Origin of the sequence: uncultured Turicimonas sp., from assembly GCF_902477955.1 — a bacterium.
Taxonomy (GTDB): domain Bacteria; phylum Pseudomonadota; class Gammaproteobacteria; order Burkholderiales; family Burkholderiaceae_F; genus Turicimonas.
The window spans coordinates 1-90,184 of sequence record NZ_CABSJB010000005.1 but is presented as its reverse complement, the minus strand read 5'-3'; the positions used below and the strand labels follow the sequence as shown (position 1 = coordinate 90,184).

The window sequence follows — 90,184 nt, the reverse complement described above, 5'->3', positions numbered from 1 at the left end:
CAGACCTTTTGAGGAAAAAATGACAAGTAACGATTTGATGGTCCTTCCGGACGTTCAATCCTCTCTAGACCGCCGTAATATTCCTATTGAAAAAGTTGGGGTCAAAGGGATCAAAACCCCGATTTTAGTTAAGACTGTTCTGGGTTCCCAGCATACTGTTGCCGATGTTGAAATGTACGTTTCTTTACCGGCAGACAAAAAAGGCACCCACATGTCCCGCTTCTGGACTTTGCTCGAAAGCATCAACAAGCCTTTTTGCCCTACTCTTTTAACTGATGTAATGGCACAGATGCTTTCTTCTCTAAAAGCTGATGGCGGTTATATCAGTCTTACCTTTCCGTTCTTTATGGAAAAAGCCGCCCCGGTTTCTGAACTTCACAGCACAATGAACTATCAAGTTCAATTAGTTGCCGAGGCTAAAAACGGCCATATCAAAATTAATCAAAAAGTTGAAGCTCCGGTAACAAGTTTGTGTCCATGCAGCAAAGAAATCAGTAAGTATGGTGCTCACAACCAGCGTTCTTTAGTTTCTATCAATGCAGAGCTCGAAACCAATTTTGCTATTGAAAAGCAAATTGAGATGATTGAATCTTCCGCTTCCTGTCCCGTTTGGGGTCTTTTGAAGCGTTCTGACGAAAAATTCGTTACTGAACATGCTTACGAAAATCCGAAGTTCGTTGAAGACTTAGTCAGAGATGTCGCCATCCTTTGCCAAGACGAGCCGGCCATTCTCTCCTTCACAGTGGAAGCAGAAAACTTTGAGTCTATTCATAATCACTCTGCTTTTGCCTCGATCACTTTTTCTAAGAAAGCTGAAGAATAAGAGAGCGTCTTCAAAAAATGCTTAATACTCAGAAAGACTATATCTCGAGCCTCTTCACAGAGGCCCTGAAAGAAATTGGTGCTCCGGAGACTGCAAAGGTTATCCTGGAGAAACCGAAGCAAGCCGCTCACGGCGATGTGGCCTGCACTGTGGCATTACAGTGCGCCAAAGCTATGAAAAAGGCACCTCGTGATATCGCAGCACAGCTTGTTGAAAAGATCAAAGCACAGCCGGGCACCGAAACATTCTTCAAAAATATAGAAATTGCAGGTCCGGGCTTCATCAACATGACTTTGTCCGATCAGGCCAAGCAGGAAGTTGTGAAGGTTGTTTTGGAAGAAGGCACAAAATTCGGCTGTCTTCCGACCGACAAAGATAAAACTATTCTTATTGAGTTTGTTTCTGCAAATCCAACCGGTCCGCTTCACTTAGGCCACGCTCGCCAGGGAGCCCTCGGCGATGTACTAACCAATTTGTTTAAGTCTCAAGGATGGGTTGTCAGCCGCGAGTTCTATTACAACGATGCCGGTGTTCAGATCCAGAAGTTAACCGACAGCGTCCAGGCTCGAGCAAAAGAAATTTTGGGTATAGATGTCAAATTCCCGGAAGACGGCTATCAAGGCGAATATATTCGCGACATCGCTCAGAAGTATCTAGATAAAGAAAGCTTCAGCGCATTCGACGGCGAACCTATTCACAGCAGCGGAAATATCGACGATCTAGAAAACATTCGTAAGTACGCGGTTGCTTATCTAAGAAACGAGCAGTACAACGATCTCCAAGCTTTCGGCGTCTCCTTTGATAACTATTTCTTAGAAAGCTCTTTATATAGAGACGGAAGAGTTCAAAACGCTGTTGCAGCCATCGATAAAGCCGGAAAACTTTACGAGAAAGACGGCGCACTGTGGTTTAAATCCACAGATTTCGGCGATGATAAGGACCGTGTCGTAAAGAAGACTGACGGAACTTACACATATTTCGTTCCTGATGTGGCCTATCACCTCAACAAGTTTGAACGAGGATTCAAGAAAGCTTTGAACATTCAAGGCACAGACCACTTCGGCACAGTAGCACGTGTCCGTGCCGGCATTCAAGCGGCTGCCCCAGCTTTCAACTTTGAAGTTCCAAAAGATTTCCCTGCATATCTTCTTCATACGATGCTTCACGTCATCAAAGACGGTCAAGAAGTAAAGATGAGTAAGAGAGCCGGAACCTATGTAACTTTGCGTGATCTGATAACATGGATTGGCAAAGACGCTGCCCGTTTGTTCTTAGTTAACAGAAAGAGCGACGCGGAATTCAATCTGGATATCGATTTGGCTCAAAGTCAGTCTGATGAAAATCCGGTGTATTACCTGCAATACGCTCATGCCCGTATTTGCTCTATTTTTGCGCAAGCTGCGGAAAAAGGATTCAGTGTTCCGAGCGAACAACAGGCCTCAAGCTTCGATCTGAGCGTTTTAACAGCTCCTTCCGAGCTCGCTTTGATGAATTTGCTCTCTGACTACCCGAATGTTCTTGCCTCGGCCGCGAACGAACTTGCACCGCACAGCTTAGTTGCGTATTTGTCTGATCTGGCATCCAAGTTCCATTCTTTCTACAATTCAGAAAGAGTACTCGTTGAGGATGAGAAGACAAGAAACGCTCGTCTCGCTTTATTATTGGCGGTCCAGCAAGTCTTCAAAAACGGCCTCGGAATCTTGGGAGTGTCAGCTCCGGAAAGATTGGACAGAGCCGATAAGGAGCAATAGAAATGGCAGGCAGATCCGGTTTTGGAACGTGGTTTTATGGATTTTTAGTCGGGGGTGTCGTAGGTGTTGGAGCCTGCGCAGCGGCTGCTCTTTTCATTACCAATGCACCGATTCCTTTTATCAATAAAGTGAACCAGGCCAGTGAGAAAATCAATCCTATCGCCAACGGTGCGATTCCGGATCCGAACGCTGCGCTTAATGGAACCGGAGACTCTCCGGCCAACGCTCCGAAAAGCAAAGTTGTAACTGTAGAGCCTCAGTACCCTAACCCTACCGATGCCCCCAACTCCAAAGAAGAGGTTAAGCAGCCGACTGAAGAAACTTACCGCTATGTTGTCCAAGCAGGTGCTTTCAAAGGAGAAGCTGAAGCAGAAAACCTTAGAGCAGAGCTTGGTCTTCTCGGCTTTGAATCCCGAATCATTAAGAGAGTTGAAAACGGAACAACATGGTACAGAGTCCGTCTCGGACCTTACGGGACCAATCAAGAAGCCAATGATGTCAAAACCCGCTTAATGCAGAACTCGTTCCAGGCAACAGTAGGACGAGTGAAATAAACATCTTCAGTAGTATCCGATACGCAGTCTTTTGACTGCGTATTGTTATTTAATTTCCTCTTCAGTTCAATTTACTAGCATTTTTGAATATTTTATTTATTAGGTTTAAATATGCTCAGACGTTCAATACTTGCTGCAGCAATCGCAGCTTTTATGCCTCTGACAGTTTTTGCATCTGCGGATAAGCCAGTTGCCGGAACTGATTATGTTGCTTTAAAAACTCCGGTTCAAACTTCCAATCCAAAGAAAATCGAAGTTCTTACATTTTTTGCTTATACCTGCCCGCACTGCTACACCTATGAAAAATCAGTAGAACCTTGGGCAGCCCAGCTTCCGAATGATGTTGTGTTCAAGAGAATCCCGGTGGCATGGTCTGATAAAACTAAGCACTTCACTCAGACCTATTACGCGCTTGAAGCACTCAATAAGCTCGATCCGTACCACGACATGATGTTCAATGCTGTTATTAAAGAAGGCAGAGAAATGCCGGACCTTAACAGCGTTGCTGATTATTTAGCCTCCAATGGGCTGAATAAGGAAGAGTTCTTAAAGGCCGCTAATTCTTTCTCCACGAAGATGAACACTGAAAAGGCTCGCAAAACATGGATGGCTTATGACATCGACGGCACTCCTTGTAATGCAGTCAACGGAAAATACATCACCGCGCCTCATATGGTCGGAACACGCGAGGGCGCTATCCAGGTGATGGATTTCCTAATCAACAAAGAAAGAGAAAGTAACAAATAATTCTCTCTTCTGCGAGTAAGCTCCTTAACGTTCCACTTTAAGGAGCTTTTTTTCATTCGCAGCCTGCAGGAAGCCGCTCTGCACCATTAAAATGATCTCTTTATTGCGGTTTAGTACGCTTTCACGGAAATTAAATAAATGAACATTTTTCTTACAGGAGCTTCCAGCGGAATCGGGGAAGCGCTCGCAAAAGAATTTGCCGCTAAGGGCGCAACTCTCGGACTTGTTGCCAGAAGAAAAGAAAAACTCGATGAGATTATCTCCCGCCTTCCACACTCTCATTTGCATAAGGCCATTGTCTGCGATGTAACTGATAGAGAAAAATTGATTGACGAAGCCCGTAAGTTCGATAAAGAATGCGGCGGCGTGGATGTGGCAATCGCCTGTGCAGGTGTCTCTATCGGAGTCAAAACACAATTCAAAGAGGACTTGGAAGTATTTGACCAAGTATTCGAAACCAATGTGTTATCCATGGCCTCCACTTTCCACGCTTTTGAAGCACCGATGATGGAAAGAAAAAGAGGAACGTTGGTTGGTATTGCCAGCGTAGCCGGCATCCGCGGCTTACCGGGAAGCGAAGCGTACTGCGCAAGCAAATCAGCAGTCATCACTTACTGCGAAAGTCTGCGCGTGGAAATGAAAAAGCACGGCGTGGACGTCTTGACCATTTCTCCGGGATTTGTGAAGACGCCTTTAACCGCAAAAAATCCGTATAAGATGCCTTTCCTTCTGACACCGGAAGAATTTGCCAAAGAGGCTGTTAAAGCTATCTTTGAGAAAAAGTCCTATGTGACGATTCCTTGGCAAATGGGCGTGCTCTCTAAAGTTCTGAAGATCATTCCAAACTGCCTGTTCGATAAGATTTTGGCATCAAGAAAGCAGAAACCAAGAAAAACATCTACACAGAACTAACGAAATGGCGCCTTTGGCGCCTTTTCTTTCTTCGCTAGGGCATTTCCTTTCGCAATGCTTCAAAACCTCTCTGGAGGTCTCTTATAAGGTCTTCTGCATCTTCCAGCCCAATGGACAACCGAAGCATCTTTTCAAAAGCTGTTGAATCATCTTTGCATCGCTTTCCGTAACTCCGGATAAGCAAACTTTCATAACCGCCCCATGAATATCCAAGCCCGAAGAGTTTAAGGTTGTCCAAGAAAGCATCCAAAGCAGCATCAGGCACATTGTCTTTTAGTTTGACAGCAAATAAGGCTGCGGCTCCCGTGAAATCTCTTTTCCAGATCGGATAACCGGGATCTTTTTCGTGAGCAGGCCACAAAATCTTTTCGACCTCCGGCTGCTGCTCTAACCAATCAACAATTTTCTGCGCGGATTTGAACTGTGCCTCCATTCTGACTTTCATCGTCCGAATGCCGCGATGGGCCAAATAAATAGTGTCTGCCGGAGCTAACTGTCCCATCGTAATGCTGACGGCCTTTACCAAAGGCCACGCCTTGGCATTGCAGGTTGCCGTTGACATCAGCAAATCAGAATGGCCTCCGATGTATTTAGTCGCTGCATGGATGACAACATCGACACCAGCTTTCAACGGCTGAAAATACATTGGAGTCGCCCAAGTATTGTCGATCATGGTCCAGACGTTATGTTTTTGAGCAACACGAACAATCGCCGGAACATCCTGCATCTCAAAGGAGTGACTGCCAGGGCTCTCCATAAAAATCAAACGGGTGTTGGAACGTATGAGCTCCTCAATTCTCTCACCTATCGTCGGAATGTAAAACTCAACCTCAATTCCTAGTCCTCGTAGAATCGTTTCACAAAAACATAGTGTAGGTCCATAGACTGAGTCTGTAACCAACACATGGTCGCCTGCTTTCACAAAAGCAAAAAAAGGAATCACGCAGCCGGCAAGACCGGTGGAATAGGCCCAAGTACCTTCCCCGCCTTCCAGCTCGTTCATCAATTGAAAGAAAGCATCGTGTGTGGGTCCTCCCCCGGTCCCATAAGTCAGAACTTCCTCTCCGTTCATTTGACGGCGTGTTCTTTCTTTCATATCTGCGGAAGAATGGTGCAAAACCGTAGAGCCGTTAAACGGTGGAATATTGACAAAACCTTGGCTCACGTCTGTGTTTCTACCGACATGAACCAGCTTAGTTGAAATGCTTGAAGAAAAGTCGCTCATACTTGGATCCGGAGTGTTCTTTGACTAGGACAAAAAATTATAAACCGGCTGTTATTATTAAACGATCTTCTTAGACTGCGAGTGACTTTGTCTTGCTTCAGTTTAAAAGAAACCCGAGCGATGTGGCCCGGGTTTTCTTTTGCGAAGCAGTTGATTACTTCATTGGTTTCCTATTAATACGCATAATCTGGTGCGGTCTGATAAGGAATAATGGTGTGAAGTATCCGCTCCAGATGTGAGCCAGTCTGGTAAACGGGACAACCAAAAATACCAACAAACCGATGAAGATATGCCATTTCTGAGGTTCGGGAACCTGCAGCATGTAGGTCCAAGCATTCGGGTCGAAAGTAAGTAAACCATGAACCCAAGAGCGGAACAATACGATGGTTGCACCGGAGTGGTCATACAGATAGGACTCAATAACGGAAGCGCATCCGAAAAGCAATACGGCAATCAGGAGAATCAAAACCAGGTAGTCGCTTGGTCTTGATGCTGTTCTGACTCTATCATTGAAACAACGGCGGAAGAACAGAATAAAGATGCCAAGGACTGCTACAACGGCAAAGGTGCCTCCTACAAAGACTTCAACCAGTTGGTGAACGGCAGGAGTCATTCCCATCATGTCGAGGATTGCGCTCGGAGTAAAGAGGCCGAAGACGTGACCGAAGAACACGATGATGACACCGATATGGAACAAATTTGCGCCCCACATCAAGTCTTTTTTATCGATGAGTTCGCTGCTCTGGCTCTTCCAGGAAAACGGGCTAATCAGATACCTGGCAAAGCTGCCGAGAAGCAGGATTGCCAAGATCGCATAGGGCATCACTTGGAAGATCACGAAATTTAAGGTTAGATAGAGATCATTCATCATTAGCCTCCCACCTTATCGGTACTGCGTTCATACTCTTCGAAAAGAGGGATGACCTTTCGGTTCATTGGACCGCCGAAGATAACCGACGCTCTGCGGCGCATGTCAGCACCGCCTCCCAAGTTAATTCCTTGAGAACCCTGAGACAGCATACTTGCCATATGGTTGCGGTTGGCTGACGGTACGACAAAGCGGTCTTTATAGTCGGCAATAGCAAAGAGATTATGCATATCGCAAACATCCTGCAATGTCAGTCCCAAAGAATCCAGAAGCTTAACGTCCGGACTATCCTTGAGCTCTTCAGGGAATACCTCACAAGTCAGGAACTGAGATATTCCGGCACCGTTGCTGTAAGAACGAAGGATCTTTCTTTCAGCCAACAGGCGTCCTAGAGCATCCAGAACCGGTTTTGTGTTGCCTGCGGTAAACAGATTTGCCAAGTACTGGACAGGAATACGCAGACTTTCTACATCCGGAAGATCCCCCTTCAAAGAAAGCTTGCCCGCATCGACTGCCTGAGCAATCGGAGAAAGCGGCGGAACATACCAAACCATAGGCAGAGTTCTGAATTCCGGGTGCAACGGAAGCGCTACGCCCCACTTGCAGATCATCTTGTAGATTGGAGATTTCTTCGCGGCCTCGATCCAGTCGTGAGAAATTCCTGCTTCAAGTGCTTGAGCTTCAACATTCGGATCGTTCGGATCCAAGAAAATGGATTTCTGGGCTGCGTAAAGATCTTCTTCGTTTGGTGTGGAAGCGAGCTCTTTGATGCGGTCCGCATCGTAAAGCATTACGCCCATGTAACGAATACGCCCGACGCAGGTTTCAGCGCAAACGGTCGGCTGACCGCTTTCTACACGCGGATAACAGAAAATGCATTTCTCGGCTTTGCCGGTAGACCAGTTGTAATAAACCTTCTTGTAGGGACAGCCGGAGACGCACATTCTCCAACCGCGGCACTTGTTCTGGTCGACCAAGACGATGCCGTCTTCTTCACGCTTGTAGATCGAACCGGACGGGCAGCTGGCTACGCAGGCCGGGTTCAAGCAGTGTTCGCACAGACGCGGCAGATAGTACAAGAAAGTGTTCTTGTACTGTGCGTAAATTTCGCGCTCTACGTTAGCTAAGTTGACATCCGGTGTAGTCATCAGATCCGTACCGCCGAGGTTATCGTCCCACGCAGCACTGTTGACAATCTTCTTCATCTTCTTTCCGGTCAGATAAGAGATTGGCTGTGCCGTCACAGAAGTCTTCATACGAGGAGCTTTCTGCAGGTTCTGATAATCGAAGGTATACGGCTCGTAGTACTCATCAATTCCCGGAAGCTTGCCGTTCGCAAAAATTCCGGCGAGTACGCCGAGTTTGCTGCCGCGGCGAAGGCGAAGAGTACCGTTTTTAAGTTCCCAGCCGCCCAGCCACTTCTTTTGGTTTTCCCATTGTTTCGGATAACCGACGCCCGGCTTTGTTTCAACATTGTTGAACCAAATATATTCGGTACCGGGGCGGTTAGTCCACACATTCTTACAGGTAACGGAACAAGTATGACAACCGATGCATTTATCGAGGTTTAATACCATCCCTATTTGTGCACGGATTTTCATAAATTACCTCCTTTGCTCGGAGCTTCTTCTTCCATCCAGTCGATCTTATTCATCTTTCTCATCCACACGAAGTCATCTCTGTTTGGAGCGATAGTTCCGTAATAATTGAAGGCATAAGAGAGGTGAGCGTAACCGCCGATCATGTGAGTCGGATTGACGATAACTCTTGTCGGAGAGTTATGGTCGCCGCCTCTCATGTGGTTAATCTCAGATCCCGGTGTATTAACTGTCTTTTCAGTAGCGTGCTGCATGATGCACAGGCCTTCCGGCATTCTTGAAGAGACAATGGCTCTGGCAACAACTGAACCGTTGCAGTTCCAGCATTCGATCCAATCGTTATCAACGATGCCGGCGTTAGCCGCATCGAGGTTGCTCATCCAAACCACAGGGCCTCCTCTGGACAGCGCAAGCATTCTTTCGTTGTCGTAATAAGTGGAGTGAATACCCCATTTCTGGTGGGCGGTCATAAAGTTCAGCATGATGACTTTATTGCCGTTTGCCGCAATATCCTTATAACCCTCCAACGATCTCTGGAATGCAGGCGGACGATATTGAGCAAATTCCTGACCGAAAGCTCTCATCCAGCTATGGTCTTGATAGAACTGCTGTCGTCCCGTCAGAGTACGCCACGGAAGTTTGACAAACACGTTCTGCCAGAATGCGACATACGGAGTTTCCGGAGTAATCGTGCCGGACCAGTCCGGGGCGGTAAATGTCTTTGCCGGACGGTGAGCCAAATCATCGAAGGTGATCTTGTCTTCGATATGACCCTCGGACATCCAGCGGCATTTAACACCGCATTGGTTTTCAACGAATGTCCAGCTGCGGTACGACAAAGCACCGTTGGTTTCCGGAGAAACTCTCATGATGAAGTTAGCGGCATTGATGTCGGTAAGCATCTTCGGACGTCCTTTAGCAACGCCTTCGGTAACCGTACCGTTCAACTGTCTTAACTCTTCAATTTCCGGATCCAGGTTCCATTTGATGCCGCGGTTGCCGCCGCCCTTTGTGCTGAGCAGAGGTCCGATAGACGTGTACTTATCGTAAATGGTGCGGTAGTCTCTCGGAACTGCGTGAATCAACGGAGCTGTCTTGCCCGGAATCAAATCGCATTCGCCCTTGTACCAGGCCTTAACATCCAGAGCTTGGCCCAATTCATGAGGAGAATCGTGACCGAGCGGCGTCATAACCATATCAACGACGTTACCGAATTTATCCGGATACATCGCAGCGATTTCAGAAAGTTTTTTGGCGATGTCCTTGTAAGTATCCCAGTCGCAACGGCCTTCCCAAGAACATTGAACGGCTTTAACGAACGGATGGATGAAGCTGTGCATATCCGTTGTGTTGATATCGTTCTTTTCGTAGAAGGTTGCTGTCGGAAGGATGATGTCGGAGTAAATGGACGTTGTACTCATACGGAAGTCCATATTGACCAATAGATCCAATTTACCCGTGACAGGCGGACGCCATTTAACCATTTGCGGAAGCAGCGAGCCGTCCTTTTCTGTTAATTCTCCGCCGAGAATACCGCTCTGAGTTCCCATTAAATGTCTCAGGAAGTATTCCTGACCTTTGCCGGAAGAACCGAGCAGGTTCGAACGCCAAACGAATAAGTTTCTCGGCCAGTTTTCTTCAGCATCCAAATCCTGGCAGCTGAACTGAATCTTCTTGGCCTTGAGCTGATCGATCAAATACTGAGTCGGATCCTCGTTGGCTTTCTGAGCGAGCGGGGCAATCTTTGTCGGGTTGACGTTGAGCTGAGGAGCAGAAGGCAGCCAGCCCATCATTTCAGACTTAACGTTATAGTCGACATAAGTGCCGTTATAAACTTTGGTATCTGCCAAAGGGGACAGCATATCGGACAGAGGAATTCTTTCGTAACGCCACTGGTCGGTATGTTCATAGAAGTAGCTAGTCGCATTCATATGGCGGCTGGCGGGCTCCCAGTCTTTAGCAAAAGAGTATTCGGACCATCCGGCTTCCGGACGAATCTTTTCCTGACCCACATAGTGGCACCAGCCTCCGCCGACGACACCGCAAGTACCGCACATCAACAGAAGGTAAATAACCGTACGATAAGTGTTATCGGTCTGGAACCACTGGTTAACGCCTGCGCCCATCAGAACGCAAGCACGGCCTTTGGTCTTAGAAGCTGCTTTTGCAAACTCACGAGCTACAGTGATTGCATATTCGGGTTCAACGCCGGTAATGACAGACTGCCATGCCGGTGTAAACGGCACGTTATCTTCGTAGCTATGAGCAACTTCACCGCCCAAGCCTCTGTCGACGCCAAGGTAGCTGCCGAACAAATCGAACACTGTAGCGACTAAGTATTCTTTTCCGTCAACTTTAATTGTCTTAGCAGGAACTTTTCTAACGATAACATCGGAAGTCTGTTCGTTCGGAGTAAACATCGGGCGTTCTCTTCCGCCGAAGTACGGGAAGGAAACATCAACTACTTCCGGCGAATCCTTCAAGAAGGACAACTGCGGTTTAATTTCTTTGCCTGTACGTCCGTCTACGGAGTTCAAATTCCATTTGCCGAGATCCTGGCCTTCTTTTTGACCCCAACGGTAACCCATTGAGCCCTGCGGAACGGCCACTTCTTTTGTCAGTTCGTCATAGACGACAGTCTTCCATTCCGGATTGTTTTCTCCGGCCGGAGCGCCGATATCGCATTCACGGAGCAGACGTCCCGGAACATAGCCGCCCTTTTCATTCTTGTCGAGCATGACAAGCATTGGGAAGTCGGTATAGTTTCTAACGTATTCGGTGAAATACGGGTCCGGATTTTCGTAGTGGAACTCTTTAAAGATGACGTGAGCCATAGACAAAGCCAAAGCAGCATCGGTTGCCTGCTTCGGATGGATCCACATATCGGCGTCTTTCGTTACTTCCACGTAATCCGGACAGACGTTCACAACCTTGGTACCGTTATAACGGGCTTCAATCAGGAAGTGTGCGTCCGGAGAACGGGTCATGGAAATATTGGTACCCCAAACAAGGATGTAACTGGAGTAGTACCAAGCTTCAGATTCAGGAACGTCAGTTTGTTCGCCCCATGTCTGAGGAGATGACGGCGGCAAATCGCAATACCAGTCATAGAAGGAGAGAGGCGTACCGCCGATCAAGCACAGATACCGAGTACCTGCTCCGTAGGAGACCATAGAGTAGCCTGGAATCGGTGAGAAGCCGGCGATTCTGTCCGGACCGTACTTGTCAATCGTGTAGAGGTTGGCAGTGGCGATAATTTCCAGAGCGGTATTCCAGGAAGTTCTAACCAATCCGCCCATACCGCGGGCTTCGCAATAGGCTTTCTTCTTCTGCGGATCTTCAACAATGCTCTTCCAAGCAGCTAGCGGATCCATTGTCTTCCGAGCTTCTTCCCAATAGTTAAGAAGCTCAGCTCTGATTAACGGATGTTTAATTCTGGAGGCACTGTAGAGATACCAAGAGTAACTTGCTCCTCTAGGACATCCGCGAGGTTCGTGATTCGGAACTCCGGGAGGCGTTGGGGGGTAGTCAGTTTCTTGGGTTTCCCATGTGACAATACCGTCCTTGACGTATACCTTCCAGCTGCAGGAGCCGGTACAGTTAACGCCGTGGGTAGAACGGACGATTTTGTCATGTGCCCATCTGTCTCTGTAAGCCTGTTCCCAACCGCGGTCAGCGTTTACAACTTCGCCCCAACCATCTGAATAGGAACCGACCTTCTTTGAGAAGAACAGAGAACTTTTCATCATTCCAGGCATATAGGTTCTCCCTTTTTATTTATTTGTCCGACGAATTAGCAAAGATCCGGGGCATCTTTACGGTCGTAGTAATAAATATTGATTAATAAGATAGCGATAAAGATTGCTGTTGTTACGGCAAACATTGTTGCTGCGTTGGTTTCAGCCAAGAGGACGCCGATAGTGAAAGGACCATAAGCACCGATTGCTGAAGTCCAACCAACGACTGCGCCACCCTGAAGCGGCGGGAACAGAACAGCCATCTGTTCAGTAGTAGAGGCATTGCCGACACCGGTCCAGAAGAATACCCAGAACATGAAGCCTAACCAAATCCAGCATCCCATTACAGAATCCGGTTTGTAGAGCCACAACCCGAGCAAGCCGATGATATTGCAGACAGCCATAATCGTGGTGACACGGCCGCCGCGGATGGAATCAGCAACCTTACCTGCACCGACTCTTGACAAAGCTCCGATGACAGGGCCTAACCAAGCTAATGCAACGACGTTCGGAGCGTTTTCGATATGAGCAAATTCGTGAGTTCCCAACAAAGCCAACTGAGCACCGAGTCCGGCAAATGTTGCGAATGTTCCGTAATAGAACAAAGTCATAAACCAGGTGTGTTTATTACCGAAAATGGCCCACTGCTTCTTGATGTTTGCGGTTACGGGAACTGAACGCAGGCAAAGCCAAGACAGAATAGTAATAATGACGACGAACGGAATCCAAATCCAGGCTGCGTTCTGAAGCCAGTATTGAACCGTCTTGCCGTCAGCCAAGTGAGCAACCTGAGGAGCACCAAGTGCTGCAAAAGCGCTGAAACCGATTACTAATGGTGTGACAAACTGAACTAAACCGGTACCGAAGTCAGATAGACCGCCTTGGACGCCTAAAGCGAATCCTCTCTGCTTTTTCGGGAAGTAGTAATTAGTACTTGCCATCAAGCCCGAGAATGTACCGCCGCCAATACCGCTGAACAAAGAGAACAGCAGCAAAACCCAATACGGTGTACCGGGATTCATTACTGCGTATACCCAGCAGAACAGCGGGATCAACAGCAAAGCCGTTGAAAAAGTTACTAGAATTCTTGTTCCCAAAATTGGGGGTAAGAAGGTCCAAATAATTCTTAAAGTTCCTGCGGAAAGGCCTACCATGGCCACCAACCAATACAATTGGCGGTGATCAAGCTGAAAGCCGATTTCATTTAATCTAGGAGCCAAAGAAGGTACCAAGAACCAGGCACAAAAGCCCAATGTCAAACTGAAGGTACTTAACCAAACTGTTGTCCATGCTAATGTTTTATTCCATTGGGCAGGATTTTCAGGGTTCCAAACCTTAATATCTGCACGCATAATGCGCTCCTTTAATTTATGGATTATCTTCTTGAAGTGTAGGAGTTATCCCCTACTACCCCTTTGAAAATCATCCATTTTGGGCCTATCTTCCTGATCTTTATCACTGAAATAAGCATTTACAATCATCGATTTGGGTATTCACACCGCCCCCTGGAGTTATTAGCGTACTTATCTTTTGTATGATCTCTGTATGTAGAGATAACCCTTAACAGGGGGTAAATAATGAATGTTGAACTAAAGGCCATGGCTTGTCTGCTTGTTTACCCGAGACAGCAATTATTTGATGAACTAGATGAGATTTCTTCTTCGATTCAAAATGCGCCTACTCTCAGTCAGAAAGTCAAGGCAAATTTATCCAAGATGATTGAACACTTTTCTTCATCATCTTTAGCAAATCTGCAAGGAATTTATGTCTCCACTTTTGACTTAGGCAAGAAAGCCAGTTTGAATTTATTCGAACATCTGCATGGTGATTCCCGCGGGAGAGGTTCTGCAATGCTCAATCTTCTGCGCCTATATGAGGATCACGGACTGAAATTTGAGAGCAATGAATTACCGGATTTCCTTCCGGCGATCTTAGAGTTTTTATCCGGACTCAAATTTGCTGACGCTCAGATGTGGCTTACAAGTGCGGCGCCGCTTATTCAATCCATCAACCGTGAGCTTAAGCTAATGAATAGTCCGTGGCTTCCGGTCACCGAAGCTTTATTATCGATTGCCAATGTGAAACCGGAGAAAGCGGAGCTTACTCAAGACGATTTGACTCCGACTTTAGATGCCGAATGGCAGGATCAGCCTGTTACCTTCGGAGGCGGCGCCAATCCGGTTGAACAGCCTGTCCGATTTGTGAAAAAGTAAGTTTTTTAGAAGTATTAAATAGAAAACAAGGATTCCAACTTTAGCTGTTGGAGTCCTTTTTTACTTTTACCATTTGATTTCAATTCATCGAATAAAAATCGCCTGCCTTCATCATTCAAACGGAGGCAGGCGAAAGATTTCTTTATGAACCTGAATGGTTCAGATTAGTGAGCGCTTGCTTCTTTTCTTTGATTGTATTCGCAAGCAGCTGCTGTGAACAAAACGTCTGTTGAAGAGTTCAAAGCAGTTTCTGCGGAATCTTGTAAGACGCCGATTACGAAGCCCACGGCAACAACCTGCATAGCAACATTCTGTTCAATACCGAACAACCCACAAGCCAATGGAATAAGAAGAAGAGAACCGCCGGGTACACCGGATGCGCCGCACGCACAAACGGTAGCAACCAAGGAAAGCAAGAGAGCCGTTCCGATATCAACATGAACGTTCAATGTAGTGGCGGCAGCCAAAGTCAAAACGGTAATAGTGACAGCAGCGCCGGCCATGTTAATAGTTGCACCCACCGGGATGGAAATAGCGTAAACGTTCTCGTCGAGGTTCAGTTTACGGCAAAGGTTCATATTGACCGGAATATTAGCGGCAGATGAACGGGTGAAGAACGCTGTAACACCGCTTTCTCTTAAGCACATCCAAACGAGGGGGAAAGGATTCTTGCGTGTATAGAACCATACCAACAAGGGATTGACGACCAAGGCGATAAAGATCATGCAGCCGATAAGGACGACGAGCAGCTTAACGTAGCTAAGCATGCCTTCCAAACCTGTGGATGCTATGACACCGGCGACCAAACCGAAAACACCAATCGGAGCTAAACGGATAACAAGTCTGACAATGTACTCGACGCCGTTGCATAAATCGCTGACAATCTTCTTAGTTTCGTCACTGGAATGACGAAGAGCGATACCCAAACTAACTGCCCAAGCCAAAATACCGATATAGTTAGCATTAGCCAAAGCTTTAACAGGATTATCAACGAGATTGAAAATCAAGTTCCTAATAACTTCTGCAATTCCTCCGGGTGCAGTGACTGCATCTTTAACTTCAACTAACGCAATCGAGGTCGGGAACATAAAGCTTGCAATAACAGCGACCAATGCAGCAGAGAAAGTTCCTAAGATATAGAGGAAGAGAACCGATTTAATTTTGCCGCCGCTGCCGGTGTCTTGATTAGCGATAGATGCAGCAACCAGAACGAACACTAAAACCGGCGCAACTGCCTTCAACGCAGAGACGAAGAAACTTCCTAAAACCTCCAAGGAGGCAGCACCGCTGGGCCATAAAACTCCAACAGCGATACCAAGGACCAAAGCCACAATAATCTGCTTTACCAGCGATCCTTGTCGAACCAGTGAAAGTAGAAAAGGTAGGGTACGTTTCATTTATTCAATTCCTATTGTCAAAAGTTGTTACTAAATTTTAGATAGGAAAAAACGGCTAAATCGAAAAACTTAGAACTAATTCCACTAGACAAAATTATTTTTTTGTGTCTTTTCAAGAAATTTTACGTATCTTTTTTAGTAAAAAATCCTCTCAATTAAGACAGAGCAAAAATTGAATAAATCTCTTGGTAGCAAACATTAATATTCAAATTTGACCATTCTCTTGCGTCATAAATTAACGCTTTAAATGCAATAATAGAACAAGATCAAAGGAGCGCAAAATATGTTTAGAAGAAAACGAAAAAAGCTCAGTTTTGGTTTGAGCTTTACAGGTGCTTGTGAAGAAAGCGTAGCTGCCGTTGATTATTGGATTGCCAAGATTTTAGTAGAGCGAGGCGGCTGGTTCAGGTTGGAAAGAAACTACTCAATAAGAAAGCCCGCGGAAAGATACAGGGTTCTGCCGGGAACTGAAGTGGGGGCAGTCATTAGCGACCTTCTTTCTCAGCTGGTACAAAAGATTATTGATTCGGGAAGGTTTGAAGATGATGAAGAGCCTAAAACTTTTGAAGAGTTCGAGGACGAACTTCCTGACGAGGTATCTCGCGCCTACGAAGAACTCAGAAAAAAATTAGGCCGAGAAGGAGAAGATGTTCCACAGGAACTCTTTGACTTCTATCAATGTATATCCGATAAAGTCAAAACTTCCGGTCTCTTTCCGGAGAAGATGCAGCAGAATGCAGCAGTGCTGCAGGAGTGTTTGCGTCTTTCAAGCTTTGAAACTGATATGTTATTTTTCCTTCTTCTTATTCAAGCCAATCCTTTATTGAAGGAAGTCATCAATTTCTTTGACTTCACCAATAAAGGAATACATATGCTGGGAGAGATGATGGCGTGGCTTTTCGACGTCTCGGTTACTGAAGTCATGAAAGTCATTTCTCCGGAAGGAAGATTAGTCAACTGCGGAGTTCTGACACTCAATAGCTACCCCTCTGATGATGCGCAAGATTTATTCGAAGTTTTTCACAACAATGATCTGAACCAATATATTTGGGGAACTGTTACAAAAAAGAAGCTCTTTTCTCAATACCTGATTCAAACCGAACCTAGTGTTTTATCTTTAAAAGACTTTAATTTTCTTCCAGCTATTCCGAACATAATTCTTCCATTTCTAAAGCAGAATGCCTCAAATCCCAGGAAAGGAGTAAACATTCTCTTGTATGGGCCGCCCGGAACAGGAAAAACCGAGTTAAGTCGCTTATTAGCTAAAGAATCCGGACTAAAAGCTTTTGAACCTTCTCTTTCCACATCCGGCAAATCATCCGAGTCCACGAGCCGTTGGAAAAATTGGCAAGTTGCTTCTTCCTTGTTGAGCTCCTCCAGCGACTCTCTGCTTGCCGTCGATGAAGCAGCGGATCTCTTCAACGAAGGAATTCAAAAATCTTACAACTTTCGTACTAACAAGGCTTTTATCAACAAGTGTCTGGAGGAAAACCAAACTCCAACAATATGGATGACAAATTCTATTGCTGGCCTCGATCCTGCGATGATTCGAAGATTTACCTTTGTTTTAGAGGTAGCAAATCCTCCTTTGAGAGCTCTCAAGGACATAACACATCAAAAACTAGGAAAATTTCTCGATGAAAAAGAATTAACTCGACTTACAAAGAGCAACTTTCTTTCCCCGGGGCTTATCACCCAAGTAGCAGAAATTTTAGAGACATTCTCTAAGACTTCAATGAAACTCTCTTCCAAAGTTGCCATGGAGATCATTACAGAAAAACTCAAAGCCCAAGGCCTTCCTAAACTGCCTCCTATCGAAAATAATCAAAGCTACTTGTATGACCCGGATTTAACCAATTCCATGCTCGAACTCAAAAATATCGCAGAAGGCGTTAAACGTGCCGGGAGCGCAAAAATTTGCATTTATGGACCTCCCGGGACCGGGAAAACTGCCTACGCAAAGTGGTTGGCAAAATACCTTGAAAAACCACTCATCGTTCGAAAAGCTTCTAACTTATTGAACTGCTATCTTGGGGAAACGGAAAAGATTATTGCCCAAGCCTTTGAAGACGCACAGAGAGATGATGCCGTTCTTTTGCTTGACGAGATCGATTCTTTCTTGAGAGACAGAACGTTAAGCAGTCACTCCTGGGAAGTCACACAAGTCAATGAGCTGCTGACACAAATTGAGAACTTCGAAGGTGTGTTTATTGCGACCACCAACTTAATAGATCTTCTTGATCCGGCAGCTTTGCGCCGCTTTGACCTGAAAACAAAGTTTGACTTCTTAAAACCTGAACAAGCTAAAAAACTATTCAAAAAGTATTCTTCTCAGCTTCGGCTTCAAGGTTCGTTAGCAGAAGTTTTGGCTGAACTTGAAGACCTTGAAAAGCTAACCCCCGGTGATTTTGCCGCCGTCTATCGCCAATTCAAATTCAGAACCGAGAAAACGAAAAAAGCTTTCTTCGAGGCTCTTAAAGACGAGGTACGAATCAAAGGAAACGGAGGCGCCGTCCGCAAGATTGGCTTTTCTTAATCAGTCATAACGACTTCATCTTTGACCTCTTCGAACTCAACTTTTCAAAGAGGTCTTTGACTTTTCGAACTCATCTCTCCCCAAACCGAAGTAGAAAATTCTTAAATATTCAAGAAGATAGACACTTTTTGAAGTTTTTGAACAGCAATTTATTTTTATGACACTTTTTAAGACATAATTAGTGTATAATAAAATTCAATTAAGGAGGAGAGGATGGAAAGCGACAAAAAATTTCGTCTGGAAGATCTCGCTGAACTCACTGGGATACCAAGAAGGACGATTCGTTTCTACATTCAAAAAGGGTATGTAGCACCCCCATTGGGTCAAAAACGTGGGTCCTACTACACCAATGAACATCTGGAAGAGCTGCTCAAGATCAAGAGACTGTCTCATAAGAATGTTCGGTTAAAAGAAATCACTTCTTATGACGAAGACTCAATCGCACTCCCGGAACCGGAAGTCGGAACAATTTCTTGGTGTTCCCACATTTTTCTTGGTTCAGGAATGACCTTAGTTCTAGATAACCGAAAGGCAAAAATTAAGGCAGAGGCCCTTCCGGAGCTGACAGAAAAAATTATTGAACTTGTTCAAGAATACAAACAGAATAAAGGAGAGAACAATGAGTAATCATATAAAAGCCAACATTCCTTTGAAATCCATTCAATGGAAAGGTGAAGTGGACGGTCCTCTTTTCAGATATCAGTCTGTTCAAAACTATGAGAACACCACGGACGATACTATTGAAATCAGCTATAGCTTTCCGCTGCCCTATGGCAAGAGTGTGATTACTTCTTTCTCGGCCGAAATAAACGGTGTTGTTCGTCATGCTTGCGCACTTCCAAAGAAGAAGGCAGAAGAGACTTATGAAAACGCCATGGAATCCGGTGATTCTCCGGTAATGCTCAAGATCGAAGAGCAGGACTTTTGCACTGCTTCACTCGGCAATCTGAAGCCGGGTGAAAAAGCCAAAATAACTGTCGAGTATATGCAGCTATTAGAGTTTCACGGCAAAAAAGTCCGCATCACTATCCCGATGGTATTGGATGAGCGCTATGCCGCCAGCGACGAATCCTATCCGTCACCACTCGCCGGAGTTGAAGCGAATATTTTTGCGGATTACGCCTGCTCCGGAGAGCTTCTAGTTAAGAAGCCATTCGATGAGGGGACTGTCTACTCTCCTTCTCACGCTATCAGATGCTCCTACTGCCAAGAAGGTCTAAAGGTTAGCGCCGTCGGCAAAGCAGACCGGGATTTTGTCGTTGACCTTGAAGTTGAGAGCTCAGGTGTTCTGTGTCTCGCACAAGACGGCAAAGAGTGGGCTGCCTTGGCATCTTTTATTCCGCAGATGGCTCCTAAAAAAGCACCCCTAGATCTCTGTGTCTTACTTGATTGCTCCGGATCAATGGATGGAAGCCGAATTAAGTGGGCAAAAGAAACACTTTCAAAAATTGTGGGAGGGTTGGATCCACAGGATCAAGTTACCCTGTATCGTTTTGGATCTGATCTGAGACTGGAAAAAATTGCAAAAAATGTCACCATTCCGGAGTGCAACTCCAGAATTAAGGAATGGCTTACAAGACCATGGGGAGAAGTCATCAAGCACATTCAGGCCGATTTAGGAGGAACTGAGCTTGCAGGTGCCTTGAATGGATGCACAGACCTGTGCCGAGGGGAAAGTGAGAATAGCGCCATTCTCTTAATTACCGACGGAGAAGTTTGGGATACGAAGAGCGTGAAAAAAGCTGCCAAAAAGACAGGCAGAAGAATCTTCACCTTAGGAATCGGGATGGCTCCTTACGGCAGTCTTTTGACTGAAATTTCTGAGTCCACAGGCGGAGTGTACGAATCAGTTTACAGCTACTCTGACATCGAGGATGCTGCAAACAGTGTAATTGTCCGCCTTCAGGCTCCACTGTTGAAGTCAGTTAGTGTTCACTGGCCTCAAGATGCAATTTGGACCTCTAGGGCCCCGAGGACGGCTTACTCGGCTGACTCTTGTTCATCAGCAGCTTTCCTGAGAGAGCCGATTGATGAATTAAAAATGTCTTTTTTAGAAGATGGACAAAAGCAAGGAATCACCATAAAACGGTTAGACCAAGAATTTGGAAAAGCCCTTGTCCAACTTGTTGCTAATATGCGCATGGTTGCCAGTAAAGATGCCGAAGAACAAGAATATTTAGGTATTCGCTACAACTTGGCTGGACCCCGCACCAACTTCCTCCTCGTAGTAGAACGTGCAGAAGAGGATAAAGTAACTGACTTTGCAAAATTGAGTGTGGTGCCTCAAATGCAGGTTGCCGACAGAATGTGCAGCGTGCCCCTTGGAGACCTGGACGGACCCGGAGACATCTCCTATTGCATGAGCGAACCTATCAGAAAGTACTCCAGAGCATCTCACCTAGGCCACTGGCACGCAAGCAGGGCCATGCGCCGTTTAGATGAGCCTTTGGAAATAATGAGTAATGAGCCTTTTGAGGAAGAGGATTCCGATCGAGTTGACTGCGCATTCTTCTACGGTGAGACGGAAGAAATAGTAAAACAATTAATGGACGCTAAGGACGTAACCGAGTTGTGGAAGCTGGCTCAAGAAGTTGGAGATCTCGAGGAAAAGGATGTCAGCAAAGTGTATCAAAAACTGGGAGAACTATCTGCCTCTAAAACCGAACACATGTATAAGGAACGAGCGGCGTTATGGGCTCTTGCTCATGAAGCTCAAGTTCTGGAGGATAAAGATAACAGAAAGATGCTTCAAAAGCTGATAGACCTATCTTCTTCTAAAATCAAACAGGCGGATCAGTTAAACCAGCAGCTGACTTTCCTCATTGCCCTTTATCGCTTTATGGAAATGCCAGGAAAACAGACGCTTAGTCTCTTCAACGAATTGAGAAAAGCTGATGAAAGATTGAATGAACGTTGGCCGGAGCTCAGAGACTTTGCTAAGTACATGAGGAAAGAACATGCAAGCTGGCTGACAGATCAGTTCAAACTCTTCGAAACCGAACGGCGGATTCCAGAAGCCCTCGCAGACATTGTTGAGATACCAACACTGCACGATTGGGATAATACGGACGAGAGAAACTTTGTCAATGCTATCTTGACGATGCTTTTCGTTGTGAACTTCGTTTTAGATTCCAACAACAAAGAGGAGCAAAAAGAACTCTAATGAGATATTGAAGAGGAAAAGAATTAAGCAGCGATCGGACCCGAGCAACCGATTCCGCTCAAGATTTCTTCCATACCTTTACGAACACAGCCTTGTCGGTATTTAGCCGACAAGGTCTTTTTTTGAAGGACTTATTTACATTCTCATTGGCCTTGTCGCCATCTTAAGTGTTTTCCTCAGGTGTGGATAAAATTCATGTGTTAGATTTTCGGACTTATTCGTGCCGAGGACATATGAAGAGAAGTTTACATCCGGGCCTGCCATTTATTTTGGTATGTGTTCTATTAGACATTTTAGGGATAGGGTTGATTATTCCCGTCCTTCCCCAACTTGTGGGTAAGCTCGCCGGCAACTCTGCCTCACAGGCCTGGTGGCTTGGTGCAATGCTCGTCAGCTACGGTCTGATGCAATTTTGCTTTGCTCCCACTCTCGGTGCTTTATCTGATAGATACGGTCGGCGCCCTCTGATGCTTTTAGGAATCTTCGGCCTAAGTATCATGTTTTTAGTTCCGGCCCTGAGTATGTCTTTGCCGGTAATTTTGGCCTCGCGCTTTGTAGGGGGAATGTTCTCGGCCAACGTAGCGGTAGCTCAGGCTTATATCGCCGACATAACGGCTAAAGAAAAAAGAGCGGCAGCCTTCGGCATGCTCGGCGCGTGTTTCGGCATCGGTTTTATCTTGGGGCCTCTTATCGGCGGAATCCTCGGAGAACACGATTTGCGGTATCCGTTTTTCCTGGCAGCCGCCCTATCAGGACTTAACTTCTTATACGGCTTATTTGTTCTTCCTGAATCCTTAAGTCTTAGCCTTCGTACTCCCTTCTCTCTAAGAAGATGCAATCCCCTCAGCACTCTTGTTAATTTGTCCAGGCTGAAGAAAATCGGTCTACTCATCGCAGTTATCGCCGTTTCTTCCTTTGCCCAGTCCATGCTTCACTCTACTTGGACTCTTTATACCGATTACCGCTACGGGTGGACTCCATTTGACATCGGCATTTCTTTAGTTTGTATCGGTGCCGTCAGCGTTGTAATGCAAGGATTCCTGATGAGAGTGTTCATCCGCAGGATCGGTGAAAAGAAAGTAGTCCTTTGCGGGCTACTAACCGGCGCATTAGCTTATTTAGGTTTTGGCCTGGTTACTCAAGGTTCTTGGCTCTACGTCATTATCTTCTTAAATTTCATGTCTGTTGCCGTCCCTCCGACACTAAACGGCATGGTCTCAGAAAATATCAGTGCCAACGACCAAGGTATCAGCCTCGGAGCTATTTCTTCTCTGAACAGTCTGATCGGTGTTATCGCTCCACTTATCGGTACCCCTCTTCTTGTGCATACTGTCCACCAGGATCCTCAATCCATGCTGTCAGGTCTTGTTTATTTTATTTGTGCCGGACTTTTGTTAATGGCCTTCTTTATCGCCCTTGTTCAGTTCCGCTCATTAGGAAATAGCCAAAAGGTTTAGTCACGAACTGTCTATCGACGCCCTACACCTGGGACGGCGAGCTTAAAACATCAATTCCTCTTCTGAAAGTGATGGTCCTTAAAACCAGTTTGAGAAATTGGCACTATTTTTGAGCTATTCGATAACCCAAAATTTTTTCTCCCCTTTTTTGATGATTAGACTGACAAAACAATTTGTCAGGAGAAAAAAATGAGAAAAATCGGTGTTATCGGCCTCGGGCACGTGGGCTCAACTGTCGCCTACACACTAATGACCAAGGGCATCGCAGATGAGTTAGTCCTTATCGACAATAACGATGCCAAATGCACTGCTGAGTTCTATGACTATATGGACTCTTTGCCAAGGCTTGATACCAGTACGAAGATACTGAAGCAAAATTACAGCGACCTCGCAGATGCAGATGTAATCGTTACTTCATTCGGTGACATTAAAGCCCTTGCGCAAGGCGGCGATAGATTCTTGGAGTATGAATTCAACTGCAAGCAAGCTAAGGAAGTCGGAATTAAATTGCATGAAGTTGGCTTTAAAGGTGTACTGATTAATATTTCCAACCCCTGCGATGTCATTACAGGATTGCTTCGGTACTATACAGGTTTAAACCGTCGGCAAGTGTTCGGCACAGGCACCTTCTTGGATACTGCAAGAATGCAGAGAGCCGTTGGAATGGCTCTTAATCAGAATCCTCATAACATCTCCGGCTACGTTCTCGGAGAGCACGGCGAATCTCAATTTACTGCTTGGTCGACAGTCTGCGTTCAAGGCAAACCAATTGAAGAGCTCGCTGAAGAAGTCGGTCTGGATCTTGACGAACTCGATAACGCTTCCCGCGGAGGCGGCTGGCTCGTGTTTAACGGTAAGAAGTACACTTGTTATGCGATTGCAACATGTGCGGTTAAGCTTGTTCAGGCAGTATTTTCAGATTCTCGCCTAGTCTGCCCCGCTTCGGTATACGTTGATGAATTCAAATGCTATGTCGGTTATCCTGCAATTATCACTAAATCCGGCGCGGAAATGGCCATGCCTTTGCCGCTTAGCGCAGAAGAAAAAGAAAAGCTCACTGCTTCAGCCAAGATGATTAGGACCAAAACGGAAGAAGGAAAAGGTCGACAGCGTTAAAATTACCAGCATTACTGCTTTTAACAACTCCGGACGGCCTTATGAAAACCTACCTGAAAGCACTTCTTTTTACACTACCAATTTGTCTAGCCGGCTGTTCTACGATTGGAGACAATCTCAGCAGCCTAATACCGGGGGCTGGAGGTGTGCCTTCAAAGCTCACACCGCCAACAGGAAAACCTGTTCTTACCCTGCAGGCAAAGGGCGTCCAGGTTTTCAGATGCACAGTGGACTCAAAGGGTCCTTATTACCGTTTCGAGCGTCCGGATGCCACTTTGTATGAAGGCTCAGAAAAAGTCGGTACTTTGTCTGGTCCGATGTCTGCTATTTCTTACAAGGACGGCTCTTCGATTATCTCAACACGAGTATCCGCTTGGGCTAATCCGTCTGATCCTAAAAAAGATCTGGTTTTAGCCCTTCTTTCAGCTGTCCCGAATGACAAGCCTGGAGTGCTAGAGGGCGTCAGATATATCCAAAGGCTAGACACAAAGGGAGGAATTCCTCAATCTAACTGTTCCCAGACAGAAGCGGGAAAACTTCTAAAGGTTCCGTTTACGGCCGAATTCGTATTTTGGAAATGAGAAATTGGATGAAAGTGCCTCTTGAAAATCAAAACAATTGAGCCAAACGAGTTTTTGTTCTCTATCAAAAATTGCCTGATTAAAAATATCAGGCAATTTTTATTTAATTAGAAAATCTGAAGCGGCTAGGAAAAGATTTCTACAATGAAGCAAATAACAATCCAACCTGCAAAGATGAGCTCGATTTTCAGCACCAACCTTCCGTTCGACACTACGTCCTTCTCAGACTTAAGAAGGGAGAGTTGCGTTTATGTTGATAAAACCGATATCTTGTACCCCTTAGCATCCGGAGGAGGAAAGTATCTTTTAACTCGCCCGGACGGATTTGGAAAATCTTTGTTGCTTTCTACGTTCGAATCTTTGTTTCTGCATGGCCTTAGAGATTTCAAAGGCCTAAAAATCGAAGAACTATGGAACGAAAAGAAATCCTATCTCGTCGTTCGTTTAGATTTTTCTGAGGTCAGGCCTGCAGGAACCTTTAAAGAATTTCGAGATAACTTTGATGCCTACCTAAAGGCACAGTTCAAACAAATTGGCTTTGAAAGTAACGGCTCTGCATATTTTTCCATCCAACTGGAAACGTTTCTTTCAGACCTAGGAAATGCCTCCTTAGTCCTACTGATTGATGATTATGATGCCCCTCTAGCTGCCTATCTAGACAATCCTGTGCTATTTGAAAAAGTCAGCACCTACCTTTCTCGGTTTTACTGCATACTTAAGTCCAATGATAACGTCTTGAGATTTTTGTTCCTTACAGGCTTAACTCCTCTCTACAAAACCAGCCTCTTTTCAGATTTCAATGATGTTTCCGATATTTCTTTGTCACCTGAGTATGGTCGCCTACTTGGCTTTTCTCGAGCAGAAGTAGAACATTATTTCAAGGAATTCTTGCTCCATGCTGAGGAAAAACTTAACCTCAGAAGAAAAGAGTTAATAGATAAGCTGGAGGAATTCTACGGTGGCTTTTGTTTTGAGAGAACGACAAAACAAAAGGTTATAGCTCCGAGGCTGCTGCTGAAGTTTTTTAGTGAGTCTCACTTAAGACTCCATAATTATTGGCTTAGAAACGGAGCGGTTTCTAATGCTTTACTCAACTACCTCCAAGACCATTCTCTAGTGCCTCTCAACAAGCTAAGAAATGAGGCCTCTTTACCTTTGAACGATCTGAGGTTTTCATTCGAACCCCAATCTGTCTCCTCCTTAGCTCTTCTGGTTCACATGGGATACTTAACTTTAAAAAGCATAGACGGAGCAACCGCTTATGTGGGATATTCAAATGATTCTGCAAAGGAAGCGCTGAATCGACTGTTTATAGAGTAACCATCAGCTCTTGAAAGGTCAGCCGCCACTGGCCTCAGAAAATAATCTAGAAACTGCCGCCTGCAGAAACAATTTGAGGCTGAAAAACCAGCCTCTTTTGTGAGTTAGCCGCGATATACCGGCCGCTTAACAACTGGCATTTTGCAATTTACAAGTATTTTCTCGGGAGGAACGGATCTTCAAAATTCCCGCCAAGAGAACTCCGAGAGAGGCAAGGCAAATACCAGCCAAGTAGGAATAGTAGAAGTCTCCGTTATTAGAAAGAGCATTCATGAGCCATGGACCAACAGCCCCCGACAAGGCAAACCCGCAGAACATAATGCCGTAATTGGTTCCATTGAATCTTGTTCCGAAAGCCGCAGCGGTATATCCGGGAAAGATCCCTAAGAAAGCACCGAACGGAAACCCGATAATAGTCAAAGCCGCATAGAACATGATATTGGAGCCTTGCGTGCAAGTAATCAACATCACCAAACCGCAGACGGTAAGAATACACGCACCCAAAAGGCTCAACGGTTGCCCGAGCTTGTCGGAGATCACGCCGGCAACCAATCTGCCGAAAGTATTAATCAAAGCAAGGAAAGCCACTGCACCGGTGGCCGCGGTAACGCTCATTCCAACCTGATTAACTGCAATGCCGACAGCCTGAGAAAAGATCATCATACCGGTAATCGCGCCGCACAACAGAAGTGCAATCATGAGCCAGAAGTTAGTGGTTCTGACCATTTCCGACCAGTTGTAGTTGACGGCCGCTTTAACACTGCGTGGAGAATCCTTGCGGCCTGTTGTCATAAATCCCTGCGGGCACTTCTGACTTAGAAGTCCGCCAATAACAATTACAGTACCAAAAACAACTCCGAGAATCTGGAAAGCTGCCGTAATGCCAAACTGCTCAATCAAAACATGAGCTACAGGTGGAACACCGACGGAACAGAATCCGTAAGCAGCTGTAGTTAAACCGCCGGCTAAACCCGGATGATCGGGGAAAAACTTAACGGAAGTGTTAACAGTAGCGCTGTAGGTTAAGCCGACACCAAGACAGAAGATGAACCCGTAGGAAAAGAAAAGAGTAAAGAGAGACTCGGAAGCTCCGGCCCAGCAAAGACCGATAGCTACTAGCAAACCGCCTAAAACAATCTGAATCTTCGGGCCGGCTTTGTCATTTAGATAGCCGCCTAAAAGCATTGGGATCGGAGCCAGACCATTTCCTAAAGAGAAAGCCAAAGAGAGATCGCCGGCGGTAATGGTCTGACCTAAAATCTGTGACAATTGCTCAGCCTTCGGACCCGCAAATACGCTCCATGCGTAAATAGAACCGGCACAAAGATTAATAACGCAGGCGATCGCCAGCAAGTACCATCTTTTTATCAATACGTCCATCTAGTATTTACTCCTTTGCTTAGTTAATGGTTAGATAATAAATTTCCCTGATAAAAGGCTGCCAGCTCGCTTTTTTGAAATTCTTAGAAATTGATTTTCTAAACGGAAAGTCTGCGAAGAATACACGTTCCGTCTAGGTTTGTCTCAGTAAAGAGCAGTTCAAGAAGCAGATTTCACATCAATGGGAAGGTCTTCGTTAGCCATCATTAAAACTCCTTTCTGCGTGTAAACTTCTCTAAGTCATATAAATGACATAGAACTAGATCCTTACTATCTCCCGAGGAATAAAAAATGAAGCGTTCTAATATTATTCGCATGCCTGTCTATGCGCAGATCAAAGAGGCCATTCTTCAAAAACTTTCTTCGCGAGAATGGAAGTTCGACCAGCCGCTGCCCTCAGAATCAAAAATGGCTGAAGACTTTGGTGTGTCCATCGGATCGGTTCGTCATGCCGTGGCTGACCTGGAAGATGCGGGAATATTGGTAAAACGCCAAGGAGTCGGAACTTTTGTGCGAAGCTACAAAGGCACCGGAGTCTGGAACAGATTTCAGAAGTTTATTCGCAAAGACGGCCGTTTGCCTGTCTTTGAGAGCAAACCGATAAAATTTGAAATCATCCCGGCACCGGAAGAGGTAGCCGCAAAAATGAAAATCGTCTCCGGAGATCCGGTAATCCATATCTTAAGAGCCATGAGCGACAATGGAGTACACACGGGAGTTGACGAATCCTTCTTAGATTTAGATACTTTCCGCGACTTAAAAATTGAAGATTTAGAGGCGGTAAAAGGTAACCTCTACAAACTTTATGAAGAAAAACTCGGCATCTATATCGCCGATGTAACCGACCTTCTGGAATTTCTGATTGTTGATGAAGCTCTAAATAAGCTGACTCTTCTTCCTCTCGGCAGCCCGATGTTCGTGGTCACCCGCCAAGGAAGATTATTAAATAAAAAGACGGTAGAACTGCGCTATGAACACTGCACCGCCGTCAACTATTTGCTTCGAATTTAAAAAAATGGGTGATTTACCGTATTGCTCTTAACGGTAAATCACCTTGTAATCAACTGTCAAAATGAGATTCAACAGCCTTAGGAGGAAGAAATTCCTATGTTAATTTGGATTAGAGAACAAGAAGAGCCGCCACTAACATTCCGAACATGACCGGACCAGTTCTCTTAACAACTTCCATTGGGGAGACACCTGCGATACCGGCAACAAGAATCAAGCCGCCGCAAAGAGGAGAGGACAGACGGCCTAAACCACCGCCAATCGCTGCGAGGTAACCCAAGTTTTCAATTGTCATACCGAATTTAGCAGCGTGAGGTGTAACAGCTTCGTTGAAGGCAAATGCAGCAGCGTCGCCGGATCCTGTAAGGATGCCGAGAAGGTAAGGACCAACTGCACCGCCGATCTTTGCAGCACCCTGAGTTTGTGTTAGGAAAGAAACGAAAGCGTCAACAACACCGGCCGCTCTTAAACCAGCGGCGAACACGCCGGCAGCAATGATGATACCGAGAATGTTTGCATAACCTTTGCCCATGCCGTTGAAGAATTCTTTTGTGACTTTTTCCGGACTTGTGCGAGTAACAACCATGGCGTATACGGCACCAATCAACATGGCGGTTGCCACAGACATCTTAATGGATGGAACCCAGAGGGAGAAGATGATCAAAAGAACAACCGGAACCAGCGGAGCAAGAGCGTAAATGACGTTCGGATGTTCCGGAAGCTCAGGAAGGTTAGCGTTTGTTGAGTTTTCCTGTCTGGACAAATCAGCTTCGCCAACGTTCTTCTTGTAATCCTTGTAGAAGAAGCAGACAACTGTGAGCAAAACAATACCGAGTGCGGACAACCCAAGAGTGTACTTGGAGAAGATGCCAAGGAACTGCATAACTTCCATGGATGCTAATTTAGCAACGAAAACGTTATGAGAAATGCCTGGGTTTACAAGAGCAGGTGTAACACTGCCGACAACTGCAGCCGCAGCGACAGCCGGTTTAAATCCAGCTCTGATCATTAAGGGGATCAGCGTGGGGCCGACCGCAGCGCAGCAGCCTGCGGTGGAAGGAATAGCAATGGAAACAAGACCGGTAACGGCGCAGCATGCCGGAAGCAAGAAAATACCGAATTGTTTCAAAGGTTTTGTCAACAAGGAAACCAAATGAAGGTCGCACTTGGTGATGGAAATAACGCTTGCGAAACCGATTGCCGAGCAGATTGCGATAATCAAAGCGGCGGCGGTCATGGACTTATCAAACTGTTGGAAAGCCATCATTGGCTTCATGGACAACAGTGCCATTAAGAAACCGGCGGTTAAAAGTACTAACCGAGTTTCATAACGTTTAATCAAGGCGTAAATCGTAGCTATAACAACGGCGGTTGCCATCCAAATTGTCCAGCTCATATATTTCTCCGAAGGTTTAAGTTAGGTAATAAGAGTTATGGCTAAAGAAGAAGTTTTTCCAAATTAGATTAGTTATTAGTAATTCCGTTCGTCTGTCTGACCAAGTTCTGACAGAGTTGGATTGCCGGAGGCATGGTGTTGACGTCCTGGAGATCGAAGTCTGCGCGATGATGTCCTTTGTTATTTACGCCCCACATGAAGAATGCACCGTCGGCACCATGTTCGACAGCACGTTTGAATAACAAGGAAACGTCTTCGCTGCCGCCGATGGAGTTATAAACATCAACGGTTTTATAACCTTCCACGGTTTCTGCTGCTCTCTTCAGAAGTTCAACTCCTTTAGGAGTTGTTGTCAGAGTAGTGGCATGGCCGACAAGCTTAATTTCATACTTGACTTCGTATGCTTCGGCTGCGCCCCTAACGATGTTCGTTACGTTCTTAACCAAGAAGTTATTGACTTCTTCGGTTTCTCCGCGGGTTTCCAGCTGAATTGCAGCATGAACCGGAGTGACATTGCGGCCTTCCCCGGCATTTAGTTTGCCGATACTGACGCGAGTGTCTCCCTCGCTGTTGCGGCTAATACCCTGCATCATCATGACGGCAGAACAGGCTGCGGTCAACGCACTGCGGCCTCTTTCAGGATAAGCTCCTGCGTGAGAAGGAATGCCGGTAAAGCTGACATCTAATTTAGATGTGGCGAAGAATCCTTTAGCTCCGATCCCGAGCTGGCCCTGCTGGCAGTACATACCGCAGTGGCCGGCAAAGAAGTAATTAACATCATCGACCCAGCCTTTAGCAGCCATAGGACCTGCACCTCGGGTGCCTTCCTCAGCCGGTTGGAAAATGAATACGAAAGAACCGCAAAGATCTTCTTTGTTCTCAACAATCCATCTTGCCAAGGCCAATCCTACGGCAGTGTGACCATCGTGGCCGCAAGCGTGCATCATGCCGGGAATTTGACTTGCAAAACCTTCTTTGACAGGGACGTGATTAGCGTCACTGGTTTCTTGTACCTGAACGCAGTCCATATCGAAACGGAATGCTGTACGAGGACCTTGCCTGCCGGTATCAAATGTTCCGACGACACCGGTATAACCTTGAGTACTTTCTAAGAAAGCTGCAGGAACTCCCTGCTTTGCTGCCCTCTCAATAGCTTTTTCTACTAATTCCGGATTTCTGCCCAGTACTTCTTCCGGTACCAAGGCATCGAGGCCGATATAAACTTGCCAGCCAAGACTCTTCAATCGTTCGGAAACAAGATAAGAAGTTTCGAACTCGGTCCATCCTTCTTCAGGACGGGAGTGAATCTTTCTTCTGGTTTGAATGGCTTCTTCCAAAATATTCATTTGTCGTTCCTTGGATTTTTTTGACTAAAGCGAATACCGCCATTAAAAACCGAATAGAGTCTCAAAATTTCTTAACTCATATATATGACATATAACTAATCTTTTAAGTCCTTATCCCCTTCTAATTTCAGGTAACAATTAATTCTTTAAAAGTACAAACCCGAGCTCAACAAGAAGGCAAAACCGGACAACTTCGAACAATTTTCTTAAGGACGGTCTTGTGTGTTTCTCGATATTTGATATTTGTTTTTCCATGAGATATTCGGGAAAAACCACGAGTGATAGGTAGTTCCCGGATAGCGCCCTCCTTGAATATTTCTTCAACGCTATTTTGAACTTCAGCAGAATTTCTCATTCGTTAGATTTTTTATCTCGGGAAGAAATTAGCTTGCTAAGAAAAATATCCATTTATCTACTCTCTTTATTTTTTGAGTCCAATTAGGACAAACATTAGTCATGTATAAGACATAAGACTTGGCAAATCTCTTGGCGACAAAAGTTTTTTAATAAAAAAAGATATTCCCAATTTCACCTCTTTTCTCACCAAGGATAAGAAATGACAAAACTCAAATTAACCGCCCTGCTCGCTTGTATGCTCTCTTCTGTCGCTTATGCCGACACCGATGTCAAGCTCTACGGAAAAGTAGACTTGGCTATGCAGTACATGAAGGCCCCCGGAAAGTCTGCTGTCGTCAGCATGGAAAACCAAACCTCCCGTTGGGGCTTAACCATCAAGGAACAGCTCAATGCTGATTGGGCAGTCAAAGCCTATTTAGAAGCCGGCTTCAGTGCAGATACCGGCGCTGAATCTACTGCAGGAGTTGCTTTTGCACGCCGCAGTATTCTTGCTATCTACAACAACAAAATCGGTGAAATCGGTTTCGGCAGAATGGGAACCGTTCAGTCCATCAGCTCTCCATACGGAATAGGTCTCCCGAATATCGATCCTTTCAGAACAGCCTATGGCCCTGCCTATGAGATCGAAGGTTCTATCGCCGGCGACGGACGCGTCAATAACGCCATCGCTTGGCTCTCCAACAAGATGAACGGCCTTCGTATCGGCGTCAGCTACTCCTTAGGAACTGATTCTGATGACCGCATTGTTCCGCAAAACAACCGCGCCATTTCCCTCGCTGTCAACTACGAAGTAGGTCCTCTCTTGATCGACTTCGGCGGTTCTCAGTTCCGTTGGGGCAAGCTCCCTGCCTCCAGCTTCAGCAAAACAATGTCCAAAGCTGATGCAGCCAAACTCGGGAATAGAAAGAATTCCGAAGAATACTTCGCCGGTTTCCGTTTGAACGCTACTGACAGCACAACACTTTATTTCGCTGCGCAATACATGAAGAATTGGCGCACTTTCTATTACTGGATGCCTAAGAACGAAGCTGTCAAAGGCGACAGCACAACGGCAGGTAATCAGAATGGCGTTGATGGATGGGGTCTTAACCTGGGCTTCCGTCAAAAACTTTCGGGAAACCTCACATGGGTCGGGGCTGCAGGCTACACAGACGCAAGCTTGAAGACAGCTCAAGGTGTTAAGGAAAACGGCGAAAGATTAAGATTTGCTACTGCCTTAGAATACTCTTTAACCAAACGTACCAGCGTATATGCCACAGCCGCATACGGCAGAAACTACGGTCAGCTGATTAAATACAGCGGAGGCAAGAACCTGTATACCGGCATGGTCGGAATGGCCCACTGGTTCTAATCCGTTTTTTTGTTAATTTCTAGCGTTTAGGCTGTCTATGGCATGAGAGACAGCGGAAAAGCGGACACGCAGTTTTGTCCGCTTTCTTTTTGCCCATCACAAGTGAGGAAAATATTAAGATGAGTACCAAATTCGTAGCCAGCGGAGATTGCTTCATTACTAGAAGCATTCCTGAAAACGGTTATCGGGGATTCAAAGAAATCAAAGAGCTAATCGAAACGGCAGATGTCCGCTTCACGAATTTAGAGATGACTTTCCATGATCAGGAAGGATATCCGGCTGCTGCGAGCGGCGGTACATGGGCCATGGCAGCTCCAAAACTGATTGATGATGTCTGCAAATACGGCTTCAATTTATTCAATACGGCCAACAACCACTCGGGAGATTTCGGTCAAGAAGGCGTCATGGCGACAATTCGCCATTTGAAGGAAAGAGAGCTTATCTTTGCCGGCTCCGGCGAAAATCTTAGAGAGGCGGCAAGAGCCGTTTATCTCGATACTAAAGAAGCAAGAGTCGCACTGATCGGCATTACGTCTTCTTTTGATCCCGCAGCTGCCGCCGGTGGACCGAGCATTGATATGATGGGCAGACCAGGTCTGAATCCTCTCAGATTCAAGACCATCCACCACGTCAACGCAAAACACTTTGAAATGGCCAAAGAGCTTGCTGAGGTCTCCGAAGCCAACAATTTGAGAACACTCAAAACACAAGCCGGTTACCTTCCTCCTCTTCCAAACGATATTTTCCCGTTCGGGAAACTGACTTTCAAACTGACTGACGGAGAAGAAAGAAATGAAACAGTTCCTCATCCGGCAGATGTCGAAAGAACTATTCAGGAGATCAAAGAAGCGAAAAGACAAGCTGACATTGTTCTAGTAAGTATTCATGCTCATGAATTCCTCGGCCAAGAGATGGACAAGCCGGCAGAATTCTTAAGAACTTTTGCTAGGAAGTGTATTGATGCCGGAGCTTCGGTCGTTATTGGGCATGGTCCTCATGAACTCCGAGGCATTGAAAAATATGGAGACGGCTTGATTTTCTACAGTCTCGGCAACTTTATTTTCCAAACCGAAACAATCGAAAGACAACCGGTGGAAGCTTATACAAACATGGGCATGCCGTCTGACTCACAAGTCGGCGACTTAATGGATAAGAGATCCTGCAACGGTACCCGCGGCTTTGCAGCACAAAAAACAATTTGGTCTGCAGTCCTTCCTGTTTGGGAAATGGAGAACGGGAAAATCACTTCTGTCACTCTCCATCCCATCGATCTTCATCAGCATGATCCTCGTTCAAGAAAGGGTTCTCCCACCCTTACTAACTCTGATGAAGCTCTCCATCATTTAAAAGAACTCTCAAGAGAGTTTGGAACCGAGATTCAAATCAAAGACGGAAAAGGTTACATTGATATGACACCCAAGGCCTAATCCTGTTATTTATCTTCCTGTTGTTTGCATCCTCCTAGAGCTACGCTCTAGGAGGATTTTTTCAGTTCTCGTTTGAAAGAAAAAGTCTGCAGGAGAAAGGTCGCTAATTCAGTTTTTTTCTGCCAATATCTTTACTCTCAAGCACTAGCAAGACAGTGCCTACTCCCAATTCTTTCTCAAAGATTCTTTTTGTAGAAATCCACGATCTTCTGCCACGGAATAAACTTGTCGTTATCGTACAAGTCAACATGATTAGCTCCGGGGATGATCACTAACTCTTTATTGTCACCTATCAGCTTTTTAAATGCATCTTGACTGAAATATAAAGAATGAGCTTTTTCTCCATGCATCATCATTACCGGGCTACGGATTTCGTCGCTGTAGGCCAATATCGGCATATTCATGAAAGACAGCTGAGAGGTTTTTGTCCATCCCTCGTTTGAATTCAGAGATCTTGAATGGTAACCGCGGGGTTGCTTGTAATATTCCCAGTATTCTTTAACAAACAACGGCTCAGTCCCGTTAAGCTTATCCGGAAGGCCGCCGGCTCTCTCAGGCGTACCCGTTAAGGCATCCTTGGTTCTTTGCTCATTTAACTTCTCTCTGAGCTTGTACCTGTCCTCCACAGTCATTGAATCAAAATAGCCTTTTGACAGCACTCTCGTCATGTCATACATAGTTGAAGTGACTGTGGCTTTAATGCGCGGATCATTGGCGGCCGCGTTTAGAGCGAAACCGCCGAAACCACATATCCCAAGGATACCGATTTTATTAGGATCCACATCTTTTCTTGTAGACAAATAATCAACTGCGGCACTGAAATCCTCGGTGTTGATATCAGGTGAGGCCACCGCTCTTATTTCACCTCCGCTTTCACCTGTAAATGACGGATCGAAAGCCAAGGTAATAAATCCGTTTTCAGCCAGTCTCTGAGCATACCTTCCTGAAGCCTGTTCCTTCACAGCTCCAAATGGTCCGGACACAGCAACCGCCGGTAACTGAGCTTTGTTGTCCTTGGGAATATACAGGTCTCCAACTAACGGAGCTCCATAACGATTTTTAAAACTGACCTTAACACACTCGACTGTGTCGCTTTGAGGAAAGGTCTTATCCCACTTATCTGCCGTATTCATCAATGTCACTTTCTTATCCTCTGCATAAGCTAATGAACCAAGAGCCGCAGTGGCTAAAGAAGCAACTATCAGATCTCGTCTAAACATCTCAAACCTCAAAAAAATTTTTTTTAAATTTTAAGAACGATTAGAATTTATATCCAATACTTATTTATTTGATAGAGATATAAGAAAAAGGCATATCAATGGACATTCGGGCTTTGAAGTATTTTGTAAAAGTTGCAGATGAGAAGAGCTTTCTGAGAGCATCCGAAAAATTATTTACTACTCAGCCGAATGTCTCCCGAACCATTAAGCAGCTTGAAGAAGAGTTGAATGTACAGCTATTTATTCGGCACGGAAAAGGCGTCTCATTATCCCCGGCAGGCATTTCATTGCTTAAGCGGGCTAAAGTTATCGTTGAGTTGACCGATAAAGCAAAAGCTGAGCTCGCATCGGAAACTATTCCTCAAATCAGTATTGCTGCCGGTGAGACAACTGCCATTGGCCCGCTCGGAACGGCCTTGAAACAACTCAGAAAGCTATATCCGCAAGCACTCTTGCACATCTATAGCGGCAACGAAGAAGAAGTTTGTACAAGAATCGATGATAGGACCTCGGATCTAGGAATCATTTTCGATTCCAAACGGCTCCATTCCTACGACTACTACCGCCTCCCAAGACTAGAAAAATGGGCCTTGGTAATGAGAAACGACGCACCTTTGGCCAAGGAAAAGTTTATTACTCCGGAAATGATCAAAGGTCTGCCGTTAATTCTGAGTAGGACTCTTCTTACCGTCAACATGCTTCCTGGTTGGCTAGGATATGACATTGATCAGCTAAACATTGCCGCTACATTCAACCTTGCGACAACACCAAAATTTATCATCCCGACCACCGATTATTACATGTTAACTTTCGGTGATATCGTGGTCGGTCCTGAAGAGAAAAACCTGACAGCAGTTCCCTTGAAACCGCCTCTGGAAAGTCCGATGTTTCTAATTTGGTCTAAAGAACTTATTTTCAACAAGCCTCTTAAACTTTTCTTAGACTACTTAGTAAAAACATTTCAAGAACAGGCCAAAGAAACACAAGAGAAGCCGTCTTCGATTGCTTGACTACGTCATAAAATTAACGTTTATCACATGTGCCCTAGGTTCCTTCCACTGCTTTTCTGCCTTCTTTCATTACTGAGGAGAAAGTTTTCCAATTGACTCAGAAGAGAACGGGCAACTCGTCTGAAGATCTTCATTTCCAATGCTTTTTTATTGGCCGGTCCTTTAATGAAGTTCTACTTGAATTTCTATTAGAAAAGTTTGCTTTGCATTAAAAGCTTTCTTAACTGAGCAAGATTAGAAATTCCAAGTTTCCGATAAGCGTTCGCACGATGGGTCTCTATTGTCCTCTCACTGAGATTTAATCGGCTGGCCACTTGGCAATTCATCAAGCCCATGGACACCAGATTAAGAACTTGTTTCTCACGCTGTGTAAGACACGAGATTTGTTTTTGGGCCGACTCTGCAGTTCCGGAGGAAGTTCTAAGTAATTTTTGGTGCTTTTCTATTGTTTCTCCTACGGCTTGAAGAAGCTGTACGGCATCTACCGGCTTCTGGATTAAGTCATGGGCACCACCTTTAAAAATCTTGATAGCCATGTCCAAGTCTGCGTGCGCCGTCAAAAAAATTGTCGGCGGAGTTAAACCTTTTGCCTGTAAGAGCTCCAATAACTCAACACCGTTAATCCCCGGCATTTTGAAGTCAAGAATGAGGCAGTCGCAGTCTTTTTCTCCAACATTGAGATACTCTTCGGCCCGAAGATATACCTTAACCTGATAGCCTTCGTTTTCTAGGAGAAAGCGCAGGGCGTCGCAGTGGTCTGCGTCATCATCAACAATACAAATAAGTTCTCTTTCGGACATCTTATCTTTCCAAAATTCTTAAGGAGAGGACTGCCGTCACCCCGCCTTCCTGTCGGGCATGCAGCGCTAAGCTTCCTCCGTGATTTTCCATTATGTTGCTTACAAGAGAGAGACCGATTCCCAGACCATTTTCTTTGCTGCTGTGAAGAGGAACAGTAGCCGCCTGCAAATCAGCCTCAGAAACCTTAGCTCCATTGTCTTTTACTTCGATTTCCGCGAAATCTCCGTTTCTCCGCACTGCCAGCTCTATTTTCGGATCTTTGTGATTTAACGCTGCAAGTGAATCGGCAGAGTTTCGAAGCAGGTTCAAAATAGCGAGTTCAAGCTCCATCGGATTAGCGAACAGCTTGATATCTTCTGGGATGGAGACGATAACATTTCGACGGAAACGGCCGCTTTGTTTGAAGGCGTGTAAAGCATTATTCACGATTTCCGTCAGGCAAATTTCCTGTTTCTCACTCCGTTTGCTTTTCGCATAATTTCTGACACTCTGAACGATCTGCTCAGCTCTCTCGGCCTGTGTAACGATCTTGTTCAGAACTTCGCTCGATTGTTCCACGCTCCACTCGCCTCTTTCTAGCTTTCTCTGCAAACCTTGGGCATAAAGCCGCAAGGTCGAAAGAGGCTGCCTTAATTCATGAGCAATCATTGAGCTCATCTGACCGATAATCCCCAACTTCTGAAGCGATTCGAACTTGGCTTCGGAATCTCTTGATCTTTTCTGGAGAAGTTGCTGATGCTTAATTGATCTTTGCAGCTGACGAGTTTTCTTTCTTACCAAATAATTCAACAAAGCACTGTAGCCAGCTAAGCAAACCAACAGAACAGTCAAAGAGAAAAACCAAGGCTTGTATTCTTTGAAGAAGGTTTTCAAAGACCATTCATTAAGAATAGTGTACATGCCTTCTTTTAAGTCTTTGTAGAGCTGATCCGTTCCCGAGAAATTTGTAGCGACGCTCCAGTGATAGCCTTTCGAATCCGTAGGCATATCCAGAAGCGTCTTAAGAACATCTCGGGCTAGCTCCGGGCTGGTGCCCGGGGAAGAAGAAAAGGCCCAATTCGGATAAGCGGGTGTTGAACGTACACAGGGCTTGCTCTCCAACACGTTAATCGCCTTTAGATCTTTTCGGAAAGGATGATCTTCAGGATAGTTATCCTCCAAAAAACAACTCGGAACCGTAGCTACATCGCCTTCTCCTCCCAGTAAAGAAGCCAAAACGTTGTGACTGCCGGAGTCCAAGAAAATTTCTTTCGAGAAAAAGTCCTTAGGTTTATATCCGTGCCGAGCTATCTCTCCAATTGGAACTACATAACCATAGAAACCTAACGGACGATTTCCAACCAAAACCCTTCCCCGCATGTCAGCGATTGAAGAAATTGGCGAGTCCTTTCTTGTAAGAAAAACAGAGCCGTAAGAGAGATTCGGATCCGGAAAGCGTTTAGACGTCAAAGTCGCCAAATCGCGAGCACCGTCTGCTTGCAGACGCCGAGAAAGCCCGGTGGTTGAGATGAAAAAATTAACCTCCTGAGAAAGGATCTTCGGAACCAATTGATTGACGTGGATGAGGTCAAAAGAAACATTTTCTTTTCCAAATTTTTTTATCAATGCATCTCTGGTCTCATCGAAAACCTGAGTGTGCTCTTTTTCGTGTCCTCCTTCCGTCATTCCCACACGAATAAGAGGCTCCGCTCCTTGCGCAACCAAAGCGTAAGCCAATAGAAACAAGAAAAAGAGTCGGTGGATCATATCGGTCAGTTCGTATTTTTTTCTAGTCTATGCGGAGATTGTACTTAAGTACTGATTACTTACGTATTGGGGTTCATACACTAAAACTACTCACCACGGAGAATACTTATGAACAACAAATTAGTTTTACCTCTTACCGCAGCACTTGCATTGGCTCTTCCCACCCTGCAAGCAGCCCCTGCCGACGGTACCTATTCTGCCAAAGTTAACGGTCACAACGCTCCGATGACGGTTACTGTAAAAATCGTTAATCACAAAATCGACAGCATCGATACTTCTAAAAATCTTGAAACTATCGGCGTTGGCAAACTGGCTCTGGGCAAACTCTCAAAACGCATGGTTGAAACTCAGTCCGTCAACGTTGATAACGTGACCGGTGCAACTCTTTCTTCTTTTGCTATTAAGAAAGGCGTCAGAGACTGCCTCACACAAGCTGGTGCAGCTAAGAACGAATTCAACAAGAAAGTCGATACCTATCCAACCAAAGATGAAACTATCGATACTCAGGTTGTCGTGATTGGCGGAGGCGGAGCTGGTTTGGCAGCTGCTGTATCTGCAGTTCAAAACGGCGCTAAGGTGGTTGTTTTAGAAAAACTCGGCTATCTCGGAGGCTCAACGAATGTTTCCGGAGGTGCTTTTAACGCTGTCGACCCAAAACGTCAAAAAGCAATGGGCATTGAAGACTCCGAAGAGAAATTCTACGACCAGACCATGAAAGGCGGCCACAATGTAGGAAATCCGGAATTGGTTCGTTACCTTACCACCAACGCCATGCGCTCTATTGAATGGCTTGAATCCTTAGGTTCTCCATTTAAAGATAAAATCGGCACAGCTACAGGAGCTCTGTGGCAAAGAAGCCACTACGGTACTACTCCCTCAGGCAACCATTACATACGTACTCTTGAAAACTTCTTGGCTGAGCACAAAGACAGTGCAACTATTATTACCGATGCCAACGTTAAGAGCCTCATCAAAGATAAAGACGGACGGGTCATCGGTGCTGTCGCAGAGAACCACGGCAGGAAGATTACGGTAATAGCCAGCAAGGGGGTTATTATTACCACCGGAGGTTTTGGTGCAAACGTTGAACTGAGAAGAAGGGTGAACACAGGTGTTTGGAAAGAAGTTGATCTTGGCAAAGGAATCGGTGCTTCAACAATTCAGAAAGCTGCCCAAGGAGATGGCATTGCCATGGGTAAAAATGTTGGAGCTGATGTCATCGGCATGTCTGACATTCAGCTCCATCCATGCGGAACCCCGGGAACCGGCTTGATGGAGCACATCAGGACCTCCGGCAGAAACCGTCTGTTCATCAATGAAAACGGAGATCGTTTCGTGAACGAAGGCGCCGCTCGTGACACATTGTGCAAAGCTATTTTTGCTCAGCCGCACTCCACCTACTGGCTCGTCGTCAATCATGTAAGATATCCGGGCCGTGATTGGGTGGACCGAAACGGAGCCACTATCGCAGACATGGCTTCACTTGGCGCAGTCGTTGAAGGCGCAACACTAGACGAGTTGGCAAAGAAGACAGGCATGGATCCAGCTAAACTTAAGGCTTCCGTTGATGAATACAACAAAGTCGCAACCGGCAAAGTTGAAAAAGATAAATATGGCTTCGTAGCCAACAACAAAGAAGATAAGCCTATGACCGAGGGTCCTTGGTATGCCGTTAAGAAAGTTCCGACTGTCCACCACACCATGGGCGGTCTGAAAATCAATACCCAAACTCAGGTTCTTGATGCGGCCGGAAAGCCAATTCCTGGACTTTACGCAGCCGGTGAAGTCACAGGCGGTATTCACGGAGCTAACCGTCTTGGCGGAAATGCCATCGCCGATATCTTCACTTTCGGAAGACAGGCCGGTAAAGTGGCAGCAACTGCACAATAGAAGCGACAGTTTAGATTTGATTTGAGTTAATTTGGCGCCCAAGAGAAATCTTGGGCGTTTTTTTTTGGGAATCCACAGCTTATTTCTTAGATAACCCTCACCGAACCGAACTAGGGTACTCCGGCCAGTTCTTAAGCAACGTGAAGTAGCCTTTCCACCTCTATGTACTGGTTTGCATGCAGTGTTCAGCCTTACTCGACCAATCCCCGTCTTTAAAAATAGCTCAACGGATGTTTTGTGCAGAATCGCCTTCGGGAAAAGGCAGCAATATCTCTTGGCTGTCTTCTTTCGCTTTCTTTCCCTTTCCTTCTGACTGTCTTAAGGGTTTAGTCACTTCTTTACCCTTAGCTGTTTTATTAGAGTGGGAGACAACAGATGTTGTCTGAGAAAGTTTTTTCTTAGATCTCTCCGAAGCCCTCGTTCTTTGCAGAACTGACTTTCCAGTTCTAGGACTCCTCGGCTTTTCTTTTAGTTTTTTGGAGCTCTCCTCTAAGCAAAGAGAATTGTCTCCTGCCTCTTTCTTCCCTTTCTCGGCTGGGACTCGGGCGGCTCCTACTTTGCGTGACTGCTTCGTCTCCGCAGGATCTTCTTTCACATTTTCCTGTGTTGTGAGTGCGACTGCTGAGCCCACAGGCTCCTCATCAGACGATTTCTTCGGAAGGAAAAGGCCTGAATCTTCCTCAGAACCTAAACCCGCACTGAGCTCTTTCCCAGAGCTCTTTTCTATCAGCCTATCTTCCTGAGGCGATTTTATTTCTGTTGGTTGTGAATCCTCTCTAGTTTTTTTGTCATTCTCTCGCTTTTTAACGTTCGAACTTTCCGCTCCCTCAGAGGACTGGAGCTTGTGGTCTTCCAACGTTTTCCCGGAGCATCCATTCTTCGTGCCAGAAGATTCCTCAACAATTTCTAAGCCAGAGGCATTGTTCCCATGTTCTTTAAAAACATGAAAGCTTATTTTTTGTTGTCTTCCGTCCCCTGTTTTGATTACACTTCCCGTGTCTTTTGCCAAATAACGCCATGATGTTAAAAGCTCCCTAGGTATTTGAGAGCCTAATATGTAAACCAACGCTGATATTTCTTTTTTTTCCAACTTATTAAAGCGCTTTAAATCTTGTAAGAATACGTCAAGAGAAAAGTCTCTTTCATTGGCTATTAGGGAAGCATAGTGATATATCACAAGTAACTTCTGAAAGTACGAAAGAACTTTTTCTTTTTTGGAAAAAAGGGGACTATCCAGATTCTCGCATACCTTGTCCAGGAGACGCTCCGTTTCTTTATAGAGGTCAGAACTTAGAATGCTAAATGTCGGGCGTTTAGTTCTTTCTCTATCAAAAGATTCTTTTAAGACCTGTAAATTTCTCCACACTTCTCGGTTCTTGGATCTATTTTCAGGATCCATTTCCATGACTCTATGCAAAGCGAGCTTATAGCCGGCCGCTGGAGTTCCCAAGAAAGGTTTAAACTTTTTGCAGAGCTCCTCTTTAATACGAAACATCCCCTCGTTGATTTGAAGATGATCTTCAATGTCTTTGGGCGAAGATGGGATGTGCGATTCAACACCCATTAGACGGCAAAAATCTTCTGCATTTTGTTTTTTCTCTTCGGAAGCTCGTTTATTTTCGAACTCTTTCCATTGATCATCGAACGTTAAGGAAGCTAAGGTGGTCCTGGCCCCCGCTTGGGATGTGGACAGAATCTTCTTGCCTCTCTCTGTTAGTGCGAAGAAAGCTTCAACAGAGTTAATTTGTATTCGGTTAAGTTCTGTTTCTTCACTTTGTACATTAAAACGACAAAGAATGTAGCCATCTTCCTCGCTGCTCACCTCAGGAGCTAATTTGAAATGTTCGATAAGAGGGGGCAGTTCCTGGGAGATAATGCACCGTTCCTTAAAAATTTTTATAGACCCTCGTAGAACCAAATTTACCCACTCTAGATAGGTCAGAAGAACATCATAAGAAGTACTGTCCATTTTTTCCCCTTAGAAGAAATCATCGTCTTCATCGTCATCATTGTCAGCAAGTTCATCGCCCGTTGAGAAGTCTTCAATCTGATTGAGAAGGCCTTCATCGATAATCTCTTGCAGGAAGGGGTGAGGAGCATTTCCAGTAAAGGTGTACGTTAAGTCTCCTCGACTCCTTGTTGAGGCGACAAAGAAAAGTTTTCTCTCAATATCAGGAATTGAATTTCGGATGCTGTCCCAGGCAATATCCTTATCTTCATCCAAGAAAGGAAGATAGACAGAATAAAAATCTAGACCTTTCGAACTATGGTAAGTTAACAGATACACCATTGGTTCACTATTTCCTCTTTCAAAAGATCCATTCCCTCCACCAACGTACTGTAACGGAATGTCATTGGACTCCCAGAAATCATTGAAGTCCTCATAGTCTCCCGATTTGTACTTATACCCTCTTTTGGGTGGCGTTGGCAGCCCAAGAATCGAGGCCAAAACTTTTCCGAATGTAGCCACATCTTTATGCTTAGGGAACAAGATACCCACAGATTCGTGTGCTGCGCATTCGTCACGAGCCCTTTCCCAAATAAATTTAACCTCTTCTTCAAGGGAATTAAATTGAGCATAGTTGGCATCTACCCCTCGTTTGAGAGCTTGGCCATCTGGAATTGCCGCAAACAAATTAGCATCGGGATAGATACAATCCGCTATCTCTAGGATCTTCTTTGTTGTTCTATAAACCTTATGTAAAGAGCGCTCGGTACAGTACTTCAAAACCGATTCTATTTCACCCTCACTTGCGCTTGAAGGATAAATTTGCTGAGTGTTATCTCCGCAGACAATTAATTTTCGAGCATAGCTTTTTATCTTGATCAAGTCTGAAAGTTTTATGTCCTGAACTTCATCCAAACACACTAAATCATAACTTCGACGATCACTTAAAAATTGCGTATGAGTACAAACATGACAATTCTCAATATCCCCCTCACCTTTTACCATGTCGCCTAAAGCATGAGTATAGGTAATGAAACAAACGTCATCGGAGGGATAATCTATTTTGTGTCTTTTCAGAATGTCTTTTAGAATTAACGTCTTTCCGCTCCCAGCAAATCCTTTTATCCATCCTAAAGAAACATTGTCACTTGACATTTCTTCCGTGACTAATTTTTGTTCTTGACTTTCTACACGAAATTTGCTTCCCCATGGCATTATGAGTTCCTCCTGAGAGAGTTGTGAGTAATAGTGGCTGCAAGATTGTCTTCGTTATAAAAAGATTGGTCACTAACTGGCCTCTTTTTATTTTTATAAGCTTCTATTTTTTTTATTTCGCTTTGGTCTCCAATTATCTTTGCTACTTTTAAATAACGTGCAGAATCCACATCAGAAAGCTGGTTTCTAGACATTTCTTGAGAGTAAATCTTCATCACTCTCTTCAGCAATTTTGTCCCTTCGGGAGCTCCCATATCCGCTAAGGAAAGACCAAGAAGATAAAGTGCCGGAGAAAAATTTGGATTCCTCTCAAGAGATTCTCGGAGGAGCTTTATCCTTTCTTCCCCTTGCGCAACACAAGCGCAGTTATATGTATTCACTGCATTCGGATTTCTTTTATATGCCTTCTTCCCCCATTTTTCTGATAATTTGTATTCTCCTGCTTGGGAATAGTAGTAGCAAATGTTTGTAGAGAGGTCTTGATCATCGTATTTTTCTAACCATCTGCAGTAATCAACTGCCTCGCGATACCTGCCTGTCCGCCCACAAACTTCCATCATATGTTCTACAGCTTCCGGGTGATATTTCAAACTTCCATCCAAAAGAAAGGTATTAAGCTCCTGAAGAGCTAGGTGGTATTGAATATCCTTATCGTATAAAGTTTGGCACGAAAGAGGATTAAGTAATTTTGACATTACCTTAACACCTTCGCATTCAGCGGAAACCTTCAACAATTTTTCTCTAGTTAGTTCACACGTAACAGTGATCTCGGCATCCTGTGTAAAAGCTATTCTTGGGGCCTCCAATGAAAGCTTGCCCAAAAATCTATTTTTTGAGCTAAGACAAAGAGGTAACTCCACGATGCTCTGTCCGCTTTCGGCCACTTTAACTCTTGTTTCAATGGAAGTAGACGGTAAAGGAGTTGAGGCTTTGATTAACGTCTTAAGTTGTCCGCCTTTAGTTATGAGACAAATGGGCTCTGAAGTGATAGGTTGTATTAGATCATGATTGAAGCCGTGGTACGAGGTAGAGTGAATTGCCGCTCCTTGTGAAACATGACACCGCAAATCCTCAGGAACAATTGCCTTTACGTTTCCTGGCAAATTGTCCATGATGCTTCTCACAACTAAAGGATTGCCGCAACTTCCTCCAATAAACAATACTCCAAAAAGTTCATCTGATTCCATTCCTGCTTTGGAGAGCGCATCTGCAACCGGCGAGTAAACATGGTCTGACTCTTCCGACTCTTCTTCGTTCCAGTCTCCAGTAAAGCCAGACATTACTTCAGCAAATTCTTGCGCTGACAGAGAAGGTCGGGAGAGAATCACCTCTTCCTGGGAAATCTTTGTTTTATACGGTCTTTCAGTAATTACATGTTCCCGATCCTTTAACTCATCAAGAGTCGAAATATCCATTCTTGTCATCCACTCGCAAAATGCAATTTTCAATTTTTCGGCAACAGGAAGGAGATCGGGAATGATTGTGCCATTAATAACACTTTGGGTTAGTTCAATATTTTCTCTGCCATTTATCAGCTGAGGATAAAGGAACTGCTTAGCGATAGCTCGATCTATATTGTCACCCCCTAACGCTGTAAAGCGGGAGATTGCACGGTTTTGAGAAACTAATTGAGGGCGTCCGGATTGTATTCCTTGCGAAATTTTTAATATAGAAATATCACAAGTGCCTGCTCCGAAATCAAAGACTAAGATATTAACTGGTCCTCTCTCCAAGGCATTCTTTAGAAGAGGATCCTCCTGACCCGTAGAGCTTTGGAATAAATAACTTAGGAGAGCCGCATTAGGTTCATCAATAAAGCAGCTTTCCGATATAGCAATCCCAGCATCTGCCAGGGCTTCCTGCAGCTCTTTCCTTTGGTTCGCCTGGAATGAGGCTGGAACCGTAATTCCATACTCTGCAACAGGAGGGAGACCGTTTTTAACCAAAGCCTTAGTAATTTGAGGGACTAAAAGTTTGAAGAACTCTCTAGTAGCGTCCTTCGCCGTCTCAATAATGACACCATGACCATTACCTTCAGACAAGCTTGTTTTAGGATATGTCGAGCCTACACTTACTCCCAAACCCATTTTAAATGATGAAAAGTGAGTTTTGCCTGCTCCACTTCTATATCTCTGCTTGATTTTATAAGCGGGAAGACCGAAGTAAAGCCGCGAATCCTTCCACGCAAGTACCGAGCTAACGATAGTATCTTCCTCCGTTCCTCCATCTGGTAAAGACTGCTCTATCTGAAGTGAGACCGGACACCATGAAAGCCGAGAATCTTGTGCAAGAACGGATACTACAGTTGTAGAAGTACCAAAGTCGATTCCCACATAAGTTTTCTTTAATTTGGTAATGGAATTGGAATTTTCTTCATTAGAAAAATTGGGATGATTTTGCCAATTAGACAGCAACACATTGCTCGGCTTTAAAGAATAATTTTCTTGCATGTTGGGACTGTAAAGTTCTGGAGTAAATAAGTACCAGCACCAGCTTCACTCCTCGGAGTTAGTGCCTTTTGCTCTAAAAACAGTGCGGGGTATTTAAATTACCCTTGTAAAATTATTTTACTAATTTTACTATTTTTATCTTTTCTGTCACCTCCCCTCTCTAAGCTTGCCTAAGACACTCTTAACGGGGGCTGTTTCAGATTATTAGATAGGTCATTTCAAATCAAGACAGAAAAACAGGAGGTTATACCGAAACGATTAAAGAAGAGACAGGAAATGTTTGGTGGAGCTAGAGAAAAAATTACGGCCTCCGTAAAACGGCTGGAGGACCTCTTGGCAAAAAGCATCATTTTTATTCACTAAAGACGGTCTTGCTCTTAGTTTTCCTGCTTTGATCCGAGGCTAAAAATCCTGGGACAGGAGGAGGCCCTTCTTCCATAAAAATCCAAGAACGAAATCTTCGCGTCTAAGATCAAAAAGTTATATTGACAAAAAGAAAATACTCTCTTTACCTAAAAGCTCGTAACTTTCCGCAACTCTAATTGAACTACTAAGGATTTAGTGGATTAATCACAGGAATCGTTTTAAAAATTTTGCTTTCTTTTTGATGAGTTGCAAAAACGTCATCTATACGTGACTTTTACGGCGTAAATCCTTTGCGAAGACCGAACAATCGGCGCTCACAGCCAAAATGGTAAAAAACCGTTTTAGATAAATGAGTTATAATAATAGTTTGTCTAAAGATATGTCGTTCATGGAGGAATTTAATGGAGCTCAAAGCCACGACTGTAGGAGGTTATCTTAGAGAATTACCTGCCGATCGGCGTGTTGCCATGGCTCGCGTCTGCAGTATGATTAGACGTTCGGCTAGAGGCGTCCGCGAAAGCATGAGATATGGGCTCGCTTTTTATGAACTTCATGGTCCTCTTTTCGCCCTTGAATCAACAGAAAAAACAATGACCCTTTTCATTGCTGAACCTTCTGTTGTTGAAAACTATAAAGACAGTGTGAAGGGCGTTTTGGCTGACCGCAGTGCCATTTGTTTTGATGATCTTAACCGTATTCCTCTCGACAGCCTCGAAAAAATCGTTCGTGATTCCGTTGCTGCCAGAAGAGAACGCGTAAAAACAACTCCGGCACCGACACAAAAAGAACTTCTTGAACTCTGGAAAATCACGGAGGAAGAAGCTAAAGCACCTCCTCCCATTGTCCGCATTCCGATGGGTAAGGATGAAGAGGAAGTTCAACAGGAAGTTAAAGTCGAGGTTGAAGAGCCGGAAAAGCCTGTTGAAATTTTGAGAGCTCCGACTTTCAAGGATCCGGCTATGACCGCCAGCTCTCAGCCGAAAAATCCGGCTCTGAAAAAGGTTGCTGCTCCGGCAAAAAGTCCTATTCGCAGACGGGCCCCTAGGAAAACGGCTGCTGCGGCCGAAGACACAACGGCAAAACCAAAGAGAACCAGAAGAACAAAAGCGAAAACCGCTGAAGAATAACAAGTTTTAATTTTTAAGCATATAACTCTCGATTTCCCAAGATAAGTTCGAACGGAAATCGAGAGTTTTTTATTGTGTATATTCTTTTCCTCATGGGACAATGGGATAGGTGTCCGTTGTACTATTCACGTCTCTTTTTCCACTTTTTTTAATTCGTTTGTATTTCACTATGGACTCTCGAGAAAAGAAAAAACTCTGGAAGTGGCTCGTTGTCGCTGTGGCCTTGATTTTCTTTGCTTTTATGGCATTATTACCCCTTCCTTGGGAGGAGGGCGATGATGTTCCGGCACCGAATCCAAATATCACAAGTCCATGATCCCATTCAGAACATTTTTTCCTATTACACTTATTGCAATAGGTAATATAACGAATTGAAATTCATTGTTACATTGGAACCTGTTTTTACCGCTTTATGAAAAAGAACGATAAAAAGCTTATATGGGAGCTTTCTGCAGTCATCGGCTGCAAGCTTGCAATTATTGCTGCGATATGTTTTGTCTTCTTCGGACCTGATACCAAAACCGAGCAGACTCCTGAAGCCGTAAGCGCAGGTATTCTTTCCAGAAATACTTCTATTAACACTTCTTTAATTAATAACGAAAAAGGAGAGGGAATATGCTCTCAACAGAACTAGTTGATCTGTCGCGCCTGCAATTTGCGGCGACCGCGATGTATCACTACCTTTTTGTCCCACTAACTTTGGGTCTCTCGATGATTTTGGTAGCAATGGAAGCCTGCTACCTAAAGACCGGGAAACAAGTCTACAAAGACATGGTGAAATTCTGGGGCAAGTTATTTGGTATTAACTTTGCCTTGGGTGTCACAACCGGTATTACCATGGAGTTCCAATTCGGTACTAACTGGTCATACTATTCTCACTATGTAGGGGACATTTTCGGTGCTCCTCTTGCTATTGAAGGCTTAATGGCTTTCTTCTTAGAGTCCACTTTCATCGGCCTATTCTTCTTCGGATGGGATAAAGTCAAGAAAGGCACTCACTTCTTATGTACTATCCTCATGGCATTAGGCTCCAACCTTTCCGCTCTGTGGATTCTTGTTGCTAACGGTTGGATGCAATACCCTGCCGGTGCCAGCTTCTCTTATCAGACAATGCGTATGGAAATGAATGACTTCTTCGCAGTCATTCTCAGCCCATGGGCTCAGACAAAGTTCTTCCATACCATTACTGCCGGCTACGCCACCGGTGCTGCTTTCGTTTTGGCAATCTCCGCATGGTACTTGCTCAAAGGCCGTGACATTGACTTCGCAAAACGCAGCTTCCGTGTTGCTGCCTGCTTTGGCTTCTGTGCTTCATTGCTTGCCGCTTGGCAAGGTGACGAATCCGGCTATTTAGCAGCTCAAGACCAGCCGGCTAAGTTAGCTGCTATGGAAGGTATGTGGGAAACTGAACCTGCTCCGGCTGCAATGGCTTTAGTCGCTTTTGCTGATCCTGAAAAGCAAGAGAATACTTTCGAAATCAAAGTTCCTTATCTCGCCGGTATTCTTGCAACCCGCAGCTTCGATAAGACAGTTCCGGGCCTTAAAGAAATCATTGCTGAAAATAAGGTCAAGATTGCTAGCGGCGTAGTCGCTGTCGGCGCTCTTGAACAGCTCAGAAAAGATCCGAATAACGCTGAAGTCAAAGCTCTCTTTGAACAGCACAAGAAAGATCTTGGCTTCGGACTGTTGACTAAGAAATATCAGAACGACCCCGCTAAGGTTACTGAAGCAGATATCCAAAAAGCTGCTAACGATTCCATCCCATACTCTATCGACGCAATGTTCTATGCATTCCGTTTGATGGCTGGCGTCGGCGTTGCTTTGATTTTCATCTTCGGTCTCTCTCTTTGGTATGCATACAAGAGAGTTATCGATAAGAAGCATTGGCTTCTTAAATTGGCCGTCATCTCCGTTCCATTACCCTGGCTTGCTTGCGAAGCAGGTTGGTTCGTTGCTGAATACGGCAGACAGCCATGGACAATTTGGGAAATTCTCCCGACCCACTTGTCTGTTTCTTCCTTGTCTGTAGGTTCAGTCTGGGGTTCATTAGCCAGCCTGGTTATTCTTTACACCGGCTTGCTCATTGTTGAAGCTTGGTTGATGATTCGTTTCGCTAAATTAGGTCCTAGCTCTTTGGGAACAGGCGCCTATCACCACGAACAAGCTGCCAAGGCTGCCAAGTAAGGAGGGTACATAAATGTTAGATTATGAAGTACTAAAAGTTATATGGTGGTTGTTTATCGGGGTTCTCCTTGCCGGCTTCGCCATTATGGACGGCCAGGATATGGGTATCGGTACCTTATTGCCGTTCCTCGGAAAAAACGACGATGAAAAACGCATCATGATCAATGCGGTTGCCCCTCACTGGGACGGCAACCAAGTTTGGTTCATTACCGGCGGCGGTGCTATTTTTGCTGCATGGCCGCTGATTTACGCAACATCCTTCTCCGGTTTCTACTGGGCAATGTTGTTGGTCCTCTTCGCTCTGTTCTTCAGACCGGTTGGTTTTGACTACAGAAGCAAAGTGGAAAACACCACTTGGAGAAGCACTTGGGACTGGTTGTTGTTCGTTGGCAGCGTTGTACCTCCAATCGTTTGCGGTGTAGCTTTCGGCAACCTTCTTCAGGGCGTCCCATTCCACTTCGACGATAACCTGCGTAGCTTCTACACTGGTTCCTTCTGGGCACTCCTTAATCCGTTTGCCCTTCTCTGCGGCATTGTCTCTATCTGCATCTTCATTTCTCAGGGTGCAAACTACCTTGTTTTGAGATCTGTGGGAGATTTGCAAAGTAAAGCTGCCAAGTGCTCTCAGATTGCCGGTTTCCTCTATGCAATCTTGTTCATCTTGGCAGGCATTTGGGTCTACTTCGGAATCAAGGGTTATGTCATCACATCCGCCATTGATCCTGCAATGCTCCCGAATCCGCTCAACAAGACCGTTGAGATTCAGGAGGGTGCCTGGTTTGCCAACTTTGCTAAGTATCCTGTGCTCTGGATCCTTCCTGTTCTTGCTGTTGCAGGCGGCGTGCTGTCTTCCCTGTTTATCAGCGGCAAGAAAGCCGGCTGGGCCATCATCTGCTCTTCTTTAGCAATGATCGGTACAGTATTTACTCCGCTCGCAGCAATGTTCCCGTTCTTGATGCCGTCCTCAACAAACCTGGCTTCTTCTTTGACAGCCTGGGACTGCACAAGCTCTCACACAACATTGTTCGTCATGTTCTGCGTTACTTTGATTTTCCTGCCGATTGTTCTTCTTTACACCGGCTGGGCATACAAAGTATTGAGCGGCAAGCTTACACCGAAGGCTATCCAAGATAACTCTAAGAACTTGTACTAATTAAGGAATGAGCCCCTCGGGGCTCTCGAAGGAGTAAATAATGATCTACTTTTTATGGTTGGCTTGCTTAGTACTCATGATCTGGGGCTCAGCAAACTTCACAACAAAGATCGATAACGACAAATAATTTGGAACAGGCCCGGTGCAAGCCGGGCATTATTTTCTTTTTCAGATAAGAATGAGAATACTTTCTTTTTTACTTGCACTAGCCATTGCCGGCACCATTATCGTGTTCCCAAGAATCATTTCGACGGACATGCACTCGGTTCCTCATGGCTGGTTGGTGGGCTTGATGTTAGGCATGAGCTTCTGCTTCGTCTACGGCGTTGGCTTCGTTCCAAACAACCGCATTCTAAGAGTGATTTTTTCTCCCCTGGTCGCCTGGCCTCTGGTAATTGTCTGTGGGGGAGTTATCTTGGCTCAAAGTCCGATGAAATTTTTCTAAGCACTCTCTGAGCAAATAGCCTGCTGAAAAATCCTAAATCGCTAGCATTCGTAAGCTCAATACACGATGGCCGATTGGTACTTACTGCCAACCGGCCATTTTTTCAATCCTTGATACGTCAAAGTAAGTAACCGCTTACTAGTAGATTGGCATCGGCAGGCCATCAGACAATCTCAACCAGCCGCGAATAATGCGGTAGCACACCCAAATACCCAGAACAATAAAACCGATGAACCACACGGCTAATCCAACGAGGATGAAGGCTAAGAAGAAGCCGACGACCCAAACAAAGATAATCCACCAGAACGCATACCAGAACGTTCTAATCTGCCAAGTGAAGTGGCTGGCGAGGTACGTTCCTTGCACATCGCCTCTTTTGACGTAGTTAATGATGACGGCAATAATAGACGGCCAACCGAATACGAATGCAGTAGCAATAGAAGCTCCGGAAAAAACTCCGAGCACAATGGAAAGGCCGTGCAGAAAATATACTATCTGCGTAACGGTAACTAAATTGCGAGGAACCTGATTAACCGGAAAATTAGGCTGCTGCTGAAAGTTCGGCTGCTGTTGGTTCATCATTTGATAATCGGACATGGCTTACTCCATTGAATCCAAGGTTTTATTAAACACCAAAAATTTCTCGAGCTTTCTTATAACAGGTATTTTTAGGAACGAGATTTTAGGCACTTTTTAAGAAAAGTACGCAAAAGCTTGTTATCAATTAAAACCAGGTGAAGACATTCTCCGAGATCCACAATAGGGATAAAGAGCGACGAGGCCTTTTTCCTGAAATGTTGCAGCCTTCCACAAATCAAAAGGCGCCCAAGAGAAGATCAAATTGTCTTATTTTTCAAACAGACGACAATTTCACTAATTAGTAATTAAGATCGCCATCGTCTCACCATCATGAGATAATCACGAAATGATGTTTGGAGAAAACTATGCGCGTTCTATTGGTTGAAGACGATGAAATGATCGGTGAGGCTGTCGTCGACGGGCTCAAATCGGAAGGCTATGCCGTTGACTGGGTGAAGGACGGGGGCTCTGCAACCATCGCTCTGGATACCACTTCATTCGGAATCGTAATTCTTGATCTTGGTCTCCCGGGCAAGGACGGACTTAATGTCTTAAAAGATATGAGACGCAAGAAAAACCATACACCGGTTCTCATTACAACCGCCCGAGATACCGTTAATGACAAAATTGAAGGTCTCGATGCCGGAGCCGATGATTACCTCATCAAGCCTTACGATTTAGACGAATTAAATGCTCGTGTCAGAGCTCTTCTGAGACGCTCGGCAGGACGTGCAGATCCAATCATCGAAAGAGGTCGTTTAACAATTAATCCTACCACCCGTGAAGTTTTATTTGACGGACAATCTATCATCCTGTCGAGCAAAGAATATGCTCTGCTCTTTGCTCTGGCCGAAAGAAAGGGCATTGTTCTCTCTCGCGCTCAGTTGGAAGAAAAACTTTACAACTATGATTCCTTGATTGGCTCTAATGCTATTGAGGTTCATATTCACCACTTGCGGAAAAAACTCTCGGAAGACAGCATTAAAACTGTCAGAGGCGTCGGCTATATTCTGGAGACCTAATTGTTCTCCATCCGAAAACGGCTTCTGGCGTCCGTTATTGTCGTTCTTTTATTCAGTACCTTCTGTGAAGGTATTGCGACCTATTTTGCCGTTCAACAGCAGGTCGACAGGCTCCTGGACAATTCCTTAAAGCAGGTTGCGCTTTCGCTCAACTCCATCCACAGCGGAGAGATCCCTTTTCTAAAAAAAGGAGCTCTTCTGCCTGCCGATGATAGTCTGGTGGTACAAATTCATGATCCCATCAGTGGAATGACCTTTATCTCCCGCAATATGGAGAAGCTGCCGATAGCTGAGAGGACTGGTTTTTCAGATATCCTCATAGACGGCAGACCATGGCGGCTCTATACCTCTCAAAACCTAACAGGGCAGATTGTGGAAGTGGCTCAGCCAGCTGTTCTAAGAAGCGAAGTCGCCATTAAAACCGCCAAACCTATCCTTATTCCCCTGATAGTAGCCGTTCCGGTGATCGCTTTGATTCTATGGATTTTCATCCGTCACGGATTCTCGAGCCTTGAGGGAGCCTCCCGGGCTATCGCCAGGCGCTCTCCTACCTCCCTGCAACCTCTTTCTATGAAGGGGATGCCCGTAGAGTTAGCCCCTTTGGTAAATTCTTTGAACGACTTGCTTGCTCGTCTATCCGACAGCTTCAAACTGCAAAGCCGTTTCGCATCCGATGCTGCCCATGAGTTGAGGACGCCCCTTACGGCACTAAATCTTCAAATTCAACTAGCAGAAAGAGCTAAGACCGAAGAAGCAAAGGCAAAAGCATTCGGACGCTTAAAAGAAGGCATTAAAAGAGCAACCCGTCTTGTAACCCAGTTGCTGACGATGGCGCGTTTGGATCCGGACAATTCCGAAAAGCCTATGGCGCCACTAGACCTTCATGCATTGGCAACAAGCATTCAAGATGAAATCAGCGTAGTCGCTGAACAGAAAGGCATTGAGATTTCAACTCTCGAAAAAAGCAAAGCGATTGTTTTCGGCAATAAAGACGCTTTACAGCTCATGATCACGAATCTGTGCGATAACGCCATTCGATATACACCGGAAGGGGGCCACATCAGAATCGCGACCGGTATCGAGAATGGTAACGGTATTGTTGAAGTCTCAGACGACGGTCCCGGCATCCCGGAGGCCGAAAGAGCAAGAATTTTTGAAAGGTTCTATCGTGCCGAGGGAACAAAAACAATCCCGGGAACCGGCATCGGTCTGGCAATTGTCAGACGAGTTGCAGAACTGCACGGCGGCAAACCGTCGCTAGAAGACGGTCTCGACGGGAAAGGTATCACCTTTAAGATTTCATTTCCCGCGACCCAAAAACAGAGATCAGAAAATCAGGACGAAGCTGACGACGAATACTCTGATAACTAGTTCTAGAATTTATTGGATACTGCGGTTGCGCCTTTATTGATTCCTTCTCCGGCAGCGGAGACGTCTTTACCAATGCCCTTCACAGTATTGCACCCTGCGATAGCAAGAACGAATGCAACGAGAATTGCTGTAATTCCAAACTTTTTCATAATAATTCCTTTCGGATAAGTTAATTGTTCGGACTAAAACGTATTACATCTTATTTTGAACTGCTGTAGCAGCTGAATCGATATCGCCGCCAACTGCGGAAACATCCTGCCCTACACCCTTAACGGTATTGCAAGCGGTCAAACCTAGGCAAAGCATTGCTGCAGCCAGCAGACAAGCAACTTTTTTCAATTTAAGCCTCTCTTTAAAAATGTCTATATCTCTGATATTAATTTTTAGTTGCCTGCTAAGAAACTTTTTTCATCCAATACGGGGATATAGATGCTTTGGGCAGAACTTGAAGGAGATCTTAAAGAGGCACTTTTCAAAACGACTTTTATCTGCCGACCTTATTTGCATGAATCGGTGAGTTCTTTGGACGGTAGCTCTACGCTGTTTTAGCTATAGCACCCAAACTCCTAAGCAGTTGGAAAAAAAAGCAACTGCCTAGGAGAAAGACAAGCTGAGCAAACTTTAATTTACCAATCTCTGTTTTAACTTTTATAACTAAAAGAATAAGTTAATAAGAATGAATGCAAAAAACACTGAGCCAAAGCAAGTAATAGCTCCCGGAAGGATGAAACTATGATTTAGCAAATACTTCCCGATTCCTGTCGTCCCGGTTCTATCCATTGCGATAGCAGCAAACATATTTCCGCTGATCGGTAAGAACCAACTGCCATTCGCTATCGGAAATAAGGCAAGCAAATATGGTGCTTGGATACCTAAAGTGACTCCTAGCGGCATCGCAATCGTTGTTGCTGCTCCTTGACTAGCGATTAGGAAGGAGATGATAAAAAACCCAACTGCATAGAGCCAGACAGAGTCCGAAAAATAGGTTTGGTAAAAAGTTATAAAAGTACCCTTGTTGTTGCTAAAGAAAGTATCGCACATCCAAGCTACGCCAAACAGACTTATAACCGCCATCATCCCTGAACTAAAGATTGAGGATTGTATGATCTTTCCTGGTTTAATTTCACAGAGAGGAATCATCAGGGCCGCAAAAGAAAACATCACCAAACTGATGGTAAACGGGATAGAAAGACGGGTTACTTTTCCTCCTACTTCCCAAGTTGGCAACAAAGAGGGGAAGGATCCGAGAAGTACTGTAACTACAATAGCAGCAATAAATACACCTACTGCTATCTTTGCTTTCGGCTTAATTGCCTCAAATTTGACTTCTGCGGGAGGAGCTAACTCTCCGCTATCACGCCTACGAATAAATTCAGGGTCCTTATCTAACTCCACCCCATGATGAGATACAACAAAAGCGGCTAGCATTAAGGCGCAGACAACCGAGGGTATACAAACAAGCATCACCTGCCCTAGAGTAACTCCATACACGGCTAGCACACTAACCAAAACAGCGGTTGCTGCGCTCATTGGGCTTCCCGTCAAAGCCTGCGTTGCTCCCAATAGTCCCATGGATATCGGGCGCTCTGGCCTAATTCCTTCTTTATAGGCAATTTCCACGATTATGGGAAATACAGCCAGAGCTACGTAAGACGAACCACAAAGCAAAGAGAAAAAACAAGTTACCAACGGTGCCATATACGTTATGCGTTTGGGGTTGTTTCTCAATATTTTTGCAGCAATCCCAACCAAATAGTCCAAACCTCCAGCAGCATGGAGCGCACTGGAAAGAGAAATGATGGCGCAAATAATTAATACAATATTGATTGGAGGCGATCCCGGCTTAAGACCAAATAAGAAAACAAGAATCGCAAGTCCCAACCCTCCAAAAAGGCCGGAAGCAATCCCTCCATACCTTGATCCAATCAAAATACAGGCCACGACAACAACGAGCTGCAGTAATAGTACAGTTAGCATAATTTTCCACCTTCAAGTAAAAATGTCACTCAATGGTTTTAGAGTGCAGACTCCCAGGCCAGAAGGGCATTTTTTAAATCATTAATTAACAACTGAGGGTCTTCAACGCCGATAGCAACTCTTACAAGAGCATCTTGTGTAGGTGAAAACTCTCTGGCCTTCTGGAGAGATGCCGGATAAAAACCAATAAGAGAGCGTGTGCCTCCCCAGCTCGCTCCGATAGAGAACATTTTTAGGTTGTTGAAAAATGCGGCTATAGCTTTTTCGTTATCCTCGGCGAAAGAAAAAGAAAATAGAGGACCTGATCCAGTAAATTGTTTTTTCCAGAGCGGGTAGCCCGGATCTCCTTCATAGGGTGGATAAAAAAGTTTTTTTACTTGAGGCTGTTGACTTATCCAATATGCGATTTTGAGTGTAGATGCGCTTTGTTTGCGCAGTCTTAACTCGAAAGTCTCCATTCCGCGAAGTACTAAAAAACAGTCTTCTGGAGAACAATTTAATCCCAAAATACTTTGAGTTTCACGTAAAACTGAATATTGATCAAAATTATTAAGGCTTACCGATCCGTACAATAAATCCGAATGACCCCCAAACATTTTGGTGCCGGACTCTATTGAAAAATCTACCCCATGTTCCAAAGGTTTAAAGAACAGAGGACTCGCCCATGTATTATCAATCATTGTCAGGATGTCATTTCTTTTAGCAATGGATGTTATTGCATCGACATCTTGCATCTCCATCGTTACAGTACCGGGAGACTCCATGCAGATCATTTTTGTATTGGTTTTCAAAAACTTTTGGATCTCGCCTCCAATGGCCGGAGGGAAAAATTCAACGTCTACTCCCATTTGGCTGAGCCATTTTTTTCCAAAGGTTTTTAACGCTCCATAACATGACTCAGATATTAGGAGATGATCTCCTCCGCGAACAAAGGCCATCACTGTAGCCATTAAAGCTGCTTGCCCCGAAGGGAAGCCAACACAATGCTTAGCTCCTTCTAATTCTGCAATTGCTCTCTCCAGTTCTCTGTTTGTTGGCGTTCCGGTCAGTCCGTAACTATAACCGTCTGGTTGCCTAGATTTCCTTGCCACAAAGTCCTCAAAGTTATCAAAAACAACTGTGGAAGCTCTCCAAACCGCTGGAGAAAGGCTGGCAAAGGGATTGCCCTTGGTGTCGTGGTACTGCTTCATGTTTTCCTCCGTGAGATTCAACATAAATTAAGATAAATAACAAAGGGGGCATGATCAACAGCTAAAATTATTTAGGCTATAAGTAAAACTTATAAGATTGAATATGCATAGAGAAATTGAAATTTTCAGACTGGTGATGCAAACAGGAAGTACTAAACAGGCGGCAGAGAAATTGCGAATATCTCAACCTGCAGTCAGTCAGGCCATCCGGAAACTCGAGGAAAGAGCTGACGTCCTGCTTTTTCATCGTGTTCGCGGTAGATTAGTTCCCACAAGAGAAGCCAAAGCTTTTTTAGTCGACGTTTATAAATACTTTATTGGCATCGATACCCTCACTCATAAACTTCATTCTCTTAAGCAACTTAATGAAGGCTCGATTACTGTTGCGAGTTTTCCTGCTCTTGGGAATGTCTTTCTTCCAAAAGTATTCAAGCGTTTTAATATGGATAAAGAAAACATCTTTCTCTCTTTAAAGGTGTTAAGTTCAAAGGAGGTCTATGAACAGGTCTCGGCCGGACTTGCTGATTTCGGACTAATGGCAGACGAGATGCCTTATGAAAAACTAGAACATTCTCATTTATTTAAAGAAGAAGGGGTTTTAGTTATGCATCAAAATCATCCTCTCGCAAAAGAAAAAGAAGTTACGATTGAACAACTTTTAGAATATCCCTTTCTTTCCTTGAGTCCGGAAGATAGCTCTCAAAAACAGCTCTCAGAGGTTTTAGGTGAAAGATTTAACTCTCTAAAAGTTGTTGCAGAAACTCCATATTCTTTAACTATCTGCGTAATGGCCCAACAAGGACTTGGGATGGGACTTGTCAGTCCGATAGCAGCTCATCACTTTTTAAATTCTGGGATTGTCGTCAAACCTCTTGAGATAAAAATTAATTTTTCTGGTATTTTGGTGTTCCGCCCTGGGCACCCTCTCTCCGAGGCTTGCCAACGATTACTCAAATGCTTAAGGATAGAACTTACCGAAGAAATTAATGAAGTAAAAAAAGCCGCCTTTCTTTAGTTCATGGAGCAATTTTTTCAGCATTTTCTTTTTTTATCATTTAGAGCAGTAATGTGATTAAACAGTGATGTTATTATTTACAGAGAGCCGGTTTCTTTTAAGCTAAATTTAAGGAATTTTATTAATGATGAAACGACAGAACTTTTTACAAATTAGAAGAGCAAAATCATTATGACTTCTACTTCTCTTAAAAGATCACTCGTTGCTTCTGCTGTTGCATTCTCCTTCGTTTTTTCCTCAGCAGCGGCTCTAAATACTCTTCTTCCTGCTGCAAACGCTCAGGAAGTCACCCCGACTCAACTGATTGCAGCTTTACCTGATTTCTCTAAGTTAGTGGAAGATAACGGCAAGGCAGTTGTCAGCATCGAAACACTCAAAAAAGCCAAGAAAGTTACCAAAAACAAACGTCCGAGAGGTCAAGATCCGTTCGAAGAACTAAGAAAATTCGGCTTCCCCTTCCCGTTCGGCGATGATTTCCCAAGCTTTGGCACTCCCGAAAGACACGGCCAGGGTTCAGGCTTCATTATTTCTCCTGACGGCTATATTCTGACCAACCATCACGTTGTTGACGGTGCAGATGAGCTCACCGTTCATCTCACAGATAAAAGAAAACTCAAGGCCAAAGTCATCGGCAGCGATCAAAAGACGGACGTAGCAGTCATCAAGATTGATGCTAAAGACCTCCCTACCGTCAAAATCGGAAACTCTGATAAGGTTAAAGTCGGTGAATGGGTTGCCGCTATTGGAGCGCCATTCGGTTTAGACAACACCGTCACAGCCGGTATCGTTTCAGCTAAAAGCCGTAATCTGCCGGATGATCAATTCGTACCGTTTATTCAGACTGACGTGGCTGTTAACCCCGGAAACTCCGGCGGTCCGCTCTTCAATATGAAAGGTGAGGTTATCGGCATCAACTCTCAGATTTTCTCCACCTCGGGCGGCTTCATGGGCTTGTCTTTTGCGATTCCTATTGACTTAGCAATCCAAATCAAAGACCAGCTGATCAAAGACGGAAAAGTCTCCAGAGGAAGAATCGGCGTAATGATGCAAGCCATGACTCCTGAATTGGCTAAAAGCTTCGGATTGAAAGACGAAAAGGGTGCTTTAGTCGTTCAGATTGAAGAGAAAGGCCCTGCAGAAAAAGCCGGTATGAAAGAAGGAGATGTCATCATTGAATTCAACGGCCAGAAGATTGACGAAATGGCCAAGCTTTCTCAAGCTGTCGCCGCAACCAAGCCGGGTTCAAAGGTGAAGGTTATCGTCCTCCGAGAAGGCAAACCGACTGAATTAACAATGACTGTCGATGAAATGCCTGTAGACGGCAAACTTAACTTCAAGAACACAGCACCGTCTAACTCTTCCGTTGATCGTTTAGGACTGTCTACACGCCCGCTCAATGATCTGGAAAAGAAAAAGCATTCTTCCGGTATTGTTGTTGACACCGTTGAAGGCCCTGCTGCAGAAGCCGGTATTCAAACCGGAGATATCATTCTCAGCGCAGGCGGCAAGAAACTTAAGACCGCTGACGATTTAAAGAAAGTATTGGAAAAAGCCGGTACTTCCATTCCTCTTCTGATTGACAGAAAAGGTCAAAGAATCTTCGTTCCGGTTCCTCTTGAAACCGAGAAAAAATAAGCTGATACGTTAGCGATGAGGCCTGTGGAATGCAGGCCTTATTTATTTTTGGCGGTGTAGTGAAGAACTTCAAAAGTCAGTCCTTCAAGAACCTTGGGCCTGCGGTTTAGTTTGCCTGAAGCATTGACAGGGAGCTGCGGAACCCAGGAAATAAGTCTAGGGGACTTATAGGTTGCAAGTACGTTGGACAAACCTGAAATAATGTCCGTTGCTTCGGGCTTCCTGCCCTTATCCTCAGGAACAAGAAGTGCTGTAACGATAGCTCCCCAAGTTTCGTCCGGTTTACCGAGAACCAAAGCCTGCTTAATACCCGGAATGTTCTCCAGTGCCTCTTCAACTTCCTGCGGGTACACATTGTCTCCGCCGGAAAGGATAACGTCTTTCGCTCGTCCTTTGACATAGACGTAACCTTCTTCGTCGATGTGACCTAAATCTCCGGAATCAAACCATCCGTTTTCGTCCTTAGTTTCTCTTCCCCAATAACCCTCAAGGAGCATCGGTCCTCTTATCAATAGGCGGCCGTCAACGATTTTTATCTCGGCCCCGGGATTGATTTTGCCGTTGCCTTTGGTGATGGAGTATCTCATCTCAAAAGGCGTACTGACAACGTTACTCGCGGTCTCAGTCATGCCGTAAGTCATCACGAGAGGAAGATGGCGTTCAAAAGCCAGTTTTCGTGCTTTGTCAGAAGTAGCAGCTCCCCCAACCAAGAAGGTCTTAAAGTTTTTATTCGGGCGCCACTCAGGACAATCCTCCAGGACCTTTATAAGCATTGTAGGAACGATAGACGACAAAGTAACTCCATCCCTATCCCAGCTCTCCGTATAAGCCTTAGCAGAGAATTTAGGAGCAAAAGAGATTGCTGTGCGGGCAATCAAACTGCGGCTGACTATTGAAAAGCCTCCGATTCGGGCCGGTGAAATACTCAGCTGCCAAACGTCTCCTTCTTCCAAAGGAATATTCTTGGCACTTGATTGAGCACTGCTAATGAGAGCTTTTCTCGTCAGAATAGTCGCTTTGGGCTTACCGGTTGTTCCGGAAGTAAAAACAATAATTGCAGTGTCTTCCGGAAGCGGATCCGTGAAAGTATCGACTTGAGCCAAGAACCTTTGCTTTTCAGTCTCAGTAAGGGACGGATGAAGCACAAGAATCGGAATGTGCAGCTCTAACAGAGCATATACGGACACCAACGAATCCGTATTAGGATGGACGACTAAAGGATAAATCTTAGTACGCCCTTCTTCTTCAATCTCAGCAATTCGTTGTTCAACCAATTCTGCCAGTTGAGAAAAAGACAAGTCTCCCCCGTCAGCGAGGCTCCTTCTAATAGCCAAACGCTGTGGAAACTCCTCTGCTGCTCTCCTGACAGATAAAAGGTCGAGTGTCATGAAACAGAGTTTACGGGAGACGAGGGAACTTCTTGAAGTTAGGACGGCGTTTTTCCAAGAAAGCTTCTTTACCTTCTTTTCCTTCTTCAGTCATGTAGAAAAGCAATGTCGCATTTCCGGCCAGCTCCTGCAAACCGGCCTGTCCGTCGCAGTCAGCATTCAAAGCAGACTTCAAGCAGCGGATGGCAAGCGGAGAATTGGCAAGAATTTCTCTGCACCACTGAACGGTTTCAGCTTCAAGATCTTCGTACGGGACAACCTTGTTGACCAATCCCATGTCCAAAGCTTCTTTAGCATCGTAGAAGCGAGCCAAGAACCAAATTTCACGAGCCTTCTTCTGCCCAACGATCCTGGCCATATAGGAAGCACCCCAACCGCCGTCAAAAGAGCCGACCTTAGGACCTGTCTGACCGAATCTGGCGTTGTCCGCCGCGATAGTCAGGTCGCAAATCATGTGCAGAACATGACCGCCGCCTACGCACCATCCTGCAACCATCGCAATAACGGGTTTCGGACAAGTTCTGATTTGTCTTTGGAAATCTAAAACGTTCAAGCGAGGTACACCGTCGGAACCAACATAGCCTCCGGTACTTCTAACCTTCTGGTCTCCGCCGGAACAGAACGCATCTTTGCCTTGACCGGTCAAAATGATCACGCCGACATTTTCATCGTCTCTGGCATCGGCCAAAGCCTGTTCCATTTCTCTGACGGTCAGAGGACGGAAAGCGTTTCTGACTTGCGGACGATTAATCGTGATCTTGGCAATGCCTTCATCACTTTTTTCGTAAATGATATCTTCGAAGTCTTTTACCTTTTTCCATTCAGGAATTTTCGGCAGTGAAGAAGTGTCTAATTGAGGCTGCATCTGTTCAATCCTTTTTGATAGAACCAAGATATTAATCGTTATTTGCATGCAATTCCATCGATTGGATAGATCACTTCCCGAAAACTCGACATCTAAGTGTCAACATTTTTTTCTCTGCATTAACAATGACTTCCAACTAAGTTCCTCAATTATCGGATTGTGTGATTCAATTTACTCGGAGTCAGAGAAAAAAAAGATCACAACTCCAAACAATTGTAGCCCCTAACTCTTTGTTCTCAATTGCAAAAAGGCCAAGAACAAACGCCCTTAGCCTTTTAGATAAATCTCTTAAGTGCCTCACCTGTGAGACACTAACCAAGATTAATTAAACTTCAAACTGCATAGATTTGACCGACTTATCAATATCGCCTCCGGCAGCCATAATGCCAGCTAAGCGGCCGAATGTAAGGCAACGACCGTGATTCATGCCCGGGCAGATTGTCGGATAGTCGCCGGAACCGAAGTAATCGCCGGCTGCTGCACCGCAAACATACAAGCCTTCGATTGGTTTGTCGTTAGCATCCAAGACCAACAGTGACGGATCAGTATGGAGACCGCCGCTCATTGCCAATAAAGAGCTGGAAAGTTTGCCGGCATAGAACGGTGCCTTGAGGATTGGGGTCATCAAGACTTTGCGCTTTCCGAAGTCTTCGTCAACGCCTTTTTCGCACAATTCGTTATAACGGGCAACTGTCTTCTTCAAACCTTCAGCCGGAATTCCCATCTTCTGAGCTAGTTCGTCGAGAGAATTGGCTACGACAACCTTGCCGTCTTTGATGTGCTGGTCTTGAGTTGCTTTTTCAACGTCTTTGTTCCAACCGGCGCCCCAAGGCTGCCACATTTGACCATAGAACAAGCCGCCGGCCATATTGCCGTCAACCTGAGACTTCACTTGGTCAAGCCAATCAGCATCGTAGACAGTCCACGCAACGCCGTGAGGCTGCAGTTCCTTAGAGCAGGACTTGGACTGTGTATTAACGTCTTCGTTCTTGAAGCGTTCGCCGTTTTGGTTAACGTGCAAGAAACCGTAGCTGGCCGGGCCTGCTTCCAAATGAACGGTTGCTGCATGATCGTCATTTCTTTGCATTGCTCCGCCAACCTGCATTGCCATGATATGGCCGTCACCGGTATTGGATTTAGTCGGGAAGTAAATCTGTGCATCTACGCGGAGAGAATACGGAGACCAACGTTTGCGCATCTCTTCATTGGAGGCATAACAGCCTGTTGCCAGAATAACACCCTTAGAAGCATTGATCTGTGTGTAGTTGCCCGGCTTGCCGCAAATAAGGCCGGTGACTCGGCCGTCTGCACCGCGAATCAGTCTAACTGCAGGTGTGCGATAAAGGATATCAACGCCCAAGGCCTTAAGTTCTTTTTCGAAGATAGGCATGATTACAACGTTGCCGATACCGGTAGAGTTACCATAGGTATAGTCAAGGCTGACGTCTTTGTTGTAAAAGAAATGAGTAACCGGGAATTCTGTGTAAGTCGGTCCTTTGTAATAACCTTCCCAAAGAGTCATCTTAGCGCCGTTCTTATTAGCCAATTCTTCGGCCCAGTCAACACAGGCTCCGCACTTGCGTGCAAACATCCAGAGAAGACGTTCGTCCATACGGCCCTGCCCCCAAGAAATCAAACGGCGTACGATTTCGGGTGCATCAATCTTGACGCCTAATTCATTCTGCAATCGTGTACCGAAGCCTGTGATATGGCCGCCGCGTGCAGACCAGCTGCGTGTCTTCTCAATAACAACGGTCTTAGCGCCTTCCTGGGCTGCGCTCAATGCCGCGGCAAAACCTGCTAAGCCGGCACCGATAACGGCGACCTCAACGTTCATTATCTTTTTGATTTGGTCAGGAGCAATTTCCGGTGCAGGTTTTTCCCAGCTCCAACCGGTGCATTTGGGTTCTTGCCATTTGGCAGGAATATCGCCGGCATGAGCAATTGTTGAAGAAACTGCTGCGGTTGCCATCGCTGCTGATGTCTTCATAAATGCACGGCGGGAAATATTTAATTTTTCGCTCATTTTTTTCTCCTTGAAATAACCTATTTAATGCTTAGTAGAAATTCGGAACATTTACGGAACCTTGATGTCGGCTCCTCCTTTATGACATTCGCTGCAGGCGAGTACGCTCGGCTGATGTCCTTTATGGCACTTCATGCATTCATAGGCATCGAAGTGGCCGGCATGAATATTTTTAACTTCATGGCCTTCGAATTTGAATGGCTTTCCATTCGGTGTTTCGCCATGACATTTAATGCAGATTTCTTCACTGATGTTTGCTGAGGAAGGTTTCTCAGAACCGTGACACGAAGCGCACTGCATTCCTTTTGCACTATGCTGATCTGCCACTGCAGCAAATGCAGGATTAAATGCGAATATCAACGAGAGGATGAGAAGGATTCTTTTCATTTTCGTCCCTTAGGTTGGGTGGTGAATCATTTTTATTTAATTAAATTATCCGCTGTGTTACTTACCTCGACTGTCAGGTAGCTGACACTTTAATCCGCACCTCAAAAACGGTATTTCTAATCCGTCAGGAAGATGACGAATTAACTTTCTTTCTTGATTTTCGGATATGTACGCCCGGATTCGACCCATTCTCATGCCACGAATAAATTGAATTTAAAAAAACTTTTTCTACGTACATTCGACCTTCTCGAACCAAGATAATCCCGTTCCTCTTCCATTCATTAAGAATGGAAGAAACCGAGGGGCGCCGAGCCGCAACAATCCGAGAAAACTCAACTGTGGTAAATCGATAAGGGAGCGGCGCATAAATCCTGTCGTCTTCCGTGATGGCGTCGTGATTAAACTCTTTTCTTTGTGCTCCGGCCTCATATAAGCTCCGGCAAAGAACTTGAAGTCGCTCAGGCAAAGATAGCGTGTAATTTGCAAAAGCTCCTTCTAGGTCTGATTCATGATCATGAACAATGGTCAAAGTATGCTTAGTTGCAATTTTGGGATGAGCTTCCAGATACTCACAAAACGCTGAACTGCTCACATACCGAACCTCCGTATCTCTAACGGCGTAATCAATAACGTTGACCACTTGTCTGGTCATTCCGTCAATGTTGCCCATTAAGCATCCGGAAAAGATCAGCCCAAAAATTCTCGGTTCACCTAAGATATCGGAGTAAGAATATGCTCCTAAACCAGACAAAATTAACGCTACTTCACCGTAATCACCGCCGTTAAAAATGGATTGCCCAGCTCTTAGCCTCAGCCACCGTCCGCGTTTATTAAAAAACGTGATCAACTCTTCAGGAGCCCGAGGATGTATCCATGGAAAAACATTAAATGCTTGAGACACCTGCAGCTCCTCCCTGAGCTTGATAGTCAGACAAAGTTTCTGTGAGTTAAGTACATTGAAGTACGGGGTGTTATTTAAATAAATAATAGCTTGGCTGAAGGAAAGTGAATATAAGGCCTATCCATTAACATGTTCGAAGTTCAAAATCCTATTCTTCCGGAATAGAGAGACCAACCTGATGAAGAAGTTGTAAATACGAGAAAAGGTTTCTCAAACATGTCGTGAGAAACCTTTTTATGGACAATTAAGGAATGGAGATTAGCTCATCATTTCCAAAATTTAAATCGAAAACTTACTTAGCCTGGGAAATCGACTCGGCCAAGGTTCTCCATTTCGGAGCTTCGGTCTTAATGAATTCAGCAAATTCCGCACCATCAGACAGAACCGGCTGTGCACCAAGCATCTTGATTCTTTCAATGACTTTTTGGTCGCTTCTGCACTTTACCAAAGCCTTGGAAAGCTGATCCTTGAGTTCTTTTGGAGCACCTTTTGGAACCACATAGCCATCCCAGGCACAAAGTTCATAATCTTTAAGGCCGATTTCTTTCATAGTCGGAATATTCGGCAAGCTCTCTAATCTTTCTCCGGTTGTGACGGCGATTGCCTTTAAAGAACCCTTCTTAACATGAGGCAACGCATTAGCTGCCACATCGATCATGAATGGAATTCTTCCGGCTAGCACTTCAACCATAGCTGCTGCACCGCCGGCGTGAGGCACATGAGTAAGGTTCAAACCTGTCTGCATAGCAAAGAACTGTCCCGCCAGATGGCTGGTAGTACCGACACCGGATGAGGCAAAGAACACTTCTCCCGGATGAGATTTGCTGTATTTGACCAAAGATTCGTAATCCTCAACGCCGGGAATGGCTTTGGTATTAAGAACCATCACAAGGCCAACCTTAGAAATCTGACCCACCGGTTCAAGATCGGTAAGCGGATCAAACTTCATATTGTTGTAAAGGTAACGGTTGACGCACATGATGCCATTAGTGACATAGCCGAAGCTGGCATCTTTCTGAGGTTCATCAATAAGGTAAGAAGTGCCGATATTTCCGCCGGCACCCGGTCTGTTAAGAACCCAAATATCCTTTCCGAGATTTCTGGACAATGCGTCTAACGGGCTTCTGCCTAAAACATCTCCGCCACCGCCGGCAGGAAATGGGATCACCAACTTAATACCGTTTGACGACTGTGCAAATGCTTTCCCACAAAGCATAGGAGCAACAAGTCCCGCCGTTATTGTTCCTAACAGAGCTCTTCTTTTCATTTATTTTTTCCTCAACAATTTTTAATACTGTATCGTACAGTACAGAATATTTTATAATTTTTGAAGTACTGTTCATTCTTAGAGATCAATTTTTAACAAACTCATGCCAGCATTACCGACAAAAAAAGGAAAACAACGCCAAAAAGCTATCTTGGAATCGGCGATTGATGTCTTTATCGCCAATGGATATGAGGGAACTTCTCTCGATAAGATTCTGAAACTCTCGGGAGGATCCAGAACAACAGTCTATAAAACTTACGGCTCCAAGCAAGGGCTCTTTTTAGCTGCCCTTGAATCCATGGTTGAAGAGCTCTACTCGGAATACGCTGAACAGTACGATGAAAAGAGAACCTGGGAAGAAGAACTTGTTGTTTTTGGAAATATATTTCTTAAGGGAATTCTCTCGAGAAGAGCTATCGGCGCAGCCAGACTGATTTATTCAGAGAGCGCTAGATTTCCGGATATCGGCAAATGGTATTACGAGCAAGGGGCCCTTCTCAGTTACAGCTGTTTTGCCAAGGTACTGGAGAACCATATTGCTCTTGATTTTGAAGAACTTAAAGGCATTGCTCGAATTTATATTGAAATGTTGAAGAACAACATATATTTAAAAGCTCTCTGCCTTCCGGGCTTTAAGCCCGATGATGCCATGATTGCTCGGGACGTTGCCGAAAGTGCTGAAATTATCAAGACTCATATCAGAAAAAGAATTAGTGCAAAACCGGATTAATTGCTTTATAGTCAGTGAATCGTAACTTCAGGTCCTTAGTTAGAATCAGTTTCTACCCGCGACACCATAGCCATGGTTGAATCTCTATACCTTCAATATTTGTTTGGAGGATTTGTCTCACTGATTGTTATTACAAATCCTCTATCTAAGATCCCTCTCTATATCAGTTTGACCCAAGGCATGTCCATTGCTGAGCGCAAGAAGCAAGCAAACTGGGCATGTTATTACGCGGCAGCAATCATGCTCGTAAGTCTTGCGGCCGGCAACCTTCTCTTGGTTTTCTTTGGCATCTCCTATGGCGCGCTGCGTATCTCCGGCGGCTTTGTAGTAGGTCTGATTGGCTATCAGATGCTGTTTGGCAGCAGAGACCAACAAGGGGCTCCGGTTGTCAGAAGAGACAAAACGGACTACTCCTTCTTCCCTTTAGCTATGCCGGGAATAAGCGGACCAGGTACTATCGCCGTTGTCATCGGTATTGCTTCCGAAATTGCGGAATTGCCTAACTGGATTGATATGGCCGGAGCTTTCTTTATGACCGGCGTCTCTATTCTGGCCTGCGCTTTTATTACTTGGATTGTTCTTCGGTGCTCAGAGTATATTTCAAGCAAACTTGGGCCCTCAGGCACCCAGGTACTCACTAAGTTAATGGGTTTCTTGCTGATTTGTATTGGTGTTCAATTTATGGGTTCCGGCGTCAGAACGTTCATGGCTGGTTCTTAGAAAAATCTAAACTACTTCTATAACGAGGATTCAAGACAAAATCTTGATTCCTCGTTTTTGCTTATCTGCCGACTGCAGTTTAGCCATTCCGGCCCTCGTGGAGAAGTCTCTCAAAGGAGCTACACCCAAAAGGTAACGTGGCCACTTGAGAACACATTTGCATTTTGCGTGGAGACAAATTCATTAATCACCCATAAACATTGCGAGGGCGAAACTTATCTATTGCTCCGTATAGAGTCTTTGGTTGACTCTATACGGATTAAAGCATTATTCAACAGTAACGCTCTTAGCAAGGTTCCTTGGCTTATCGACGTCGGTACCTCTTACCAATGCGGTGTGGTAAGCAAGAAGCTGCAAAGGAAGGACATGAAGAATCGGAGATAAGTCACCGTAGTTTTCCGGCAGCTTTATAACATGGATTCCGTCGGACGGCTCGATATTGGAGTCAGCATCAGAGAATACAAAGAGCACGCCCTTTCTGGCTCTAACTTCCTGCATATTGCTCTTTAGCTTCTCGATCAATTCATCGTTCGGAGCAACGGTAACGACAGGCATATTACCGTCTACTAAAGCTAGAGGTCCGTGCTTTAATTCACCAGCAGGATATCCTTCCGCATGAATGTAGCTGATTTCTTTTAGCTTGAGAGCACCTTCCAAAGCGATTGGGTAATGAGCGCCGCGGCCGAGGAACAATGCATTGTTCTTGTCGGCAAAAAGCTCAGCCCACTTCTTAATTTCCGGTTCTTGTTTAAGAACAACGTCCATGCTCTTCGGCAAATGACGGAGCTCTCTAATGGCCTGCTCTTCTCTTTCCGGAGTAAGTCTGCCTTTTTCCTTGCAAATGGCAAGAGCAAGCAAATAAAGAGCTGCCAGCTGGGTAGTGAAGGCCTTTGTGGAAGCAACGCCGATTTCAACACCGGCTCTGGTAATGTAGTGAGCCTTCGTTTCCTTGACCATTGCACTCGTAGCTACATTGCAGATAGTCATGGTCATATCCATGCCGAGATCTTGAGCATGTCTCAAAGCAGCAAGCGTGTCTGCTGTCTCTCCGGACTGAGAAATAGTCAGTACGAGAGTGTCGGGATCCGGAACGGATTCTCTGTAGCGGTACTCGCTGGCAATTTCAACGTCAACCGGAACCTTTGCAATAGATTCAATCCAATACTTCCCGATCATGCCGGCGTAATAGCTGGTGCCGCAGGCAATAATCAACACCCTCTTGAGTCTCTTGAACATTTCCGGAGCTTCAAAGCCGAAAATAGCCCCGGTAATACCTTGTACACCCTCTAAAGTATCGGCAATAGCTCTCGGCTGTTCAAAAATTTCTTTCTGCATGTAGTGGTTGTAGTTGCCGAGAGAAATTTCAGAAGAAAACTCATGGATGATGGAAACCGGACGTTCGATGGTTTTGTATTCCTCTCCCTCTTTATGCCAAATGGCAACTTTTTCCGGAGTAATGTCAACTACATCACCGTCTTCAAGATAAATAAACTTGTCTGTCACGCCTGCCAATGCGATTGGGTCAGAGGCAACAAAGTTTTCGCCTTCTCCCAGAGCGGCCACTAACGGAGCGGCTTTCTTCGTAGCAACCACGCGGTTGGGCTCGTTAATGCAAGTCAGGGCGATGGCATAAGCACCTCTAAGACGCTGGACTGCCTTTTCAACGGCTTTAAGAAGGTCTCCCTCATAGAGGCTATGCACTAAGTGAACGATAACTTCAGTATCGGTCTGACTTAAGAATTCATAGCCTTTTTCGATCAGTTCTTCTCTGATTTCTTCATAGTTCTCGATGATGCCGTTATGAACTACAGCCATCATATTGTGAGAAAAATGAGGATGGGTATTGCAGATTTCCGGCGCGCCATGAGTTGCCCATCGAGTATGAGCAATACCGGTAAGACCGCTAAGATTTTCAATCTTAGTTTGTTCGATTAGCGCATTAACTCTTTTTACTGTACGAGTTCTTTTAAGCTTACCCTCGTCAACAATAGCAATACCGCAGGAGTCATAGCCGCGATACTCTAAACGTCTCAATCCCTCCGTGAGGATTGGAACGACATCTCTATTACTGCTTGCTGCGACAATACCGCACATATTCTTTAACTCTCCAAATCTTTATTTTTTGGTTGGTCTCGGCCAACCTGGAATTGTCACAGGCTTCGCCCTGCGGACAAATAAACAATCTTCCGGCACATCTCTGGTCACTGTGGCTCCGGCGCCTACAGTAGAGTGTTTATGAACCGTTACCGGGGCCACTAATTGAGTGTCGCTGCCGATGAAACAGTCATCTTCAATGACAGTGCGGAATTTATTAACGCCATCATAATTGCATGTAATGGTGCCTGCACCGATATTGACGTTAGAACCCATATCGCAGTCGCCGATATAGGAAAGATGATTAACCTTGCTTCCTTTACCGATGACGCTCTTCTTAATTTCCACGAAGTTGCCGACATGTACCTCTTCGGATAGCTCTGCACCTGGTCTCAGACGCGCAAACGGACCAATCTTCGCAGATTTTCCAACCACGGCTTTATCAAAGTGTGAAAATGCGTCTACGACAGTACCCTCACAGATTTTTGTAGAGCGAATGACACAGTAGGGTCCGATTCGGACATTGTCTTCGAGTACTACATCCCCTTCAAACACACAGCCGACATCGATAAAAACGTCTTTTCCGCATGTCAAAGAACCTCTGATATCAATCCGTTCAGCATCAGCCAAACCAACACCCTGAGCCATTAACTTCGCGGCCTGTTTCCTCTGCAAAGCTCTTTCGAGACGTTGGAGCTGAGTCTTGTCATTAACTCCCTCAACCTCCCAATGATCTTTCGTCTTGAGAGTATGAATCTTGACGCCTTCTTTAGCTGCAAAGCCGATTAAGTCCGTCAGGTAGTATTCGTTTTGCTTATTGGCACATCCGACTTGAGACAGCCACCCCTTAATCTTATCTCCCGGGATAATCATGATGCCGGTGTTGACTTCTTTGATCTTTCGCTGCTCATCAGAAGCATCTTTTTCTTCAACGATACCGACGACCTCACCTGCCTCATCTCTAAGAATTCTGCCGTAACCTGTCGGATTATCTAGCTCAACCGTCAGTAATCCCACTTCGTCTCCGGCCTGTTTAGAAAATTCTTCCAAAGTTGCCGGAGAAATGAGCGGAACGTCTCCGTAAAGAACCAATACGGATTCATTGTTTTCCAGGCTTGGAATCGCTTGTGCAACGGCGTGAGCGGTTCCTTTCTGCTCGGCCTGAAGTGCAAACTTAACGGGACGAGCGGCAAAGTATTCTTTTACCTGTTCGGCACCGTGACCAATCACAACAACAGGAGACTGTCCTTGTAAAAGAGTCTCGGCAGAATCTAAAACCCATTCCAGCATCGGCTTATTGCCTAGTCTTTGCAAAACCTTAGGCAAAAAAGAATTCATTCTCTTGCCTTTGCCGGCGGCTAAGATAACTACATTCATTGATTTTCCTTCTTACGCAGCAGCGTCATACAGATATTTATCTTTGTTCTCTTCCCAGTTCTTCACACAGTCTCTATTCATCTTCATCGGGATAAGGGAACCAACAACCTGTGCTAAACCGGCAGCGACAAAACCGCCGAGCAAAGCAGGGATTTCTTCTCCCATCGTGGTGAAGGTTAAGTAAGACCAAACCACAGTGCCGACAAAGATAGAGAACCAGCAGCCGAAGGTTGTGGAACGCTTCCAATACAAACCTAAAGTCAGCGGCCAGAAAGCCCCGATAACCGGGAACTGATAAGCCATCGCAGCCAATTCATAAATCGGTGTTCCTTCCATAGAGAGAGAGTATGCCAAAACACCCAAGGCGAAGATAATCAAAGAGATTCTCATGGCCTTTAACTCTCTCTTGTCGCTCAACGGAATAATGTTTCTTAAAACGTTTTCCACGAAAGTTGTGGTCGGAGCGAGCATAGTTGCTGAGGCTGTGGACATAACGGCAGAAAGAACGGCACCGAAGAATAGAATCCTCAGCCACAGCGGCATGTGTTCTTTAATGAAGGTCGGCAGAATCTCTTGAGGATCGGTATTCATCAGTCCGGCAGCCATATCAGGAACCGCAACGGAAGCTGCAACAACAATAAACATTGGAATTGCAGCAAAAACCAGATAGAAAGATCCGCCGATGATTGGACCGATACACGCAATCCTTTCAGTCTTCGCAGACATAACTCGCTGGAACACGTCCTGTTGCGGAATAGAGCCAATCATCATTGTGATGGCAGCCGAAATCCAGAAGAGCCAGCCCTTTACGGAATTTTCCGGAAAGAACCTGAACAAATCGTGATCCACGGCATAATTTGTGACGTTCTCGACTCCGCCGGCCATGCTGGAAGCGAAAACCGCCACCAGAGTTAAGCCAATTACGATAATGATCATCTGGAAGAAATCGGTAAGGGCAACAGACCACATACCGCCGAAAACCGTGTAGATGAGCACCACGATTGTTCCAATAATCATTGCCACACTCACGCTGATATAGCCTTCGGTCAGGATGTGCATAACCAGACCCAAAGCTGCCACTTGCGCCGCAACCCAGCCAAGGTAGGAGAGCACGACAAAGATGGAACAGACAAGTTCTACAGAGACACCATACCGGCGTCTATAAAAGTCGCCCACCGTCAGCAGGCTCATCTTATAGAGCTTTCTCGCAAAGAAGACGCCGACCAGAATCAAGGCCATACTGGATCCGACAGGCTCTTCAACGACTCCCTCCAGTCCATTTTTAATAAACTGACCGGGAGTTCCCAATACAGATTCGCTTCCAAACCAGGTGGCAAATGTAGCGGTGACCACCATAATCAAGGGAAGGGAGCGTCCTGCTAACGCATAGTCACTTGTGCTCTTAACACGAGTTGCAGCATACAAACCGATGCCGACAGTACACAACAAGTACAAACCAACAAAAATCGCTAATTTCATTAGTTTTGTTTTTCCTTAAAAAACGGAAACTGCCGGCTTTAATCGACAGGAGAAAAAAACTTGGGTTTAATTGATTAATTTTAATTTAAAAACGCCGGATTCAGACCAATAATTACCCAACGTTCAGGAAAGCGAGAAAGTCTGTTGCTAAAAAAAACGAAACCCACATCCAAATTTGAATGTGGGCTGCAAAAAAAACTTATTTTTTGAAGCTTATTCGGCTTGTTCAATGCCGGCTAACAACCAACCGGATTTACCTTCGCGAGGTTTGACAAGGTTCCAAATTTCTTTGACGTCTGTCGGTTCTCCGTTTTCATTGAGTTTGCCTTCAAAGAGGACGGATGCAACGTACTCTGTCGGAGTTGTTTCGAAACCGGCCAGGGACGGTGTCAAGGACAAGATCATTGTGACGTTGGCGCCCTTAATTTCACGGCGTCTGTGTGTCAATTCGATGAACATATCGTCCGTACAGTAATTAGACAAATTATCCATATCACCGCTGTCCCAAGCACCTTGGAGCATCTTGAAGTAAGAAGTAGACATCTGAAGGAAAGCTTCTTTGTCGAATTCTGCAGGAACTTCAAAAGAAGAGTCAGAGCTCTGAGCGCCTGTGGAAGGAGAATCAGAGAACTCGTCCATAGCAGAACCCGGTCTTGAAGCCATTCCGGAGAAAGGATTAGAAGCTTCTTTCTGCATTGGCTCTGGAGCTGAATAAGGTTCAGGCTGAGAGGGGCGCTGGAAAATATTTGTTGAATTCTGCGACGAATTGCCTGCAGAGGAAGCGGCTTTCTTCGCTGCAAAGAACCTGAAGGCAAAGAGAGCAAGCGCAGCCAAAGCCAAGAACATGAGAATCTGGGCAAAGCCTTCACCGAGGCCAAGCATATTAGCGAGGGCCATAAAGCCGAGAGCTGTAGCAGCACCGATTAAGAGGCTGCGTCCGAGACCGCCTGATTTAGCCGCGGCGGCTGCACCGGCTGCAGGGGCAGCTGAGGGACGTTTTGCTGTGGAAGGAGCTGCCTTTGGGAAAGACGGAGAGGCTTTAGGTACGGACATAGAACGGCCGAAGCTTGCACCGCCGCCAAGACGAGCTGCTGACGCATCCAGCGTAAATGTGACCAGAGAGAGGCCAATCAGAAGAGCAGCAAGAAATTTTTTCATTCCATTTCCTTTATTAAGATTTTTCTTTATATCCAATATGGAGAGCTGTAATTCCAAAAGTTAAATTTGTCCAGGAGACATTTTTCATCCCGACATCTTGCATGATTGTAGCAAGAGTGTGCTGATCCGGGTGCATGCGAATCGACTCAACCAGGTAACGATAATTTTCAGCCTTCCCGGTGATCTTAGCCGCAATCCAAGGCATTAATTTAAAAGAATAAAAGTCGTAAAACGGGGCAAGCCACTTGTCCGGTTTAGAGAACTCTAGAACCATCACTTTTCCACCGGGTTTACACACTCTGAGCATTTCTTTTAATGCTCTGTCTTTGTGGGTCATATTGCGCAAGCCGAAAGCGACGGTAATAACGTCAAAATAATCGTCCGGAAACGGAAGAGCCTCTGCATCGCAAGTCGTGTAGTAAGCATCGAAATGATGCTGCTTCATGCGTTTCTTGCCGATTCTCAACATACTGAGATTAATATCGGTAAGCCAGAGCTTGCCGTCCCCGATTTTATCGGCCATAGCAATTGAGAGATCTCCGGTTCCTCCGGCGATGTCGAGGACATTCATGCCGGGCTTAACGGCAGCCTTGTCAACCGTATATTTTTTCCACAGTCTATGCATGCCGAAGGAAAGTACGTCATTCATGATGTCGTACTTAGGAGCCACTTCATCGAAAACTTCTTTTACGTGACTCTCTTTTTCTTCTTCAGGGATAGTCTGATAGCCAAAATCAGTCAAGTGTTCGTTTGTTTTTTTATCCGGCATTTGGCTGTTAACTTCTTTATTCATCGATTAATGGCCTGAGCACTTAGATTTTGGTTTTTCCTTGAATGGTTCGTTAGCCGGATCGTTAGGGTCACGGCTGGCACCTGCTTCCTTCAGATCTTCGAGGTAAGCTGCCCAGAGAGCTTCTTTGTTTTTACCGAGATCTTCCAACCATTCCCAGCTGTAGATACCGGAATCGTGGCCGTCGGAGAAAGTTAATTTCAGAGCGTATTCTCCAACCGGAGCAACGTCGACAATAGTCACGTCTCGCTTCCCGACCTGAAGTTTTGCTTGATCCGGAGTATGTCCTTGAACATCTGCGGAAGGAGAAAAAACACGCAGGAATTCATATGTCAGTTCGTAATCTCCGTCAGGATAGGAGATATTCATAATCTTCGATTTATTGTGAAACTCAATATTTGTAGGTAACTTCACAGCGCTTCCTTAATAGTTGATTTGCGAATTTTAATATTAATTCGCGTAACAAAATTGCCCATATCACGCACATTCAAAGTAACTTTGTCTAGATAGGTAACTCAATGAAAACCAGTGTAAGCAGATTGGAGGCTTTCTCTACCATCATTAATTAATCCCGGTTCCGTTCTCCAGCGTTCCTGAAAATACGAATACAACTTCTTCGTCATTGGATTTTTGCCTTCTTGCGGTTTCCACACGGCCCAAACTACCGTTGGCTCCAATTTCCACTCCGGCAGAATTCTGAGCAGTTTTCCGGAAGCTAATTCCTCTTTGATTGCCCACAGAGGAACACCGACCGCTATGGCATGGCCTAAAACAGCCGCGTCAATTAAAGCCGAAGAAGAGTTAACCAAAAATTGAGGGCTTGTTTTGATACGCATTTTTTCAGTATTCGTACTCAACAGTTCTTCTTTACCTTGTCTCATGGCCAAAGGAAATTCGAGAAGCTCTTCAGGAAATTTCGGAAGCCGTCCGTTCTTAAAGAGGCTCGGAGAGGCACAGATGACTCTTTCTACTCCCCCCAATGCCCGCGCAATGATTCTTTCATTGGGCAGCGTATCTTTGCAGATGAACAAATCGAAACTCCACAAATCATAAGGTGAGTTTTCTACAAACTGGATAACTTCAATAGAGGCGCTCTCACCCAACTCCTTTTCGAACTGTCCAATCCAATCCAAAAACAATCTTCCAATGGAAACCGGCACTGCAACTCGCAAACTTGTCCTTTTAGCCGTCTTTTTTCGAAAGACTTCTTCGATCAAACGAATGAGTTCTTTAGCTTCGTTTAATCTCTTTTGGCCGGCCCATGTCGGGCGGACTCCTCGTTGATTTCTCTCGAGCAGAGTCTCTCCTAAGGTCACTTCTAATGCCTTGATCTGCTGACTAACTTCCGAAACCTCCATCTGAAGAATTTCTGAGGCCTTTAGCATACTTCCGCAGCTTACGGCCTCTACAAAGCAACGCCACTGAATAATCGCTGTTCTTTTCTTAGTCATGTGTCAAATGAGGATGCGACTTCCATCTCTCCTCTATAAAATCCGCAAGAGTCCGGGAAGCCGAGGATAAGGTTTTATTTTGGGGAAGCAGGAGAGAAACCGGACTTGCCTCTGGTTTCCATTCCGGAAGCACTTCACACAGTTGTCCTCTCCTAATATATTCCCAGGTATCGTATTGAAATGCATGTACAGAAATTCCTAATCCGCAAATTGCGGCCGTGCGAGCTGCCACATGATCTTTCAATCTGAGCCTTGGAAAATACGGAACGGTTATTACCTCGTTTTTTGATCGCAGAACAAGCTTTGAATCTGCGATCAAGTCATTTCCGCCTAACAAATTATGTTGTTCCAGATCGAAAGGAGTTTTTGGCAGTCCTTTTTCAGAAAGATATTTTTCGGAAGCTACCATAGTTCGAAGCATGCATCCTAGCGGCCTTGCCAGAACCCGTTCGCAAGGAAACAAGCCGTGGTTGATTCGAATATCGCATTCCGGCGCAAGAATTCTTACCGGGCCAAGCGTCAGGGTCAAATCAATAATAATTTCCGGATAAATGTCCTGAAACTGCTTTATCCATCCAATTAAAAGACCGTTCCCAATTGCGCTGGGTGCCGAGATGTAGACAGTTCCTTTTGGGCTTGCTGAGGAGCTCTCTATCTGCTCGTTGAGTAATTCGTATTTCTGCTTAATGCGAAGGGCGTCCCTTAGAAACTTCGTTCCATGTTCGGTCAATCCGATTGGAGTAGAGTCTCGGATGAAAAGCACTTCACCCAGCTCTTTTTCCAACATCGTCATCCTACGAGACAAGGTCGATTTCGAAACATTCAGCTCTTCAGCAGCTGACTGAAAGTTTCTATGTTTTTCCAAACACAAAAATGAATAAAGAATTTCAATGAAATCAACGCGTTTCATACTCTGTTCCGTAATAGCAAAAACAATGTAGCATATTTTGGCCTTACCGAAATCCACGCAGAAGCTAAAAATTCAATTTATAAAATCTTAAGGAGAAATCTATGTCAATCACTGCTTGGATTGGAATAGCTGTCGTCCTCGTTACTGTTTGGGCATTAATCAAACGATATGAGACTAAGCTCGTATTAATAACAGCAGGTTTATTCTTGGCCTGCATCTCTTTACAGCCTATGGGAGCGCTAGATGCATTTGCAAAGTCGATGACCAATAATGGCCTGATTCTTGCTATCTGCTCCTCAATGGGTTTCGCCATGGTCATTCAGATGACAGAGTGTGATGTCCATTTAGTTAAACTTTTATCCGCGCCTCTTTCAAAATTTGGCTTCCTTCTGGTTCCGGCGACGACTGCCCTTACGTACTTCATCTGCATTGCAATTCCTTCTGCCGCCGGATGTGCAGCTGCGGTTGGTCCTACTTTAATTCCGCTTCTCTTAAGAGCAAAAGTTTCTCCTCAGGCCGCCGGTGCAGCAATCTTAGCGGGAACCTTTGGTTCCATGCTCTCACCGGGCCTCTCTCACAATGCTTATGTTGCGAAGATCTCAGGCTTAAGCGTCATGCAGACCATAGGCGTCCACATGAATTACACTCTGGTGTGCGGCGCAATTGCAGTCATCGGCGTGACCGTCATGTGCTGGATTATGAAAGATTATGGAACTAACAGCTCCCAAGAACAAAAGTTGGTTGAAGAAGGAACTTCGATTCATGAAATAAGTCTCTTTAAAGCCTTGGCTCCTTTAATTCCGGTTGCTATTCTGGTCATCGGCAACTTATGGGTCCCATCACTGAAAACCGGTGTTGCCCAAGCCATGGTTATCGGCGCCATCTACACTCTGATTGTTTCTAGAGTCAATCCTCAAACCTTTTCAAAGAATTTCTTCACAGGAATGGGAAAAGGTTATGGTCAGGTTCTTGGCATCATCATTTCCGCAGGCGTTTTCGCGGCAGGCCTAAAGACATGCGGTCTTATTGATGCTTTCATCAATGTACTTAAACAGTCTAATGAAATTGCTCGCTGGGGCGGTTCAATCGGTCCATTTGTAATGGGTGTTATTACAGGCTCCGGAGACGCTGCTGCATTTGCTTTTAATGAAGCAGTAACACCGCACGCAAAGGAATTCGGAATGGAAATTCCCACGCTTGGAATGATGGCTGCACTTTCAGGAGCCTTAGGCAGAACCATGAGTCCTATCTCCGGCGTTGCAATCGTTATTTGCGGGTTAGCTTCAATTAATCCTATTGATTTAACGAAACGGCTTTGGCTCCCAATGCTCATAGCCGTCATCTTTGTAGCCTTAACTATGGTTTAGAGGAGAACTTCAATGAACTATCAAGAAAATTTAGTTCGAATTCGTCGCGAACTCCACAAAATTCCGGAAATGGGATGGGGAGAATTCAAAACAACAGCAAAAATTATCGAAACTCTTGATCCTTTGGGTTGGACTCTTCATACAGGAATCCAACAAGTTGGCTTAGATCAGGTGATGGGCAGAGATCCGGTTTTCGTAGAAAAGAGCATTCAAAGAGCCCGCGACTCGGGAGTAAGTGAAAAAACCTTAGAAAGAATGCAAGGCTACACAGGCTGCATAGCAGAATTTGACACCGGCAGACCGGGCTCTGTCACAGCCTTACGCTTTGATATTGACTGTGTAGGTGTTGAAGAGACCGACAAGGAAGAACATTTGCCGAATAAGGAAAAATTCCGTTCTTGCCATCCGGGAGAAATGCACTCATGCGGTCACGACGGTCATACGTCTATTGGCTTAAATCTTGCCCACTGGATAATAGAAAACCAAGACAGGCTAACCGGCAGAATAAAGCTGATTTTCCAACCTGCAGAAGAAGGTGTGAGAGGGGGCGCCGCGCAATCCGCCAGCGGACTGCTTGATGACGTCCAGTATCTATTGGGTGCTCATCTCGCAATGATGTGTCCGACAGGCGAGGTTTGCGTTTATCCCACCGGTCTGCTCTCGACAACCAAGCTCGACATACATCTCAAGGGAGCCCCGGCCCATCCAACAATGAGTCCTCACCTCGGCCGGAATGCTCTTGCCTGCGCATGCACGACTGTAAGTGAACTTTTAGGAATGGCACGTCATGGCAAAGGACTAGGCTGCATTAATGTCGGGCTGATGAAAGCTGGCGAATGCAGAAACGTCATCCCGGTCCATGCGACTATTCAGATGGAGGTCCGCGGGGAGAGCGATGAAATCAACAATTTCATGGTTGATCAAGCATGCAGAATCGTCAAAGGTACCGCGCTTGCTTACGATGTTCAATATGAAATTGAAAAAGTAGGCGAAGGCGGAGAACTCAGAAATGATGATGAGTTAGCTACGCTCGTGGCCGAAGTTGCCAAATCCGTGCCATCTTGTCATAAAGTCGTTGAACGGAAGAAGATTGGATGCTCAGAGGACTTCACACTTCTTGCCTCTCGAGTGCGCGCTAGAGGGGGAAAAACAGAGTTCTTTGTTGTCGGTGCAGACAGAACTGCAGCGCATCACCAGAGAGAATTTGATTTCGATGAAAAAGGTATGGAAACCGCATTCGATATCTTCAAAGGCTGCCTTCTGAAGCTAAACGGCACTAAATAGACAATAATCAATCAAACACCACAAAAGTCAAAAGGCTGCTTATAACCCGTTCCAGTAGCCTTTTCTTCCTTTCTCAAAGGGGACTGGGCCCCTCTTTAGATTCCTCTTTTTTCAGTTTTTAGAAAAATCCGTTGTAGTCAAGCACCTGAAAAAAATGGCGTGCCAAAAAATATACGGCACCATGAACGCCTCCGGCCGCTTCTCTTCAGGTTAAAGGCCGAAAATCGGTCAGATTGTCATCTCGAAAAAAGTTAAAAAAGGAGTCCAATCTACACCCGACAAACTAGTCAAGTAGAAATTTGTATTGGCTCTGTTTAAAGGCGCAGAAGTTGCCAAACATTTGTCAGCAGACTCTGAGTCCAAAAGCTTTAACGATGAAGTTATTCTTTTAAAGCGCTGTAAATTAGACCGCCACCGAATACTCCGAATATTGCGCCACATGCACCGTCAATCCATTTTCCGGCACTCTGATAAATTCGCTTAGGTTTAGGCAGGCCTATTAACAGGCCTACAAAAGAAAACCATAAGAAAGTCTCCGTGATTACCAAAAGAAAAATTGGGAGACTCTGAGTCCAGTCCATATCAGGCTTGATAAATAAAGCGAAAACTGAACTGAAGTAGACAAGAGCCTTGGCGTTCGCAAGGTTAGTGAATAGTCCAGTCAAAAATGACTTTGACTTAGCCTCTTGAGTACCAAGTGGGGAATCTGCAGTTGCTGACGTTGAGGCCTTTAATGAACTCTTCAAAATCTTAAAGCCCATCCAGCCCAAGTAAATGCCGCCCATTAGCATAATGGTCTTGTGAAGCCACGCAAACTGATCAAAAAGCCACTGCAGTCCCAACAAGGACACAGCAGCCCAAACCGCAACCCCAGCAGTAATTCCCAGCACACACATTATGGCTTCTTTTCTGGACTTACTTGCAGCGGTTTGCATGACAATGAAAGTATCGGGACCAGGAGAAGCAAGAGCAATAATGTGTACGCCTGCGATAGTGAGCAACGTTGACAGCATAACTTCGTCAGAACCTTCTTATTAAAAAACTAGGCGTTTAAAAGTAATTAACCTAAGAATTATAAAAAATAAGCATGCAAAACTTATGGATAATTTCTTTTGCATTTCTATAGAAAACCCGCAGCCAGACACCAGGCTTTTTTAAGATGCGGCCGATTAAACGAAAACCGTTTCTCAAATTTATTCCAACAAGCAAGGTTATCCGATAACCAGCTTGTCCTGTTTCCCGGTTTTATGGTTTTTCGAGATGTGTTCGGTTAGACAAGAATATGTACGGGAAAGAAACTTGGTGTAAGGATTACAGAATCTCAGACGTTCTAGGATGCGACCAAGGAGGCGCCTAGATAAAACACACAAAGAAGAAAAGAATGGCGCACCTGGCGGGAATCGAACCCACTACCTCTGCCTTCGGAGGGCAGTACTCTATCCAAGTGAGCTACAGGTGCGAGAAAGTGTCATTCTAATTGCCAGAAGAGGCTTTCGCAAACGTCTATCTACAAATCTTTCACCTTTTAAGCAAGAGAACCAACTTGGAATATAAAAAGAGTACAGACTTTTGGATCTAAATCTCTAAAGTGCTAGCAAGTATTCACTTTCTGTATAAGTGCTAAGTTATTAGATGTTAAAAACAGCTGTTCTCTTCCATCAAGGAACAAAAACTAAGAACAGCCGTTTTTGTAATTCTAAAAAACTTAAGTCTTACTTCAAAATATTATCCAGCTCAACGCTGCGGACAACGTAGAGTTTGTCATTCTCTCTGATTTTCTCAGGAACCCTGCATGTGAAGTGCTGACCTTTGATGACTTCATCCACTTGTTTCTGATCAACCCAAGGTTCATCCAAATTGAAATAAACAGCACCGGTGGTTGGACCCGTGACCAGCATTTTTTCGCCTTTCTTGATGTTTTCAGCCTGTACTAAAAATTCGGCAATACCGGGTTTAGCAAAATGCTTGATGCCCTTGCCAACGTAAACCTTGCGTTCCGTAGCTTGAGAACCGTAACGGTTGCTCCACTCTCCCAGAGTCTGACCAAGATAATAGCCGTTCCAGAATCCGCGGTTGTAAACCGTCTTGAGTCTGTCATCCCAAGATTTGCTCAGTTCCTCACTCCATTTACCTTGCAGAATGCTTTCTAAAGCTTCGTTGTAGCACTCAACAACTGTTCTGACGTATTCTGGACCGCGGGCACGCCCTTCGATCTTGAAAACTCGCACACCTGCCTTAACCATCTGATCCAAGAATCCGATCGTCTTCAAATCCTTCGGGGACATGATGTATTGGTTATCGATTTCGAGCTCAACATCTCTTTCTTTATCTTTGACGATATAGGCTCTGCGGCAGGTCTGCATGCATCCGCCTCTGTTGGCGCTTCTGCCGACCGTATTCAAACTCAAATAGCACTTGCCACTGACAGCCATGCAGAGAGCGCCATGGCAGAACATCTCGATTCTGACTTTCTCTCCATTCGGACCGCAGATATTTTCAGATTGAATGCCCTCATAAATATGTCTAACTTGTTTTACGTTCAGCTCTCTTGCTAAAACTACTACCTCTGCGAACTGCGCATAAAACTTCAAAGCTTCCAAATTAGAAATGTTTAGCTGAGTTGAAAGGTGGACGGGAATTCCAATCTGATTACAGTAATTCATAACCGCAACGTCGGAGGCAATAATGGCTGAAATATCTGCTTCTTTTGCCGTATCGATGTATTGACGCATCAGCTTCAAATCATCATCGTACATGATGGTATTAACCGTCAGATATGACTTCACGCCGGCGTCTTTGCAGACTCTGGCAATTTCCTTCAAATCATCAGGAGAGAACTGATTAGAAGAGGCCGAACGCATATTTAATGCACCGGCTCCGAAATAAACAGAATCAGCTCCGCCCTGAATGGCAGCAGACAAAGACTCCCATGATCCTACGGGAGCCATAATTTCAAAATCTTCTCGCTTCAATTTTTTCTCAACAGTTAAGCGGATCAACGTCGATATAAACGTTGAACCTATTCATTTTTTCAAACAATATAGGAGAAAACACAGCTAAAAACTCCTGCATGACTTTCTTACTATCAGCCTCAAGCAGAAGTTGCCCTCTTTCAATATCCTGAATCCTCATAATCGACTGCGGAATCGGGGAATAAATGTGAATTCCCGGATATTGGAGAGAAAGCGCCGCTTGTTTTACCTCATCAAGGTACTTGAGTACCTCGTTAATCTTTTTTCCTTCCGCAATAACCAAAGCCTGTGCGGTAAACGGAGGTAATCTCGTCTTCTCCCTTGAATTGAGTTCCTCCGTCGCAAAGTCACTGTAGTTCTGCCGGCTTAAATGGTGGAAAAGAGGATCTTGCGTGTACTGCGTCTGCAATAAAACCTTTCCAGGTATCTCGCCCCTTCCCGCTCTGCCGGAAACTTGCATCAGTACGGAAAAAAGTCTTTCTCTTGCCCTAAAGTCCGGCGACAATAACACAGGATCGGAATTAAGAATGACAACCAAAGAAACCTTCTTAAAATCGTGTCCTTTGGCCACAATCTGAGTTCCGAGAAGTATATCGACTTTTCCTTGATGGACGCTTTCCAGTACTTCCTGAGCGCTCCCTTTCCGTCTTGTGCTGTCTTGATCTAAACGCATCACATTGGCTTCGGGCCAAAGTTCTTTAATCTCTTCCTCGACTCTCTGCGTTCCGCGGCCTAAAGGCACAATTTCAACGGAACCGCATTTAGGGCAGTGTCTGGGAAGAGGAGTAGTCCATCCGCAGTAGTGACAGGTCAAGTTTCCGGTTGTCTTGTGATAAACAGCAAACGTTGAACAGTGAGGACAAGTTGAAACCCATCCGCAGCTGTTGCATGTCACAACAGGCGCATAACCTCTGCGGTTAAGGAAAATCAAAACCTGCTCTTTCTTTTCAAGGGTTTTCGTAATTTCATCTCTTACCTGAGCACACAGAGCCGCACCTTTTACTCTGTCCTTGGAGATATCGATAAGTTCCAATTCCGGAAGATGAGCATCCTGAACGGCTCTCCTAGTCATTTTGAAGAGCTGATAATCGCCGTTAAGAGCTCTTTGGAACGATTCAAAAGACGGGGTAGCTGAACCTAAGAGAATCGGAATGTTCTCAATCTGTGCCCTTTTAATGGCCAAATCTCGAGAAGAGTAACGAACCCCTTCGAGTGCCTTATAAGAGCTGTCATGTTCCTCATCAATGAGGATCATTGAGAGCTTAGGCAAACTTGCAAAAACGGAAAGACGAGTACCGACCAAAATATTCAGTCGGCCTTCATGAGCTGCAAGCCAAGTTGCCGCCTTTTCTCCTTCAGACATTTTAGAGTTCCAGCTGCCGACAGCATGGTTTGGAAATCTTTTGGCTACTCTCTCTACAAGCTGTGGCGTTAAATTGATTTCCGGCACCATCAGCAGAATCTGTGCTTCCGGATCTTTATCAAAAACCTTTTGGATAAGCCGAAGATAGACTTCCGTCTTACCGCTTCCGGTAATACCGTAAAGCAAGCTTACCCCGAACTTGTTTTGAACAAAATTATCCAGAACATGCTTTTGCTCTTCATTCAGAACCGGGAGTTCTTGATCCGGCCCGCTAAGTACAAAGTTAGTTTTTCTAAGTCTGTTCAAGGAAGAATCGTGCCGCTGACCGGGAGGTCTTCGAAAAAACTTCGGCAATGAAGGAACCGCAGTTTCTCCCCATGGAGAAAGATAATATTTCGAGGCAAATTTAGTAAACCGAAGCCAGTTAGCGCTAAGAGGAGATAGACCGTCAATCCTTCCGATAATGTTTTTCAGCCGTTCCTGCGGAAACCTGCTGGTTTGGGAAAAGCCAACGACAATACCTACACAAGTTCGTCTCCCAACGGGAACAAGACATCTCTCGCCGACTTTTAGATTCTCAGCAGGCACATTCAAATAATCGAGAGGCTCCCATAAAGGGGTATCGACGATTACTTTGATTATCTTCTGATCCATTGCTTCCGTTAGAACTAAATACCTGACATTTCAAGAATTATAGGAAAAAAGGAGAGCCTCATTAGGCTTGCAATAGTTACCTTGTATGTCCTTCGAATCCTTTTTTGGGTTTCAGAAAAAACACCTCTTCTCATAACTAAAAATTATTAACGGGGCCAATTACTATTTAGAAATTTGAAAGAATTATCTAATTTTTGTAAGTATTAATACCTACATTAGGTAGAGTTTATCTGTTAATTTTTGAAAAAATAAGTGATTATTAGGCCTCTTATTGGAGGAAACCATGATATATCTTGAAATCGCTATATTATTCGGCTGCATTATATATGCTGCAAAACTCGGAGGGGTAGGTGTCGGCATGGCCGGCGGCTTAGGGATGGCAATAGCGGTTTTCGGCCTGGGTTTAAAACCGGGCGAAATTCCGGTTGATGTCATTCTTATTATTCTTACCGTGATTTTTGCAATCAGCTGTATGCAGCTCGCAGGCGGAATGGATTACATGGTTAAAATTTCCGCAAGACTTCTGCGCGGAAATCCCAAATACATCAACTTCCTCGCACCGGCTATTACCTTTCTCTTGACAGTTCTTGGGGGTACCGGCTTTACCGCCATGAGCGTTTTAAACGTTATTCAAGAGGTAGCAAAGGAAAACGGTGTCCGTCCTTCTCAACCGTTGACCAGCGCTGTTATCGCCAGCCAAATTGCCATTACTGCTTCTCCTATTTCTGCAGCTACAGCAGCTATGTACGTTGTAGTTGAAAAAATGGGTGTTTCTTTCGGTCAAGCTCTTGCCGTTATCGTCCCGGCTGCTATCGCCGGCTCTATCGTTGCTGTCATCATTTCCAGCTATCAAGGCGTTGATCTTGAAAAGGATCCGATCTTCCAGAAGCGTCTGAAAGAAGGCTTAGTGGTTCTGAAGTCCAAACAGAAAGAAGAACAACCAACCACAGCCAAAGCAAAGCTGTCCGTCGGTATCTTCTTACTTGCCGTTTTATTTATCGTCGGCATGCTTCTTTTCAAAACACAAATCGGCCATACTCTCGGCAGCCGTGACATTATCATCATCGCAATGCTGATGAGCGGTCTTGTCACTTACTGGGTTTGCAGATTCCCGCTAAGCGGCATCAAAGACACACCGGTATTCGGCGGCGGTATGGAAAGCTTGATTGTGGTTCTCGGTATCGTCTGGATGTCCTCGACCATCATCGGTGCTCACATTCCGGAAATTAAGACCTCTGCAACCCACCTCTTGGAGCAGTATCCAGCTTTGCTGGCCGTCGCATTCTTCTGTGTTTCTGCGTTGTTATTCAGCCAGGGCGCAACATCAGCCCTTCTGGTTCCCGTAGCAGCCAGTTTGGGTGTCGATGCAGCAACCATTCTCGCCAGCTTCGTTGCCTGCTCTGCCTTGTTCATTACAACGGTGTATCCGACCACAGCTTTTGCGATCGCTTGTGACGATACCGGTTCTTATATGGATAGAAAGTGGAATGGTTCGTTTGTGATTAATCATCCGTTCTTTATTCCGGGAATTTTAGGTCTCGTGGCTGCTGTTCCCGTCGGATTCTTATTCGCAAAAATCGTTCTTTAATTTCTTCTTAGCCTCAAATAACTGCTGTTATGCCTTTAGGAGCAACAGCAGTTTTTGTTCTGACAATAAGGAAAAACCGTTGAAAAGGCAGCTTCCACTGCCTCTTGCAACGGTTTTTCTTCAAAGAGTTATTTTTTAGAGATGATATTTCTTACTGTAGTTGTGAACTTCATCAACAAGATACTGAACATTTTCCGGCGGAGTTGTCTTATCAATACCGTGTCCTAAGTTGAATACGTGGCCACCGCTGCCAACCATGCCGAAATCATCAATCACGGCACGAGCCTGTTCTATGATAACTTTTTCGTCTGCGAAGAGGACGGAAGGATCAAGATTTCCTTGGAGGGCAACTTTATCCTGAACTAGTTTTCTGACTTTACCTAAGCTGACAGTCCAATCAAGGCCCATAGCATTAGCTCCGATGGAAGCAATGTCGGTTACCCAAGGTGCAGAGCCCTTAGTGAATACAATAGAAGGAATTCTTTCTCCGTCTCGCTCCTTGATCAAACCATCGACGACTTTCTTCATATAAGCTAAAGAGAACTCTTTATATTGCCTGTGGGCGAGGGACCCACCCCAAGTATCAAATACCATCACGGCATTGACACCGGCCTCTATTTGAGCGTTTAAGTAAGCTGCAACTGCCTCAGCGTTGGTTTCCAAAATCTTATGGAAAAGATCTGGCCTCTGATACATCATTTTCTTAACGTTCTGGAAAGAAGAAGAGCTGCCTCCTTCAACCATGTAACACGCCAAAGTAAACGGGCTGCCTGAGAAGCCGATAAGAGGGATGCGGTTATTTAATGCTTTCTTGATTTCAACGACTGCATCCGTAACATATTTGAGCTTTCCGCTTGGATCCGGAACAAATAAGGAATTGACGGTTTCTTCGTCTCTGACCGCCTTTTCAAACTTTGGGCCCTCCCCGGCTTGAAAACTTAAACCTAAGCCCATAGCATCCGGAATTGTGAGAATGTCAGAAAACAAAATAGCAGCGTCTAACGGATATCTTTCCACAGGCTGCAATGTAACCTCACAAGCATAATGTGGATTCATTGCCAGATCCATAAAGCTGCCGGCCTCTGCTCTTGTTGAGCGATATTCTGGAAGGTAGCGGCCAGCCTGTCTCATCAGCCAAATAGGAGTGTATTCAGTCTTTTCTTTTAATAATGCTCTTAAAAAAGTATCGTTTGCTGGTCTCATTCGAAACAGGCTCCAACCGGAAATAATAGGAAGAATATGAGGTTAGCTCAAAAAACTGAAGGACTCCTTAGGAGTCCTTGTATATCTGGATTTATTGCTGATTAGCGAACAACTAAAACAGGACGATCAGCTTTAGCCAAAACCTGCTGAGTTGAACTGCCGATAAAGAGAGAACCAAGAGTTCCTAATCCGCGGCTGGCCATTACAATAAAACGAACATCTCTTTCTTGAGCTGTTTTCAAAATAGAGTCCGGAACAGAAGTACCGATAATCTCAGCTACTTCGCAAGGTGTCCCCGCTCTTTCGCAAACATCTTTGACATCATCGAGAGCTTTGATTGCAGACTCTGCACCCTTGGATTTGACAACAATAATTCCCAGGACGGAAGTATTCAGCTGCTTAGCCAATTTAGCTGCGGTATGAACTGCTTTGTCAGATAATTCTGTGCCGTCAGTAGAGACTAGGATCACTTTGAACTCCTATAAGGTTTCTAATAAATATAATGAAGTATCGTAATTATAAGAAATCCCGCTGAAGAAAGTAACCGAAAGTTACTCGTGATACAAGAATTTTATACAGCAGTGTCTTGCCTATACGACTGAACAGGTAAAAATAAACCCCGCTTTTTACGGCAGGGGTTTTTTGATGCTTGAGAAAATTATCTCTTGAGCTTCTGAAGGATACGCAGTTGTTCTGCAAGCATACTAATTTCAGCTTCGAGCTTAGCAACTTCAATCTGGCTTGAAGCATTCTTAGCGGCTTCCTTGGCTCGATCCATAGCTTCTTTAGCTTTGGCCTCATCCAAGTCTTTGCTGCGGATAGCGACGTCAGCAAGAACAATCACATTATTGGGTTGAACTTCTAATACGCCGCCGGCTACAAAGAACTCATCCTCACCTTCTTGACCTTCTTTGCGGATTCTGACGAGTCCGGGACGAATCAATGTGATGAGAGGAGTATGACCAGGCAATATGCCTAACTCACCTTCGATACCAGGAAGAGCAACGAACTCAGCTTCACCGCTGAAGAGAGACTCCTCAGCGTTGACTACGTCGACTTTAAGTTTTTTGCTCATTTAAATCTCCATGGTGCTGGCGGGTTTTACCCGCCAAAGATTACTTAAGTGTCTTGGCCTTTTCGAAGGCTTCGTCAATAGTACCGACCATGTAGAAAGCCTGTTCCGGAAGTTGATCGCATTCGCCGTCAACAATCATCTTGAAACCACGAATAGTTTCTTTGAGAGGAACATACTTACCAGGAGTACCGGTAAACACTTCAGCAACGTGGAAAGGCTGAGACAAGAAACGCTGAATCTTACGAGCTCTTGTAACGGAGAGTTTGTCTTCCGGAGAAAGTTCGTCCATACCAAGAATGGCGATAATGTCTCTCAATTCCTTGTAGCGCTGCAATGTAGCCTGAACACGGCGAGTAACGCTGTAGTGTTCTTCACCAATGATGTTCGGGTCGATCTGACGGGATGTAGAGTCAAGCGGGTCAACAGCCGGATAAATACCCAAAGCAGCGATATCACGAGACAACACAACTGTAGCGTCCAAGTGGCCGAATGTTGTAGCCGGAGACGGGTCAGTCAAGTCGTCAGCAG

At 45.1% G+C, this 90,184-nt stretch carries 73 protein-coding genes, 1 tRNA gene and 1 pseudogene; 33 read left to right on the top strand and 42 right to left on the bottom strand.

The genetic code is table 11. From position 1 onward, the window contains the following. Positions 1-19: 19 nt before the first annotated feature. The 5 genes from folE2 (at position 20) to RDK53_RS02840 (ending at position 4,787) form a co-directional block, all read left to right on the top strand. Positions 20-823, top strand: a complete 804-nt coding sequence (gene folE2, locus RDK53_RS02860) for a GTP cyclohydrolase FolE2 (RefSeq protein ID WP_308513195.1) — start codon at positions 20-22, stop codon at positions 821-823. 17 nt (positions 824-840) lie between these two features. Further along, positions 841-2,574: an arginine--tRNA ligase gene (argS, locus tag RDK53_RS02855; protein WP_308513193.1), complete on the top strand. Its 1,734-nt coding sequence runs from the start codon at positions 841-843 to the stop codon at positions 2,572-2,574. A 2-nt stretch (positions 2,575-2,576) separates the two neighbouring features. Then, positions 2,577-3,128, top strand: coding sequence for an SPOR domain-containing protein (locus RDK53_RS02850; protein ID WP_308513192.1), 552 nt, complete (start codon positions 2,577-2,579; stop codon positions 3,126-3,128). 111 nt (positions 3,129-3,239) lie between these two features. Next, a complete protein-coding gene (locus tag RDK53_RS02845) occupies positions 3,240-3,875 on the top strand; it encodes a thiol:disulfide interchange protein DsbA/DsbL (RefSeq protein ID WP_308513191.1) in 636 nt (211 codons plus the stop codon). A 138-nt stretch (positions 3,876-4,013) separates the two neighbouring features. Beyond that, positions 4,014-4,787: an SDR family oxidoreductase gene (locus RDK53_RS02840; protein ID WP_308513189.1), complete on the top strand. Its 774-nt coding sequence runs from the start codon at positions 4,014-4,016 to the stop codon at positions 4,785-4,787. 34 nt (positions 4,788-4,821) lie between these two features. On the opposite strand, the gene metC is transcribed toward RDK53_RS02840, so the two are convergent. From metC to RDK53_RS02815, 5 genes are all read right to left on the bottom strand, one after another. Continuing rightward, entirely contained in the window at positions 4,822-6,012 is a 1,191-nt protein-coding gene (gene metC, locus RDK53_RS02835) for a cystathionine beta-lyase (RefSeq protein WP_308513188.1), read from the bottom strand. A gap of 154 nt (positions 6,013-6,166) precedes the next feature. Beyond that, on the bottom strand, positions 6,167-6,883 hold the full coding sequence (gene narI / locus RDK53_RS02830; RefSeq protein WP_236578406.1) for a respiratory nitrate reductase subunit gamma: 717 nt from the start codon (positions 6,881-6,883) through the stop codon (positions 6,167-6,169). Then, entirely contained in the window at positions 6,883-8,481 is a 1,599-nt protein-coding gene (narH, locus tag RDK53_RS02825; protein WP_308513187.1) for a nitrate reductase subunit beta, read from the bottom strand. Before narH ends, narI begins: the two co-directional genes overlap by 1 nt. Next, positions 8,478-12,236: a nitrate reductase subunit alpha gene (locus RDK53_RS02820; protein WP_308513186.1), complete on the bottom strand. Its 3,759-nt coding sequence runs from the start codon at positions 12,234-12,236 to the stop codon at positions 8,478-8,480. The genes narH and RDK53_RS02820 overlap by 4 nt, the downstream gene beginning before the upstream one ends. Before the next feature lie 35 nt (positions 12,237-12,271). Then, positions 12,272-13,567 (bottom strand): MFS transporter, encoded by a 1,296-nt coding sequence (locus RDK53_RS02815; RefSeq protein ID WP_308513185.1) that lies wholly within the window; start codon positions 13,565-13,567, stop codon positions 12,272-12,274. Positions 13,568-13,792: 225 nt separating this feature from the next. Here RDK53_RS02815 and narJ point away from each other — a divergent pair, with 225 nt between their 5' ends. Continuing rightward, the gene (gene narJ / locus RDK53_RS02810) at positions 13,793-14,428 is read left to right on the top strand and encodes a nitrate reductase molybdenum cofactor assembly chaperone (protein WP_308513184.1); all 636 of its coding nucleotides are present in this window, start codon (positions 13,793-13,795) and stop codon (positions 14,426-14,428) included. Positions 14,429-14,592: 164 nt separating this feature from the next. On the opposite strand, the gene sstT is transcribed toward narJ, so the two are convergent. Next, positions 14,593-15,825: a serine/threonine transporter SstT gene (gene sstT, locus RDK53_RS02805; protein WP_308513183.1), complete on the bottom strand. Its 1,233-nt coding sequence runs from the start codon at positions 15,823-15,825 to the stop codon at positions 14,593-14,595. A gap of 283 nt (positions 15,826-16,108) precedes the next feature. On the opposite strand from sstT, the gene RDK53_RS02800 reads away from it, so the two are divergent. The 7 genes from RDK53_RS02800 to RDK53_RS02770 all read left to right on the top strand — a co-directional run bounded on the left by RDK53_RS02800 (position 16,109) and on the right by RDK53_RS02770 (position 25,998). Beyond that, positions 16,109-18,361, top strand: coding sequence for an AAA family ATPase (locus RDK53_RS02800; protein WP_308513182.1), 2,253 nt, complete (start codon positions 16,109-16,111; stop codon positions 18,359-18,361). 213 nt (positions 18,362-18,574) lie between these two features. Further along, complete coding sequence (locus RDK53_RS02795; RefSeq protein ID WP_308513181.1) at positions 18,575-18,988, top strand: helix-turn-helix domain-containing protein; 414 nt, start codon at positions 18,575-18,577, stop codon at positions 18,986-18,988. After that, positions 18,981-21,524, top strand: coding sequence for a VIT and VWA domain-containing protein (locus RDK53_RS02790; protein WP_308513180.1), 2,544 nt, complete (start codon positions 18,981-18,983; stop codon positions 21,522-21,524). Before RDK53_RS02795 ends, RDK53_RS02790 begins: the two co-directional genes overlap by 8 nt. 233 nt (positions 21,525-21,757) lie before the next feature. Further along, on the top strand, positions 21,758-22,981 hold the full coding sequence (locus RDK53_RS02785) for a TCR/Tet family MFS transporter (RefSeq protein ID WP_308513179.1): 1,224 nt from the start codon (positions 21,758-21,760) through the stop codon (positions 22,979-22,981). A gap of 189 nt (positions 22,982-23,170) precedes the next feature. Beyond that, a complete protein-coding gene (locus RDK53_RS02780; RefSeq protein WP_308513178.1) occupies positions 23,171-24,097 on the top strand; it encodes an L-lactate dehydrogenase in 927 nt (308 codons plus the stop codon). Between the two features lie 41 nt (positions 24,098-24,138). After that, positions 24,139-24,678 carry a DUF3455 domain-containing protein gene (locus RDK53_RS02775; RefSeq protein WP_308513177.1) on the top strand — a complete coding sequence of 180 codons (540 nt, stop codon included), beginning with the start codon at positions 24,139-24,141 and terminating at the stop codon, positions 24,676-24,678. A 144-nt stretch (positions 24,679-24,822) separates the two neighbouring features. Further along, positions 24,823-25,998: an AAA family ATPase gene (locus RDK53_RS02770; RefSeq protein ID WP_308513176.1), complete on the top strand. Its 1,176-nt coding sequence runs from the start codon at positions 24,823-24,825 to the stop codon at positions 25,996-25,998. A 126-nt stretch (positions 25,999-26,124) separates the two neighbouring features. On the opposite strand, the gene RDK53_RS02765 is transcribed toward RDK53_RS02770, so the two are convergent. Then, positions 26,125-27,378 (bottom strand): OFA family MFS transporter, encoded by a 1,254-nt coding sequence (locus RDK53_RS02765; protein ID WP_308513175.1) that lies wholly within the window; start codon positions 27,376-27,378, stop codon positions 26,125-26,127. Between the two features lie 291 nt (positions 27,379-27,669). Here RDK53_RS02765 and RDK53_RS02760 point away from each other — a divergent pair, with 291 nt between their 5' ends. Further along, on the top strand, positions 27,670-28,389 hold the full coding sequence (locus tag RDK53_RS02760) for a GntR family transcriptional regulator (RefSeq protein WP_066594814.1): 720 nt from the start codon (positions 27,670-27,672) through the stop codon (positions 28,387-28,389). A 109-nt stretch (positions 28,390-28,498) separates the two neighbouring features. Here RDK53_RS02760 and dcuC (RDK53_RS02755) read toward each other — a convergent pair whose 3' ends face one another. After that, entirely contained in the window at positions 28,499-29,782 is a 1,284-nt protein-coding gene (gene dcuC, locus RDK53_RS02755; protein WP_308513174.1) for a C4-dicarboxylate transporter DcuC, read from the bottom strand. A 68-nt stretch (positions 29,783-29,850) separates the two neighbouring features. Continuing rightward, positions 29,851-31,128 carry an amidohydrolase gene (locus RDK53_RS02750; RefSeq protein WP_308513173.1) on the bottom strand — a complete coding sequence of 426 codons (1,278 nt, stop codon included), beginning with the start codon at positions 31,126-31,128 and terminating at the stop codon, positions 29,851-29,853. A 556-nt stretch (positions 31,129-31,684) separates the two neighbouring features. Here RDK53_RS02750 and RDK53_RS02745 point away from each other — a divergent pair. Together RDK53_RS02745 and RDK53_RS02740 are read left to right on the top strand one after the other, a co-directional pair. Then, a complete protein-coding gene (locus RDK53_RS02745; RefSeq protein ID WP_308513172.1) occupies positions 31,685-32,836 on the top strand; it encodes a porin in 1,152 nt (383 codons plus the stop codon). 119 nt (positions 32,837-32,955) lie between these two features. Beyond that, positions 32,956-34,263 (top strand): CapA family protein, encoded by a 1,308-nt coding sequence (locus RDK53_RS02740; RefSeq protein ID WP_308513171.1) that lies wholly within the window; start codon positions 32,956-32,958, stop codon positions 34,261-34,263. A 176-nt stretch (positions 34,264-34,439) separates the two neighbouring features. Here RDK53_RS02740 and RDK53_RS02735 read toward each other — a convergent pair whose 3' ends face one another. Further along, positions 34,440-35,483 (bottom strand): alpha/beta hydrolase, encoded by a 1,044-nt coding sequence (locus tag RDK53_RS02735; RefSeq protein ID WP_308513170.1) that lies wholly within the window; start codon positions 35,481-35,483, stop codon positions 34,440-34,442. A gap of 98 nt (positions 35,484-35,581) precedes the next feature. Here RDK53_RS02735 and RDK53_RS02730 point away from each other — a divergent pair, with 98 nt between their 5' ends. Beyond that, positions 35,582-36,493, top strand: coding sequence for a LysR family transcriptional regulator (locus RDK53_RS02730; RefSeq protein ID WP_308513169.1), 912 nt, complete (start codon positions 35,582-35,584; stop codon positions 36,491-36,493). 188 nt (positions 36,494-36,681) lie between these two features. On the opposite strand, the gene RDK53_RS02725 is transcribed toward RDK53_RS02730, so the two are convergent. Both RDK53_RS02725 and RDK53_RS02720 read right to left on the bottom strand, forming a co-directional pair. Beyond that, the gene (locus RDK53_RS02725; RefSeq protein WP_308513168.1) at positions 36,682-37,293 is read right to left on the bottom strand and encodes a response regulator; all 612 of its coding nucleotides are present in this window, start codon (positions 37,291-37,293) and stop codon (positions 36,682-36,684) included. Between the two features lies 1 nt (position 37,294). Next, the gene (locus tag RDK53_RS02720) at positions 37,295-39,040 is read right to left on the bottom strand and encodes a PhnD/SsuA/transferrin family substrate-binding protein (protein WP_308513167.1); all 1,746 of its coding nucleotides are present in this window, start codon (positions 39,038-39,040) and stop codon (positions 37,295-37,297) included. A 108-nt stretch (positions 39,041-39,148) separates the two neighbouring features. On the opposite strand from RDK53_RS02720, the gene RDK53_RS02715 reads away from it, so the two are divergent. Continuing rightward, positions 39,149-40,930, top strand: coding sequence for a flavocytochrome c (locus RDK53_RS02715; RefSeq protein ID WP_308513166.1), 1,782 nt, complete (start codon positions 39,149-39,151; stop codon positions 40,928-40,930). Between the two features lie 223 nt (positions 40,931-41,153). On the opposite strand, the gene RDK53_RS02710 is transcribed toward RDK53_RS02715, so the two are convergent. The 3 genes from RDK53_RS02710 to RDK53_RS02700 are packed head-to-tail and all read right to left on the bottom strand — an operon-like array spanning position 41,154 to position 46,543. Next, on the bottom strand, positions 41,154-42,899 hold the full coding sequence (locus tag RDK53_RS02710) for a hypothetical protein (RefSeq protein ID WP_308513165.1): 1,746 nt from the start codon (positions 42,897-42,899) through the stop codon (positions 41,154-41,156). A gap of 9 nt (positions 42,900-42,908) precedes the next feature. Beyond that, entirely contained in the window at positions 42,909-44,093 is a 1,185-nt protein-coding gene (locus RDK53_RS02705; protein ID WP_308513164.1) for a 3'-5' exonuclease, read from the bottom strand. Then, positions 44,093-46,543 (bottom strand): Hsp70 family protein, encoded by a 2,451-nt coding sequence (locus tag RDK53_RS02700; protein ID WP_308513163.1) that lies wholly within the window; start codon positions 46,541-46,543, stop codon positions 44,093-44,095. The genes RDK53_RS02705 and RDK53_RS02700 overlap by 1 nt, the downstream gene beginning before the upstream one ends. A gap of 767 nt (positions 46,544-47,310) precedes the next feature. On the opposite strand from RDK53_RS02700, the gene RDK53_RS02695 reads away from it, so the two are divergent. The 6 genes from RDK53_RS02695 to RDK53_RS02670 all read left to right on the top strand — a co-directional run bounded on the left by RDK53_RS02695 (position 47,311) and on the right by RDK53_RS02670 (position 51,818). Continuing rightward, positions 47,311-48,036 (top strand): DUF1801 domain-containing protein, encoded by a 726-nt coding sequence (locus tag RDK53_RS02695; protein ID WP_308513162.1) that lies wholly within the window; start codon positions 47,311-47,313, stop codon positions 48,034-48,036. A 169-nt stretch (positions 48,037-48,205) separates the two neighbouring features. Further along, on the top strand, positions 48,206-48,352 hold the full coding sequence (locus RDK53_RS02690) for a hypothetical protein (protein WP_157108112.1): 147 nt from the start codon (positions 48,206-48,208) through the stop codon (positions 48,350-48,352). A gap of 96 nt (positions 48,353-48,448) precedes the next feature. Continuing rightward, positions 48,449-48,670, top strand: a complete 222-nt coding sequence (cydP, locus tag RDK53_RS02685; protein WP_277036321.1) for a cytochrome oxidase putative small subunit CydP — start codon at positions 48,449-48,451, stop codon at positions 48,668-48,670. Then, the gene (locus tag RDK53_RS02680; protein WP_308513161.1) at positions 48,652-50,220 is read left to right on the top strand and encodes a cytochrome ubiquinol oxidase subunit I; all 1,569 of its coding nucleotides are present in this window, start codon (positions 48,652-48,654) and stop codon (positions 50,218-50,220) included. Before cydP ends, RDK53_RS02680 begins: the two co-directional genes overlap by 19 nt. Before the next feature lie 13 nt (positions 50,221-50,233). Continuing rightward, the gene (cydB, locus tag RDK53_RS02675; RefSeq protein ID WP_308513160.1) at positions 50,234-51,373 is read left to right on the top strand and encodes a cytochrome d ubiquinol oxidase subunit II; all 1,140 of its coding nucleotides are present in this window, start codon (positions 50,234-50,236) and stop codon (positions 51,371-51,373) included. Positions 51,374-51,551: 178 nt separating this feature from the next. Further along, the gene (locus RDK53_RS02670) at positions 51,552-51,818 is read left to right on the top strand and encodes a cyd operon YbgE family protein (protein ID WP_308513159.1); all 267 of its coding nucleotides are present in this window, start codon (positions 51,552-51,554) and stop codon (positions 51,816-51,818) included. A 138-nt stretch (positions 51,819-51,956) separates the two neighbouring features. Here the strand turns inward: RDK53_RS02670 and RDK53_RS02665 are convergent, their stop codons facing one another. Beyond that, positions 51,957-52,415 (bottom strand): DUF4870 family protein, encoded by a 459-nt coding sequence (locus RDK53_RS02665; protein ID WP_374041554.1) that lies wholly within the window; start codon positions 52,413-52,415, stop codon positions 51,957-51,959. Positions 52,416-52,762: 347 nt separating this feature from the next. On the opposite strand from RDK53_RS02665, the gene RDK53_RS02660 reads away from it, so the two are divergent. Further along, positions 52,763-53,419 (top strand): response regulator, encoded by a 657-nt coding sequence (locus tag RDK53_RS02660; protein WP_066594786.1) that lies wholly within the window; start codon positions 52,763-52,765, stop codon positions 53,417-53,419. Beyond that, positions 53,420-54,790, top strand: a complete 1,371-nt coding sequence (locus RDK53_RS02655; RefSeq protein WP_308513158.1) for an ATP-binding protein — start codon at positions 53,420-53,422, stop codon at positions 54,788-54,790. It abuts the gene before it with no gap. 2 nt (positions 54,791-54,792) lie between these two features. Here the strand turns inward: RDK53_RS02655 and RDK53_RS02650 are convergent, their stop codons facing one another. The 4 genes from RDK53_RS02650 to RDK53_RS02635 form a co-directional block, all read right to left on the bottom strand. Further along, the gene (locus RDK53_RS02650; protein WP_308513157.1) at positions 54,793-54,939 is read right to left on the bottom strand and encodes an entericidin A/B family lipoprotein; all 147 of its coding nucleotides are present in this window, start codon (positions 54,937-54,939) and stop codon (positions 54,793-54,795) included. A gap of 43 nt (positions 54,940-54,982) precedes the next feature. Next, positions 54,983-55,096, bottom strand: coding sequence for an entericidin A/B family lipoprotein (locus tag RDK53_RS02645; protein WP_201415742.1), 114 nt, complete (start codon positions 55,094-55,096; stop codon positions 54,983-54,985). A 348-nt stretch (positions 55,097-55,444) separates the two neighbouring features. After that, positions 55,445-56,767 carry an anaerobic C4-dicarboxylate transporter family protein gene (locus RDK53_RS02640; protein WP_308513156.1) on the bottom strand — a complete coding sequence of 441 codons (1,323 nt, stop codon included), beginning with the start codon at positions 56,765-56,767 and terminating at the stop codon, positions 55,445-55,447. A 38-nt stretch (positions 56,768-56,805) separates the two neighbouring features. Beyond that, on the bottom strand, positions 56,806-57,957 hold the full coding sequence (locus tag RDK53_RS02635; RefSeq protein WP_277040112.1) for a PLP-dependent aspartate aminotransferase family protein: 1,152 nt from the start codon (positions 57,955-57,957) through the stop codon (positions 56,806-56,808). Positions 57,958-58,060: 103 nt separating this feature from the next. On the opposite strand from RDK53_RS02635, the gene RDK53_RS02630 reads away from it, so the two are divergent. Further along, the gene (locus tag RDK53_RS02630) at positions 58,061-58,972 is read left to right on the top strand and encodes a LysR substrate-binding domain-containing protein (protein ID WP_308513155.1); all 912 of its coding nucleotides are present in this window, start codon (positions 58,061-58,063) and stop codon (positions 58,970-58,972) included. 171 nt (positions 58,973-59,143) lie between these two features. Then, the gene (locus RDK53_RS02625) at positions 59,144-60,607 is read left to right on the top strand and encodes a DegQ family serine endoprotease (RefSeq protein WP_308513154.1); all 1,464 of its coding nucleotides are present in this window, start codon (positions 59,144-59,146) and stop codon (positions 60,605-60,607) included. A gap of 38 nt (positions 60,608-60,645) precedes the next feature. Here RDK53_RS02625 and RDK53_RS02620 read toward each other — a convergent pair whose 3' ends face one another. From RDK53_RS02620 to RDK53_RS02595, 6 genes are all read right to left on the bottom strand, one after another. Continuing rightward, positions 60,646-61,941, bottom strand: coding sequence for an AMP-binding protein (locus RDK53_RS02620; protein WP_308513153.1), 1,296 nt, complete (start codon positions 61,939-61,941; stop codon positions 60,646-60,648). Positions 61,942-62,005: 64 nt separating this feature from the next. Next, positions 62,006-62,860 (bottom strand): 1,4-dihydroxy-2-naphthoyl-CoA synthase, encoded by an 855-nt coding sequence (gene menB, locus RDK53_RS02615; protein WP_066594776.1) that lies wholly within the window; start codon positions 62,858-62,860, stop codon positions 62,006-62,008. 325 nt (positions 62,861-63,185) lie between these two features. Further along, on the bottom strand, positions 63,186-64,886 hold the full coding sequence (locus RDK53_RS02610) for an FAD-binding protein (RefSeq protein ID WP_308513152.1): 1,701 nt from the start codon (positions 64,884-64,886) through the stop codon (positions 63,186-63,188). 51 nt (positions 64,887-64,937) lie between these two features. Continuing rightward, positions 64,938-65,273, bottom strand: a complete 336-nt coding sequence (locus tag RDK53_RS02605; protein ID WP_308513151.1) for a cytochrome c3 family protein — start codon at positions 65,271-65,273, stop codon at positions 64,938-64,940. 124 nt (positions 65,274-65,397) lie between these two features. Continuing rightward, positions 65,398-66,174, bottom strand: coding sequence for a Crp/Fnr family transcriptional regulator (locus RDK53_RS02600; protein WP_308513149.1), 777 nt, complete (start codon positions 66,172-66,174; stop codon positions 65,398-65,400). A gap of 292 nt (positions 66,175-66,466) precedes the next feature. Beyond that, positions 66,467-67,441 carry a tripartite tricarboxylate transporter substrate binding protein gene (locus RDK53_RS02595; protein ID WP_308513148.1) on the bottom strand — a complete coding sequence of 325 codons (975 nt, stop codon included), beginning with the start codon at positions 67,439-67,441 and terminating at the stop codon, positions 66,467-66,469. A gap of 103 nt (positions 67,442-67,544) precedes the next feature. Between RDK53_RS02595 and RDK53_RS02590 the strand changes: the two genes are divergently transcribed. After that, positions 67,545-68,171, top strand: coding sequence for a TetR/AcrR family transcriptional regulator (locus tag RDK53_RS02590; RefSeq protein WP_308513147.1), 627 nt, complete (start codon positions 67,545-67,547; stop codon positions 68,169-68,171). 72 nt (positions 68,172-68,243) lie between these two features. Further along, complete coding sequence (locus RDK53_RS02585) at positions 68,244-68,891, top strand: MarC family NAAT transporter (protein ID WP_066594764.1); 648 nt, start codon at positions 68,244-68,246, stop codon at positions 68,889-68,891. A 267-nt stretch (positions 68,892-69,158) separates the two neighbouring features. Here the strand turns inward: RDK53_RS02585 and glmS are convergent, their stop codons facing one another. The 8 genes from glmS to RDK53_RS02545 form a co-directional block, all read right to left on the bottom strand. Then, positions 69,159-70,985: a glutamine--fructose-6-phosphate transaminase (isomerizing) gene (glmS, locus tag RDK53_RS02580; protein WP_308513146.1), complete on the bottom strand. Its 1,827-nt coding sequence runs from the start codon at positions 70,983-70,985 to the stop codon at positions 69,159-69,161. A gap of 21 nt (positions 70,986-71,006) precedes the next feature. Then, entirely contained in the window at positions 71,007-72,362 is a 1,356-nt protein-coding gene (glmU, locus tag RDK53_RS02575) for a bifunctional UDP-N-acetylglucosamine diphosphorylase/glucosamine-1-phosphate N-acetyltransferase GlmU (protein WP_308513145.1), read from the bottom strand. Between the two features lie 12 nt (positions 72,363-72,374). After that, complete coding sequence (locus RDK53_RS02570; protein WP_308513144.1) at positions 72,375-73,841, bottom strand: sodium:solute symporter family protein; 1,467 nt, start codon at positions 73,839-73,841, stop codon at positions 72,375-72,377. Positions 73,842-74,054: 213 nt separating this feature from the next. Further along, positions 74,055-74,999, bottom strand: coding sequence for a TIM44-like domain-containing protein (locus tag RDK53_RS02565; protein ID WP_308513143.1), 945 nt, complete (start codon positions 74,997-74,999; stop codon positions 74,055-74,057). Between the two features lie 13 nt (positions 75,000-75,012). Then, positions 75,013-75,792 carry a bifunctional demethylmenaquinone methyltransferase/2-methoxy-6-polyprenyl-1,4-benzoquinol methylase UbiE gene (gene ubiE / locus RDK53_RS02560; protein WP_308513142.1) on the bottom strand — a complete coding sequence of 260 codons (780 nt, stop codon included), beginning with the start codon at positions 75,790-75,792 and terminating at the stop codon, positions 75,013-75,015. A 3-nt stretch (positions 75,793-75,795) separates the two neighbouring features. After that, positions 75,796-76,203, bottom strand: coding sequence for a DUF971 domain-containing protein (locus RDK53_RS02555; protein WP_308513141.1), 408 nt, complete (start codon positions 76,201-76,203; stop codon positions 75,796-75,798). 101 nt (positions 76,204-76,304) lie between these two features. After that, complete coding sequence (locus RDK53_RS02550; RefSeq protein ID WP_308513140.1) at positions 76,305-77,240, bottom strand: LysR family transcriptional regulator; 936 nt, start codon at positions 77,238-77,240, stop codon at positions 76,305-76,307. After that, a complete protein-coding gene (locus RDK53_RS02545; protein ID WP_308513139.1) occupies positions 77,233-78,150 on the bottom strand; it encodes a LysR family transcriptional regulator in 918 nt (305 codons plus the stop codon). Before RDK53_RS02545 ends, RDK53_RS02550 begins: the two co-directional genes overlap by 8 nt. A gap of 101 nt (positions 78,151-78,251) precedes the next feature. Here RDK53_RS02545 and dcuC (RDK53_RS02540) point away from each other — a divergent pair, with 101 nt between their 5' ends. Both dcuC (RDK53_RS02540) and RDK53_RS02535 read left to right on the top strand, forming a co-directional pair. Further along, positions 78,252-79,517, top strand: coding sequence for a C4-dicarboxylate transporter DcuC (gene dcuC / locus RDK53_RS02540; RefSeq protein ID WP_308513138.1), 1,266 nt, complete (start codon positions 78,252-78,254; stop codon positions 79,515-79,517). Between the two features lie 12 nt (positions 79,518-79,529). After that, positions 79,530-80,801: an amidohydrolase gene (locus RDK53_RS02535; RefSeq protein ID WP_308513137.1), complete on the top strand. Its 1,272-nt coding sequence runs from the start codon at positions 79,530-79,532 to the stop codon at positions 80,799-80,801. Positions 80,802-81,181: 380 nt separating this feature from the next. Here RDK53_RS02535 and RDK53_RS02530 read toward each other — a convergent pair whose 3' ends face one another. From RDK53_RS02530 to priA, 4 genes are all read right to left on the bottom strand, one after another. Continuing rightward, the gene (locus RDK53_RS02530; protein WP_308513136.1) at positions 81,182-81,814 is read right to left on the bottom strand and encodes a LysE family transporter; all 633 of its coding nucleotides are present in this window, start codon (positions 81,812-81,814) and stop codon (positions 81,182-81,184) included. Positions 81,815-82,183: 369 nt separating this feature from the next. Further along, positions 82,184-82,260 (bottom strand) — tRNA-Arg (locus RDK53_RS02525). Positions 82,261-82,513: 253 nt separating this feature from the next. Beyond that, positions 82,514-83,773: a peptidase U32 family protein gene (locus RDK53_RS02520; RefSeq protein ID WP_308513135.1), complete on the bottom strand. Its 1,260-nt coding sequence runs from the start codon at positions 83,771-83,773 to the stop codon at positions 82,514-82,516. Positions 83,774-83,780: 7 nt separating this feature from the next. Continuing rightward, positions 83,781-85,790, bottom strand: a complete 2,010-nt coding sequence (priA, locus tag RDK53_RS02515; RefSeq protein WP_308513134.1) for a primosomal protein N' — start codon at positions 85,788-85,790, stop codon at positions 83,781-83,783. 283 nt (positions 85,791-86,073) lie between these two features. Between priA and RDK53_RS02510 the strand changes: the two genes are divergently transcribed. After that, entirely contained in the window at positions 86,074-87,378 is a 1,305-nt protein-coding gene (locus tag RDK53_RS02510) for an anaerobic C4-dicarboxylate transporter (RefSeq protein ID WP_308513133.1), read from the top strand. 135 nt (positions 87,379-87,513) lie between these two features. Here RDK53_RS02510 and hemE read toward each other — a convergent pair whose 3' ends face one another. The 4 genes and pseudogenes from hemE to RDK53_RS02490 form a co-directional block, all read right to left on the bottom strand. Next, positions 87,514-88,581: a uroporphyrinogen decarboxylase gene (gene hemE / locus RDK53_RS02505; RefSeq protein WP_308513132.1), complete on the bottom strand. Its 1,068-nt coding sequence runs from the start codon at positions 88,579-88,581 to the stop codon at positions 87,514-87,516. A 101-nt stretch (positions 88,582-88,682) separates the two neighbouring features. Further along, complete coding sequence (locus RDK53_RS02500; protein ID WP_066594728.1) at positions 88,683-89,051, bottom strand: universal stress protein; 369 nt, start codon at positions 89,049-89,051, stop codon at positions 88,683-88,685. Between the two features lie 188 nt (positions 89,052-89,239). Then, complete coding sequence (locus RDK53_RS02495) at positions 89,240-89,656, bottom strand: F0F1 ATP synthase subunit epsilon (RefSeq protein WP_066594726.1); 417 nt, start codon at positions 89,654-89,656, stop codon at positions 89,240-89,242. A 40-nt stretch (positions 89,657-89,696) separates the two neighbouring features. Continuing rightward, positions 89,697-90,184 (bottom strand): annotated as a pseudogene (locus tag RDK53_RS02490) (F0F1 ATP synthase subunit beta); the annotation flags it as partial.

What these genes read in the sequence shown, in the direction of transcription:
- RDK53_RS02760 (WP_066594814.1), top strand. Translation starts at nt 27,670, where the DNA reads ATGAAGCGTTCTAATATTATTCGCATGCCTGTCTATGCGCAGATCAAA.
- RDK53_RS02765 (WP_308513175.1), bottom strand. Translation starts at nt 27,378, where the DNA reads ATGGACGTATTGATAAAAAGATGGTACTTGCTGGCGATCGCCTGCGTT.
- RDK53_RS02590 (WP_308513147.1), top strand. Translation starts at nt 67,545, where the DNA reads ATGCCAGCATTACCGACAAAAAAAGGAAAACAACGCCAAAAAGCTATC.
- glmS (WP_308513146.1), bottom strand. Translation starts at nt 70,985, where the DNA reads ATGTGCGGTATTGTCGCAGCAAGCAGTAATAGAGATGTCGTTCCAATC.
- RDK53_RS02550 (WP_308513140.1), bottom strand. Translation starts at nt 77,240, where the DNA reads ATGACTAAGAAAAGAACAGCGATTATTCAGTGGCGTTGCTTTGTAGAG.
- RDK53_RS02795 (WP_308513181.1), top strand. Translation starts at nt 18,575, where the DNA reads ATGGAAAGCGACAAAAAATTTCGTCTGGAAGATCTCGCTGAACTCACT.
- RDK53_RS02740 (WP_308513171.1), top strand. Translation starts at nt 32,956, where the DNA reads ATGAGTACCAAATTCGTAGCCAGCGGAGATTGCTTCATTACTAGAAGC.
- RDK53_RS02610 (WP_308513152.1), bottom strand. Translation starts at nt 64,886, where the DNA reads ATGAGCGAAAAATTAAATATTTCCCGCCGTGCATTTATGAAGACATCA.
- folE2 (WP_308513195.1), top strand. Translation starts at nt 20, where the DNA reads ATGACAAGTAACGATTTGATGGTCCTTCCGGACGTTCAATCCTCTCTA.
- RDK53_RS02770 (WP_308513176.1), top strand. Translation starts at nt 24,823, where the DNA reads ATGAAGCAAATAACAATCCAACCTGCAAAGATGAGCTCGATTTTCAGC.
- cydP (WP_277036321.1), top strand. Translation starts at nt 48,449, where the DNA reads ATGAAAAAGAACGATAAAAAGCTTATATGGGAGCTTTCTGCAGTCATC.
- RDK53_RS02820 (WP_308513186.1), bottom strand. Translation starts at nt 12,236, where the DNA reads ATGCCTGGAATGATGAAAAGTTCTCTGTTCTTCTCAAAGAAGGTCGGT.
- RDK53_RS02625 (WP_308513154.1), top strand. Translation starts at nt 59,144, where the DNA reads ATGACTTCTACTTCTCTTAAAAGATCACTCGTTGCTTCTGCTGTTGCA.
- RDK53_RS02495 (WP_066594726.1), bottom strand. Translation starts at nt 89,656, where the DNA reads ATGAGCAAAAAACTTAAAGTCGACGTAGTCAACGCTGAGGAGTCTCTC.
- RDK53_RS02570 (WP_308513144.1), bottom strand. Translation starts at nt 73,841, where the DNA reads ATGAAATTAGCGATTTTTGTTGGTTTGTACTTGTTGTGTACTGTCGGC.
- RDK53_RS02565 (WP_308513143.1), bottom strand. Translation starts at nt 74,999, where the DNA reads ATGAAAAAATTTCTTGCTGCTCTTCTGATTGGCCTCTCTCTGGTCACA.
- menB (WP_066594776.1), bottom strand. Translation starts at nt 62,860, where the DNA reads ATGCAGCCTCAATTAGACACTTCTTCACTGCCGAAAATTCCTGAATGG.
- RDK53_RS02645 (WP_201415742.1), bottom strand. Translation starts at nt 55,096, where the DNA reads ATGCTTTGCCTAGGTTTGACCGCTTGCAATACCGTTAAGGGTGTAGGG.
- RDK53_RS02650 (WP_308513157.1), bottom strand. Translation starts at nt 54,939, where the DNA reads ATGAAAAAGTTTGGAATTACAGCAATTCTCGTTGCATTCGTTCTTGCT.
- RDK53_RS02730 (WP_308513169.1), top strand. Translation starts at nt 35,582, where the DNA reads ATGGACATTCGGGCTTTGAAGTATTTTGTAAAAGTTGCAGATGAGAAG.
- argS (WP_308513193.1), top strand. Translation starts at nt 841, where the DNA reads ATGCTTAATACTCAGAAAGACTATATCTCGAGCCTCTTCACAGAGGCC.
- RDK53_RS02840 (WP_308513189.1), top strand. Translation starts at nt 4,014, where the DNA reads ATGAACATTTTTCTTACAGGAGCTTCCAGCGGAATCGGGGAAGCGCTC.
- RDK53_RS02605 (WP_308513151.1), bottom strand. Translation starts at nt 65,273, where the DNA reads ATGAAAAGAATCCTTCTCATCCTCTCGTTGATATTCGCATTTAATCCT.
- dcuC (WP_308513174.1), bottom strand. Translation starts at nt 29,782, where the DNA reads ATGAGCTGGACAATTTGGATGGCAACCGCCGTTGTTATAGCTACGATT.
- RDK53_RS02595 (WP_308513148.1), bottom strand. Translation starts at nt 67,441, where the DNA reads ATGAAAAGAAGAGCTCTGTTAGGAACAATAACGGCGGGACTTGTTGCT.
- dcuC (WP_308513138.1), top strand. Translation starts at nt 78,252, where the DNA reads ATGTCAATCACTGCTTGGATTGGAATAGCTGTCGTCCTCGTTACTGTT.
- RDK53_RS02850 (WP_308513192.1), top strand. Translation starts at nt 2,577, where the DNA reads ATGGCAGGCAGATCCGGTTTTGGAACGTGGTTTTATGGATTTTTAGTC.
- glmU (WP_308513145.1), bottom strand. Translation starts at nt 72,362, where the DNA reads ATGAATGTAGTTATCTTAGCCGCCGGCAAAGGCAAGAGAATGAATTCT.
- RDK53_RS02665 (WP_374041554.1), bottom strand. Translation starts at nt 52,415, where the DNA reads ATGTCCGATTATCAAATGATGAACCAACAGCAGCCGAACTTTCAGCAG.
- RDK53_RS02660 (WP_066594786.1), top strand. Translation starts at nt 52,763, where the DNA reads ATGCGCGTTCTATTGGTTGAAGACGATGAAATGATCGGTGAGGCTGTC.
- metC (WP_308513188.1), bottom strand. Translation starts at nt 6,012, where the DNA reads ATGAGCGACTTTTCTTCAAGCATTTCAACTAAGCTGGTTCATGTCGGT.
- RDK53_RS02720 (WP_308513167.1), bottom strand. Translation starts at nt 39,040, where the DNA reads ATGATCCACCGACTCTTTTTCTTGTTTCTATTGGCTTACGCTTTGGTT.
- RDK53_RS02775 (WP_308513177.1), top strand. Translation starts at nt 24,139, where the DNA reads ATGAAAACCTACCTGAAAGCACTTCTTTTTACACTACCAATTTGTCTA.
- RDK53_RS02585 (WP_066594764.1), top strand. Translation starts at nt 68,244, where the DNA reads ATGGTTGAATCTCTATACCTTCAATATTTGTTTGGAGGATTTGTCTCA.
- RDK53_RS02815 (WP_308513185.1), bottom strand. Translation starts at nt 13,567, where the DNA reads ATGCGTGCAGATATTAAGGTTTGGAACCCTGAAAATCCTGCCCAATGG.
- RDK53_RS02545 (WP_308513139.1), bottom strand. Translation starts at nt 78,150, where the DNA reads ATGAAACGCGTTGATTTCATTGAAATTCTTTATTCATTTTTGTGTTTG.
- narH (WP_308513187.1), bottom strand. Translation starts at nt 8,481, where the DNA reads ATGAAAATCCGTGCACAAATAGGGATGGTATTAAACCTCGATAAATGC.
- narJ (WP_308513184.1), top strand. Translation starts at nt 13,793, where the DNA reads ATGAATGTTGAACTAAAGGCCATGGCTTGTCTGCTTGTTTACCCGAGA.
- RDK53_RS02695 (WP_308513162.1), top strand. Translation starts at nt 47,311, where the DNA reads ATGGAGCTCAAAGCCACGACTGTAGGAGGTTATCTTAGAGAATTACCT.
- RDK53_RS02800 (WP_308513182.1), top strand. Translation starts at nt 16,109, where the DNA reads ATGTTTAGAAGAAAACGAAAAAAGCTCAGTTTTGGTTTGAGCTTTACA.
- RDK53_RS02790 (WP_308513180.1), top strand. Translation starts at nt 18,981, where the DNA reads ATGAGTAATCATATAAAAGCCAACATTCCTTTGAAATCCATTCAATGG.
- cydB (WP_308513160.1), top strand. Translation starts at nt 50,234, where the DNA reads ATGTTAGATTATGAAGTACTAAAAGTTATATGGTGGTTGTTTATCGGG.
- RDK53_RS02845 (WP_308513191.1), top strand. Translation starts at nt 3,240, where the DNA reads ATGCTCAGACGTTCAATACTTGCTGCAGCAATCGCAGCTTTTATGCCT.
- ubiE (WP_308513142.1), bottom strand. Translation starts at nt 75,792, where the DNA reads ATGAATAAAGAAGTTAACAGCCAAATGCCGGATAAAAAAACAAACGAA.
- RDK53_RS02670 (WP_308513159.1), top strand. Translation starts at nt 51,552, where the DNA reads ATGAGAATACTTTCTTTTTTACTTGCACTAGCCATTGCCGGCACCATT.
- sstT (WP_308513183.1), bottom strand. Translation starts at nt 15,825, where the DNA reads ATGAAACGTACCCTACCTTTTCTACTTTCACTGGTTCGACAAGGATCG.
- RDK53_RS02530 (WP_308513136.1), bottom strand. Translation starts at nt 81,814, where the DNA reads ATGCTGTCAACGTTGCTCACTATCGCAGGCGTACACATTATTGCTCTT.
- RDK53_RS02715 (WP_308513166.1), top strand. Translation starts at nt 39,149, where the DNA reads ATGAACAACAAATTAGTTTTACCTCTTACCGCAGCACTTGCATTGGCT.
- RDK53_RS02750 (WP_308513173.1), bottom strand. Translation starts at nt 31,128, where the DNA reads ATGAATATTTTGGAAGAAGCCATTCAAACCAGAAGAAAGATTCACTCC.
- RDK53_RS02710 (WP_308513165.1), bottom strand. Translation starts at nt 42,899, where the DNA reads ATGGACAGTACTTCTTATGATGTTCTTCTGACCTATCTAGAGTGGGTA.
- RDK53_RS02785 (WP_308513179.1), top strand. Translation starts at nt 21,758, where the DNA reads ATGAAGAGAAGTTTACATCCGGGCCTGCCATTTATTTTGGTATGTGTT.
- RDK53_RS02510 (WP_308513133.1), top strand. Translation starts at nt 86,074, where the DNA reads ATGATATATCTTGAAATCGCTATATTATTCGGCTGCATTATATATGCT.
- RDK53_RS02640 (WP_308513156.1), bottom strand. Translation starts at nt 56,767, where the DNA reads ATGCTAACTGTACTATTACTGCAGCTCGTTGTTGTCGTGGCCTGTATT.
- narI (WP_236578406.1), bottom strand. Translation starts at nt 6,883, where the DNA reads ATGATGAATGATCTCTATCTAACCTTAAATTTCGTGATCTTCCAAGTG.
- RDK53_RS02635 (WP_277040112.1), bottom strand. Translation starts at nt 57,957, where the DNA reads ATGAAGCAGTACCACGACACCAAGGGCAATCCCTTTGCCAGCCTTTCT.
- RDK53_RS02535 (WP_308513137.1), top strand. Translation starts at nt 79,530, where the DNA reads ATGAACTATCAAGAAAATTTAGTTCGAATTCGTCGCGAACTCCACAAA.
- RDK53_RS02690 (WP_157108112.1), top strand. Translation starts at nt 48,206, where the DNA reads ATGGACTCTCGAGAAAAGAAAAAACTCTGGAAGTGGCTCGTTGTCGCT.
- RDK53_RS02735 (WP_308513170.1), bottom strand. Translation starts at nt 35,483, where the DNA reads ATGTTTAGACGAGATCTGATAGTTGCTTCTTTAGCCACTGCGGCTCTT.
- RDK53_RS02725 (WP_308513168.1), bottom strand. Translation starts at nt 37,293, where the DNA reads ATGTCCGAAAGAGAACTTATTTGTATTGTTGATGATGACGCAGACCAC.
- RDK53_RS02745 (WP_308513172.1), top strand. Translation starts at nt 31,685, where the DNA reads ATGACAAAACTCAAATTAACCGCCCTGCTCGCTTGTATGCTCTCTTCT.
- priA (WP_308513134.1), bottom strand. Translation starts at nt 85,790, where the DNA reads ATGGATCAGAAGATAATCAAAGTAATCGTCGATACCCCTTTATGGGAG.
- hemE (WP_308513132.1), bottom strand. Translation starts at nt 88,581, where the DNA reads ATGAGACCAGCAAACGATACTTTTTTAAGAGCATTATTAAAAGAAAAG.
- RDK53_RS02630 (WP_308513155.1), top strand. Translation starts at nt 58,061, where the DNA reads ATGCATAGAGAAATTGAAATTTTCAGACTGGTGATGCAAACAGGAAGT.
- RDK53_RS02705 (WP_308513164.1), bottom strand. Translation starts at nt 44,093, where the DNA reads ATGCCATGGGGAAGCAAATTTCGTGTAGAAAGTCAAGAACAAAAATTA.
- RDK53_RS02680 (WP_308513161.1), top strand. Translation starts at nt 48,652, where the DNA reads ATGCTCTCAACAGAACTAGTTGATCTGTCGCGCCTGCAATTTGCGGCG.
- RDK53_RS02700 (WP_308513163.1), bottom strand. Translation starts at nt 46,543, where the DNA reads ATGCAAGAAAATTATTCTTTAAAGCCGAGCAATGTGTTGCTGTCTAAT.
- RDK53_RS02780 (WP_308513178.1), top strand. Translation starts at nt 23,171, where the DNA reads ATGAGAAAAATCGGTGTTATCGGCCTCGGGCACGTGGGCTCAACTGTC.